Source organism: Candidatus Bathyarchaeia archaeon (assembly GCA_035283685.1).
Lineage (GTDB): Archaea > Thermoproteota > Bathyarchaeia > Bathyarchaeales > Bathyarchaeaceae > DATETJ01.
Genome location: DATETJ010000002.1, coordinates 1 through 114,312 on the forward strand (window position 1 = coordinate 1; position 114,312 = coordinate 114,312).

The 114,312-nt window shown below is 48.3% G+C and carries 126 protein-coding genes (1 of these 126 only partly in view); 66 read left to right on the forward strand and 60 right to left on the reverse strand.

Features of this window, described 5'->3' with window-relative positions; genetic code table 11:
- Both VJ249_00020 and asnS read right to left on the reverse strand, forming a co-directional pair.
- Positions 1–714: L-threonylcarbamoyladenylate synthase (locus VJ249_00020; GenBank protein ID HKZ92951.1), on the reverse strand; the 714-nt coding region annotated here is incomplete at its 3' end.
- A 62-nt stretch (positions 715–776) separates the two neighbouring features.
- Complete coding sequence (gene asnS / locus VJ249_00025) at positions 777–2,060, reverse strand: asparagine--tRNA ligase (protein ID HKZ92952.1); 1,284 nt, start codon at positions 2,058–2,060, stop codon at positions 777–779.
- A 111-nt stretch (positions 2,061–2,171) separates the two neighbouring features.
- On the opposite strand from asnS, the gene VJ249_00030 reads away from it, so the two are divergent.
- Positions 2,172–3,551, forward strand: coding sequence for a cation diffusion facilitator family transporter (locus VJ249_00030; GenBank protein HKZ92953.1), 1,380 nt, complete (start codon positions 2,172–2,174; stop codon positions 3,549–3,551).
- On the opposite strand, the gene VJ249_00035 is transcribed toward VJ249_00030, so the two are convergent.
- Genes VJ249_00035 through VJ249_00045 form a run of 3 tightly spaced genes read right to left on the reverse strand, consistent with a single transcriptional unit; the run spans position 3,523 to position 7,017 of the window.
- Positions 3,523–4,392 carry a CoB--CoM heterodisulfide reductase iron-sulfur subunit B family protein gene (locus VJ249_00035; protein ID HKZ92954.1) on the reverse strand — a complete coding sequence of 290 codons (870 nt, stop codon included), beginning with the start codon at positions 4,390–4,392 and terminating at the stop codon, positions 3,523–3,525. The two genes, VJ249_00030 and VJ249_00035, sit on opposite strands and share 29 nt — an antisense overlap.
- Positions 4,389–5,342 (reverse strand): 2Fe-2S iron-sulfur cluster-binding protein, encoded by a 954-nt coding sequence (locus tag VJ249_00040; protein HKZ92955.1) that lies wholly within the window; start codon positions 5,340–5,342, stop codon positions 4,389–4,391. Before VJ249_00040 ends, VJ249_00035 begins: the two co-directional genes overlap by 4 nt.
- 1 nt (position 5,343) lies before the next feature.
- A complete protein-coding gene (locus tag VJ249_00045; protein HKZ92956.1) occupies positions 5,344–7,017 on the reverse strand; it encodes an FAD-binding protein in 1,674 nt (557 codons plus the stop codon).
- A 106-nt stretch (positions 7,018–7,123) separates the two neighbouring features.
- Between VJ249_00045 and tsaA the strand changes: the two genes are divergently transcribed.
- Together tsaA and VJ249_00055 are read left to right on the forward strand one after the other, a co-directional pair.
- Entirely contained in the window at positions 7,124–7,621 is a 498-nt protein-coding gene (gene tsaA / locus VJ249_00050; protein HKZ92957.1) for a tRNA (N6-threonylcarbamoyladenosine(37)-N6)-methyltransferase TrmO, read from the forward strand.
- Between the two features lie 10 nt (positions 7,622–7,631).
- Entirely contained in the window at positions 7,632–7,868 is a 237-nt protein-coding gene (locus tag VJ249_00055) for a hypothetical protein (protein HKZ92958.1), read from the forward strand.
- On the opposite strand, the gene tusB is transcribed toward VJ249_00055, so the two are convergent.
- Genes tusB through VJ249_00070 form a run of 3 tightly spaced genes read right to left on the reverse strand, consistent with a single transcriptional unit; the run spans position 7,865 to position 8,905 of the window.
- Positions 7,865–8,176 carry a sulfurtransferase complex subunit TusB gene (gene tusB, locus VJ249_00060; protein HKZ92959.1) on the reverse strand — a complete coding sequence of 104 codons (312 nt, stop codon included), beginning with the start codon at positions 8,174–8,176 and terminating at the stop codon, positions 7,865–7,867. The two genes, VJ249_00055 and tusB, sit on opposite strands and share 4 nt — an antisense overlap.
- A gap of 15 nt (positions 8,177–8,191) precedes the next feature.
- Positions 8,192–8,551, reverse strand: coding sequence for a DsrE family protein (locus tag VJ249_00065; GenBank protein ID HKZ92960.1), 360 nt, complete (start codon positions 8,549–8,551; stop codon positions 8,192–8,194).
- A 21-nt stretch (positions 8,552–8,572) separates the two neighbouring features.
- On the reverse strand, positions 8,573–8,905 hold the full coding sequence (locus VJ249_00070) for a DsrE family protein (GenBank protein HKZ92961.1): 333 nt from the start codon (positions 8,903–8,905) through the stop codon (positions 8,573–8,575).
- An 82-nt stretch (positions 8,906–8,987) separates the two neighbouring features.
- On the opposite strand from VJ249_00070, the gene VJ249_00075 reads away from it, so the two are divergent.
- Complete coding sequence (locus VJ249_00075; GenBank protein ID HKZ92962.1) at positions 8,988–9,878, forward strand: radical SAM protein; 891 nt, start codon at positions 8,988–8,990, stop codon at positions 9,876–9,878.
- 55 nt (positions 9,879–9,933) lie between these two features.
- Here VJ249_00075 and VJ249_00080 read toward each other — a convergent pair whose 3' ends face one another.
- Both VJ249_00080 and VJ249_00085 read right to left on the reverse strand, forming a co-directional pair.
- Positions 9,934–10,380 (reverse strand): demethoxyubiquinone hydroxylase family protein, encoded by a 447-nt coding sequence (locus VJ249_00080; GenBank protein HKZ92963.1) that lies wholly within the window; start codon positions 10,378–10,380, stop codon positions 9,934–9,936.
- Positions 10,381–10,431: 51 nt separating this feature from the next.
- Entirely contained in the window at positions 10,432–11,148 is a 717-nt protein-coding gene (locus VJ249_00085) for an SDR family NAD(P)-dependent oxidoreductase (GenBank protein ID HKZ92964.1), read from the reverse strand.
- A 136-nt stretch (positions 11,149–11,284) separates the two neighbouring features.
- Here VJ249_00085 and VJ249_00090 point away from each other — a divergent pair, with 136 nt between their 5' ends.
- From VJ249_00090 to VJ249_00105, 4 genes are all read left to right on the forward strand, one after another.
- A complete protein-coding gene (locus VJ249_00090; protein HKZ92965.1) occupies positions 11,285–12,517 on the forward strand; it encodes a class I tRNA ligase family protein in 1,233 nt (410 codons plus the stop codon).
- A 17-nt stretch (positions 12,518–12,534) separates the two neighbouring features.
- Positions 12,535–13,611 carry a DNA polymerase IV gene (gene dinB, locus VJ249_00095; protein HKZ92966.1) on the forward strand — a complete coding sequence of 359 codons (1,077 nt, stop codon included), beginning with the start codon at positions 12,535–12,537 and terminating at the stop codon, positions 13,609–13,611.
- Between the two features lie 69 nt (positions 13,612–13,680).
- Positions 13,681–13,920: an Lrp/AsnC ligand binding domain-containing protein gene (locus VJ249_00100; protein HKZ92967.1), complete on the forward strand. Its 240-nt coding sequence runs from the start codon at positions 13,681–13,683 to the stop codon at positions 13,918–13,920.
- A gap of 115 nt (positions 13,921–14,035) precedes the next feature.
- Positions 14,036–15,139 carry an MFS transporter gene (locus VJ249_00105; protein ID HKZ92968.1) on the forward strand — a complete coding sequence of 368 codons (1,104 nt, stop codon included), beginning with the start codon at positions 14,036–14,038 and terminating at the stop codon, positions 15,137–15,139.
- A gap of 23 nt (positions 15,140–15,162) precedes the next feature.
- Here VJ249_00105 and endA read toward each other — a convergent pair whose 3' ends face one another.
- Together endA and VJ249_00115 are read right to left on the reverse strand one after the other, a co-directional pair.
- Positions 15,163–15,723 (reverse strand): tRNA-intron lyase, encoded by a 561-nt coding sequence (gene endA / locus VJ249_00110; protein ID HKZ92969.1) that lies wholly within the window; start codon positions 15,721–15,723, stop codon positions 15,163–15,165.
- A 20-nt stretch (positions 15,724–15,743) separates the two neighbouring features.
- Positions 15,744–16,403: a DUF47 family protein gene (locus VJ249_00115; protein ID HKZ92970.1), complete on the reverse strand. Its 660-nt coding sequence runs from the start codon at positions 16,401–16,403 to the stop codon at positions 15,744–15,746.
- Positions 16,404–16,542: 139 nt separating this feature from the next.
- On the opposite strand from VJ249_00115, the gene VJ249_00120 reads away from it, so the two are divergent.
- Positions 16,543–17,250, forward strand: a complete 708-nt coding sequence (locus tag VJ249_00120) for an HAD family hydrolase (protein ID HKZ92971.1) — start codon at positions 16,543–16,545, stop codon at positions 17,248–17,250.
- Here the strand turns inward: VJ249_00120 and VJ249_00125 are convergent.
- Both VJ249_00125 and VJ249_00130 read right to left on the reverse strand, forming a co-directional pair.
- Positions 17,240–18,769 carry a glycine--tRNA ligase gene (locus VJ249_00125; GenBank protein HKZ92972.1) on the reverse strand — a complete coding sequence of 510 codons (1,530 nt, stop codon included), beginning with the start codon at positions 18,767–18,769 and terminating at the stop codon, positions 17,240–17,242. The genes VJ249_00120 and VJ249_00125 overlap by 11 nt on opposite strands.
- A gap of 130 nt (positions 18,770–18,899) precedes the next feature.
- A complete protein-coding gene (locus tag VJ249_00130; GenBank protein ID HKZ92973.1) occupies positions 18,900–19,712 on the reverse strand; it encodes a DUF362 domain-containing protein in 813 nt (270 codons plus the stop codon).
- Positions 19,713–19,890: 178 nt separating this feature from the next.
- On the opposite strand from VJ249_00130, the gene VJ249_00135 reads away from it, so the two are divergent.
- A complete protein-coding gene (locus VJ249_00135) occupies positions 19,891–20,961 on the forward strand; it encodes a DUF917 domain-containing protein (GenBank protein ID HKZ92974.1) in 1,071 nt (356 codons plus the stop codon).
- An 8-nt stretch (positions 20,962–20,969) separates the two neighbouring features.
- Here the strand turns inward: VJ249_00135 and VJ249_00140 are convergent, their stop codons facing one another.
- Entirely contained in the window at positions 20,970–21,200 is a 231-nt protein-coding gene (locus VJ249_00140; protein ID HKZ92975.1) for a hypothetical protein, read from the reverse strand.
- Between the two features lie 118 nt (positions 21,201–21,318).
- Between VJ249_00140 and VJ249_00145 the strand changes: the two genes are divergently transcribed.
- Both VJ249_00145 and VJ249_00150 read left to right on the forward strand, forming a co-directional pair.
- Positions 21,319–22,386: an inositol-3-phosphate synthase gene (locus VJ249_00145; GenBank protein HKZ92976.1), complete on the forward strand. Its 1,068-nt coding sequence runs from the start codon at positions 21,319–21,321 to the stop codon at positions 22,384–22,386.
- A gap of 2 nt (positions 22,387–22,388) precedes the next feature.
- Positions 22,389–23,255, forward strand: a complete 867-nt coding sequence (locus VJ249_00150; GenBank protein ID HKZ92977.1) for an RNA methyltransferase — start codon at positions 22,389–22,391, stop codon at positions 23,253–23,255.
- 33 nt (positions 23,256–23,288) lie between these two features.
- Here the strand turns inward: VJ249_00150 and VJ249_00155 are convergent, their stop codons facing one another.
- The gene (locus VJ249_00155; GenBank protein HKZ92978.1) at positions 23,289–23,831 is read right to left on the reverse strand and encodes a zinc ribbon domain-containing protein; all 543 of its coding nucleotides are present in this window, start codon (positions 23,829–23,831) and stop codon (positions 23,289–23,291) included.
- Between the two features lie 41 nt (positions 23,832–23,872).
- Between VJ249_00155 and VJ249_00160 the strand changes: the two genes are divergently transcribed.
- On the forward strand, positions 23,873–24,985 hold the full coding sequence (locus tag VJ249_00160) for a hypothetical protein (GenBank protein HKZ92979.1): 1,113 nt from the start codon (positions 23,873–23,875) through the stop codon (positions 24,983–24,985).
- A gap of 50 nt (positions 24,986–25,035) precedes the next feature.
- Here VJ249_00160 and VJ249_00165 read toward each other — a convergent pair whose 3' ends face one another.
- A complete protein-coding gene (locus tag VJ249_00165; protein HKZ92980.1) occupies positions 25,036–25,854 on the reverse strand; it encodes a nucleotidyltransferase domain-containing protein in 819 nt (272 codons plus the stop codon).
- A 106-nt stretch (positions 25,855–25,960) separates the two neighbouring features.
- Between VJ249_00165 and rpl7ae the strand changes: the two genes are divergently transcribed.
- The 7 genes from rpl7ae (at position 25,961) to VJ249_00200 (ending at position 31,753) form a co-directional block, all read left to right on the forward strand.
- On the forward strand, positions 25,961–26,344 hold the full coding sequence (gene rpl7ae, locus VJ249_00170; protein HKZ92981.1) for a 50S ribosomal protein L7Ae: 384 nt from the start codon (positions 25,961–25,963) through the stop codon (positions 26,342–26,344).
- Positions 26,341–26,601 (forward strand): 30S ribosomal protein S28e, encoded by a 261-nt coding sequence (locus VJ249_00175; GenBank protein HKZ92982.1) that lies wholly within the window; start codon positions 26,341–26,343, stop codon positions 26,599–26,601. The genes rpl7ae and VJ249_00175 overlap by 4 nt, the downstream gene beginning before the upstream one ends.
- Positions 26,602–26,627: 26 nt before the next feature.
- Positions 26,628–26,825 (forward strand): 50S ribosomal protein L24e, encoded by a 198-nt coding sequence (locus tag VJ249_00180; protein HKZ92983.1) that lies wholly within the window; start codon positions 26,628–26,630, stop codon positions 26,823–26,825.
- Positions 26,826–26,838: 13 nt separating this feature from the next.
- Positions 26,839–27,483: an adenylate kinase gene (locus VJ249_00185; GenBank protein ID HKZ92984.1), complete on the forward strand. Its 645-nt coding sequence runs from the start codon at positions 26,839–26,841 to the stop codon at positions 27,481–27,483.
- A gap of 111 nt (positions 27,484–27,594) precedes the next feature.
- A complete protein-coding gene (infB, locus tag VJ249_00190; GenBank protein ID HKZ92985.1) occupies positions 27,595–29,376 on the forward strand; it encodes a translation initiation factor IF-2 in 1,782 nt (593 codons plus the stop codon).
- A gap of 8 nt (positions 29,377–29,384) precedes the next feature.
- Positions 29,385–30,608, forward strand: coding sequence for an MFS transporter (locus VJ249_00195; protein ID HKZ92986.1), 1,224 nt, complete (start codon positions 29,385–29,387; stop codon positions 30,606–30,608).
- A 77-nt stretch (positions 30,609–30,685) separates the two neighbouring features.
- Positions 30,686–31,753, forward strand: a complete 1,068-nt coding sequence (locus VJ249_00200; GenBank protein ID HKZ92987.1) for a 4Fe-4S binding protein — start codon at positions 30,686–30,688, stop codon at positions 31,751–31,753.
- A gap of 20 nt (positions 31,754–31,773) precedes the next feature.
- Here VJ249_00200 and VJ249_00205 read toward each other — a convergent pair whose 3' ends face one another.
- From VJ249_00205 to VJ249_00215, 3 genes are all read right to left on the reverse strand, one after another.
- Complete coding sequence (locus VJ249_00205) at positions 31,774–33,585, reverse strand: glycosyltransferase family 4 protein (GenBank protein HKZ92988.1); 1,812 nt, start codon at positions 33,583–33,585, stop codon at positions 31,774–31,776.
- On the reverse strand, positions 33,582–34,412 hold the full coding sequence (locus VJ249_00210) for an HAD-IIB family hydrolase (GenBank protein ID HKZ92989.1): 831 nt from the start codon (positions 34,410–34,412) through the stop codon (positions 33,582–33,584). Before VJ249_00210 ends, VJ249_00205 begins: the two co-directional genes overlap by 4 nt.
- Positions 34,413–34,547: 135 nt before the next feature.
- Positions 34,548–34,697, reverse strand: coding sequence for a hypothetical protein (locus tag VJ249_00215; GenBank protein HKZ92990.1), 150 nt, complete (start codon positions 34,695–34,697; stop codon positions 34,548–34,550).
- Positions 34,698–34,858: 161 nt separating this feature from the next.
- On the opposite strand from VJ249_00215, the gene VJ249_00220 reads away from it, so the two are divergent.
- Entirely contained in the window at positions 34,859–35,260 is a 402-nt protein-coding gene (locus VJ249_00220) for an archaellin/type IV pilin N-terminal domain-containing protein (GenBank protein HKZ92991.1), read from the forward strand.
- A 319-nt stretch (positions 35,261–35,579) separates the two neighbouring features.
- Here the strand turns inward: VJ249_00220 and VJ249_00225 are convergent, their stop codons facing one another.
- The 3 genes from VJ249_00225 to VJ249_00235 all read right to left on the reverse strand — a co-directional run bounded on the left by VJ249_00225 (position 35,580) and on the right by VJ249_00235 (position 37,567).
- Positions 35,580–36,272 carry an HAD family hydrolase gene (locus VJ249_00225; GenBank protein HKZ92992.1) on the reverse strand — a complete coding sequence of 231 codons (693 nt, stop codon included), beginning with the start codon at positions 36,270–36,272 and terminating at the stop codon, positions 35,580–35,582.
- A gap of 68 nt (positions 36,273–36,340) precedes the next feature.
- A complete protein-coding gene (locus VJ249_00230; GenBank protein HKZ92993.1) occupies positions 36,341–36,874 on the reverse strand; it encodes an SRPBCC domain-containing protein in 534 nt (177 codons plus the stop codon).
- 414 nt (positions 36,875–37,288) lie between these two features.
- Positions 37,289–37,567: a UPF0147 family protein gene (locus VJ249_00235; protein HKZ92994.1), complete on the reverse strand. Its 279-nt coding sequence runs from the start codon at positions 37,565–37,567 to the stop codon at positions 37,289–37,291.
- An 88-nt stretch (positions 37,568–37,655) separates the two neighbouring features.
- On the opposite strand from VJ249_00235, the gene VJ249_00240 reads away from it, so the two are divergent.
- Positions 37,656–38,009, forward strand: coding sequence for an Sjogren's syndrome/scleroderma autoantigen 1 family protein (locus VJ249_00240; GenBank protein HKZ92995.1), 354 nt, complete (start codon positions 37,656–37,658; stop codon positions 38,007–38,009).
- 14 nt (positions 38,010–38,023) lie between these two features.
- On the opposite strand, the gene tmk is transcribed toward VJ249_00240, so the two are convergent.
- Entirely contained in the window at positions 38,024–38,629 is a 606-nt protein-coding gene (gene tmk / locus VJ249_00245) for a dTMP kinase (protein ID HKZ92996.1), read from the reverse strand.
- A 136-nt stretch (positions 38,630–38,765) separates the two neighbouring features.
- On the opposite strand from tmk, the gene VJ249_00250 reads away from it, so the two are divergent.
- The 3 genes from VJ249_00250 to VJ249_00260 are packed head-to-tail and all read left to right on the forward strand — an operon-like array spanning position 38,766 to position 41,651.
- Entirely contained in the window at positions 38,766–40,043 is a 1,278-nt protein-coding gene (locus tag VJ249_00250; GenBank protein ID HKZ92997.1) for an HD domain-containing protein, read from the forward strand.
- An 18-nt stretch (positions 40,044–40,061) separates the two neighbouring features.
- Positions 40,062–40,469 (forward strand): DUF126 domain-containing protein, encoded by a 408-nt coding sequence (locus VJ249_00255; protein ID HKZ92998.1) that lies wholly within the window; start codon positions 40,062–40,064, stop codon positions 40,467–40,469.
- A gap of 15 nt (positions 40,470–40,484) precedes the next feature.
- Positions 40,485–41,651, forward strand: coding sequence for an aconitase X catalytic domain-containing protein (locus VJ249_00260; GenBank protein HKZ92999.1), 1,167 nt, complete (start codon positions 40,485–40,487; stop codon positions 41,649–41,651).
- A 41-nt stretch (positions 41,652–41,692) separates the two neighbouring features.
- On the opposite strand, the gene VJ249_00265 is transcribed toward VJ249_00260, so the two are convergent.
- The 3 genes from VJ249_00265 to VJ249_00275 are packed head-to-tail and all read right to left on the reverse strand — an operon-like array spanning position 41,693 to position 43,677.
- Positions 41,693–41,914, reverse strand: a complete 222-nt coding sequence (locus tag VJ249_00265; GenBank protein ID HKZ93000.1) for a DUF2061 domain-containing protein — start codon at positions 41,912–41,914, stop codon at positions 41,693–41,695.
- A 54-nt stretch (positions 41,915–41,968) separates the two neighbouring features.
- On the reverse strand, positions 41,969–43,321 hold the full coding sequence (locus VJ249_00270; protein HKZ93001.1) for a UbiD family decarboxylase: 1,353 nt from the start codon (positions 43,319–43,321) through the stop codon (positions 41,969–41,971).
- Positions 43,318–43,677: a proteasome assembly chaperone 4 family protein gene (locus VJ249_00275; GenBank protein ID HKZ93002.1), complete on the reverse strand. Its 360-nt coding sequence runs from the start codon at positions 43,675–43,677 to the stop codon at positions 43,318–43,320. Before VJ249_00275 ends, VJ249_00270 begins: the two co-directional genes overlap by 4 nt.
- Positions 43,678–43,759: 82 nt before the next feature.
- Between VJ249_00275 and nth the strand changes: the two genes are divergently transcribed.
- Positions 43,760–44,470 (forward strand): endonuclease III, encoded by a 711-nt coding sequence (gene nth / locus VJ249_00280; protein HKZ93003.1) that lies wholly within the window; start codon positions 43,760–43,762, stop codon positions 44,468–44,470.
- Positions 44,467–46,413, forward strand: a complete 1,947-nt coding sequence (locus VJ249_00285; protein ID HKZ93004.1) for a helicase C-terminal domain-containing protein — start codon at positions 44,467–44,469, stop codon at positions 46,411–46,413. Before nth ends, VJ249_00285 begins: the two co-directional genes overlap by 4 nt.
- A 71-nt stretch (positions 46,414–46,484) precedes the next feature.
- Here the strand turns inward: VJ249_00285 and VJ249_00290 are convergent, their stop codons facing one another.
- Complete coding sequence (locus VJ249_00290) at positions 46,485–46,967, reverse strand: GNAT family N-acetyltransferase (protein HKZ93005.1); 483 nt, start codon at positions 46,965–46,967, stop codon at positions 46,485–46,487.
- Positions 46,968–47,194: 227 nt separating this feature from the next.
- On the opposite strand from VJ249_00290, the gene VJ249_00295 reads away from it, so the two are divergent.
- Entirely contained in the window at positions 47,195–48,742 is a 1,548-nt protein-coding gene (locus VJ249_00295; protein ID HKZ93006.1) for a hypothetical protein, read from the forward strand.
- A 153-nt stretch (positions 48,743–48,895) separates the two neighbouring features.
- Here the strand turns inward: VJ249_00295 and VJ249_00300 are convergent, their stop codons facing one another.
- From VJ249_00300 to VJ249_00315, 4 genes are all read right to left on the reverse strand, one after another.
- Entirely contained in the window at positions 48,896–49,159 is a 264-nt protein-coding gene (locus tag VJ249_00300) for a cytochrome b5 domain-containing protein (protein HKZ93007.1), read from the reverse strand.
- Between the two features lie 36 nt (positions 49,160–49,195).
- Complete coding sequence (locus tag VJ249_00305; GenBank protein HKZ93008.1) at positions 49,196–49,945, reverse strand: ZIP family metal transporter; 750 nt, start codon at positions 49,943–49,945, stop codon at positions 49,196–49,198.
- A gap of 69 nt (positions 49,946–50,014) precedes the next feature.
- Entirely contained in the window at positions 50,015–50,566 is a 552-nt protein-coding gene (gene dps / locus VJ249_00310) for a DNA protection during starvation protein (protein HKZ93009.1), read from the reverse strand.
- A gap of 80 nt (positions 50,567–50,646) precedes the next feature.
- On the reverse strand, positions 50,647–51,432 hold the full coding sequence (locus VJ249_00315; protein ID HKZ93010.1) for a helix-turn-helix domain-containing protein: 786 nt from the start codon (positions 51,430–51,432) through the stop codon (positions 50,647–50,649).
- Positions 51,433–51,547: 115 nt separating this feature from the next.
- Between VJ249_00315 and VJ249_00320 the strand changes: the two genes are divergently transcribed.
- The 3 genes from VJ249_00320 (at position 51,548) to VJ249_00330 (ending at position 53,172) form a co-directional block, all read left to right on the forward strand.
- Entirely contained in the window at positions 51,548–51,841 is a 294-nt protein-coding gene (locus VJ249_00320) for a carboxymuconolactone decarboxylase family protein (protein HKZ93011.1), read from the forward strand.
- Between the two features lie 61 nt (positions 51,842–51,902).
- Positions 51,903–52,181 (forward strand): hypothetical protein, encoded by a 279-nt coding sequence (locus VJ249_00325; protein ID HKZ93012.1) that lies wholly within the window; start codon positions 51,903–51,905, stop codon positions 52,179–52,181.
- A 22-nt stretch (positions 52,182–52,203) separates the two neighbouring features.
- The gene (locus tag VJ249_00330) at positions 52,204–53,172 is read left to right on the forward strand and encodes a CorA family divalent cation transporter (protein ID HKZ93013.1); all 969 of its coding nucleotides are present in this window, start codon (positions 52,204–52,206) and stop codon (positions 53,170–53,172) included.
- Between the two features lie 40 nt (positions 53,173–53,212).
- On the opposite strand, the gene VJ249_00335 is transcribed toward VJ249_00330, so the two are convergent.
- A complete protein-coding gene (locus tag VJ249_00335; GenBank protein HKZ93014.1) occupies positions 53,213–53,482 on the reverse strand; it encodes a GYD domain-containing protein in 270 nt (89 codons plus the stop codon).
- A 143-nt stretch (positions 53,483–53,625) separates the two neighbouring features.
- On the opposite strand from VJ249_00335, the gene hutU reads away from it, so the two are divergent.
- The 4 genes from hutU (at position 53,626) to VJ249_00355 (ending at position 57,353) form a co-directional block, all read left to right on the forward strand.
- Positions 53,626–55,296 (forward strand): urocanate hydratase, encoded by a 1,671-nt coding sequence (hutU, locus tag VJ249_00340; protein ID HKZ93015.1) that lies wholly within the window; start codon positions 53,626–53,628, stop codon positions 55,294–55,296.
- 317 nt (positions 55,297–55,613) lie between these two features.
- Entirely contained in the window at positions 55,614–55,880 is a 267-nt protein-coding gene (locus VJ249_00345; GenBank protein HKZ93016.1) for a hypothetical protein, read from the forward strand.
- Between the two features lie 150 nt (positions 55,881–56,030).
- Entirely contained in the window at positions 56,031–56,246 is a 216-nt protein-coding gene (locus VJ249_00350; GenBank protein ID HKZ93017.1) for a hypothetical protein, read from the forward strand.
- Between the two features lie 573 nt (positions 56,247–56,819).
- A complete protein-coding gene (locus VJ249_00355; protein HKZ93018.1) occupies positions 56,820–57,353 on the forward strand; it encodes a transcription factor in 534 nt (177 codons plus the stop codon).
- 124 nt (positions 57,354–57,477) lie between these two features.
- Here VJ249_00355 and VJ249_00360 read toward each other — a convergent pair whose 3' ends face one another.
- A complete protein-coding gene (locus tag VJ249_00360; GenBank protein ID HKZ93019.1) occupies positions 57,478–57,918 on the reverse strand; it encodes a TMEM175 family protein in 441 nt (146 codons plus the stop codon).
- Between the two features lie 172 nt (positions 57,919–58,090).
- Between VJ249_00360 and VJ249_00365 the strand changes: the two genes are divergently transcribed.
- The 4 genes from VJ249_00365 to VJ249_00380 all read left to right on the forward strand — a co-directional run bounded on the left by VJ249_00365 (position 58,091) and on the right by VJ249_00380 (position 61,255).
- Positions 58,091–58,363, forward strand: coding sequence for a hypothetical protein (locus VJ249_00365; GenBank protein ID HKZ93020.1), 273 nt, complete (start codon positions 58,091–58,093; stop codon positions 58,361–58,363).
- A gap of 206 nt (positions 58,364–58,569) precedes the next feature.
- Positions 58,570–59,133, forward strand: coding sequence for a class I SAM-dependent methyltransferase (locus VJ249_00370; GenBank protein ID HKZ93021.1), 564 nt, complete (start codon positions 58,570–58,572; stop codon positions 59,131–59,133).
- A gap of 59 nt (positions 59,134–59,192) precedes the next feature.
- Entirely contained in the window at positions 59,193–60,563 is a 1,371-nt protein-coding gene (locus VJ249_00375) for a phosphomannomutase/phosphoglucomutase (GenBank protein ID HKZ93022.1), read from the forward strand.
- Entirely contained in the window at positions 60,560–61,255 is a 696-nt protein-coding gene (locus VJ249_00380) for a sugar phosphate nucleotidyltransferase (protein HKZ93023.1), read from the forward strand. Before VJ249_00375 ends, VJ249_00380 begins: the two co-directional genes overlap by 4 nt.
- 8 nt (positions 61,256–61,263) lie before the next feature.
- On the opposite strand, the gene VJ249_00385 is transcribed toward VJ249_00380, so the two are convergent.
- The 7 genes from VJ249_00385 to VJ249_00415 are packed head-to-tail and all read right to left on the reverse strand — an operon-like array spanning position 61,264 to position 68,605.
- Positions 61,264–61,782 (reverse strand): metallophosphoesterase, encoded by a 519-nt coding sequence (locus VJ249_00385; GenBank protein HKZ93024.1) that lies wholly within the window; start codon positions 61,780–61,782, stop codon positions 61,264–61,266.
- Between the two features lie 44 nt (positions 61,783–61,826).
- The gene (locus VJ249_00390) at positions 61,827–62,378 is read right to left on the reverse strand and encodes a 2-oxoacid:ferredoxin oxidoreductase subunit gamma (GenBank protein HKZ93025.1); all 552 of its coding nucleotides are present in this window, start codon (positions 62,376–62,378) and stop codon (positions 61,827–61,829) included.
- Positions 62,379–63,227 carry a thiamine pyrophosphate-dependent enzyme gene (locus VJ249_00395; protein ID HKZ93026.1) on the reverse strand — a complete coding sequence of 283 codons (849 nt, stop codon included), beginning with the start codon at positions 63,225–63,227 and terminating at the stop codon, positions 62,379–62,381.
- A complete protein-coding gene (locus tag VJ249_00400; protein HKZ93027.1) occupies positions 63,224–64,405 on the reverse strand; it encodes a 2-oxoacid:acceptor oxidoreductase subunit alpha in 1,182 nt (393 codons plus the stop codon). Before VJ249_00400 ends, VJ249_00395 begins: the two co-directional genes overlap by 4 nt.
- Positions 64,402–64,698, reverse strand: coding sequence for a 4Fe-4S dicluster domain-containing protein (locus tag VJ249_00405; protein HKZ93028.1), 297 nt, complete (start codon positions 64,696–64,698; stop codon positions 64,402–64,404). Before VJ249_00405 ends, VJ249_00400 begins: the two co-directional genes overlap by 4 nt.
- A 14-nt stretch (positions 64,699–64,712) precedes the next feature.
- Positions 64,713–67,139: a CoB-CoM heterodisulfide reductase HdrA2 gene (gene hdrA2, locus VJ249_00410; GenBank protein ID HKZ93029.1), complete on the reverse strand. Its 2,427-nt coding sequence runs from the start codon at positions 67,137–67,139 to the stop codon at positions 64,713–64,715.
- Complete coding sequence (locus VJ249_00415) at positions 67,136–68,605, reverse strand: FAD-dependent oxidoreductase (protein HKZ93030.1); 1,470 nt, start codon at positions 68,603–68,605, stop codon at positions 67,136–67,138. The genes hdrA2 and VJ249_00415 overlap by 4 nt, the downstream gene beginning before the upstream one ends.
- Before the next feature lie 156 nt (positions 68,606–68,761).
- Between VJ249_00415 and VJ249_00420 the strand changes: the two genes are divergently transcribed.
- Together VJ249_00420 and VJ249_00425 are read left to right on the forward strand one after the other, a co-directional pair.
- Positions 68,762–69,469, forward strand: coding sequence for an ABC transporter ATP-binding protein (locus VJ249_00420; protein ID HKZ93031.1), 708 nt, complete (start codon positions 68,762–68,764; stop codon positions 69,467–69,469).
- Entirely contained in the window at positions 69,469–72,030 is a 2,562-nt protein-coding gene (locus VJ249_00425) for an FtsX-like permease family protein (GenBank protein HKZ93032.1), read from the forward strand. Before VJ249_00420 ends, VJ249_00425 begins: the two co-directional genes overlap by 1 nt.
- Before the next feature lie 55 nt (positions 72,031–72,085).
- On the opposite strand, the gene VJ249_00430 is transcribed toward VJ249_00425, so the two are convergent.
- Positions 72,086–72,271 carry a hypothetical protein gene (locus VJ249_00430; GenBank protein HKZ93033.1) on the reverse strand — a complete coding sequence of 62 codons (186 nt, stop codon included), beginning with the start codon at positions 72,269–72,271 and terminating at the stop codon, positions 72,086–72,088.
- A gap of 329 nt (positions 72,272–72,600) precedes the next feature.
- Between VJ249_00430 and VJ249_00435 the strand changes: the two genes are divergently transcribed.
- Positions 72,601–72,789 carry a hypothetical protein gene (locus VJ249_00435; protein HKZ93034.1) on the forward strand — a complete coding sequence of 63 codons (189 nt, stop codon included), beginning with the start codon at positions 72,601–72,603 and terminating at the stop codon, positions 72,787–72,789.
- A gap of 283 nt (positions 72,790–73,072) precedes the next feature.
- On the opposite strand, the gene scpB is transcribed toward VJ249_00435, so the two are convergent.
- From scpB to VJ249_00460, 5 genes are all read right to left on the reverse strand, one after another.
- Complete coding sequence (scpB, locus tag VJ249_00440) at positions 73,073–73,678, reverse strand: SMC-Scp complex subunit ScpB (GenBank protein ID HKZ93035.1); 606 nt, start codon at positions 73,676–73,678, stop codon at positions 73,073–73,075.
- Positions 73,679–73,685: 7 nt separating this feature from the next.
- Positions 73,686–74,390, reverse strand: a complete 705-nt coding sequence (locus tag VJ249_00445) for a segregation/condensation protein A (GenBank protein HKZ93036.1) — start codon at positions 74,388–74,390, stop codon at positions 73,686–73,688.
- A 3-nt stretch (positions 74,391–74,393) separates the two neighbouring features.
- Positions 74,394–77,942 carry a chromosome segregation SMC family protein gene (locus tag VJ249_00450; protein HKZ93037.1) on the reverse strand — a complete coding sequence of 1,183 codons (3,549 nt, stop codon included), beginning with the start codon at positions 77,940–77,942 and terminating at the stop codon, positions 74,394–74,396.
- 136 nt (positions 77,943–78,078) lie between these two features.
- On the reverse strand, positions 78,079–78,609 hold the full coding sequence (locus tag VJ249_00455; GenBank protein ID HKZ93038.1) for a DUF2096 family protein: 531 nt from the start codon (positions 78,607–78,609) through the stop codon (positions 78,079–78,081).
- A 58-nt stretch (positions 78,610–78,667) separates the two neighbouring features.
- A complete protein-coding gene (locus VJ249_00460) occupies positions 78,668–79,825 on the reverse strand; it encodes an MFS transporter (protein ID HKZ93039.1) in 1,158 nt (385 codons plus the stop codon).
- Between the two features lie 314 nt (positions 79,826–80,139).
- On the opposite strand from VJ249_00460, the gene VJ249_00465 reads away from it, so the two are divergent.
- Positions 80,140–80,502, forward strand: coding sequence for a hypothetical protein (locus tag VJ249_00465; protein ID HKZ93040.1), 363 nt, complete (start codon positions 80,140–80,142; stop codon positions 80,500–80,502).
- A 388-nt stretch (positions 80,503–80,890) separates the two neighbouring features.
- Here the strand turns inward: VJ249_00465 and VJ249_00470 are convergent, their stop codons facing one another.
- From VJ249_00470 to VJ249_00480, 3 genes are read right to left on the reverse strand one after another with little or no spacing between them, the layout of a single operon-like run.
- Positions 80,891–82,267: a methyltransferase domain-containing protein gene (locus VJ249_00470; protein HKZ93041.1), complete on the reverse strand. Its 1,377-nt coding sequence runs from the start codon at positions 82,265–82,267 to the stop codon at positions 80,891–80,893.
- 22 nt (positions 82,268–82,289) lie between these two features.
- Complete coding sequence (locus VJ249_00475) at positions 82,290–82,484, reverse strand: YHS domain-containing protein (GenBank protein HKZ93042.1); 195 nt, start codon at positions 82,482–82,484, stop codon at positions 82,290–82,292.
- Between the two features lie 21 nt (positions 82,485–82,505).
- Positions 82,506–84,623 (reverse strand): heavy metal translocating P-type ATPase, encoded by a 2,118-nt coding sequence (locus VJ249_00480; protein HKZ93043.1) that lies wholly within the window; start codon positions 84,621–84,623, stop codon positions 82,506–82,508.
- Positions 84,624–84,723: 100 nt separating this feature from the next.
- On the opposite strand from VJ249_00480, the gene VJ249_00485 reads away from it, so the two are divergent.
- The 13 genes from VJ249_00485 to VJ249_00545 all read left to right on the forward strand — a co-directional run bounded on the left by VJ249_00485 (position 84,724) and on the right by VJ249_00545 (position 95,266).
- Positions 84,724–85,254: a helix-turn-helix transcriptional regulator gene (locus VJ249_00485; protein HKZ93044.1), complete on the forward strand. Its 531-nt coding sequence runs from the start codon at positions 84,724–84,726 to the stop codon at positions 85,252–85,254.
- Positions 85,241–85,534, forward strand: a complete 294-nt coding sequence (locus VJ249_00490) for a YHS domain-containing protein (GenBank protein ID HKZ93045.1) — start codon at positions 85,241–85,243, stop codon at positions 85,532–85,534. The genes VJ249_00485 and VJ249_00490 overlap by 14 nt, the downstream gene beginning before the upstream one ends.
- Positions 85,535–85,566: 32 nt before the next feature.
- Positions 85,567–86,184 (forward strand): isoprenylcysteine carboxylmethyltransferase family protein, encoded by a 618-nt coding sequence (locus VJ249_00495; GenBank protein HKZ93046.1) that lies wholly within the window; start codon positions 85,567–85,569, stop codon positions 86,182–86,184.
- A gap of 16 nt (positions 86,185–86,200) precedes the next feature.
- Complete coding sequence (locus VJ249_00500; GenBank protein HKZ93047.1) at positions 86,201–86,821, forward strand: class I SAM-dependent methyltransferase; 621 nt, start codon at positions 86,201–86,203, stop codon at positions 86,819–86,821.
- Between the two features lie 76 nt (positions 86,822–86,897).
- On the forward strand, positions 86,898–87,575 hold the full coding sequence (locus tag VJ249_00505; protein HKZ93048.1) for a metal-dependent transcriptional regulator: 678 nt from the start codon (positions 86,898–86,900) through the stop codon (positions 87,573–87,575).
- A 17-nt stretch (positions 87,576–87,592) separates the two neighbouring features.
- The gene (locus VJ249_00510; protein HKZ93049.1) at positions 87,593–88,414 is read left to right on the forward strand and encodes an FTR1 family protein; all 822 of its coding nucleotides are present in this window, start codon (positions 87,593–87,595) and stop codon (positions 88,412–88,414) included.
- Positions 88,415–88,599: 185 nt separating this feature from the next.
- Positions 88,600–89,424 (forward strand): hypothetical protein, encoded by an 825-nt coding sequence (locus VJ249_00515; GenBank protein HKZ93050.1) that lies wholly within the window; start codon positions 88,600–88,602, stop codon positions 89,422–89,424.
- A 15-nt stretch (positions 89,425–89,439) separates the two neighbouring features.
- Positions 89,440–89,913: a hypothetical protein gene (locus VJ249_00520; protein HKZ93051.1), complete on the forward strand. Its 474-nt coding sequence runs from the start codon at positions 89,440–89,442 to the stop codon at positions 89,911–89,913.
- Positions 89,914–89,928: 15 nt separating this feature from the next.
- Positions 89,929–91,158: a hypothetical protein gene (locus VJ249_00525; protein ID HKZ93052.1), complete on the forward strand. Its 1,230-nt coding sequence runs from the start codon at positions 89,929–89,931 to the stop codon at positions 91,156–91,158.
- Complete coding sequence (locus VJ249_00530; protein HKZ93053.1) at positions 91,155–92,486, forward strand: hypothetical protein; 1,332 nt, start codon at positions 91,155–91,157, stop codon at positions 92,484–92,486. The genes VJ249_00525 and VJ249_00530 overlap by 4 nt, the downstream gene beginning before the upstream one ends.
- 54 nt (positions 92,487–92,540) lie before the next feature.
- Complete coding sequence (locus VJ249_00535) at positions 92,541–94,418, forward strand: hypothetical protein (GenBank protein HKZ93054.1); 1,878 nt, start codon at positions 92,541–92,543, stop codon at positions 94,416–94,418.
- Between the two features lie 21 nt (positions 94,419–94,439).
- Positions 94,440–94,985, forward strand: coding sequence for a hypothetical protein (locus VJ249_00540; protein HKZ93055.1), 546 nt, complete (start codon positions 94,440–94,442; stop codon positions 94,983–94,985).
- Between the two features lie 89 nt (positions 94,986–95,074).
- On the forward strand, positions 95,075–95,266 hold the full coding sequence (locus tag VJ249_00545; GenBank protein HKZ93056.1) for a hypothetical protein: 192 nt from the start codon (positions 95,075–95,077) through the stop codon (positions 95,264–95,266).
- A 99-nt stretch (positions 95,267–95,365) separates the two neighbouring features.
- Here VJ249_00545 and VJ249_00550 read toward each other — a convergent pair whose 3' ends face one another.
- The 5 genes from VJ249_00550 to VJ249_00570 form a co-directional block, all read right to left on the reverse strand.
- Positions 95,366–97,288: a hypothetical protein gene (locus VJ249_00550; GenBank protein ID HKZ93057.1), complete on the reverse strand. Its 1,923-nt coding sequence runs from the start codon at positions 97,286–97,288 to the stop codon at positions 95,366–95,368.
- Between the two features lie 725 nt (positions 97,289–98,013).
- The gene (rnz, locus tag VJ249_00555) at positions 98,014–98,934 is read right to left on the reverse strand and encodes a ribonuclease Z (GenBank protein ID HKZ93058.1); all 921 of its coding nucleotides are present in this window, start codon (positions 98,932–98,934) and stop codon (positions 98,014–98,016) included.
- Positions 98,935–98,947: 13 nt separating this feature from the next.
- On the reverse strand, positions 98,948–99,964 hold the full coding sequence (locus VJ249_00560; GenBank protein ID HKZ93059.1) for a THUMP domain-containing protein: 1,017 nt from the start codon (positions 99,962–99,964) through the stop codon (positions 98,948–98,950).
- Positions 99,965–99,997: 33 nt separating this feature from the next.
- Complete coding sequence (gene prs / locus VJ249_00565) at positions 99,998–100,870, reverse strand: ribose-phosphate diphosphokinase (protein HKZ93060.1); 873 nt, start codon at positions 100,868–100,870, stop codon at positions 99,998–100,000.
- 61 nt (positions 100,871–100,931) lie between these two features.
- Positions 100,932–102,212 carry a hydroxymethylglutaryl-CoA reductase, degradative gene (locus VJ249_00570; protein HKZ93061.1) on the reverse strand — a complete coding sequence of 427 codons (1,281 nt, stop codon included), beginning with the start codon at positions 102,210–102,212 and terminating at the stop codon, positions 100,932–100,934.
- Between the two features lie 163 nt (positions 102,213–102,375).
- Between VJ249_00570 and VJ249_00575 the strand changes: the two genes are divergently transcribed.
- Positions 102,376–103,527, forward strand: a complete 1,152-nt coding sequence (locus tag VJ249_00575) for an FAD/NAD(P)-binding oxidoreductase (GenBank protein ID HKZ93062.1) — start codon at positions 102,376–102,378, stop codon at positions 103,525–103,527.
- Here VJ249_00575 and VJ249_00580 read toward each other — a convergent pair.
- From VJ249_00580 to VJ249_00590, 3 genes are all read right to left on the reverse strand, one after another.
- Positions 103,524–104,048 carry a hypothetical protein gene (locus tag VJ249_00580; protein ID HKZ93063.1) on the reverse strand — a complete coding sequence of 175 codons (525 nt, stop codon included), beginning with the start codon at positions 104,046–104,048 and terminating at the stop codon, positions 103,524–103,526. The genes VJ249_00575 and VJ249_00580 overlap by 4 nt on opposite strands.
- A 75-nt stretch (positions 104,049–104,123) precedes the next feature.
- Positions 104,124–104,648, reverse strand: coding sequence for an Hsp20/alpha crystallin family protein (locus VJ249_00585; protein HKZ93064.1), 525 nt, complete (start codon positions 104,646–104,648; stop codon positions 104,124–104,126).
- Between the two features lie 17 nt (positions 104,649–104,665).
- Entirely contained in the window at positions 104,666–105,070 is a 405-nt protein-coding gene (locus VJ249_00590; protein ID HKZ93065.1) for a winged helix-turn-helix domain-containing protein, read from the reverse strand.
- 160 nt (positions 105,071–105,230) lie between these two features.
- On the opposite strand from VJ249_00590, the gene amrS reads away from it, so the two are divergent.
- The 9 genes from amrS to VJ249_00635 all read left to right on the forward strand — a co-directional run bounded on the left by amrS (position 105,231) and on the right by VJ249_00635 (position 113,029).
- Positions 105,231–106,307 carry an AmmeMemoRadiSam system radical SAM enzyme gene (gene amrS, locus VJ249_00595; GenBank protein ID HKZ93066.1) on the forward strand — a complete coding sequence of 359 codons (1,077 nt, stop codon included), beginning with the start codon at positions 105,231–105,233 and terminating at the stop codon, positions 106,305–106,307.
- A 175-nt stretch (positions 106,308–106,482) separates the two neighbouring features.
- Positions 106,483–106,947, forward strand: coding sequence for a universal stress protein (locus tag VJ249_00600; protein ID HKZ93067.1), 465 nt, complete (start codon positions 106,483–106,485; stop codon positions 106,945–106,947).
- Between the two features lie 63 nt (positions 106,948–107,010).
- A complete protein-coding gene (locus tag VJ249_00605) occupies positions 107,011–107,454 on the forward strand; it encodes an NfeD family protein (GenBank protein HKZ93068.1) in 444 nt (147 codons plus the stop codon).
- 4 nt (positions 107,455–107,458) lie between these two features.
- Positions 107,459–108,358, forward strand: coding sequence for a stomatin-like protein (locus tag VJ249_00610; GenBank protein ID HKZ93069.1), 900 nt, complete (start codon positions 107,459–107,461; stop codon positions 108,356–108,358).
- The gene (locus VJ249_00615) at positions 108,355–108,609 is read left to right on the forward strand and encodes a hypothetical protein (protein HKZ93070.1); all 255 of its coding nucleotides are present in this window, start codon (positions 108,355–108,357) and stop codon (positions 108,607–108,609) included. The genes VJ249_00610 and VJ249_00615 overlap by 4 nt, the downstream gene beginning before the upstream one ends.
- 30 nt (positions 108,610–108,639) lie before the next feature.
- Positions 108,640–109,779, forward strand: a complete 1,140-nt coding sequence (locus VJ249_00620; GenBank protein HKZ93071.1) for a radical SAM protein — start codon at positions 108,640–108,642, stop codon at positions 109,777–109,779.
- Positions 109,780–109,798: 19 nt separating this feature from the next.
- The gene (locus VJ249_00625) at positions 109,799–111,652 is read left to right on the forward strand and encodes a right-handed parallel beta-helix repeat-containing protein (protein ID HKZ93072.1); all 1,854 of its coding nucleotides are present in this window, start codon (positions 109,799–109,801) and stop codon (positions 111,650–111,652) included.
- 138 nt (positions 111,653–111,790) lie between these two features.
- Positions 111,791–112,000: a hypothetical protein gene (locus VJ249_00630; GenBank protein ID HKZ93073.1), complete on the forward strand. Its 210-nt coding sequence runs from the start codon at positions 111,791–111,793 to the stop codon at positions 111,998–112,000.
- Between the two features lie 267 nt (positions 112,001–112,267).
- Positions 112,268–113,029 (forward strand): ATP/GTP-binding protein, encoded by a 762-nt coding sequence (locus VJ249_00635; protein ID HKZ93074.1) that lies wholly within the window; start codon positions 112,268–112,270, stop codon positions 113,027–113,029.
- Here the strand turns inward: VJ249_00635 and VJ249_00640 are convergent.
- The gene (locus VJ249_00640) at positions 113,026–114,009 is read right to left on the reverse strand and encodes an FAD-dependent oxidoreductase (GenBank protein ID HKZ93075.1); all 984 of its coding nucleotides are present in this window, start codon (positions 114,007–114,009) and stop codon (positions 113,026–113,028) included. The genes VJ249_00635 and VJ249_00640 overlap by 4 nt on opposite strands.
- Before the next feature lie 47 nt (positions 114,010–114,056).
- On the reverse strand, positions 114,057–114,312 hold the 3' end of the coding sequence (locus tag VJ249_00645) for a molybdopterin-binding protein (GenBank protein ID HKZ93076.1). The gene runs 575 nt beyond the window's last position; 256 of the gene's 831 nt are visible here — the last part of the coding sequence; its start codon lies beyond the right edge, outside the window — the gene reads right to left on this strand; its stop codon occupies positions 114,057–114,059.

Genomic DNA, 114,312 nt, shown 5'->3' on the forward strand with positions numbered 1-114,312 from the left:
CGTCAACCGCATTTTCTTTTCCGCCACCGCAATGGGGTGTAACTCAACGCTGCCTATAACACTCTTCAGTTTCTCGTAGGATATGCCTCCAGGTCGCAGAATCTTGGGGATTGGAGTTGTCATGTCGATGACGGTTGATTCGACGCCGATTTTGGTGGGTCCTGCATCTAACACGATGTAGATTCTTCCGGCAAGGTCATTGATCACGTGTTGCGCCTCAGTTGGACTTGGTTTGCCAGCTAGGTTTGCGCTGGGGGCTGCAATGGGAGTGCCTGATTCCTTGATGAGAGCAAGGGCTACCTTGTTGCGTGGCATCCTGATCCCAATGGTGTCTAAGCCCACAACGGTTATATCTGGCACTAGACTCGATCGCTTCAAAATCAAAGTTAGAGGCCCAGGCCAAAATTCAGTCATCAGTTTCTCCGCAACGTCTGGAACATCACTTGCCAATTTGTACACGTCTTTTTTGTTGGCGACGTGAACTATTATCGGATTGTCTGCTGGACGCTCTTTTGCCTTGAATATCTTAGCTACCGCAACTGGGTTCAAGGCATCAGCACCGAGTCCATATACTGTCTCAGTTGGAAAAGCTACCAAGCCGCCTGCTCTGATCATTTTCGCCGCAATTTGGATGATTTCGGCTTGAGGTTTTTCAGAGTTGACTTTGACCCAAAGCGTGCCCTTTACCTTTCTCCCAACACTCTTCCGTTTCAAGGCAGTTCTTTCGCCAGAAACAGGCATCGTCTAGCCAAAAACTCCCAAAAGCGTTGCGAAGCCTACGGATGTGATCTTCGTGTTGTGCGTGGGAAGGGGATGGAGTCAAATACGCTTTCTAGGTTAAGCATCCAAGCTAATAGGCGTTCAACTCCCATTCCGAAGCCGGTGTGCGGCACGCTGCCATACCGCCTGAGGTCGATGTACCATTCGTAATCTTCAGGCCGCAAGCCAAACTCCTGCAGGTTCCTTAACATCTCCTCTTTACTGTCTACACGGGCGCCGCCAGTTGACAGTTCGCCGATTCGGGGAACAAGAAGATCTGCAGACATCACGGTTTCCGGTCGGTCTGGATAGGCTTTAACATAGAACGCCTTGATCTTTTTTGGATACTTGTACACAAACACTGGCCCCCCAAACTCTTGCGTTAAGACTTTCTCCTCGTTGAAGCCGAAGTCTTCTCCCCACTGTATCTGGCAGCCTGCTTTCTGCAATCGCTGAATCGCCTCGTCATAAGTTATTTTCGGGAAAGGGGTCTTGATTTTGGCGAGCTCCTTGGGATCTAATCCCAACGCTTCGAGATGCTTCTTGCATTTTCGTGCAGCACTCTGGCAAATGAAGCTCACTAAGCCTTCTTCCAGACGCATGAGGTCATCGATCGTTGAGAAAGCTTCTTCCGATTCAACGTGCCAATACTCTGTCAAGTGCCTAATCGTTCGACTTTTCTCCGCTCTGAATGAAGGTGCCACACAGTACACTTTTTCCAAAGAGTAGATCAGGACTTCTAGATGCAGTTGGGCGCTTTGAGTTAGATACATGACGTCGTCAAAGTATTTTACACCGAACAACGTGGCGCCGCCCTCAACCGCGCTCGAGATGAACATGGGCGGAGAAACCTCAGCAAACCTTTGTTTGTCGAAATACTCATGAACATACTTCAAGACTTCGCTTCGTATTTTCATGATGGTGTTCATTTTGCGGCTTCGCAGCCACAGGTGACGTACGTTTCGGAGAAATTCCTCACTCTTGTCCTTAGCTATAGGGAAATTCTCAGCCAACCCCATGATTTCTAGTTTGTCTACCGCGATTTCATGCCCGCCTGGAGCCCGCTTGTCCAATTTGACAGACCCAGCCAAGGTAATAACAGATTCTATGGTTGCTTTCTCAGCTTCTGCCCACGCTGGGCTGTCCTTCTTGATTACGGTTTGGATGATGCCAGAAGCGTCTCTTATCACGAGAAAAATCGTGTCCTTGCTTTCACGTTTACGGTAGACCCATCCACGCATCTCGACTTTCTTGCCTTTGACCTTGCCACTTAGGATGCTGTCTATGACAGTGTAGACCATGAACTAACTCGACCTTCAATATGCTACTTTCCCTTGACTTTTAAACTCTATCCCGCAGAGTGGACCTTAACCCTTAAATCTCCACGCAAAATGTCTATGGATGACTACAGCATGTCCATTGGAAAAAGCATCAGCAACGTCAGAGCACTGCAACTTTCGTTTATCGCCATAGCCACAGTCGTAGTTTTCGAAGGTATGGTTGGGCTGATTACGAACAGCCTGGCCATAATAGGCGACTCGGCGCACGCCCTGCTCGACACAGTAACCACTCTCATTCTTCTCGTAACTACCAAACTCTCCATGAAACCACCAGACGACGAACATCTCTACGGACACGGCAAAATCGAACCTATAGGCGGCTTGATCGGAGGTGTGGCACTCATCGGCTTGGCGGCCTACCTTTTCTATGAAGCAGCAACGCGAATCTATACAATTACTTACTTCGCAAGTGCTTTTGTACGCCATGAACCGATCGGCTTCGCAGCTGTTGCTTACACGTTGGCTGTCGATTTTTTCAGAATAGGAACCCTGTGGGGCAGAGATAAAGGCAGCGTTACTATAAAGGCTAGCCTTTACCATGCACTTTCAGACTTCGCATCGACCATGATCGCACTCTTGGGTTTCGGACTTCTTTTTCTTGGAGTCGACGATAGAGTTGACGCGACCGCCTCCATAGTCCTGAGCTTTTTGCTAGTTTATCTCACGATTGGACTCGTTCGAACCAGTGGCGCAGAGCTAAGCGACCAGATACCGAAAAGCACAGTCGCTGAAATCAGAAAGGAAATCATGGGCACTAAAGGGGCTCACATGTGCAAAGATTTGAAGGTGAGAAAAGTTGGCACCAAAACTTTCGTGGAAACCACAATATGTGTACCCAGCGCTATGGAACTGGCTGAGGCACATGACGTTGCGTCACAGATAGAGAACAACATAACTCGCCTTTACGGCGACTCTTCCGTGACGGTTCATATAGAGCCAGTTGGAGCTGATAGGGCTGTTGACAAACAGATTGAAGGCTTGGCAACAGCGGTTGAAGGAGTCAGAGGAGTTCACAACCTTACGAGCGTCTATACTAAAGACAAGTTATACATCACACTGCACGCTTTGGTTGACCCGCAACTTCCCATTGAGCAAGCTCATGACATAGCTGAGCGAATAGAAGCAAACTTGACTGGACAGATCACAGACATCGAAAACGTCACGGTTCACATCGAGCCGTTCACATCCACCCTACGTCGAGAGTTTGTAGTCGAAGAAGCGGATGTACGGAGGATTATCCGGCAAATAGTCGAGGCCCATCCAAATATCAGAAGAGCCAGAAGAGTTGTAACCTACGTCAGCGAAAAGAGACGCTATATTAACGTTGACTGCGTGTTTGACAAAGGCATTTCAGTCGAAGCTATGCACGACACGGTTTCACATGTTGAAGCCGAGATCAAGGGCAAATTCAAAGAAGCAGTAGTCACAATTCACGCAGAACCTTCGCCGTAGAAATCATATGCTTTGAGAAACCGAGTTTTTCAGGCTCTAAACCAAGAGCGTAGCCAACCATTTGAGACAAGTGTATCACTGGAAGGTTGATGTCGAATCCGGCTTGGCTCTGCGCTTTCTTCTGGTACAAGTCCAGCGAAATGTGGCAGAGTGGACACGGCGTCACCATCAAGTCTGCTTTTGCCTGTCTCGCATTGTTTAGATAGGTGGAAGCCATCTCAAACGCTGTGCTGCGCTGAACGAACAATATAGGAAAGCCGCAGCATTTTGTCTTACCGTCATATTCGACTGGTTCGCCACCCAGCGCCGTTATCAACCGTTCAAACGACGTGGGTTTCTCATGACTCTCATACTGCAATGCTTCAACTGGTCTAAGTATGTAACAACCATAGAATGGCGCAATCTTCAGGCCTTTTAACGGCTTGACCACTTGTTGCACGAGCTTGTCCAGCCCGTAGTCTTCAATCAACGCCCACAAAAGATGCTTTATCTTCACTCTGCCCTGATATTTCATGTTGATTTCAGCCAAAGCCTCATTCGTCTTCCCGAACAGTTTTGGGTCGTTGTCCAGTTGCCACTGCACTTGACGCATGACGCCCTGACATGTACTGCAAATCGTTAAGATGTTCAAGCCCATGTTCTCAGCCATGGCAAAGGTGCGTGCATTCAACACGGTGTTTAGGAAGGAGTTGCCTTCGTTTGTGACGCCTGCGCCGCAACACGATGCCGCCGTCAGCTCAACTAGCTCAATTCCTAGTTTCTGTGCGATCAAAGCTGTAGAGTTATAGAGTTCGGGTGCAGTTGATTTGGCAACGCAGCCTGGATAATATGCGTATTTCACTTCTCTTTCACCTCATGCGCTAAGCGGAATATTGAGCGAATCTCGTCGATTTTGGGCACAGGTCGGGGAAACGGTAAGGGCGCCTTGCCTTTAACAGCCATCTTCAGGATGAGGTCAAAGTCGCGGATAGTGGTCCAGCCCATGGTTCTTAAATACAGTGTAGCTTCGTTGAGCATGCCTGTGCGTTCAATTGAATTCATAAATGCGTTGACGTGGCGTGCGCCATGGCTTTCGTCACCTTGTTTGAACGACAAAGCTCTCAGTACAGAAATTGCAGCCACTGGTCTCACGTCTCTGGGACATTGTGACCAGCAGAAATAGCAGTGCGTGCACGCCCACAAGCCTAACCCAACTAATGCTGGAACCCTGTTTGCTCCAACTTTGTCTCGAGGGTCAGCGACTAGCCGATGAACTTTTGCCAGAGACGCTGGACCCGCGAAGTTCTTGTCAAAAATCCTTGAAACGCAGTCTGAGAAGCAGCATCCGCACATTATGCAGTCAGCTAATCTTCCTGAAACCTGTTGTTGTTCGTTTGTGAGCAGGTTTTCTTTGCTTGAGCCTTCTAAGGTATTGTCCCATTCAAGCCAAGGTGTTCCTCTATCGATTTCGCGCCAAAACTCGTTCATGTCGACGACTAGGTCTCTAATCAACGGCATGTTGTCCATGGGTTCAACCAGTACTTCGCCATGATTTTCCACTTCAGTCACGACGCGTGTCTTGCACGCCAACTTAGCGAGGCTGTTGACTTTCATGGCGCACGAGCCGCAGATGCCGCTTCGACACGATCGCCTAAAGGAGAGCGACGCGTCCTGTTCGTGTTTGATGTCTTCAAGCGCGTCGAGCACGGTCATGCGATTGTCGATCTTTACACGATACGTTTCATAACGACGGCTTGCGTCTCTCTCTGGGTTGTACCGCAAGATTCGAAAAACCGCTTCTTGAGCCGTCATTTTAGTAACCTCTTGCTTCAGGTTTGAAGCGGGTGATCGTTACAGGCTTGTATGAAAGTTTGGGGCCATCGGCAGTTCGGACTGCTAAAGTGTGCTTCAACCATTTGTCATCGTCCCGCTTCGGATAATCAGTGCGATGATGAGCCCCTCGGCTTTCCTTCCTCGCCAAGGCGCCAGCTACAATAACCTCAGCCAAGTCTAGCTCGAAGCCTAGTTCCAAGGTTTCAATCAAACTTGTGTTGAATTTGCGGCTTGAATCCATGACTGAAACTGTTTCAATCTGACGCTTCAAGGCCGCTACGTTTTTGACAGCGGTTTCCCCATCGCGTTTTTGTCTGAAAATGCCTACTTTGTCAAACATCGTGCTGCCCATTGCTCTCTTGATTTCCGAGGCTTTTACCCCGTCTTTGCGATTTAGCAACGTCTCGATGCGTTTCTGCTCGTTCTGCAGAGGTTTCTCAGGAAAACCGGTAGCCGAAGCTTCTTTCGCATATTCTGCCGCTTTTGCTCCAGCTCGTTTACCAAACACAACTGTGTCGAGCAGAGAGTTGCCGCCTAAGCGGTTGGCTCCGTGGACGCTTATGCAAGCGCATTCGCCTGCAGCGTAGAGCCCTTTAACTGGCGTCACCCCATTCATACCTGTGGGAACGCCCCCCATGGTGTAATGTTGCGCTGGCTGAATAGGGATGGGCTCCTTTACGGGATCGACTCCCGCAAAGTAGATGGCTAACTCTCGAATCGTAGGGAGACGCTCGTTGATTTTTGCCTCACCCAGATGGCGCAAGTCCAAGTGCACGTATTCGTTTGCGAAGCCTCGGCCTTCTGTGATCTCGGTTTCTATGGCGCGGGCAACAATGTCTCTGGGAGCTAACTCCATTTTGTCAGGCGCGTACTTTTTCATGAAGCGTTCGCCCTGAGCGTTGACTAGGTAGCCGCCTTCGCCTCTGGCGCCTTCGCTTACAAGAATGTTAGAACCATAAAGCGTGGTGGGATGAAACTGCACGAACTCCATGTCTTCAATGGGAATGCCAGCATTATATGCCATGGCAATGCCGTCGCCAGTTGTTGAAAGCGAATTTGAAGTCTTGTTGTAGACTTGCCCAGCGCCACCAGCAGCCAAGATAACAGCCTTGGCTTCGACAGCATGAACTTCGCCGGTCACGATTTCGATGGCGGTTAATCCCTTGCAGACATTGTCTTCAACAACTAGTGAAGTGGCAAACCACTCCTCGTACATCTGAACGCCGTTCTTGCGCGATTGTTCAAAAATCGTTGTCTGCAACACATGCCCAGTTTTGTCAGCGGCAAAACACGTTCGCGGAAAACCTGCTCCCCCAAAAGGACGCTGAGCTATCCTGCCATTGTCAAAACGGGTGAAAAGTGCGCCCCAGTGTTCAAGTTCAATTATGGCTCTGGGCGCATCTTTGCACATGACTTCAACTGCATCTTGGTCGGCTAGGTAGTCGCTGCCTTTGATTGTGTCAAAGGTGTGTTTCTCCCAGCTGTCGTCTTCGCCTAGAGGGGCGTTTATTCCGCCCTGTGCTTGATCTGAATGCGAGCGCACTGGGTGTAGCTTCGACAGAACAGCGACGTCTGCGCCTTTTTCTCTGGCTTCAATCGCAGCTCGAAGTCCAGCTAGTCCGGCTCCAACCACAATTACGTCATGTTTTATCATGAAGAGAAACCTAACCCCTTCCTCAAGATTTAGTGGAAAAGCTCTATTAAAGCTATGACACTGATTCATCAGCAACAGGCAATTCAACGATAGGAGCGCCAGAGAGTTGCCAACAAAATCAATCAAGATGGCCCCCATCGGCTACGTGCGCCGAGCATCAAAAAACGAAAATGTCAAAGATCGAAGCCTAGTCTGTCGAATCGTTATACGCAAAGATCTGATTGAAGCACTTGAGGGCGTCGAAGATTTCTCTCACCTATTCGTCATATTCTACATGCATAAGATAAGAGACCGAGAAAAGGCACTGAAGGTGCACCCACGAGGAAGAACGGATCTGCCTTTGCTTGGCGTTTTCGCCACTCGAACAGCTCTCCGCCCTGATCCCATAGGCTTAACCTTGGTTGAACTCCTAGAGCGCAAAGGCAACATTCTGTATGTGAAGGGTTTGGATGCTCATGACCAGACTCCGGTCTTGGACTTGAAGCCCGCGGACAGCAGAGATCTGCCGGGAAGTGTAAGAATTCCGAAGTGGCTCGAATTCTTGGAGAAAGAACCGGCTGAGACTCGAAAAGCTGATTTGAAACGATGCGCAGATGAATTATGAGGCGAGTGTTATGAGCGAGCGCAAACTCAGTGATGAGGAATCCTTTGAATTAATTCTGTCGGTTCTTAAGGCGGCGGGCAAGCCCTTGACAACGAGGGATGTTGAAGGTGAAATCAGAAAGCGCTTGGTTTCATGTCCTGACAGTTTGCCAGTGCTTTTGAATAGGTTGAGGTTGAAGGGTCAGGTTAAAGGTCAACTGTCGCCTGAGCACAGAGGATGGATTTGGTGGACTGAGGAAAAACGTTAGCCTGTCCATGAAACGATTCTGTTGTGCTCGTTCATCAGAAGGTCGACCCATTGTTTGTAATCGATTAGTTTGACCTCTTTGTTGACTTTCTTTAGTAATCCTCTTGCTTCAAGATCGGCTTTCAGGGAATACACGCCTATCTTGCTTTTCACAAGTTCATCGCAATATTCCTTCATCGTGACAGCAATACTTGCGTCTTGAATATGCAGGACAGCAATGCTTTCGCCTTTCCTGCTTAGCTTCTCAGCTATCTGGAATATTGACTCGTGGGCTTCGGCTGTGGCGGGTCTGCTTAGAATGATTAGCATAGGGCATTGTTCCTCCTAGAATGTTATCACGGAATCGCACTGGGCAAACAAGTCTGCTGTCTCATCGAGTGTCAGCGTCTTGACCTTGCAGTTGCCTTCCAAGTCGTCGTTCTTCACGCTTCTTTGATTCAAGGAATCAGAAAGAACATGAACACCGATCAGGTCGACAATTGCTTTCAATCGTTCCGCAAATGACGTGAGACCCACGGTTTCGGGTGTTTGATTCTTCACAAGGCAGTAAACTCCATCGTCAACGAATAGAATTTGAGGCAGTACGTCCATGGCTATCATGGCGGTGGCCATGCGAAGCCCTTCAGTTGCCCTTCCCCCTCCGTAAGGAGCGCTTTTAATGACCAGAAGGATCTTACTTACCAATGTGTCTTATCACCTTGTTTCTCATCCAAATGCTACAACTCGATCATGCTGCTCCATCAGTTCAGCTAACCTTCCCAAGCTGCTCTCAACTACGCCCTCGATAAAATCGCTCTTAGTTTCAATGCCTCTGAGCCTTGCGCTTTCTCTGCAAGCATGAACATGAACTCCTGCCTTGATTAGCTCAGCGATTTTGCCAGCGGATGTTTGCTTTGCTAGGAGATTGTAAGTGGCGTCTACGTCGCAGAAAATAGTGACCTCATGGTTCATTTCAACCGCGGCCTTTGACAAGGCATACACGGTGTTGGTGTTCTGAGACTCGGGTGGAGAGAACAAGATGATGAGGAGTTTCGCCATCGTGAGTCCCTATTGAAAGTTGAAAGATGCCTCTTGTTCTTATATTTAACCACATGTACAATTTGGATGAAGGTGCTGCCTTATGGTTTTAAAAGGGTTACACTTTCTCCTGACGTACCAGTGCACGCAGGAGTGCGACCATTGCTTTGTGTGGAGTAGTCCGAGTTACCTTGAAACCATGACGCTCACGCAGATTCGCGAGTTGCTTAAAGAAGCAAAGAAACTGGGAACGGTTGACATGATTTGGTTCGAAGGAGGAGAGCCCTTTCTCTACTATCGGACCTTGATTAAGGGAATTGAGGAGGCTAAGAAGCTGGGTTTTAAGGTTGGGGCGCTGTCAAATGCTTACTGGGCTACGAGTTTTGAGGATGCAGTTGAATGGCTACGCCCACTAGCAGAGTCATCCATCGCTAGCCTAGGGTTGAGCAGCGATAACTATCATGGAGAAGATTCGATGGCTGAAAGAGTGAAAAACGGTGTTCTAGCAGCTAAAAAACTCAACATACCTGTTGGAATAATGGCCACCACAGAAATGCCGCCGAAACTTGCGGAACTGCCCGGCGGCGCCAGCGAACTCTTGTACCGAGGGAGAGCAGCCAAGAAACTGCTGAAGGGCGCTCCCAGAAAGCCCTGGTTAGAATTCAACAAGTGCCCACACGAGAATTTAACTGCTCCCGAGAGAGTACACGTAGACCCGCTTGGATACATCCATGTATGCCAAGGACTCGCCATTGGAAACTGTTGGGAGAAGCCCTTGTCAGAAATCATTCAATCTTACGATGCGACATCTCATCCGATTATCAAATGGCTTGTGGAAGGCGGTCCAGCAGCCTTGGTTCAGCGACTCGGTTTGTCTCAAAAACGAAGCTACGCAGATGCGTGCCATTTATGCTACGAAGCTAGACTTAAGCTAAGGTCAAGGTATCCCGAGTGGTTGGCACCGGGGCAGATGTATGGAGAAGGACTTAAGTAAACTCTGACCTCGAGCACTGGCGCTTAAATAGAACAAAAGAGGAGGAATTGAGGTTTTACTTGGGTCGCATTTTGAGCAGTGTTTCCCATTTGTCAGCATGCTCTTCTTCAGTGGCAAGGATTTTTTCAAGCATTAACCGTGTCGTAGTGTCGCCGATTTCTCTGGCGATGTCAATCTGAGCCTTGTACAATCGTATGGCTTCATACTCGGTTGCCAAATCGTCTTTGATCATCTTTTCGAGTGTGCCGCCAACTTTGATCGGATTCGGCTTTGTGGTGGGCACGCCGCCTAAGTAATTGATTCTGTCTGAGAACTCCTCCAAATGCTGCATTTCGTCGAGGGCTGTTTTCTCAAACATCTCTGATATAGCTGGACTGTTGATGCCTTCAGCCATCACGTGATGGTAGGAATACTGCACAATAGCTGTTATTTCCCGTGCTACGCCTTTGTTCAGTTCGTCAACCAGTTTTTTGCGCTGCTCTTTGGTCAGTAAAATGCTCATTGTACCATTTCCTCAACAAGACTGAATAACAAACTTGCCCAGTTTCAACTATTATGCTTTTCCATATACTGGAATACACGCGCCGCTTGTCACTTTCGACGAGTCTGACAACAGGAAAAGTATGACTTCGGCTATGTCTTTTGGGTCAACCCATTTTGAAAAGTCGGCTTTTGGAAAATTCCGTCTATTATCGGGTGTGTCAATTGTACTTGGCATTATGCAGTTAACGTTTATGTTATGGTTCCTCACCTCTTCAGCAATGGTCTCCGTTAGGATTATGATGCCAGCCTTTGAAACAGCGTAGGCCCCTGATTTGGCGCGACGACCTTTCTCCACTGCCGTTCTAGATGACACGCTGACTATTCTGCCATAATTCTGTCCCATCATGTGAGGCAGAACGGCTTTGGTGCAGAGAAAAGCAGATTTGAGGTTGACGCTCATCATGAAGTCCCATTGACTCTCATCCGTGGTTGATATGTCGCTTCCACCGGCATAAGCACCTGCGATGTTGAGGAGATAGTCTATTCGTCCATGCCTCTCTATGGCTTTCTTGACCAGGCTTTGGACACTCTGCTCATGAGTAACGTCTGCTTCAATCCCGGTCACATTCTCCTTTAATGCTCCTACGAACTTGAAGAGATCGTTCAACTTGTCTTTGTTTCGATATGTTGCGACAACCTTAACCCCGTTTTCAAGAAGCATTCTTGTAACGGTTCTTCCCAATGTTCCAGTCGCGCCAGTGACTAGGGCTACCTTGTTCTGCAACAATTGAATTCGCCTTAGCTAATACTCCCATGGGCACCGTTTAACATGCTTGTGGTCGCTGGGCGACACTGAAAACCTATAACAACACCAAGCCATACTTCTCATATTCGAACCAGACAGGTGCACGCCTTACTTGCTCATGTTATGTAACTCGATGACTCGTAAACTCGAGGAGTTTCAATCAGCAGATGGCAACAGAGTAAGTGTTTACACCTGTGGGCCTTCGATTTATCAGCTGCCGCACATTGGTAACTATCGCACTTTCCTCTACGAAGACATTCTGTTACGCTACCTTGAATACTTGGGATACAGCGTGGATCGAACACTTTTCATAACCGACGTTGAAGACAAAGCCATCGCAGAAGCAAAAAAACAAAACATGCCACTAAGGAAATTGACACAAAGCAACACCAGAGCTTTCCTAGACGAATTAAAAAAATTGGGGGCAAAGAAACCCAAGCATATTGCCAAGTCTTCTGCAAGCGTAACCCAAGCTGTTCACATCATCGAGACACTGTTGAAACAAGACTACGCCTACTGGCACAAGGGCAACGTTTACTATGATGCCTTGACGTTCAAAGACTTCGGCAAACTCTTCCGCTTAGACATGAGTCGCTGGCCAAAAAGGAAGAAGCGTTTTCATAAAGACACCTATCCGGGCAACCGGTGGAATCTCGGCGACTTCATACTCTGGCACGGCTACCGAAAAGGCGACAAGGTTTACTTTGACACAAATATTGGAAAGGGAAGACCCGCTTGGAACGTTCAGGATCCAGCTATGGCGCTTCAGACTCAGGGTTTAGGGGTAGACATCTACTGCGGCGCCGTAGACAACATGATTCGACATCACGACTACGTGATAGCTATTGCCGAGGCAATTACAGGCAAGCAGATAGCGAGATTCTGGCTTCACGGCGAACACCTTTTTGTTGATGGAAAGAAAATGTCGAAAAGCTTGGGCAACATAGTCTACCCAAAAGACTTGATTGAACGAGGCTGCAAATGGCAACACATACGGTTCTTCCTCATCAACGGCTACTACCGCAAAAGACTGAACTTCACATTCGCTAAATTCAAGAAAGCCTGCGATCGATTACACAAGTTCAAGGATATGGTTCACGAGCTTCAGAAAGTCAAATCAACGCCTAGCAAGCCTCACAGGAAAGCCCAGACGTTGATAGACAAGCTGAAAAACGACTTTGAGTCGAACATGAGCAACGACCTTCATGTTAAAGATGCTTTTGACTCTCTTTTCGAAACAGTCTTGAAACTGACTCTATTGGCAAAACGAGGGAAGATAGGCGCCTCAGACGCACAAAAGGCAGTGGCAGCCCTGAAGGACATAGATCAAGTTCTGCAGATCATCTTCTAAGGAGATATTTCACAAAGATGACTGCGCCTCAGCACAGAATCATCTTCCATGTAGACATGGACCAGTTTTTCGCTGCTGTTGAGGAGAAGCTACGCCCTGAGTTGAAGGGCAAACCTGTTGTGGTAGGTCATGATCCAAAGGGCGGAAAAGGTCGCGGCGTGGTCAGCACATGTAACTATGAAGCGCGAAAATACGGAATAAAATCGGGCATGCCCATTGCCAAAGCTTGGAGGCTTTGTCCAACTGCTGTCTTCCTGCCGGTTAACATTCCTCTATACTTGCAGGTTTCGTCGCGGATCATGAGCATTCTGAGCTCCTTTGCCGACAAGTTCGAGTCTTGGGGCATTGACGAGGCCTTCCTTGACGTGAGTTCCAAGGTTAGAAACTACGAGGAAGCTAAGCAACTGGCGTTGCAGATTAGGAAGGAGATTCATGAAAGAGAAGACTTGACATGCTCCATCGGTATTGGACCGAACAAGCTTGTGGCTAAGATTGCCAGCGACATGCAGAAACCTGACGGCTTGACGATGGATGAAGAAAAAGATGTTAAAGCATTCCTTGAACCATTGGATATTGACAAGCTGCTGTGGGTGGGCAAGAAAACCGCTCGCAAAATGAATGCTCTTGGAATCAGATCCATAGGCGACTTGGCTCGTTACGATCCTTCGGTCTTGGCTGAGAAATTCGGAGTCATGGGCACGCAGTTGTATTTGTATGCCCATGGACTAGATTCTAGCGAAGTTGGATTCAAAGGCGAAGTCAAGTCCATCGGCAGGAACATCACTTTCGAAAAAGACACATCAGACTGGGACTTTGTGCTCAAAGTTCTTGACAAACTATCTGAGGAAGTGCACAAAGAAGCCAAGGAGAATAATGTTCTCTTCAAAACAGTCACGATAACTGTTCGTTACGAAAACTTCGAAACCCACACTCACAGCAAGACCTTGCCGTTTCTAACAAATAGGCTTGAGGACTTCAAGAAAACAGCGCATGAACTTATGCAGCCCTACCTACGACCCGAACGGAAGATACGCCTTGTCGGTGCACGAGTGTCCAGCCTAGTTTCAGCTGAGAAACAGACAAGACTTATTTAGCTAGCTTCTGCTCTTCTGAAGTTTTTTATGCTCAAATAAACAGAAATAGATGAGTGAGGGAACACTGATTTGGAAGCATACGTTCTCATAGACGCTGAGCCGGGCTCGATTTGGGAAGTCGCTGAAGCAGCGGTTAAGATCAAGGGAGTCAAGAAGGCACACGCGGTAACGGGACAATATGACACAGTGGTTTTTGTGGAATTCCTGAAAATGGACGACCTTGGAAAGATCCTTGAAAAAATCCAAGGCTTAAAGGGCGTGCGTCGCACACAGACATTGATAGCTATACCGCCAACCATCAGAGAATAAGCAGGACATTGTTCTACTACCTCCTCTCGCCTTTTTTGTCAATAACCTGCATCTCCCGGAAACCTTTTTAACGCAGCGCTTCTTGACTTGGGCTTCAAATCACCGAGATGGCAGTTTGAAAGCATACATCATTCAGTTCCTATCCGGCGTTGCTCTGTCAGCTTCACTTCTATTCATTCCCAACCTAACCAAGGATCTAGGCGGAACTGAAAGCCACGCAGGAATCGTTGTGGCAGTTTACGCGTTAGCCATGTTCATTTCATCGTACCTGTTCGGACGGTTATCCGATATCCACAGCAGAAAATTCTTCATAAATCTAGGCTTGGCAATTAGTGCTGTGACCTTCCTTTTGCAGACCTTGACAGATCCGAATTTCGCATTCCCCTTTTTGGCTAACACGCCACTGCTAGCCTTGATAAGAGCACTTGCTGGTTTTTCGCTGGGCATTTTTCCAGCCGCCCTGATGGTTTACGTATATGACTCAGCAGGCCCTCTCGGCAGATTCGCATCTGTCGGTGCATTAGGATGGGCAGTGGGAACCTTTGTGGCGGGCGTAATAGCCCAAGCCACTTCTTACTACGGGATATTCATCCTATCTTCGCTTTGCTTTTGGATCGCCTTCATTCTCTCATTGACAATGAAACAGGTTGATGGACCGAAGCCATATGTGCCGTTCTTTCCAAAAGAAGTGCTGAAGCGAAACTGGCGCGTCTACGTTCCCTATCTGCTTAGGCACACTGGCGCCAACATCATATGGGTCATTTACCCACTTTACATCGTGAGTCTCGGAGGCGACAAATTCTGGGTTGGCGCAATATACACTGTGAACTTGGGCACTCAATTTATTGTGATGCTGTTCCTCGACCGATTTCAAGATAAGCAATTGATAAAGGCAGGGCTACTCCTAGCAATAATGACCTTCTTCTCGTTCACATTAGCTCAAAACTTCCTGCATCTTCTGCCCATGCAAGTTCTCCTAGCCTGCTCGTGGGCCGGCATGTATGTTGGCTCGCTGCTTTATCTCATGAAAAACAACGTTGAAAAAGCTACATCATCAGGCATTTTGAACTCGGTGATAAATGTCTCTCAAGTGTTTGGAGCACTCATAGGCGGCGCAGTTTCTCAACTATTCGGCGATTTCAGAGCCACAATGTACTTGGCGACAATAATGACGATTTTGGGATTCATCTTTTTCACTGTGGGCAGAAGAAGCGACTGAAGGCGCCAAGCAGCTTTTTGTGGCTACGCTTTGAACCATCTGAATATAAGATACCGAATCTTATCTGTCTCAGTGTCTGGGACTGCAATTATGAAGCGCTTGCGCACAGTTGTTGCAAGTCGGCCAGCTTTGACCAGTTCGGTGGCAGTTATCTTATCGTTCGCTTTTCTGACGGAGACCATAAAAGGCGCATGCTCAACACCTGGTCCTCGCTTGTACACGGCGAAGTCGCAGCCGAATTTTATTCCTGGCGTGACAATTAGCCCGTGGTCGCGGAGGTCTCGGTAAACTGTGTATCTCAGATCAAACTCTTCGTAGAGCTTGCGAGCTCTCTGTCTCAACTTTGCCAAGCTGACCGTTCTCTTCTTCGGAGCACCTTCTATGACGTGTAGGCTCTTTTTTTCAGCTAGGTACAGGCCTTCCATGAGGTCTAGGATGAGGGGCACGTTGAACTCCATGAGTTTGGGTTTCGGAATGCCAATTGGCTTGCCGTAATAGCCCCGCCTGTAAAGCTCCGAACCTTTAGCTGTGTCCCATACAACCAGAAAATTCTCAATAAATTCAGCTTGAGTTTGCTCAGTCATTTCGGTAGGTCGCCTTACTTCTATATGGCGAAAGCTAGGATGCGTGCCGCGTTTGAGGCATCTTCAGCCTTGTCAGCTATATCTTCCAAAAGCATCAAAACGTCCCTTAAGAGAAGAAGAGCAGGAATCTTGATTTGGCTGTTGAGAACTTTGACTTCCAACTCGCGGTACAGGTCGTCTACAACTCTTTCGGCAACCTCAACCTCGCGGGCTTTCTCCGCCGCTTTAGCTGCACCATAATTCAGCGTCATTGTGGTCTCTCGGAGTTTTGACACTGTTTCAAACGTAGCTTCAGACAGTCTGCACAATCCCTTCTTCACGTCTGCAGGCACTTTCCAGCCTCGCTCAACGGTTTCTAAGAGCCGAAACGCTATGCCTTCACAGAAGTCGGCGATTTCGCTCACAAGGCTGGTGAAGCGTAGAAAGTCTTCTCGACTTATGAGTATGGCGCCTATCTCAGCCAATTCCTGCGCCAGCCCTCGCCTGGCGATGTCAACCTCCTCCTCGGCTTTCCTTATCTCGGCGTGTAGTTGCTTCACCGAAGCTTTGTTACCTTTGACAAAATCGTCGCAGATCTGCGGCACCTTGCGCGTGATTTCCACAACCTTTCGCAAATGGTCTTGGCAGAGGCTTAAGGCTCTGCGTTTCACGCGCTCTTCTGTTTCAACTGGAAAGACCATGATCCTCTTCCCCCGACCGTAAGATAGCGGTAAGTTCTGAGACCTATGAGTGCGGTGAACCCTTATTAATGTTACATGAAACGTATCAGTGGAACTAGAATCTGAGAACTCGTCAAGATGATCGCTATTGATTAAAGCTGTGCTTTTCGACCTTGGAAACACCTTGGTATATTCAAATCCCGAGGAAACTCTCCATAGAATCTTGGGTGAGCATGGCATGGTCAAACCGGTCGAGGAAGTCAGAGAGGCCATGGTTAAATGTAACAAGGAGTTTGACATCGAGAAACATGAAGGCCTTTCAGCTCACGAATTCTACACGCAATGGAACTTGGTTCAACTGAAGCATCTGGGTCTTAGAGGTCCTGAAGCGAGAGAGCTTGCAGAAGCGATTGATACTCAATGGTGGAAATTCGCCAAGATCTATGCCTATCCAGATGTGAAAGAAACACTACAGAGGCTTGGACATATGCGTTTGAAACTGGGAATAGTTACGGGGGGATTTGAAGAAGACATCGAGATGATACTGCCAAAAACAGGGCTGAGCAGATTCTTCGAAGCGAAGGTTGGAGCGAACACTACCGGAAAAAGAAAACCTCATCCAGCGGCTTTCAAGTACGCGCTCAGACAGCTTGATGTAAGACCGCGAGAAGCCATTTTCATTGGAGACAACTTCGAAAATGACTACTTAGGAGCGCAGAAGGTGAGCATGGTGCCAATTCTAATTAAACGAAAAGGCTCGCCCACTCAGACGTTATACACCGGTAACTACCTCAGACTACCTTCAGAAGTCAGAACCATTGAAAGTCTCGACGAAATCTTCACAGTTCTAGAAGAATTTAACTCTTGACAAGCCGACCTAAATCCTCAAACTCTTTCTTGTGAAGGAAATAGTCTCTAAGCAGATCCGCAAGTTGACTTATTGGCGTTCGAACTTGCTTCCATGAGTCTCGGTCGCGTATCGTAACTGCATCGTCCTTGAATGTATCGTAGTCAATCGTTACGCCTAACGGTGTGCCTGCTTCATCCGCCCGGGCGTATCGGCGTCCAATTGAGCCGGATTCATCATACTCAACAGTGAACCCTTCTTTGAGCAATGTTTGATGGAGTTGCTGCGCTTTTTCGGGCAACCCGTCTTTACTAACTAAAGGATAGACGCCGACTTGCACAGGCGATAACTCTCTTGGAAAACTGAGCACAGCCCGATCTTTCTTCGCTTGATACGCGTATTCAACCACTATGTAAGCAAGGCGATCGGAGCCGAAGCTAGGCTCAACCACGTGTGGAATGAATCTTCTGCCTTCTTTGAACGTTTGCATGTCGACGCCGCTAGCATCCATGTGCTTCTTCAAATCATAGTCCGTGCGGTATGCATGTCCAGACACCTCTGTCCAGCCCCAGCGCTCCAAACAGATTTCCTGATCAAAGCTCTGCGCTGAATAGTGAGCGCGTTCCCAGTCGAGTTTCTCCATAAATCGCTGCTTTTCATCAGGGACGCCGAGTTCTTTCAGGAAGCGTTTAGCGAGAGCCATGAAGTAGGCTTGCCACTCGGCTTTGATGTATCCTTTCTGAAGAGCTTCCTTGACTGTGACGGTTATGGGTTCTTTTTCGCCTTTCAATTTGGCTTCAGCGCGCACCAGCTGCAAAGTTTCGTTTTCAATATCCTTCAACTGAGTGCAGTGGGGTTCCTCCGGGTCAAAGAAGAATTCAACATCCATAATGGTGAACTCACGAAGCCTTATCGGACCCTGTCTAGGCGAAATCTCATTCCTCAAAGCGTGCCCGATTTGGGCTACGCCGAAGGGTAATCGCTCGCGAGCTAATTCCCAGAGACGTCTAAACTCCACGAATATGCTTTGAGCGGCTTCAGGTCGCCCATACCCAACGGCGTCGGAGTAGGGTCCAATGGTTGTGGTGAACATGGTCATGAAATATTTGGGTTCGCCGAGAACTCCGCCGCATTCGGGGCAACGCGCCTTTCGTTTGTCGATTTCGATTTTCAGTTCTGTGAGGTTGAGTTTCTCGGTTTCTGTGTCGCTCATCTTTGCCTGTTCTTGTAGTAAGTGGTCTGCTCGGAATTTCCGCTTGCAGTTAACACATTCGGCTAAGGGTTCCTTGAAATGCTCCACATGCCCGGAGGCTTCAAACACTTTTGATGGTAGAATCACAGACGACTCGATTTCCAAGATGCCTAGAGGACGCGTGTAAAACTCACGGAATTTGTCTTCAATTCGACGTTTCAAGACGGCGCCTAATGGACCAAAAGTGACGAAGCCGCTGACGCCGCCGTAGATTTCGTACGACGGCCAGAAAAGGCCTCGACGCTTTGCGAGTTCTATTATCCTATCGGCCTTCTCGGTGTTTAGCAAATGAGTGCTCCCCTGCTGATGTGGATGGATTTACAGACCCTTAGGTGCTCCTGAATAATAAAATTGTCTCGTATCACTATGGCTAATGCTGCAGAATGTTATTCAGGAAAATAGACAAGATCACAAAGCCTTAGCTCTTTTGGGCAATCAGTTGACGGAATTTCTCGCTGAGACTCTCCAGCGATGTTCCAGCGATTTCTATTTTGTCGATGTTGCTTTCGCCTGTGCCTCTTTTCATTGCTTCGTGTATAACCGGGACTTTTTCGGGTTTCAAGCCTGCAAGAGTTGCGCCGACTACTTCCACTGCCACGGCGTCCCTGCTAACTAGAAGAACGTTTGTGGCTATTCGCTTCGCTTTTGGGGCTACGCCTAACGCGATGTAAGTGCCATCTAGAACCGCCAGATCAATTCCGCCTATTGCCTCGTAAACGTCCATCAGCGTCGCTCCCAGCTTCTTGTGAAATCTAGCCTTCTTCCGATCTGGAATCATGCCTAACAGGTTTTTTAGAACGCTTCCTTGGTCAAAGGTGCGCAAAACATGAGTGCTCACGAGGACGTTGGGCTTGAAGAGCACGTGCGATAACGCTATTTTCTCATCGGCTATCTTCACTTGTTTCGTGTTTGTGTCCTCTGACAGGTTGAACGGCACGACGCGTTTAGAGAACAGCGATTTCCATTTTTGCAGCCTTTCTGAACCAGTGCCTCTGTAATTGTCAGATTCGGCAACGTATATTTTTGGAGCTTTGTCAAAACTCTTGATGATTGCATTTGTTATGTCAACGGAAGTGTGATGGTCTGCTTTGGGATCAAAGATGCCTACCTTGATAACGACTGACCGTTTAGGAGTGCTCAGGTCGTCTATCTTACCAGCAAGCTTCAACGCTTCTTTGAACGCTTGTTCTGCCCCTTGCTCCAGATTGACCACAGCAACTTTCGAACCCATGACTTGTCACCAAGGTAAGACTTCTCTCGTGCGTTGCCTGCAACATAAGCGTTTCCAATGGCTAAATCGAAGAGTCTCGACGTCAGATTGGTCTTATTGCCAAAAAGCAAATCTATGTGCTAGTTGGCAGAATTGGAAAAATGACAACGAATCTGCGTGAAGCGGAAGTGCCAAAAAAGTGAAAACGCTTGCACCACAAGACTTGACAGATTTAGTTGAAGGAGCTGCCATATTCTCATCTGGTGGAGGAGGCGATCCACAGGTAGGTCTAAGCATAGTGGAGAGGCTGCTTGAGACCCGCTGCCCAGTTCAGTTTATCGATCCGAAAGAGGTTCCAGACAACGAGATTGTCATCAATTTTGCGTGTGTCGGCGCCACCTCAAACGTTGCATACCACAGCGATGCTGCAGTCAAGACTATGAAAACACTTGAAGCGTTCGTGGGCAAGAAAGCGTTCGCGGTTATTCCTGTAGAGTTAGGCGGATTCAACACTTTGGCAGCTGTTGATGTTGCAGCGCGGCTCGGCATTCCCGTAGTTGACGCAGACGGCGCTGGAAGGGCTGTGCCGGAGGTGCACCTCAAAGTGTACACGCTTGACAATATCCCTTTAGCGCCAATGGCGGTTGCAGACCTTGACGCCGAAAACATAGTTTTGATAAAACAGACACGTGATTTGAGAGAAGCCGAGAGAATTACTCGAGTCCTTGCAGCCGAGTGGAACCAGATGGCGTATACTGCCCGCCGAATTTTGACAGGTAAACAAGTGAAAACCTCACCCGTTCAGAACACGTTGTCAATGTCGATTAGGATAGGCATGTTGCTTAGAAAGGCAGTTGACCCCTTGAAAGCCGCCTTGAAGGAGACAAAGGGATTCTCTCTTTTCGAGGGTGTCGTAACCAGTGCAGAGCGTGAAACCAAAGGTGGGTTCACATGGACTACGCTGAAACTAGATGGAGCAAATGAAAGCAAGGGATCTTCCTTCACTTTGAAGGCAAAGAATGAGTTTTTGGTCGCTCACAGGGATGGAAAACTTGCTGCATTGGCTCCAGACATCATCACTGCAGTGAAATCTGAAACCTGCAATGGCGTCACAGCTGAGAAGATAAAGAAAGACGACAGATTGATTGTAATCGGCATTCCAACGCCGGCAAAGTGGCGAAGTCGAGAAGGGCTGGAGCTGTGGCAGGAAGTCTTGACAAGGTCGGGAATAAACGAGCGTTACGTGCCTATTGAGCACTTAGCCAAATAAAAACGAGACTAGAAGTGCTTCTTGATTTCTGCTTTGTCGGCTTTCTCTCTTTCGTTCAAGGTGAGTTCAAGAATGAAGCGGTCAACTGCATGCTTCTTAGTGTTGAAGGTTTCGTGACAGGTGCCGCACTCAATGTCGGAGCCGATTTCAACAACATACCATGATGCGTCAGCATAATAGCGTCCGCAACTTGGGCATTTGACCATTGCTACGTCAAGCCACGCTTTTCGCTCGCTCAACTAGCCCGCACCAAGTCTTCAGCAAAGCGTCCACGTATTTAAGGCGGTTGAGACAGCAAGTTTTTGAGCAAAGACGAATACAATACGTGCTTAAACTTGATCTGCAGGAGCCTATTTCATGTCTAAGATCCGTGTTGCCTTGGCAGGCGTTGGAAACTGCGCCTCAGCCTTTGTTCAAGGTGCAAACCACTATGCAGAGGCAGAGAAGGAAGAACAAGCATTGGGACTGAGACGCCTGTTCCTTGGCGGGTATCACCCAAGAGACGTCGAGTTTGTCTGCGCTTTCGATATTGAAGCCCGCAAGGTGGGCAAAGACCTGTCCTCAGCCATTTTCTCCAAGCCCAACAACACATTGAGGTTTGCCAACGTACCCAAACTTGAAGTGCCCGTGCTGAAAGGTCCCGCGCTGGACGGTGTTGGACCACTTGTGAAGAAAATCGTCAAGGAGAGCACGCAGCCTGAGGCTGATGTGGCAAAAGAGTTGAAACATAGCAAAGCTGAGATTTTGGTTGATCTTTTGCCAAGCGGCGCCGTCAAAGCCACAGAATGGTATGCTGGCCAAGCTTTGAAGGCAGATTGCGCCTTTGTTAACGCCACACCTGTGTTCATTGCAAGCAGCAAGGATTGGGCTGAACGCTTCGAGAAAGCCGATTTGCCTCTGGTCGGCGACGACTTGGCTGATCAAGTCGGGTCGACTGCTGTGCATAAGACGCTGCTGAAGTTGCTGTCTGAGCAAGGCGTGCGCATAAACGAAACATATCAACTGGACGTGGGCGGTGGAACCGAATCCTTGGACACCTTAGATCGCACGCGCGAATTGAAGCGCACAGTCAAAACTCAGTCGGTTGAATCCGTGCTGCCCTACAAAGCTTCAGTAGTCGCTGGTTCAACGGATTACGTTGACTTCTTGGAGAACCGGCGTGACAGCTTCTTCTGGATTAAGGGCTCGTATTTTGGCAAGGTGCCTATGCTACTTGATTTGCGCTTGAGCACGGTGGACGCGCCTAACGCTGGTTCAGTGTTGTTCGATGTAGTCAGGGCGGTGAAGTTGGCGCTTGACCGCCGAATAGGCGGAGTTCTCACAAGCGTTTCAGCTTACGCTTTCAAGCATCCACTAGAGCCTTCAACGTTGGAAGTCTCTGAGCAGTGGCTTAACGAGTTCATTTTGGGGAAAAGAGAGCGCTAGAATTGGCAACTTCGCTAAGACATCCGTTCAATTACACAATTGCGATTCCTGCCTCATTTGTCTCTGATATTCCTCACTTGAGAGAGAAGACCTTTCGAATTGGGCTGATTGGCAGAGCAGCCGCCATGTTCCGAGTTGACGAAATAATCATCTACCCTGACATGCCCGATATGGATCAAAAAGCCGACATCAAACTAATTCACACCGTTCTTTCTTACATGGAAACCCCCCAATACCTGCGACGAAGACTGTTCAGACTAGTGCCAGAGCTACAGTATGCGGGTACTTTGCCGCCTTTGCGCACAGCTCACCATCCCACAGCCGATAGGACCGAAGATCTGAGGCTGGGCGAATTCAGGGAAGGCGTGGTGATGTCAACATCAGAAGAAGGCTCATTGGTAGACATTGGTGTTGAAAAACCAACGCTGCTTCTTGGGACCAGACTGAAAGTAAACAGCCGAATTACGGTAAGAGTCACAGAATTAGGCAGACAGCCAACGGTTGCCTTAGTAGACCCGAAAGCAATCAAGAGCTATTGGGGCTACAAAATCTCAGTTTCAAATGGTCCATTTGGACAACTCCTCAAAACCGGGCAGTTCGACCTTGTGGTTGCCACTTCAAGAAAAGGCAAACAAATCACCAATGTAATGAATGATTTGACGGACAAATGGAAAAGATCACGTAGAACACTGGTTGCGTTTGGCGCGCCAACCCAAGGTCTTTATGAAATCGCTAACCGTGGGCATGCACGACTTGATGACATGGTTGATTTTGTTGTGAACACTATTTCTAATCAGGCAACTGAAACCGTTAGAACGGAAGAAGCCGTTTTCGCCACTTTGTCCATTTTAAACACGCTCGATAAATGATAAAGCCAAGAGAATGAGAGCCCATTCGGTTTTCTACGTGAATTCAGCCTTTCGCGGATAAATGAACAGCGTTCCAGTTAAAGCAGGGAGGAGGACGGGAAGGAAATAGAAGAGAAAAGAATACCATGCGTACACGTACGGTATTATCATGGATAAGATCCAAGCGCCCGCACCTGACAACGTGCATAAGACTGCGGAAATCATAGTCCACCTATAGCTTCTCCTTGACAACGAAAACAAACCAGCTGAAAAACCAAACAATAGACCTGTCAGAGAGAAGGCCGTTAACATTTGATCGTAGATAATCCAGTCGGCAGCCACTGACCTCGGATACCAACTGTAGATTTGCACCAACGCTCGTAGCGACTGAATGAAGAAAATCAGCGATGCAATCCCAGCGACAAGCAACAAAGTGCCCGCAGCCGACACCTGCGTTGTCTTAGCGCTCGGCTGGATCCCGTAGCCGCAGTACGGGCAATAGACAGAATCACTTGGAACGTCTCTACTGCAGCGCGGACACTTGTGAATCATAATGAAACCTTCGGTTAATGAGGTAATTAAGACTTCCAAAGCCATTTTATTCCTATTATCCGAAGGTGAAGAATGGGGTTCGCCGTTTGAAATTGGGCAATTTTCTCCTGCTCATGCTCTTATTAGTCGCCGTCCCTTTAGCCGTAGCCTTCAACGCTTATGCTGCGGACACAGTTGGGTTGACTCCAACAGAGAATCACCATATTGCAGAGCTCAACTCAAATCAGCCTTACGTAGCAGGTTACCATGTTCAAGCTCCCGACCTGTACACCCGTGAAAGAGTTGACGCAACAGCCATCACCGTGAGCTTCCCTTCAATGGATGTCACTCGCTTTCCACCTGATGGTTGGCTTGGAGCAGGCATGTTTGTTCAGGGACAAGACAGCAAACTGGGATTCGTGGACTACGCATATTACACCATGCTTGTGATAGACAGTTCAGGGCACCTCTACGTGGACATCGGCTTGCATCAAACCCGGGAATCAACCGCTCCGCTGCAAATGCCGACCACAGAACGTATCTACGCTTACACTTGGCAGATCTCAGGGATAGACCCGGCTACGCCTATTACCCTGACTGCAGCGTGGGACACAGACGACTATCTGCACTATTCGGTTTCAACTGTCGAAACCAACACTACTTTGCTGTCCATCAGAGTTGTCAGCCTATCCAACTGTGAGAGCGTCATCAGCAAGTTTTACGCCGGCACCGCAGTAGCCGGCACTGGATTTCCGCTGGGTCATCATGTATACTATTTTCAGTTTGGGATTGTCAGCAACAAGATGATAGCAGACACTAATTGGTCTGCACATTTGAAAGAGCCACGGATCTTGAGAAAAGCTGGGTGGAACCTTGTTGAAACAGCTTTGACGATTCAGGGAGACATATCATATCTCGATCAGGACTGGATGTGGGGTGGCGCGCCTTACAATGGTGTCCACGCAAAATATCATCAAAACCTCCTTGACGACCCATACGAAGTTGTCTTTTCTTACACAGGTCAAACTCTTCAGCCTGGAACAATCCTCTGGGAAACTGGAAAAGCTAACAGTGTAGCAATGATTCCGCCAACAGTTCTCAGACAACCTTTCAGCATGGAGTCGGCGGTCATTGTCTCTTTCGAGGTTATGTTACTAGTAGGCGTAGCGATTGGAGCAGTCTATCACATCAAGCTACGGAAAAAGGGTGCCAAGCGGTAGTATTTGGGAGACCATTCCAGCACCGAAAGTTGCCCGTCAAGCTAGAGAACCTAACAAAACTTGCTCCTTTCCTCAGAGCGGACCTCAGAAAGATAACGCAGTAACCGTTCAAATCGCTTTGACGGAAACGACATGCCCTCGCTCTGACAAAGTCCTTGCGCTTCTTGCATGAAGATGACTGCGGCAGTGTGTATGGCTTCTGCAATGCTCTCAAAGTTGTACTTGCACAGAGTTTTCTGAAGGCTTCTGTTCACTTCGTTGTTCACGAGGGATTCGAGTTTTCGATATTCCTCTTCTACGTCGGTTTTGGTTCGCAAGCCGACTATACTGATTATTCGTTTCCGCAGTAGCTCAATTTGCCGAATGGACGACCAGTATTCCCCTCTGCCCAGCATGTTTACAGCGTGTAAGAGGTCGTAGGCTGCAAAGTCTAGATGCTCTGTCAGATGTTTCTTCACGTCGGTTTCATAAGAAATCGTGTGTTTCGATAAGAGTTCTTGCAGATTGCCTCTCTTATCAACCACTATCTTGTATGGACCAAAAATCTCTAGTTGCTCTGGCTTGCAGTAGCACAGGTCGACTTCAATGCAGTTGTCTAAGATTACACCGTAAAGTTGGCAGTTGGGCCACTCGACCTCAAAAGTGCTTAGAACCTTGCCAATCTTTTCTGCAAAGGATGTTCGTTCGCTGTAGACCTGATCATAGTTGTCTTTTTCGACGAGCAGGTATAGGTCTAAGTCGGAGTATTTGTCGGCTTTTCCAGTTGCCATTGACCCGACAGTCCACATGCCTATGAGACGCGGATCATCTTCGATTAGTGACTTCACCTTCTGAAGTATTATCTCCTGCGTGCTTGCTGAACTTTTCACAGAGTATCGCCCATCCTGAAAAGCACTGTTGTACCATTCTGAAAATCCTTATAAATGTGTGTTGTTGAATAGACTCTGCACTTACGAATAAAAGGGTGAGGCAAAATTGTCCAAACCGTTCTATGTTAAGCTGAGCGTTCCGAAAGAGGTCGCGGACGCCGCCTATGAAGCCCTGCAACTTGCCAATCAAACTGGCTCTGTTAGAAAGGGCACTAATGAGACAACAAAGGCTGTGGAGCGAGCTCAAGCTAAACTAGTCATTATAGCTGAGGATGTTGATCCACCTGAAGTTGTGGCGCACCTGCCATTAATCTGTGATGAACGCAAGATTCCATTCGTGTTTGTGCCAAACAAGCAGAAGATTGGTTCAGCCATTGGCATAGATGTCCCCGCTGCAGCAGCATGCATAGTTGAACTTGGCGACGCCGCAGGCCTTGTCAGAGAAATCACCAAGCGACTCGAGGAGATCAAGAAGGCAGCTGTTCAATGAGCAAAGAATCCAAGGAAACCGTGGATGAGAAGCGAGCAGGCGGAAGAGAAGAGGTTGAAGAAGCCTTAACGCCCGCTGAAGTCATTCAGGTAATTGGCAGAACAGGCGTTACAGGCGAGATTAATCAGGTTCGGGTACGGGTTTTAGAAGGAAGAGATAAAGGCCGCATCATCACGCGAAACGTGAAGGGACCAATCCGAGAGAATGACATGCTCATGTTAAGGGAGACGGAACGCGAAGCCAAGAAAGTCAGGTAAGCAACATTCCAGTGAGGGATTAGCCTGTGCCTAAACTCCGCCGCTGCTCTTTCTGTGGCAAAGACTTTCCGCAAGGAACCGGCATGATGTATGTGCGCAACGATGGCGCGTTATTCTGGTTCTGCTCCAGCAAATGCCGCAAGAACAACCTTGATCTAGGGCGAGACGCACGCAAACTGCGATGGACCAAGTACTACGGCAAAGAAGAGAAAGGACGAGCCTAAAACGAACCTCGTTATTTTTGGTCCTCCTGGCGCTGGTAAGGGCACGTACGCGACTAAACTAGCTGAAAGATTTGGTCTTTCAGCCATTGCTACGGGAGACATTTTTCGAGCAGAAGTCAAGAGCAATTCAGCTTTAGGAAAGAAGGTTGCGAATTATCTGCAAAGCGGCAAGCTGGTCCCAGACAATATAGTCAATGGAGTATTGGAAGACTGTTTGAGCAAGCCTGAAAGCAGCCATGGCGTTATTCTGGATGGCTATCCTCGCACGGTTGAGCAAGCAAAGGCGCTCGATGCCATAACGAAGATTGACGCGATCATTACCTTAGCTGTGCCAGAATGGGTAGTGGTTGAACGCTTGTCCAATCGAAGGATTTGCCGAAGCTGCGGAGCAATATACAACATCAAATACTCGCCTAAACCCAAAGTTGACCTAAAGTGTGATAAGTGCGGTGGAGAGCTTTACCAACGTGAAGACGACAGAGCCGAGGTCATCAGGGAACGCCTGAGGGTCTACGAGAGACAGACCCAGCCGTTGATTGATTATTATAAGAAGAAGAGAGCCAAGTTCATCACAATCAAGAACATTCAGGTTGACTCCCCTATCAATGAGGTTTTCCAAGAAATATCGGATGGGCTGAAACAAGCCAAGCTAGTTTAAGTTCGAGGCAACCACGATTTGCGCTGAGTCAAATTATTTATACGTTGAGACACACCTTCTGATGAAGAAACCTGATTTCGATCGGCTGGTGCGTTTTGAGGCTGCAAGGAAATGCCTGTTCGGCAACCAATCGTATGCGTTCTCGGTCACATAGACAGTGGCAAGACTAGCCTTTTGGACAAGATTCGGAAGAGCAGTGTCCAAGCCAGAGAAGTTGGAGGCATGACTCAGCACATTGGCGCCAGCTTCTTCCCCGTAGCCACGTTAAAAGGTCTTGTTGGTCCTTTGCTGAAGCAGTGGAAGGCAAGAATCACTATTCCGGGGCTACTTGTGATCGACACTCCTGGGCACGAGGCATTTGTCAACCTTCGTAAACGTGGCGGCGCGGCAGCGGACATTGCCATACTCGTTGTCGATGTTTTACGTGGTTTTGAGGCGCAGACTTACGAGTGTGTAGAGATTTTGAAGTCAAGGAAGACACCGTTCTTGGTTGCTGCTAACAAAGTCGACCGGCTGCCAGGATGGGTGTCCAAGCCTGCGGAGCTTTTGCTCAAATCGTATCAGGGGCAGAACGCCTACGTGCGACAGGATCTTGACGAGCACCTGTATTCGATCATGGGTAGTTTTTCGCAGCTGGGCTTCAGAGCTGACCGCTTCGACAAAATCATGGATTTTACCAAGAACGTGGCTATTGTGCCTGTCAGTGCCAAGACGGGCGAAGGCATTCCCGAGCTTTTAGCTGTGCTGGTGGGTTTGACTCAGCAGTTTCTGCGAAAGCAGTTGCGGACAACTAAGGGTGCAGCGCGGGGCACCATCCTGGAGGTTAAGGAGGAGCCTGGCTTAGGCGTCACAGTCAACGCAGTTATCTATGATGGCGTGCTCAAGAAGGGCGACACTGTGGTTATAGGCGGCAGAGAAAAACCCATCGTGACCAAGATTAGGGCGGTTCTGTTGCCCAAGCCTTTGGACGAAATTCGTGATCCCAGAGATAAGTTTTCGTCAGTTGATGAGGTAGCGGCTGCCAGCGGAGTTAAGATAGCTGCCCCCGATCTGGAGGGAGCAATTGCTGGCGCACCTCTTTACGCTGTGCCTTCTGAAGACCGTGTTGACGAGTTTGTGCAGATGGTTTCCGAAGAGGTGGAGAAGCTTCGCGTTGCCACGGACATTGAAGGCGTGGTTCTGAAAACGGACACTTTGGGTTCACTTGAAGCCATAGCCGACATTCTCAAACGGAACGAAATTCCCATTCGCTTGGCGGATGTGGGCGATGTTTCTAAACGAGATATCACCGAAGCTGCCGTGGTCAAGGAACATGAACCCTTGTACGGTGCTGTCCTAGCCTTCAACTCCAAGATCCTTCCTGATGCCCAAGAAGAAGCCCGAAACCAAGGCGTCCAAGTCTTTGAACACAACATCATCTATCACCTAGTTGACAACTACATGGACTGGATGAGGAAGGAGCAAGAGGCTCGCCTGTCCAAAGAGTTTGAGAGGTTTATCATACCGGCTAAGTTGAAAGTGTTGCCGGGATTTGTGTTTCGAAAGGCAAAGCCAGCCATATTCGGAGTCGAGATTATTGGTGGCACAATTAAGCCGAAGGTCCCTTTGATGGGCGCAGATGGAGAGGATTTGGGCGAAATTCTGCAGGTTCAGGATAAGGGTAAGGCGGTTTCAGAAGCTCGCACTGGCATGCAGGTGGCGGTTTCGTTGGAGAAACCTGTTTTTGGGCGGCACATCAACGAAGGCGACACACTGCATGTTAAAGTGCCTGAATCTCATGCCAAATTCATGTTGACAAAGTTTCAAGCGCGCTTGGCACCTGAAGAGCTTGAAGCTTTAAATGAGTACGTGAACCTGATGAGAAAAAAAACACCGTTCTGGGCAGCAACTTAGTTATGGTGATGAAAACGGAAAGTAACCCCAGCCCAGTAAAGGAAAAGCAACCGATCACGAAGCTGTTTCTCCCCTCAATGGCTGTGTCACAGTTCGCCACGAGCCCTTTGAGTGTTCTGACTAGCTTATTTCTGGTTGATTTGGCGCTTACTTTTCAAGTGCCCGTCGGCGTTATGGGGCAGATCAACACGGTTTTGTATGTTGTTGCAGTTGCGTTTGCCTTGCTGATGGGTGTTCTGAGCGTTAGATTCAGGCACAAATTGCTTTTGATGGCAGGTCTGGTTTTGCTAAGCGTATCGGGTTTAGGCTTTTTCGTTGCCACAGATTTCAGTTTGATGTGCTTCTTCAACGCATTGAGTGGAGTGGGAATCGCTATGGTTGTTCCCATGACGATGGCGTTGGTGGGGGAACACTTGCCTTTTGAAAAAAGGTCAAACGCAATCGGCTGGATTGTCGCCAGCGGCGCGGTTGCCTACTTTGTAGGGGCACCTGCAATGAGCGCAATTGCAGGGATGGGTGGCTGGCGGCTAGCCATCCTTGGATTCGTGATGCCCGTGTCTTTCATGGGCGTGATAATGGCTCTTATCGGCGTGCCGTCGAAATCGTCAAACGCCGAGTATGCTGGCAGACAGGTTTATTTGATGAGTTTCAAAGAGGTTCTCTCAAACAGATCCGCACTTGCATCTTTGATCGGGAACGTTTTGCGTTTGGCCGCTTTCGCAGCTATTCTGCTTTACGGCGCTTCTTTTGTCAGACAGCAGTTTGCAATATCGGTGAACGTTGCTTCGATTGTTGTCCTAGGTGCAGCGTTATGTTACACATTGGGCAGCATCGTTACCGGTCCAATTGTAAACAGGTTCGGGAGAAAACGATCAACAATATTCACAGCTCTTCTGGCAGGAATGTTCACGATCACCTATGCGTACACTGCAAACATGTGGCTTTCTCTGACACTTCTCTTCGTGGCAAGCTGGTTTTCTGGGATGGCAACGTCAGCGGCCACTAGCTTAACCTTAGAGCAGGTCCCGAAGTATCGTGGCACAATGATGTCAATAAACACAGCTGCCGTAAACTCAGGGTCAGCCCTTGGAGCGGCTATCGGTGGAGTTGCCCTTCTCGTCTATGATTACCAGATTTTAGGAGCAGTTCTTGGAGGAATGGGCTTAGTCGCTGGACTGATCTTCTATCCTCTAACCCGAGACGTTCGAAAAGAAGAGTCAATGAGTGCGTGAGAAGCCTGCTCCTGTTTCTTGGCTAATCATATTAGGAACACGTTACGCAATAGTGAACTGCGACAGAGGAAGACAAAGTGAGCGAAAGAGCTTTTGAACAACTGGCAAAAGCCTTGGACAAACTTCCAAACGGTTTCCCCCAAACACCATCCCGCATCGAAATCCAGATTCTGAAGAAAATCTTTTCGCCCGATGAGGCGTCATTAGCAGGTCAACTGGGCGGAAAAATGGAAACAGCCGAAGTCATCGCCGGACGCGTTGGACTTTCTGTGCAAGAAGCGTCAAGTAAGCTGATGAGCATGGCGGAACGTGGTCTCTTATGGTATTCCGAACGAGAAGGCAAGCCACGCTTTAGGCTTGCGCCCTTCGTGGTCGGCATCTATGAAGCACAGCTGGAGACCCTTGACCACGAGCTTGCCCATATGGTTGAGAAATACCTGTCCGAAGGCGGCGCAGCTGGAATCATGAAGCCACAGCCTGCTCTGCACCGTGTTATTCCAGCGCAGAAAGCCATGAAATCCGAGTGGATTCTCCCTTACGACGATGTCAAAGCGGTTCTGTTGGCTTCAAAAGTGTTCAACGTTCGAGATTGCATATGCAGAGCGCAACAGGATTACATTGGCAGAAAGTGCAGTTTTCCAGTGAAGATGTGTCTCAACTTCTCAGCAATCGAAAGACCTGCCAGCCCCGGAGACATCACACAAGAAGAAGCATTAGCTATACTTGACAAGGCTGAGGAAATCGGTTTAGTGCATACTGTGAGCAATGTCATGAAAGGCTTTGGCTACGTGTGCAACTGCTGTGGATGCTGCTGCGGCATACTACGAGGAATCACCGACTGGGGCATCGAAAATTCAGTAGCCTACGCCAACTACTACTCCGTAATCAACCCAGACGAGTGTCAAGGCTGCGGAACATGCATAACTAGATGCCAAGTCCACGCCATTACCGACCAAAACGGAATCTCAGTCGTAGATCGCGAGCGCTGCATAGGCTGCGGACTATGCGTCACAGGATGCCCAAACGGCGCAGCCCAGCTTGAACGAAAACCCGAAAGCCAAATAGTTAACCCTCCAGCGGACTTCACAACATGGGAGCAACAGCGCCTACTGTACCGAGGGCTAGATCACCAAAGCGAAAAGTGATCAAAGCTTCAACCCTAACGCTATGGTTTAGCTTCATCCACTTCTATTGGCGAGTCGCTCCGCTGCTTGTCTTGGATTTTTCTTATGAACGTCACTGCTTCGCCGAGTCCGTGTGGAAGATAGATGGGCTTCATTCCCTGTCCGTACAGGTTGAAACCAATTCTTGCCTGAAGCCCAAATATGGCTAGTCCGATTGCGCATGGGACGAGTCCGAAAAGCATGGTCAGTGTCTGTTGCGAAATTAGTTGGGGAGAATGCGCAGCAAGTGTATTCAGCGATTGCTCGATCGATGAGATGAACGAGGATTTCAATATGGTTCTCCACAGAGGTTCAAGCAACACGGTTACCGTTGGCACGAAGCTGGCTATCAATATCTTCCATGGGAATCTTCTTGTGTGCTCAATGTATGAAATGCTCGGGTAAGGAATCTCGGTGACTTTTCTTGATATGCGTCCATGCTTAACGAAGAGTCTTCTGTCCGTCGCTACAACAGCCCAACTGCCCGCCAACCAAGTCTTGAGGACATGTTCTGGCTCAGCCAAGGTGAGGAGGGCTTCAGGCGGTATGTGATTCATGCCGCTTTCCTTGATCATCTGTTCGGTTATAGCGTCATCGAGTTTTTTCATGATCTTGTAGGAAGTCAGATTTCTCGCTCTTTCCTTAGCGTTTGTTGAGAGTCGGTTCCATAAGTCATGGTCGTCAACTAGGCTCTGTATCGCCTTTGCTGCCCCTTCTGCATCTTCTGGGCCCTCTAGGTGCATGCCTTCACGACCGTTCTTGATCAGCCATGATTGCCCGCCAACTCCTGAGGTTATGACAGGGACGCCAACATACATGAATTCTAGTTGGCTCAACCCGAGCGCTTCAAGCCTGCTCATGAGTATGTTGATGAACGAGGATTTGATGAGCAGAATCTTGTCCTTATCGTCGAGTTCGCCGAGACAGGTGACGTTTTGCAGATGGCTGGCTTCCGCCTTAACCTTGTCCGCGTAGTGTGAATCTCCTCTTCCCGCTATGACGAAATGTATGTCTGGCCTGTTCTCGAGCATTTCTGCCACCTTTAGAATAGCCATTGTGTTCTTTCTTTCTTCAAGGGTTCCAAGATAAGACACGATCTTGGCGTCGGGTGAAAGCTTGTGTTTTCTCAAGAAGGCTTTGGTGTCTGATGCTGCGTACTTCAAGTACAGTTCTTCGTTTACGCCGCCTGGAAAGAGAAGACATTTTTCCCCCTTTGCGCCCATCTTGACCTTGGCATCTTTTTCCAGTGGTGTAACAACAAGCACTAGATTTGCAGTTTTGAGGATCTGAGACAATGACAATCGGTTCCACGCCATTCGGAAGGTTCGCTCAAGAAGAGAATAGCCTTTCGGAGACGGCTCCTGGAAATGCGACATGTGACAGAACACAATTGGATCTTTGTAACCGCCTAAATCTCTCATGTACCGCCTCCAAGCAACGAATTTGGCGACTTCTTCCGGGCCGTTCCAAAGTGTGCTGTGAGTAATGAGCACGTTCAATTTGAATTCATCAACAATCTTTTCTAACACGTGCACACAATCTCTGAAGTTGATACGACGACGCGGCCACTTCACAAGATAACTGTCCACACGAATTATCGGAATGCCCAGCTCTTGATCATCCACGAAAACGTAGCGTCTGGTTCTGGTGAGGCTTTTTGAAGGAATAACCTCAACCCCATCGTGATAAACGCTGGTAATCAGATACGCCTCATGTCCAAGAGCAATGAAGTCTCTAACCATTCGCTGGGCGACTAGTTCTTGACCCTTGCTTGTGCTCGTTTGATACATCAGCACGCCGATTCGTTTTTTCAATCTTCACCCATCCTGTATGGATTCGTTTTAACCATGGGGAAACCAGAATCGAACACAAGATCATTCGCCAGAAGCAGGGTCAAGAAATCTGCTACTTCCCTAGACTTCACAAAATAGTCGCAAACAAGATTCTTCCAACTGTTGTCTTCACGAATCACTCCTAAGCTGACGTCGCATGCAGTAAATGCGGAGTTGTCCACTTCGGAGTCTCCCATGCATAGCGCGGCGTCCTCCAATTTCAGTTCTTTGCGAATCTCTCTAACCGCCTTGCCCTTGTCCACCACAACTGGATAAACATCATAAAACGGTCGCCCCGGATATTCGATGACTTCCAGGTCTAGCTTCTTGCAGAAGCTGGCGATCATGTCAGCTTTCGATTTGGCTGCCCCTGTGTCAGAGGCTTGACGCCAGTCGAGGCAGAAAGCAACGGTTTGTCCATGTGAATCTTGTTTTTCTTCCACGAACAAGTCAGCATCCTTGGCATTTGGCTTCGCATACTGCAGGCCAAGGGCGATACGCTCAAGCGCCGTTTCGAGAAGAAAGTGTTCCTTGATAGTATTGCCGATTTTCTTCTCAATTCCCGCGATTCCACCCCAAGCGTGAGCAAAGGGGGTTCTCGGAAGTAGAAATGAGAGGTCTTTTGTGCTTACGATTATGATTGGAATGAATTTGCTGATGCGCTGAAGCACTGTGCGCGTTTTTGCTGGAACTTGTGAATGGCTTCTTGAAGCGTTCAATGGGCTTATGGTGCCATCATAATCTAGGAACAGGGATTTGACACGAATTTGGTAACATGAAGCTTTGTTGCATTTGCTCTTGTGAAGCATAAAATCCCCGTTCTAGATTGAGATGTAACAGAAGGATGTGTTTGACTGAATGTCTGCTATGCTGTTCTTGCTCTTATAAGCCTATATGAAAAGTGTTCTACAGAAATAACGAGAAAGGGTTAACCGCTTGATTTTTCACACGGGCATTACTATTGTTTGCTCACCAGCTCCGTAGGTGATGGTTTTTCCTTCTAGGAAGAGTTGTCCTACGAGTGCGCAGGCTACGGCGTCCAGTTCGTGTTCGTTCATCTTGTCGTTGAGTCCCGTTATTCCCTTCTTTTCCAAGCCTGCTCTCAGTTTTCTTTGTCCCTGTTGTTTTCAAGGGATTTTCGGAATGTCTTGAGCGCGTGCTTGGGAATCAACTGTGTGATTGTTGAACAGATATGCGAAAAGGTTTATCACATATTACGATATAATAAACGCATATTTGCTAAGGTGTCAGACCTATGTGGAAGATCATCAAAAGTAAGAAGGCGTTAAGTCCTGTCATAGCAGCTGTCATTTTGATCGGCGTGACCATAGCAATAAGTGTAGCTGTGGGAGCGTGGACGAGTGCCCTAACGTTCAACTACATGAAGACCGAGGAACTAAAGATCATTAGCCACACATGGAGCGCAAACAATGCCTACATCGATGTGTACGTTAAGAACACTGGGTCGGCAGCCTTGACCGTCCAGGATGTCAGAGTGAACGATGTAACGAACGGCACTGCGTTGAGTATCTCATTGAGCAGTGGGCAAAGCAAAACTGTCACCATAATTGGACCCTTCATCTCTGGTGCAAAATACGAATTCGCACTACTAACTGCCACAGGCAACAAGTTCACGTACGCTGCCACAGCGCCTTGACCTGCGCGGGCACACTACTCCATACTCGATCCCTTCGAGAGACAAAGTGATCAGATTAACCGCCACGGGTCATTTTTCATCAGCAGAGCCCATTGGACCCGCCAAAAAACTGTTCTCCAGAGTAACGTGGGATAGACAATTATTCCCCTTTTCCTCATTCTAACCAACGCTGGCGAGGACAAGCCTCAAGCTAGCTGACACAGTCTTCAGATATGTTACCAACATGGACGGAGCAGAGACCGCGCTGCACAGGATATTGGACACCCAATGTCCGCTTGCTCCCGTAACTCTCCGTTTTTCTTATGTCAGAGAGGAAGTATCATACGATTAGTTCAGAAGTTTTGACAAGCTCAGTAAGGTCTTTAACTGTCGAGATTGAGGCGTTTTCCATGTCTTCTTTGCTGCTGAATCCCGTCAACACACCTATTGTCTTTATTCCCAGTTTCTTTGCTGGTTCTATTTCTCCGACTGCATCGCCTACACACAGCATCTCCTTAGGGTCTATTTTGGTCAATCCGATCACACACTCGTACAGTCTAGTTCTTTGTTCTTGAAAAGGAAGCAGTGGTATGTCTTTTACCCCGTAATATCTTGCGGCAACCTCTCGAGTAACAATCAACGCGAAGAATGCTTTGATGTTGAACCATCTCAGTTCCTCCTCTGTAGATGAGAGAGTGTTTCTAGACGTAACGAGAACCAGTTTGTATTTCTTGGAAAGAGTAGAGAGCGCATCGTATGCATCAGCGTGGATTTTCGTCAAGTTTAGAGCGTTCTCTCTGTTTGTGAAATGAAGAAAGCTTGCTTCTATGTACTCTTTTTCCTGTTTTTCAGTGAATTTTATTCCAAGCTCCTTAACTATGCCCATCGTTCCTATACCGTGTCGATAGTGTTTTTTCACGTCATTTAGAGTGATATCATAGCCGAGGTCGTTTAGAGCCTGATATCGTGCGAAGGCGTCCCTTTCAGTGATGTCGAAAATTGTTCCATCCAAATCAAAGAGAATCGCTTTCACTTGCATCTTCTCCCTTTCACAACAGTCCTCTTCTTTGATTGACTTTACAGTGCACTATGTATATGAGATTAGACTGAATAGGTTCTGTTCTTCGGAGGAGAGTACGGATTTTCCCAGTCGATTGGCTTCCCCGTCGAGAACATGTGTTCCAGTCTTCCGAGAACGATGTCCCAAGCACGCATGAAATACTGGAACACCTTCTCCCATTCTTCACCTTCCTTCCAGCCTAAATGCGTTAACCTAACTTTCGTCTGGTCACGCGCGATAGGATAAAATTGGACAACTACCCACGTGTGTTTCTGCTTTTGCTCCTTCCGAACATTTGGAAACTCAGGCGGCGCATTCCACTCAAACGACAACATCACCATAGGAAGAAAACTCAGCACCCTGCAGCCCTCGCCGCCCCGCGAGCCTTTCGAAGCTTCAAGATCAAAGTACAACTCATAACGCCCACCCGGAGTAAGCTCAATTATAGCTTTAGGAGCAAAAAACTTCATAGCCCCTTCGTTCGTTGTCCACGCATTCCACACTTTCTCAATAGGAGCATTCACTTTCACTTCCTTTCGAACGACACGACCCAAAATTCCACTCGCTTCATCCATAACCACAACACCACATGACTACGCAAGGGAGTCTCCTATCTTCATCGAGCCTTTTTATGGTTTCCAGAACCCACACTATCCAGAAAACCCCAATGTTAGAGAAGTTGCCAATACTGAAGTTAAGTCGAAGTTAAAAGCATCCAAACCAAAACCAACAGAAGAAGGCGTAAGGGACTTGCCTCCTTCTTCATCTGAAATTTCTCTTCCCACAGAGCTCACTCGCTCAACATAGCCAATAGCCACGCATAGCAACATTAAACGTCACGCATGCCAACATTGAACGTCACGCTAAAACACCAACAAACAGCCCAAGAAACACCATACAGAACTGCGAACTGCGCCAAACCCACAAACTGAAAAGTCTAACTTTCACCGCAAAAAAATTTTTCTCCACTCGTACTAACGAGGTCACGCCTAGTCTTTTATGGCTTCCAGTATGCTCATGACGTTCCACAGTTTAACTCGAGTGTAAGGCGGCATATTCGGATCCTGCAAAATCTCATCCAACATCGAAATCGCGTTACTAGCCCGAACCGCAGGCGAATACTGAGAACCCCTCAAAGTCTCAATACTGTTCTTAGCCGCCCTTCTAATATTCCTAGGCGTAGTCGTATCCTCGGAAACCATGTCGAGAACAGCCACAGCCTCCTCGACACGCTGCTCGTACTCCTTCACCTTCTTCTTCCCAACCAAACAACAAGACCTCCATACAAAATGGCACCGAGCGATACTCAAATAATCCACAACTCAATTAAACCTTTTCGCAAGAAGGCACAACCACATGACAGAGGAACAAAAAGACCTACAAAAGATGGCAGACCTACTCAAGCAAGGAGCCACACTCACCGAACTATCATGCCCAGCCTGCGCCTCACCGCTTTTCAAACTCAAAAGCGGCGAACTATGGTGCGCCAAATGCCAAAAACGCGTTATCGTAATAAAAGAAGGAGAAACACAGGAAGAAGCCACTGAAAGTCTGATGCTCAGCGGACTAGAATCAACAGTCGTAACAAAAATAAAAGAAGTGCAGGCGAAAATCAACGAGGAAAAAGACCCAGCTCAACTGGAAAAACTCAGCACCACACTAGCATCGCTATTGGAGAACTTGGAAAAAATCAAGAAAATGAAACAGTGAGTTGACACTAAAGACTAGGCTTTCAACTTTTCCAACACAGTCTTCAGGATATCTTTTGCCACTTCCTTGATCGGCTTGTCACCGTCCAGCGAAATCATCCGTTGCCGCTGTGCCAACTCTAGATACACGTCCCTCACCTTCCTCAAATTCCGCATGTTCTCCATCACAGACTTCTTCTTCTTTAGTCGGCCAACCACCACGTCAGGAAGAACGTCCAGCAGCAAAGCCAAGTCAGGTTTCAAAGCAAACAGGTTAATGCAATCTATCCAGTCCAAATCCAGTCCACCTGCTCCCTGATACGCTAGGCTCGAGTAAATGTAGCGGTCACACACCACGATCTTGCCCTGTTTCAATAAAGGCTCAACCTCGGTCTCCACATGGTCTACTCTGTCAGCCGCGAACAACAGGGCTTCTAGAGCGATTGGCACACGCCTCTCACGGTCAAGCACATAACTGCGTATCAGTTTCCCAACCTTGCCAACACTGGGTTCAGTCGTGTAGACTGCATCAAAGCCTCGACGTCGAAGATTCCTGACCAGTAGTTTGGCTTGAGTTGTTTTCCCACAGCCGTCGACTCCTTCAATGCACACGAACTTGCCTGTCGTCTTGCGCCTTGCCATCCGGTTCTCAACTCGTAAGCTTCGCAACATGTTAAACCCATGGGGCATAAATGAGTTTCAGTCCTTTCTCCGAATAGGATCGATTGCTTTAATAACTTTGACAAAATCAAGCTTTCAGAAGAGAGGCGCCCATGGTATGAGGCAGTATTGGGGCGAAATCAAAGACCCTGTTCACGGCTACGTATACATAACCGAAGCCGAAAAACAGATCATTGATTCTTTTCCAGTGCAACGGCTCAGAAGGCTTAGGCAACTAGCCGGAGCCGAATACGTTTATCCAGCTGCCAACCACACACGGTTTGAACACTGCGTTGGCGTCATGCACCTAGCCGGTGTGATGGCTGAAAACCCCTTCCTGTCCAAACACTTCAACGACAACGAATATCAGCTGATCCGCATCGCAGCCCTACTGCACGATGTTGGACATGGACCGTTCTCGCACATTTTTGAGCATTTGCTAGTCAAATTTCTCAACAAAACGCATGAAGACATCAACGTTTGGATTGTGCAGAAATCCGAATTGAAGGACATCATCAGCAAGCTAGGATTCAATGTTGACCAAGTGGCTAAGCTGTCGGTGGGATGGCTGCACAAGCCCAAACGGGCCTTCATGGATCAAATCATACGCAGCGCCGTTGATGTGGACAAGCTGGATTTCGTGGTTCGCGACACGTATCACACAGGCGCCCAATATGGCTATGTTGATGTCTTCCGTCTGATTCAAACCTTAGACGTGCTGGACCAAAATCTAGCCGTTGACGCAGGCGCGTTATCAGCGCTCGAATCCTTCATCCTAGCCCGAATTGAATCGTTCAAGAGCATATACTTCCACCGTGTCGGACGAGCCGTCCAACTCATGCTAGCCATGGCTATGGAAGAAGCAAAAGACGAACTCGGCCTAGTTGACTTCAAAACGCCAGAAGAATACCTTGCCTTCGACGATTACACTGTTTGGACCATGCTCAAAAAATCGAAAAAATCAAAAAAAGTCATCGAAAACCTTGAGAAACGACGACTACTCAAATGCGCCTACGACCGAACCTTTTACGTGCGCGACAAGACTGTCTCCAACCTTTTCAGCCACGAAGAGATCCGCAATCAACTGCGTGACCAAATCGCTGAAAAAGCCAAAGTGAAACCGCGCGACGTAGTCATCGACGTACCCACGCTGCCCTCAGTGCCCTACAGCCACTCGGTTCTGCTTGAGCCTATGGAGATTCCAGTTTTCACCCGAACCCGTGAAGGTGAGAAGGTTCCGCAGCGGCTTAGCGACATATCGGGTATATTTGACGTGTTAAAGGGGTTCATCAACATCTTGCGCGTATACACTGATGTGGAGCATAGAGAAAGGGTGAGCGCCGCCGCAGTCAAACTCTTAGGCGACTTGCCATCATCCGCAAAAATATCTTTCTAGAAAATGGCGGGAAGATTGTTGCCACGAGTCAAGAAGACCCTCAAAGGAAGAGGCATCGCAGGTGGTCGCAGCAGAGGAGTCGCTTTGGTTTCAAATATGCCTTTGAGCTTTTTGGGCGGAGTAGACTACGATTCCGGCGTTGTCATCGAAAAAAACCACGACTTAAAAGGCCAACCGCTGAAAGATAAGATCCTCTGTTTCACGTCGGGGCATGGTTCAACAGTGGGCAGCTATGTATTGTATTCGCTGGCTAAGAAGGGAGCCGGCCCAAAAGCCATCGTCAATCACATAGCCGACACAGTCATAGTTGTGGGCGCCATAATCGCTGAAATTCCCATGGTTGACCAAATCGACATCAAACAGATCACAACGGGCAACGTAGTTGAGGTCGATGGCGACAAGGGCACAGTGAAAATCATAGAATAGGAGACTGGGCCAAGCTTGTACCTAACCAAGGTTGAGGAGCGCACGTTAGACGGCGAACACGGCTGGGCTAACCAAATTGCCATGAAAATTCTTGTGAAACTAGGCGACTTGTTCGGCGCGACCCGACTGATTCCCGTGCAGTCGGCGCATCTATCAGGCGTGTCCTACAAGCATTTAGGCGACGCGGCGATAGAGTTTCTCGGCGAGCTTGCAAGCAAGGGTGGTGAAGCTAAGGCGGCTTCGACGCTTAATCCGTCAAGCTTTGACCCAAAGTACTTAGTGAAACGTTACTCTAAGGAACGATTTGCCAAGCAAAAGCGCATACTCGAGCTTTACGGGCAAATGCGTATTCAGCCTACCCTGACTTGCACACCATATTATCTTCAAGAGCCCCAAGCTGGCCAGCATTTGGCTTGGGCAGAGTCCTCAGCCGTGGTGTACGCCAACTCAGTGTTAGACGCGTGGACTAATCGTGAAGGAAGCCCAAGTGCGTTGGCAGCCGCCTTAATCGGGAAAACCCCGAACTACGGTGTACATCAGCCGGAAAACCGCAAGCCCAACGTGCTAGTCAACGTCGAAGCCAAACTTAAGACGGAAACGGATTTCGGCGCGCTTGGAATCCATTTGGGCAAGTTACTGAAAGACAGGGTTCCTGCTTTTCAAGGGCTGCGAGGCTCAGACGATGAGTTGAAGCAGTTGGGCGCGGCAATGGCATCAAGCGGCATGACTGCACTTTTTCACAGGACATCTCCAAGGGGCAAGGGGATGTTAGAGACAGTTTCAGTTGAAACCCGCGAAATTGAGGAGTCGGCTTCAAGTCTCTGTACTTCAGAAAAATCTCCAGACCTTGTTTTCATCGGATGCCCTCACTGCTCAGCAAACGAGGTTAAGGAAATCGCCGGTCTTCTTGAGAATAAGAAAGCTCGCAGAGACGTTGAACTGTGGGTATGCACCTCAAGGTATGTGCGTGACAAGGCGAAAAAGCATGTTGAAGTCATCGAACGAGCTGGCGGACACGTGCTATGCGACACATGCGTTTTGGTTACATGGGTGAAGGACTTGGGCTTTGATACGCTTATGACGAATTCGGCAAAAACAGCCTTCTATGCGCCCACTTTGAATGAAGTGGATGCTACTCTGAAGCCCGTACGCCACTGTATAGAAGCCGCGTGTCAACAGTAGTTTCGGGTCAGCTCCTGCAAGCTAAAGGCATGTTCTGAAGCTCATAAGTTTGAGGGGTTTTTTCTTCCCCAGTCGGTTTTGTTCCAGATTCTTTCATGAAGATAATATGCAATGCTAGTGTAGACATTGCTCACTATTGTAAACCCTAGTGAAATCTCAATTCTGCTTGTGAGAAGGTAGATTGTAGTGAAATCTAAGATTACTATCAGAATTCTGTACGTAACAGCTTTGGTCAACGACCTCTTTCGAGTTACGATACTCATCTTGTTTCACAGGCACCTTTTGAAGTCTTGTTGAGTTAAGCAGCCATCTTAGAATCATTGTTTCTTCAGAGCTTTTTTCAACTCACTGATGGTCTCGGTTATTGACTTGCCGGCTGGGATTTTTGCCAGCTCAAACTTTTCCCGCGGCTTGTTCAACGGTCGAGTGGCGTCCACGCCGACTTTTGTAGTTAACCCTGTTTCCTGATCAGCTGAGGGGTCGAGTGTGGAGCCGCGAGCATGGGGGATAAGTAACAAGTCTTCGTTGGCTTGGAACCTTGTGGCGATGGCCCATTCAACCATATCTGGGTCGAAGACATCAATGTCTGTGTCAACCACAACCGCGTGCTTGAGGCTTGGATGGGCACTGAAGGTAGCGGCGAGGGCGTTTTTGGCGTCTCCGTCTACTTGTTTGTCAATTGAGACTATGGCGTGCAGCCAACCGCAGCCGCCGTTTGTCAGGTTCACGGCTTTGACTGTCGGGACGACTTTTGACACGGCTTCCCAAATCATGGTTTCATGTGGCAAGCCCATGAGTAGTTTATGTTCTGAGCCTGAAGGCAACAGCGCTTGGTACATGTAGTCTCTTCGATGCATCATGCTGACAAGTTCCACTACGGGCTGCTTGCGTTGTACGTCGTAGGTGCCAGTGATGTCGACAAGCGGACCTTCAGTGACTTCTTTGTCGGTTAAAATTCTGCCTTCCAACACCAGCTCAGCTTCAGAGGGCGCGTAGGCCCTAACGTGTTCGCATTTGACTAGATTCATTTTGTTGTTGAGGAACGTGTTTGCCACGCCGAATTCGCTGACTCCGAAGGGCACTGGTGAAGCTGCGGCCAACATGACCGCTGGATGCGTGCCTATCGTGATGGCGACATCGAGGTTTTCTTTCTTTTCTTTGGCGGTTTTCCACATGTTGTACAAATGCCGTGGCACCAAGCGAATTGCCAAGTGATTGTCGTCTAAGACTTGGAGGCGATGAATGGATACGTTTTCGATTTTTCCATCGGAGCTACGAGCTGAAATCACAGAAGATGTGATGTAAGCGCCTGCGTCGCGCTCAAAATGAGTAAGAATGGGAAGTTTGGACAACCGCGCTTTCTCGACCACTTCGTTTACGGGTCCGCCTCGTACAATCTTGGGTGGCTGTGGCTCGCGCCAAGCTTTGGTTATTCGCTGGTGGAGCGCCTCTAGGCTTAAGCCCAGAGCCCAGCACAAGCGTTGGCGAGTCCCGCAGACTCCAGCTACGATTTTTGTGCGGCTGCCTTTCACGTTGTCAAAGTAAAGTATTGGTCCGTTGTCGAATTCTTTCATGAAGGCTGAGACTTCAAAGCGTGGCGAAACTTCCCGGTCAACTTGCGTGAGTTGATTTTTCTTCTGCATTTCAGCCAAGAAACTTCGCAGACTCACTTCTTTGCAGCCTCCTTTTCCTGTTCGAATGTTTTGTCAAACAATTTGAGAAAAACTGCTCCTGCATCTTGGTCGCCTAGTCTGGTGAAAACTGATGCTAAGGCAAGTTTGCCTGTCTTGTGTGCTAGGCGTTCGGCTATCAGTCGGGCTATTATGATGTTTCTGTCTCCAAGCATTATTGAAGACACTGGTGGCCCTATCATTTTTTCTGCGGGTGGCATGGCGACAGCCAAGGTGCCGAGTTGGTCTTCGGCTTCGCTTAGAAGTAGTAGGTTGGCGTTTTTGGTTTCAAGTCGCAAGGCGTAGAATGTGAGGTCGCCGTGTGTCATTTCCTCTTGCACGATTTTTGCGCGCATTTTATTTTCGAACTCTACTAGGCTTATTTACTGCTTCGTATTACTATAACCTCCTTTTAAATCAAATTGGCGATCAGAGCGAATGAGCGAAAGGAAGAGAGCGCAGAGGATTCTGCAGATACTTAGCAACGAGTTCGGGATTCCAAAGTGGACAGGCTCGAAGAGGGAGCCTTTCCAAACGCTAATAGGAACCGTCTTGTCTCAAGCTACCAACGATAGGAACAGGGATCAAGCTTATGCCAATTTAGTGAAGAGATTTGAGATTGACCCCAAGGAGTTGGCCAGCGCTGACGTGAAGGAAATTGAGAAAGCCATCCGTGTTGGCGGGCTATATCGGAATAAGGCTTCGAAAATCAAAGCGTTGTCAAAGACCGTCTTGAAGGAGTTTAATGGCTCGCTTGACTTCATTTTCTCCGAGCCTCTCGAGAAGGCCAGAGAACTGTTGATGAGTATTCCGGGGGTTGGACCCAAAACAGCTGACGTAGTGCTCGTGTTTGCTGCGAATAAGTCCACGATTCCCGTGGATACTCATGTTAACCGTGTTTCGAGACGGCTGGGCTTGGCGCCGTTAAGGGGAGGCTACGAGGACGTTCGCAGGTCGTTGGAGTCCTTGTATCAGGCGCCCGACTATTTGGCGATCCATTTGTTGCTCATCAGCCTGGGAAGGAAGTATTGCAGGGCGCGTAACCCGCTTCACAAACCGTGCCCAGTAAAGGCTTTGTGCCCAACTGTCAAGAAAGAAGCTGCTCAACCAAGCTTGCATAGGCTTCATGGAAGCAGGGATTATCCTTGACTGCAGTTGCCCCGCCTAGACTTGAAGCCAGAATAGCGGAGTTTTTTCCTTATTCAAGCATAAGACCCTATCAAGATCTGTTCATCAACACCGTTTTTGAGGCGGTTGAAAACCGGCGACACGTGCTTATCGAGGGCAGTAATGGTTTGGGCAAAACCGTTTCAGCATTGTCGGCTTGCTTGCCATTGGCGAAGGAGCACGGGCTTAAGATTCTTTATGTAGCTAAGACGCATCGGCAGCATGAGCGAGTTATTGAAGAACTGGATGCCATAGCTAAGCGGCAGAATGTTACGGGTCTCTCGGTTCGCGGGCGAACTGAAATGTGTTTTCACCCATTTATCTTGCGTCATGCTCCGGATGCCACATCTGCCATGGAGATATGCGAACTGCTGAAAGCGAGACACGAGTGCCAGTACTACGAGAATATTGAGAGCAAAGAGCAGCGTTTCTCAGACCTGAAGGAGCACGTTGTTTCGCGTCCGTACAAGGCTTCTGAAGTGCAGGAGATATGTAAGGCTCAGAAATTCTGTCCCTATGAACTTGTTAAGAAGGCTCTGCCAGATGTGGATGTTTTAGCTTTAAGTTACATGTACGTTTTTGATCCTTCAGTCCGTGGCGTTTTCCTCAAGCATTTAGGCAAATCGCTGGACAAAGCCATACTGATAGTTGACGAAGCTCACAATTTGCCTGATACGGCTGTGCAAATCGCCAGCGACAGCCTCACCGTTTTCGCTATGCGGCAAGCGCAGTTGGAGGCTGATAGGTTTCGACGGCATGAAATGGCTGAGTTCGCGGGTGAATTTAAGGCTCTGACCGAGAGTATGGCGGCACAGATTGAAAGGGAAAGCTACGTTTCTCCACCACAACTGATTGACTCTTTGTCCAAGGCGGCAAGTGTTAGCGACCCGCAGGTTTTCTTTGAAGAGATGCACGAAGTTGGCGCGTTGATCAAACAGCAGTTGCTTACGCAGGGCAAATATCCGCGCTCGTTCGTTCATCGCGTAGGCGAGTTTTTGCTGAAGTGGCTGGAAACGAACGGAGACGTTGCCTACACGCATGTTTTGAGTCGGTACATAGCGAAGACCGGTGTGCCTTCGGCTAAGTTGGAGGTTGTGGCGCTTGACCCAGCAAAGGTTACGGAGCCGGTTTTCTCGTCAGTCTATTGCAGTGTGAACATGTCGGGCACGCTTCAGCCGCTTGAATCCTACGTTAAGGTTACCAACATGCCCTCGTCAACGGTGTGTCAAGTTGTGCCTTCGCCGTTTCCCAAAGAGCACATCTTGAGCCTAGCTTGTTGCGGCGTGACCACCGCCATGGAGCAGCGCACGCCAGCCATGTACCACAAAATTGTCAAGCGTGTGGCAGAAGTTGTGCGCAACACGCCGGCGAATGTGGGCGTCTTCACGGCGTCGTACGAGGTTTTGGAGAGGCTTCGTGAGGCGGGAATGGAAGACCGTTTGGAGAAGCCTTTGTTGCATGAGCGCCGTGGCATGAAATCCCGTGAGAATGAGCGTTTGATTAGCAAGTTTAAATCGTTTTCTAAGCGTGATGGTGCAGTGCTATTAGGCGTTCAAGGCGGACGCTCTTCTGAAGGCGCAGATTATCCCGGTGATCAGATGAACGCGGTTGCGGTTGTGGGCGTTCCATATGCTGAGCCTACTCCGAAAGTGAAGGCGCAGATAGGATATTTCGAGCAGCGATTCCCAGAGCATGGAAGAGAGTATGGCTATGTGGTGCCGGCGTTGAAGAAGGCGGCGCAGGCAGCGGGTAGACCCATACGCACGTTGGAGGATAGGGGCGCCATCATTTTTCTTGATCAACGCTACGCGACTCCATACTGTCAACATTACCTGCCAGTTTGGCTGAGAAGAGGAATGAAAACGCTGCCCGACCAAGACAACATCATAGCATCTGAGCTCAAGGGCTTCTTCAAGCCGGAATAAGAGTAGTCGCCTAATGTCTAGGCGGCAAGGAATCGAAGGGGGACGATAAGTTCTCCAGATGATGCAAGAGATTATTCTTGGCTAATTACTCCTCCGCTTGAAAGATAAAAGGCAATGGCTCTTTGAATTGCTGCTTCGCCTTCTGGGTTCCACGGCGTTACCCACGCTTCTTTCATTCCGTTTTTCTTTAGCCATTTCAGGGCTGTTATGAGAAGCGTAGTTCCGATTCGTTGTCTGCGGTATTCAGGCAAAACGTGGACTCCACCGTCTAGCCGCCCTGACGCCAATTCCCTGTCAAGTAAGGGGCAGACGGCTCCGACAGGTTTGCCTTCCAGATATGCGATGAACGGTTGCTCCAGACCTGCTTTCATCTTTGGTCCTACCCATTTCACAGTTGTTTCAGGATCTTTGATGAACCCTCCCCAGGTGATAGCCAAAATCTTCCCAACCTCGATTAACTGACTTTTCCCTACGGGTTTAACTATAATCTTCTCGTTCATTCTCAAGTTGGGAAGTGGCATCGTCAAATCCCAAGTAACCCTAACCTTTGTCAAACCTTGTTCTCTCCAAGTCTGTCCACCTGTCGGCTGAACATTCTTTCTTACTCTGAACTTCTTTGCCTACTCTATGAAACATTTTCGATCGGTATCCGCAAAAGAACCATTTTATTAGTTCTTTTGTACTTTATGATATTTATAGAACATTTGTTTCCATTGTTATAGAAGACGTTTTCACAATTCTTATCTTGAATCCTCTCAGAGATACAACGCTTGTGGTTAACATGAAGAAAATGTCTATCGCACTTGTGCTAATGGCTGTTCTGCCGATTTCCCTCTTGGTTGCAGGCGTTCACGCATCCGTAGGATGGTCCAGATGGTACACCGCACCCATAGACTCAGACGGATTTGTCGGTCGTGATACCTCTATAGCATTGGATTCGAGTGGCAGCCCACATATAAGATACTTCAACTGGACGAGTGGCGATCTGAAATATGCTACGTGGACTGATGCAGGTCCAGGATGGAGCATTGAAACCGTGGACTCAGGCAGCGAAGATGTCGGAGGCAGTGGAGGACGCTCAATTGACTTAGATTCTGGTGGCAATCCACACATTAGCTACATAGGACCTAGCTACCAAGGCCTGAAGTATGCTACAAAAAGCGGCGGAACATGGAGCATCGACACCGTCGACTCTGCAGGCGAAGGCTGGCCATCTCTAGCTTTGGATTCCAGCAACAATCCGCACATAAGCTACTATAATTCTACTGAAGGTTTGAAATATGCGAGGTGGACAGGTTCAGCATGGAACATCGAAGTTGCGGACTCCACGAACGGTAGATATACATCTATTGCCCTCGACTCAAGCGATAACCCGCACATAAGCTACCGTGGCGACGGTAATGCTGTGATGCATGCCAGAAAGAGCGGTGGCACATGGAACATCGAAACAGTTGACTCCACACCTGATGGAACCGCAGGTACAGGTACCTCAATTGCTTTGGACTCGGGCAATAATCCACACATCAGTTATCAGGGATGGCCTGGTTTAAGATATGCTGAGAAGAGCGGTAGTTCATGGATTAATGAAACCGTGGACTCCTACGGCGACTTTGGTGCTTGGAACTCAATTGCAATTGACTCAAGCGATAACCCAAACATAGCTTACCGCGACGATTCGAATGGTCGTTTGAGATACGCGATGTGGACTGGGTCGGCGTGGAACCTTGAGACCGTTGACGAAGTAGGAAACGTCGGCAGCGGTGCGTCTATTGCCTTGGACTCGAACAATAATCCGCACATAAGTTACTATGATGGCACAAACAGCGATTTGAAGTATGCATCTATACTATTGCCCGACGAAATATGGTCATCTGACGCTTCAGGCAATCCTAAAGACGTGTTCGTGCCAGGTGAAACAGTGTACGTAACTTGTCCACAGCCGCGCACTTATTGGACTACTGTCACCATATACGTGGTGGCTGACCAAGCAGTTTGGAATGAAGGCGATTCTCTAACAGACGTCTCTGGTGGTGATGAGATGGTCACGGTATCTCCGGGTCCAACAGGAACAACTCAGACGTTCCAGATTTGGCCTCCGCTGCTTGCTGTGGGAAGCTACGACATTGTTATGGACAAAGACAACGACGCGGTCTTTGATCAGGGGCTAGACCTCGTTGACTCGGTGCTCATAACAGGCTTTAATGTGATTCCGGAAGTGCCTTTTGGCACTGCCATGACGTTCCTCAGCATGTTCATCGCCTTCGTAGGGTTCCTAGGGTTCAAACGATTAAGACCGAAGATACAACTGCAATTTAGAAAGACAGATTGACAGCACAATTTTCTCCTTTTTTTCTGTTTTGAAGCATCAATGATTTTGAACACAATTTCTTTTTGGGGTTCCACTTGCGCTTGCCGAGATTTTGCTGCCACTGTAGCCGCACATATGGCGCGCGGAATATGAACCTCAATAAACATCATATTTTCATAGTTTAAATGGCATTTTTGCCTTGCCTGCATCATATAGGATTCCGACAACAGGAAACTTTTCGAGGAAATTTTCACCATGTGGAGCTTGCTCTACGGCATCTGTTAAATCCACGCCGGCGCTGTGAAGAGCTTGATGATTTCCATCTTTCCAAAGAAAACTGGTTGACACGTTGTACACCTTTCCCTTGTATGCTACGTATGCTGGTTTTCCGTTTTTCCCATTGTGTTGGGCAAGCTCTTCCTCGCTGAACTCTTTCATACACTTGGCCCTTCAAAGTTGCGCTTTGATTTACTTTCAAGCAAATAGGGAGTCCAGCAGCATCATGATGACAAACCCGGCTATGAGGCCAAAGGTCGCTTCTCTCTCAAAGCCTTTCCTGTGGCTTTCAGGTATCATTTCATCGCTCACGACGAAAAGCATGGCGCCTGCAGCAAAGGCAAGTGCCCAAGGTAGAATCGGATGGAAAATGGAGACCAATGCAACACCCAACAAACCTCCAACAGGTTCAACCAACCCGGTCAATGTTCCATACCATAAAGCTCTTCGTCTGGTATATCCCTCTCTTACCAAGGGCAGTGCAACTGCAAGTCCTTCAGGCATGTTTTGAAGCCCGATAGCCATGGCAACCACAAGTCCTGCCGCTACGTCTCCACTTCCGAAGCTGACTCCCACAGCTAACCCTTCAGGGAAGTTATGGATGGTTATGGCGATCACAAACAGCCAGACTCTTGGCAGCTTTGTAGAAGGCCCTTCTGCACCTAATGCTGGATGAAAGTGTGGAATAGAGCGGTCGATCAAATGTAGTACAAAAGCTCCTAAGACAATCCCGAAAACAGCAACCCAAGGACCGCTCAAATCGATTGCTGGAACTATCAGGCTAAATGAAGTTGCTGCCAGCATAACACCAGCTGAAAAGCCAAGCATGACATCCATCAACTTATCTGAAATCTTCTTCGCAAATAGCACTGGTAAAGCTCCAGCACCAGTGGCTAAGCCGGCTGCTAGGCTGGCCGCAGAACCAAGCAAAATTGCTTCTTCGATCATCCGCAACACACGAACCTATATGATATAATGCTTGTTAGACGTAAGAAAAAGGGATGGTGTGGAAAGGACTTACCTGAGGAATTTGGAGACGAAGGGTGAAGTCTCGCCTCTGCGCATGAAGTGGCCTGATGGTCCTTCGCCTAGGAATTCGGAGAACCATGACTCATGCTCGATTTCCTCGTTGAGGATTGCTTGAGATAGGTCGTATGTTCTGTGGTCTTTGCCGGCGGTCAGGTTGCAGATGTGGGTGTATCCTCTTACTGCGCATCTTTCTGCTTCCACCAGCACTGTCAGCATTGCCTTAATGTCGGTTGGGTCTTTTGGTAGTGTGGCTGGGGGACAAGCCGAGGCGTCGTGAAAAGCTTTCATGCCTTCTGGCAGTTTGCCTCCTAACTCGTATATGCGGGGAACCAGAGCCTCAAAGTGGTTGCGATCTTCGATGCGAGCCGTTTCTGCGATTTCCTTGATTCCTTCTCCTTCTAGTCCTATCAGGTTGCATCGAAGGATAGTGTAGTAATAGTAAGTTGTAAGTTCGGCTGCAGAATTCTTGACCAACAACTCCACGAGCTGATCAACATTGATACCAGCTTTCTCCACCATTTCTCGCGCTACTCTAGCCATATTATCACCTCGCTGAGACTACAAGTGTGGATAGAAATCTATTTAATTTTACGCAATTGAGGATGGGCATGTGCCAAGGACTACTGTGTGCAAGGTACGGTTCGGCAGCAGGTTGGGTTGTCGAAGTAGTTTCTGGAGACTCGGATTAGGTTCTGGTCTTGTGTCAGGATTGCGGTTTCATCAGCCCAGTTTGTTACTGTTAGAAGTGTTTTCACGTCGGTGATGAGCATGCCGAGGGTGTCAATTGAGCCTATGTCTTGCAGGCAACATAGTAAGCGAATCTGGCCGAGGTCTGAGAAGTCTTCTTTTTCGTAAACCTCTTGGGTTACGGCAATGTTCAAATTGACTTTGCGTTTTTCTTTCGCTGTTATCAGGGAGTCTTTTAGTTCTTTGAAAACGCCTGTATATGAAATGAAAATTGTGATTTCTTTGCGGGCTGTTTCGATTAGGGCTTTCATGCGGTTTATTATGTTTCTTTGTCCGCGGATGATGTAGGCTATTTCGAGTTCGTCTGATTTTTCAACGCTTTCGTAGATTGGTGTGAGTAGGTCGGCGAGTACGTCTGCTTCTTTGGTTTTCTCATTGAGTTCTTCTGTGAGCTGTTCTTTGAGGTTGACTACGGCGTCTTTTGGGGGCGTGGGGAGGTAGATGTTTGGGGTGCCTTTTTGGATTATGAGCATGCCTTTTCTTGAGAGTCCGTCTAGGGCGTAGTATATTTTGGAGTCTGGGATTCCTGTTTCTTTGCATAGTGTGCTTGCGGTCATGCTGGGGTGGCTTAGGAGTGTGGCGTAGGCTAAGGCTTCGTGAGTTGATAGTCCTAGTTCTCTGAGTCGGGAGACGATTCTGTCGCGTGCTACTGTTTCCATGCTGCTTTTCATCGTGGTTTCTTCCGTTTTCTAGTGAGTGATTGTCAGAGAAGGCTTAAATAGCTTTCTACTACTGTGAAGTAGTAGTTAAATGGGAGAACATGGAGGTTCTGACATGGAAAACAAGACGAAAATGCTCATAGCCGTTGGAGCTGCAGTCACAGCGAATTGCCAGCCCTGCCTGAAAACCGCGGTCAGCGAAGCCAAGGGAACAGGAGCAGATGAAAAAGAAATCATCGAGGCAATCGCGATAGGACGAGTTGTTAGAAAAGGTGCAATGGGCAAGATGGACAAGTTCGCGTCAACCCTGACCGGGAAAGACGTCGGCTCAGACGATTGTCCATTCGGTTCGACAGAGGAAGACGTCAAAGAATGGGTTAAGCAAGACGATCAATGCGGCTGCAGCTAAGAAAGCGTGCTTATGCCTTGAAGAATCGGGCGTTGGGATTTGACATAAAAGAGGTGAAAGCATGAAAGAAGAGACCCATCATCATAGGCTGTTTGAGGAAAAGCGACATGTCTCAGCAGCCATCAATCAGCTGGCTATTGGCATTATCATCCTCGTGTGGGGCAGTTTGTTGACGCTGAAACAGGTTGGATTAATAGAGAAGAACGTGAGCACGTGGCCTTTTGTCTTAACAGCCTTCGGCGCACTGCTCATCTTTGGCGGCATCTACAAGTTATATGCTCGAGAAAAGACTGGCGGAGAAGACGTGAAAGAAGAGAGCATTCGGAACTCTAATATCTGAAAGTGCTAGTCAAGTTACAGTTATGATAACGTGTATTGATCTTGTTGACAATTCTGAAAAGAAGCTGAAACCAGAGGATTTGACGACTCTGGAGTTGTCGAATGTTTGGTTGCAGCTTGAGCAGCCTACAAAGGAGGAATTGGATGCTGTTTCAGAAAAGTCCGGAATAGACATCAACTTCATGCAGGTCAGAGAGGCAGTTCAGAATATTGGTTTGAGGTGGGAGCAGGATTGGGGAATAATCAACTTTGGGGTTATTTCGGAGATTGTTGATGCAAAGAGAGTTTTTCCGATAATTATCGCGTTTTCAAAAGACTTCATGATCACGGTGGAGACCGGGGAATACAAGGGAATAATTGACTTGGCCAAGGCGAGGATGAGTAAGACTAAGGCTGATCCTCCGGCGATTACCGTATATTATATCTTGGACGAGATGATCTCAAACAATTTTTCTCATCTGGAAAAGCTTGAGGGCGTCATCGCCAATTTGGAAGAGGAGATTATGGAGAAACCTGAGCCAACTACGGTTAGGAAGTTGTTTAAGTTGAAGTCTAGGATGGTGAGTTTCAACAAGATCTTGTGGTATGAGAGAGGTCTCGTTTTCAACCTTAGGAAGGCTGAGACAGCGTGCATGTCTGCGAAGGCTAGGAGTCATTTTGATACGGCGCATGAGTACTTGACGAGGCAGATCGACATTGTTGAGACCTATAGGGAGATTATGACAGATGCGATCAACGTGTATCTTTCTGCGATTTCGAACAGGATTAACTCTGCCATTAAAGCTTTGACGGTTGTCATATTCTACTTGACTATCGTGACGACGATTACTTCGTTTCCGAACACGGTTGCAACTTTTTTTGGGATATCGCAGTTTGGGAATACGAATGCTGTGGTGGTCTTTAGCGTTTTGGCGCTTTCTGTGGTTCTGCCCTTGTTGTGGCTGTGGAGAAGAAAATGGATAAGACTAGATGAGCAATCGGCGTCCGCGTGAAAGCAAGTCTTGGGTGCTAGGTTTTGAGTTGACGCGCTGACTATTCAACGAGTTTTCTGGCTTCTTCTGCGGGTAGTGCCACGAGGGTCTCGGTGGATAGGAATTCTCGTCTTCGGATCATGGCTTTCATGGCTGCCTTCACGTTAGGAGCCTCTAATACGACGACTGCGTCGTATTTGCCCAGTGTCCAGTATACGGCTACGTCTTTGATGCCTTCTTCTTTGGCTTCTTTTTCGCTGAGTTTACGGTTTTCGGCAATGGACTCTTTTGTGGGTTTCTTCTTGAATTTAGCCAATATAACGAAGAGCATGTTATCGCCTCGATAGTAAGAAAGCCCGTATTGTTTAAAAGATTTGTCAAGGTGAGTGGGACGGGTTTATGAGGTTTTTCGGTTACAGTAATGATTATTACAAGCTTGAATGAATATGCGTCATTGCGGAGACGTTCCAAGAAATGACGAAGCTTGAGGTTACGAAGCCGTTGAGGCATATTTCTGGTTCTGAATTGCATTGTCGGAATTGGCAGATTGAGGGCATTTTGCGCATGTTGTATAATATGGTTGATCCTGAGGTGGCGAAGGATCCGGAGAACCTGATTGTTTACGGCGGAACGGGTAAGGCTGCGCGTAACTGGGAGTGCTTTCATGCTATTGCTGATACGTTGCAGAGTCTTGAGGCTGATGAGACTATGCTTGTGCAGAGTGGTAAGCCTGTGGCTGTGTTTCGGACGCATGAGTGGGCGCCTCGGGCTTTGATTGTGAATTGTATGTTGGTGCCGAAGTGGGCTACCTGGGAGTATTTTTACGAGTTGGAGGAGAAAGGCTTGATTATGTTTGGGCAGATGACGGCTGGTTCGTGGGCTTACATTGGCACGCAGGGCATTTTGCAGGGCACGTATGAAACGTTGGCTGCGGTGGCGAAGGAGCATTTTAAGGGCAGTTTGAAGGGCAGGGTGGTGTTGAGTGCAGGGCTTGGTGAGATGGGAGGAGCTCAACCGTTAGCGGTTACCATGAACGATGGCATCGCGCTAGTTGTGGAAATAGACAAGAGAGCAATTGACCGCAGGTTGAAGCATGGCTACTTGGAGATGTGGACTGATGATTTGGATGAAGCCGTTGACATAGCTAAGCAGGCGAAGGAAGAAGGCTCGCCTAAGAGTGTGGGTTTGCTGGGCAATGCGGCTGAGGTGCTTCCTGATCTGGTTCGCCGTGGCTTCGTGCCTGATGTGGTTATGGATCAGACTTCGGCTCATGACCCGTTGAATGGTTATTATCCTGCTGGCTTGTCTAAAGAGGATGCAGATAAACTGCGCCAGAAAGACCAAGCGAGTTACATTAAGAGGGCTAAGCAGAGTATGGCTGCGCATGTTAAGGCTATGGTTCAGATGATGGAGAAGGGCGCGGTGGCGTTTGAGTATGGTAATAATTTGAGGCAGCAGGCTTTGGACGCGGGATACAAGGACGCCTTCGAGTTCCCAGGCTTTGTGCAGCGGTATATTAGACCGATGTTTTGTGAGGGGCGTGGACCCTTCAGGTGGAACAGCCTCATCGACAGCAAAGAGGACATTTACACTTTGGACGATGTTGTTTTGAAGGAGTTTGCTTACAACAAGGAGCTCTGCAGGTGGATAGAGAAGGCGAAGGAGCAGGTGAAGTTTCAGGGCTTGCCTGCCCGTGTTTGCTGGCTTGGGTTCGGCGAACGAGCCAAGTTTGGCAAAATCATCAATGACATGGTCAGTAAAGGCGACTTGAGTGGACCGGTGTGGATTGGGCGGGATCATTTGGACGGTGGCAGCGTGGCTTCGCCTAACCGTGAAACAGAGGGCATGAAAGACGGCAGCGACGCCATAGCTGACTGGCCCATACTGAATGCGTTGTTGAACGCGGTTGCGGGCGCCACGTGGGTTTCAGTTCATCATGGAGGCGGCGTGGGCTTGGGCTACAGCATACATGCGGGCATGTGTCTAGTGGCAGATGGAACAAAGGAAGCAGAAAAACGACTGGTTACTGTCTTGACAACTGACCCGGGGACAGCCGTCGTACGTCATGCAGACGCAGGCTACATGAAAGCACAACAAATAGCCAGACAAAAACAAATCAAAATGCCCATGCTAAGAGACCTTTAAAAAACTACTCTTCAAAATAAGATGTTAGAAATTCATTCTCCTCGAATAATGAGAGGGGAAAGGCAAGAAATAGAGACGCTGATAAATGAAGAAGCTTTTCTTTTCGTCACGCTACCCTATTTTCTTTCCACACTCCTCACAGAAATCAGCATCAATTTTGCTTTCTGCTCCACAAAATCGACAGCGCGCGCTAAGCTCCAGCGAATCAGCGTCAGCGTCGTCATGTGGGGGACATAGAAATTCTATCCTTCATCCTTCCTTCTCTTGAGACCGTTTCTTTTAAGTGACGAGACTTCATAAGAATCACTGGTGTTGCTATGGCGAAGAAGGAAGACGAATACGAGGAAGAGCCCTTCTTTGAAGGACTTTCGAAATTTATCAAGGAAAACAAGGATTTTCTGCTTGAGTTACTGGGCAAGTGGTCAAAATCGTCTTCAAGACAATTCTATGCTAAGATAGTTTTGGTTGGGATAGTGGTTGTCATGAGTGGCTTGTTGGCTGGATTTGACAAAATCAGCGGAGAAACGTTGGCTGGAATAATTGGCGTGGTGCTCGGCTACATTCTGGGCAAAGGTGTCTTGTAGGCCTTTTCCTCTTTTCTTAAGCCTTCGAGAACGAGAGCCTTTTTTCGTGGTGGTTGGACTACTAAACCAGCGAAAGTGCAAGGTTCATTGAAACAGCAAGGGTTATAGTCAGAAACAGAGAAAAATGCTCAGAACAAGAGGGGACATTGAATGAGTAATCTGGGAAAACGCTTCAATACTGGGCTGCTAATTGTTGGGGCTTCGTTTGTTGCTATCGGTTTCTATTTAATACTCTATCAAGAGGGCTACTATTACCAGAAACTCTATCCTTTCAGAGATGCTGGAATAGTGGTTTTTGTTGTAGGTGCCTTGTTTCTAATGGCTGGGTTCATTCTTCCAGCCGTTCAAAAAGAAAAGAGAACTTGAATTCTTCAGCTAACCCAAGTGACCCCTTCCTATTCGATGGATTATTTTCTAGCGCGCGCGCTCGACCTATGAGTCGCGCCGCCCCGCCAACTGATTCAATGCCGGGAAAGCGGAGAATGTATTCTTTGGGTTTCTGGGTTTTCGGCCCCCTTCGACAACTCACGATGACGCCTTCACTTTTTTTAGACACAGCACTCACTTCGCATTCAGGTGATAGATTATAGTTAAGTGTTGAAAACTTCGTATATAGCTTTTCAAAGGTGTGCACCAAACTCCTTCAAAAGCCGACTATTTTCGCGAGTAGCGCATAGACCCAAATCATTGTGGCTCCCAAATCATTGTGGCTCCAATAATTCCATACTTTTTCGTAGTTTTCTGTATGTTGGTGACATTTTTTGTCGACGGATTCTTTAACATATCGGCATATGGGCGTAGAGTTTTGACCACTTGCCCGGTATTTTTTGGTTTAAACGCGCGCATTTTATGGCTTTCTTAGGATGGAAAGGGTTAATCGCCTTGAGCGTTACTAAGTAAGTGGGCAGGATATTTTCCTGATGTTCTCTTCGGCGGAGCTTGTCTACACACAGTATAGGCAGAGGCGCTTCAAAACTGTTCTTTGTAGATGGCGAGACGCTAAAGAAAGTGGCTGCGTTGTTCGGCGAGGACGCCGTTAGAGTAGTTGAGGTCCTCCAAGGGGTTCACGAGATTACAGATATTGAGATAGCGAACAAAACCCAAATACAACTCAAAATAGTTCGTAAGGCGCTTTACAGACTCTACGACCATTCCCTCGTTGCTCTCAGACAATCCCGCGACAAAGAAACAGGTTGGTTTATCTTCAACTGGAGACTCCAACCCGACCAGCTGGAAGGCTTCATCGTAAACCAAAAGCGCCATGTTCTGGAAAAACTGGACATCCGGCTTGAATATGAGAAAAGCCACGAGTTCTACACCTGCCAAACGCCAGGCTGCAAGCGATTCACCTTCGAAGAGGCATTTGAGCTTCTCTTCAAATGTCCCACCTGCAACAAACCAATGGCGCACCTCAACAACGACTTGATCGTTGAGGCCCTAACCCGAAAAATTGAGCAGATAAAAGTTTCGTGAGCGGTGAAATGTTAGAGAATTGTTCCATCCCGCATTTGCGCGCACGCCCTACCGCATTAGCGGCAGATGGTCATTGAATCGTGATTTATTGAGGGTGAATACGTGGATGTGACTTCAGGCATGATTATTTGACTCGTAGAAAAACCTGTCGTTTAGCTAGGATTGACAGAGTTCCCTCATTCTCCGTCACCAAGATACGACACAGAACCCCGGAAATTCCCATAAGAAAAGCCATATCAACCGCATACAAAGTTGAAGCCAATGAAAAAAGAGCCAAACCAAAATTAAGAGAATTCAACAAATACGGCTCAACAGCCACAAAAAACAACAGCACAATGTTGATAACAACAACCTTCGACTTACCTGAACCAAGCTTAGACATAAGATCACTATGCCCCCACCACACCACAACCAAAATCACAAAACTCAAACCAAACATGAACAAGCCGCCCGCCATAGCCGACATCGTCTGAGGCTGAGCACCAGTTAAGGAAAGAGCACCAACCGCAAGCGCAAAACCAAAAATCACGTCAGTCAACTTCTCAATCGGCGGCGAACCAGACATTCTCCTCACCCAAACAGACACTAAGATACCGCTCTTTCACCAGAAATGCTTTACCAAAAAAAGGCACAAGCCTACACAGCCACAAGCACCCAGAAAGTCGGTATTGTTACTGTTTCCAAGCGAAAGTTAATAACATCTGAAAACACAGACCCGCCCAGGCAATGTAGCCAACATGGAAGTATCAGTCAACAAACACGAGGCTCAGACTACTCCTTCTGAACAGAACTCCGCGCCGACAAAAAGCCTCGGTGTTATGACTCAGTCTAAGCGGAAATTAATAACATCTGAACAGAAACCCGCCACCCACAGTCTACGCCTCTATGTCCAAGCCAACACAACCATGCTGGATGATGATGTCACTAGGAACACTCTGACGACGACGCCCGCACAGCCACAGCCGCAAAACGTACTCCAACATGGAAAGACCCTTCTTATCGTAAGTTGAAACTCTTACTCTTCTTATTCAGTAGAAGAAGGCTAAAGGGAAAAGGCGCCTTCTTCTTTTGAAATTTGTTTTCCCGTAGCCCGTAACATACGCTCTAACATAGAGGCTCAGCAACAGCCAGTTGTTAGTGTTTCCTAGGCAACATCAACACTAACACCCACACTTCAAAAGCTTAATGCACATCCACATCCCATTGTGAACACCATATGAAACCATGGAACCAGAAACAACGCATAATGCGCCGCTACAACCAATCAGCCCACACCTACGACACACAATACCACGAGGAACAGGAAGCCAAAATCACAACTATCATGCACAACATACACTTAAAACACAACAGCACAGTCCTAGACGCAGGCTGCGGCACAGGCATACTCCTCAAACACCTCACAGACACAGTGAAACTCATCGTAGGCATAGACATCTCCCGAAACCTACTCAAAAAAGCCAGAGAAAAAGCACAACACTACCAAAACGTGGCACTCGTCCTAGCCGACGCGGACAACCAACCCTTCCCACAACACACATTCGACGCCGCCTTCGCAGTCACACTACTACAAAACACACCAAGCCCCAAGGCAACACTGACCGAAATCCAGAGAGTCAGCAAACAGAATGCAATGATTGCAGTAACAGGGCTGAGGAAAAAATTCACCCAGAACGGTTTCCTAGAGCTACTTAACCAAGCTGGCTTAACAATCGACTCGCTCAAACAGGACAAACACAACAGAGAATACGTGGGCACATGCCACAAAACACAGAGTTAAATCTAAATCCACCCCTTCACAGTCAAATACCCAAACACCATCCGAGGGAAAAACGCCACATGCCAAAAACCACCGTGCCCATGCACATCTTCCGCGCCTACGACATACGCGGCATCTACCAAAAAGACCTCACACCAAAAACAGCAGAAACCATCGGAAAAGCCTTCGGCACATACCTAGGCACCAACAAAAACCTAGCCGCCGCCCGAGACATACGCATCGGCGGCGAACCCCTCAAAAACGCCATGACTAGGGGCTTAACATCCACAGGCAGCAACATTGTGGACTATGGAATAACCACCACGCCCGTATTCTACTTCGGCATAGCCCACCAAAACCGCGACGGCGGAGCCATGACAACCGCCTCACACAACCCACCAGAATGGAACGGCTTCAAACTCTGCCGCGAAAACGGCACAATCATCGGACAAGGATCAGGCACCGAAAAAATACAACAAATAATCACAGAGGGAAAATTCACAGAATCACGCATTAAGGGAAAAGTCGAATCTTATGAGGGCATCATCGATGAATACAGCAACTTCGTCCTAGACAAAATCCACATCGAAAGAAAACTCAACATAGTCCTAGACACCGGAAACAGCGTATCAGCCCTCGTAGCACCACAACTCTTCCTAAAAACCGGATGCAAAACCAAAGTCATAAACCAAAAACTCAACGGCACCTTCCCCTCACACCCACCCGAACCAACAGAAACAGCACTACAACAACTAATAACCGAAGTCAAAAAAACCCACGCAGACCTAGGCGTAGGATACGACGGCGACGGCGACAGAGCAGTATTCATCGACGACAAAGGCCGACTACTCACAGGCGACTACTCATCCATAATCTTCGCACGAAACCTCATAACCAAAAACAACAAAAAAGTCGTCATCGACGTAAGCTGCTCAACCGCCCTCGAAAGCGCCATCAAAGCAGCAAACGGCACACCACTCATCGAACGCATAGGACGCCCCTTCATGATGACCCGAGTCCTACACGAAAAAGCAGTCTTCGGCGGCGAACGAAGCGGACACTTCTACTTCCCACACATCTACGGCCTCGACGACGGAACCTTCGCCAGCCTAAAAATGGCAGAAATCCTGTCAAAAAGCGACACGCCGCTCTCAAAAATAATCGACCAAATCCAAAAACGCTACGCCCACACAATCAACGTGCCATTCCCAGACGAGAAAAAATTCCAAACCATAGCGCGGCTCAAACCGAAACTCGAAAACATGGGCTTCACCATGCTCGACATCGACGGAGTCAAAGCACAGAACAAAACAGGCTGGGTACTACTAAGACCATCCAACACAGAGCCAATCATACGCATATTCGCAGAAGCAAAAACCCAAAACAGACTAAACCAACTCATGAACCTAGCCCAAAAAATGCTAACCGAAGAGGCAGAACACACCAAATGAAAGCAATCGTACTTGCAGCTGGACTGGGAAAGAGACTAGCGACAATCACAGCTGACAAACCAAAAGTCCTAGTCAAAATCGGAGACAAAACCCTCATCGAACACAACCTAGCCAAACTGCGAAGCCTAGGCATAAAACAAATCGCTGTAGTCATCGGCTACAAAGGCGAAATGGTCAAAGAGATCATCGGCGACACCGTGGACTACTACGAGCAGGAAGAACGACTGGGAACAGCACACGCATTCTATCAGGCTAAAAACTTCGTCGACGAACCCTTCTTCCTAGGCATAAACGGCGACATGTTCTTCACAGACCCACTCACCAAATTCATCAAACTCAAACCACCCGGCATAGCCGTCTACCGAGTCCAAGACTCAAGCAGATACGGCAAATTCGAAATCAAAAACGGCAAAGTCGTCTCAATCAGAGAAAAAGCAGCAGAGACAAAACCAGGATTCATCAACGCTGGCGTCTACCTATTCCCAAAAGAACTCTTCACCTACACCGAAAAAACACCACTCAGCCCAAGAAAAGAATACGAAGTAACCGACACCATCCAAACCATGATCAACGAAAACTGGAACTTCCAAGCCTACGAACTAAAAGGTTTCTGGAAAGACATAGCCTACACCACAGACATAGAAGAGGCGCAGAAAGCCCTAAGTCAGACAGGAATCAGGCAAAAAGACTAACACAAGACTCATTTTAATGGAACTAGTCTTGCCTTCATAGTCTTAGTGTCCAGAACAGCAACTGACGATTCGCCAGTTAGGTAACCACACACTTCACCAGGATTTACTATCAAAGTATTGCCTTTCTTGTACGCCTTAGCCTCATGAACATGCCCATGAACAATCACATCATAGCACTTGGTCGAAAGCAAAGAACGCAGAAGTTCAGACGGCCCCGGAGCGCCTCCAGGCTCACCTCCATGCAGCAAAACAACACGCAGACCGCCCACGTTGACTTCAGCAAATATGCCTCTGATTTCTAAGCCGAACTCTGCAAAGCGCCTCTTCAAAAACTCGTGGTCGCCGTCGTTATTGCCGAATACCCCGATGAACTTCCCTCTGAAAGGCTTGAAGTGGGGTATAACGAAAGGCGACACATAATCGCCAGCATGCAGAACAAGCTCAACTTTCTCGTCAAGCAGCTTCCTTACAGCCTTGTCAACCATGAGCAGATTGTCATGCGTATCCGACATTATCCCCACTAGCACTTCCAACTCGACCTCGCTTATTCAATTTCCCGAGAAATCTAGTCTTAGTTCGTTCCTTCCAAAAGCTTTTTGCCGTACTCGAAGCCTTTCTCAAACGCTGCCAAATTGAGCTTCTCAGTGCCCTTCGGAATATTGCTCAGAAGCGCATTTTTGAAGGCTTCGGAAGTCGTAATTTGTGAAACAGCAATCAAAGCGCCCAACATGACCACATTAGCCACTATAGTCTTGCCCAACTCTTCAGCCATCTTCGTTGATGGAACCTTGAAAACTCGCGCGCCGTCTTTGAACTCATGTCGAGGCACCATATCAGGATCTAAAAGAAGCGTGCCCCCAGCCTTCAGCGTTTTAGCATAAGTTGTGAACGCTTCCTGCGACATAACCACGAGAACATCAGGCTCGACCACGCGGGGATAATCCACCTCCTCATCAGAAATGACTACCTCAGACTTACACGAGCCACCCCGAGACTCAGGACCATAAGACTGGGTCTGCACCGCATTCTTATTATCGTGAATACACGCCGCCATGGCTAGCATTAACCCAGCTCTGATTATGCCTTGTCCACCGAAGCCTGCCAATCTCACTTCAATTCGCACTTAGGTCCCTCCGCCCGCCTTTCTCGAGGCTGCCTTCGTTTTCATGCCTTTCAGCAGTTGACCATAGCTCGGTTTTTCAATGTCCACGAATTCACCGACGACTATGCGATTAGGCGTGACCTCAGCCTTAGCTGGGTCAGTGAAATGCTGAACCACGGATGCTTCTCTGAACCACTTCATCATTTTAAGCGCTGTTTCCATTTTGTTGTATCTACCGAAGATCTCGGGGCATTCAGAAATGACCTCTAAGAACGAGAAACCTTCCTTCTGCAACGCCTTCTTGATGGACTCTGTCAACCACCGCGTCTGAAGAGTTGTCCAACGAGCAACATAAACTGCACCACAAGCTGCAGCCAAATGCACCAGATTGAAAGCTTGCTCGATGTTCCCATAAGGCGTGGTAGTAGTCCACGTTTCCAGCGGCGTAGTCGGTCCACCCTGCCCGCCAGTCATGCCATAAATGAAGTTATTGGCGCAAATGACCTTAATGTCCAAGTTCCTCCGGGCGGCATGAATGAAATGGTTGCCACCTATCGCAAAGAGGTCGCCATCGCCGCTGATGACAGCGACTGTCAGATCTGGGTTGGCAAGTTTGACGCCTGTTGCGAAGGCTATGGGTCTGCCATGGGTAGTGTGAAACGAGTCAGTGTTTGTGTAACCCGAAATCCGACCTATACAGCCTATTCCTGAGACCACAGCTACTTTGTCCAAATCCATGTTTAACTCGTCGAGCGCGCGGGCAAAGCAGTTCAGGATAATGCCGTTGCCGCAGCCTTCACACCAGATATGCGGTATGCGGTCTCTGCGCAGAAACTTCTCGTAGGGGTGCCTCAATTCCTCTTCGATCATTTCAACGCCTCTTTCATAGCCTCTAGGATTTCTCCGGGCTTGTGTGGCTCCTCGCCCAACTTCGATAAGAAGACCACAGGCGTTTCTTTAGCCGCCCGCTCGACTTCACGCACGATTTGGCCGCAGTTCATCTCTGGAACCACAATTGCCTTCACTGTCTTGGCAACTCGACCAACTTGTTCATCTGGAAAAGGCCATAAGGTTAGGGGACGCAGCAGCCCAGCTTTGATGCCCGCCGTTCTGGCTTTTCGAACGGCACTCAACGCAGCTCGTGCCGCAATTCCATATGCGACAACAGCTACTTCGGCGTCTTCGATCATGTCTTGCTGAACTCGAATAATTTTTTCCTTGTTTTTGCGAATCTTGTTACAGAGACGCTGCACAAGCTTTGTTTGAGCCTCAACGCTCTCAGTTCTTGGATAACCGCGTTCATCATGAGTTAATCCTGTGGCGTGAAAATGATAGCCTTGCCCAAAGATAGCCATGGGCGGAACCAGATCAGCGTCAGGCTTAAACGGAGCAAAATTCGAAGATGGCGGGTCTCTTGGCTTCTTGCGGTTGACGATTTTTATGGTCTCCTCATACGGGATGTTCACACGTTCCCACATGTGCCCCACAATTTCGTCGGCAAGCACAAAAGTTGGCACGCGATAAGTCTCAGCCAGATTAAAGGCTTCAACGGTTAAATCGAACATTTCCTGAACTGAAGAGGGCGCCAAGGCAATGATTTCGTAGTCTCCATGCGAACCCCAACGCGCTTGCATCACATCCTGTTGCCCAGGCATGGTTGGTTGACCCGTGCTTGGACCGCCTCTCATCACGTTTACAACGACGCATGGCGTTTCCGTCATCACAGCTAAGCCGATGTTTTCCTGCATTAGGCTGAACCCTGGACCCGATGTGGCGGTCATAGACTTGACTCCTGCATAAGATGCCCCAATAATAGCCGCCATCGAGGCGATTTCGTCCTCCATCTGAATGTACACCCCATCAATCTCAGGTAACCGACGCGACATATGCTCCGCAATCTCAGTCGCCGGTGTAATGGGGTAACCTGCGAAAAATCTGCAACCCGCGGCTAGAGCGCCTTCAGCGCAAGCGATGTCGCCGCTCATGAAACGCCGTCCAGACCGAACGACTCTGGATCTCTCAGGTGCAACCGATGTAGCAACCGTCATTTTTCGATCTCCTGACTCACTTTTTCCTTAGCGTTTTTCTCGGTAGTGAATATGGCGAAATCGGGGCAAATGGCTGAGCAGAAGCCACAGAGCACACATGGATTGTTTGGGTTGACCTTCGGCGGATGAATGCCCCTAGCGTTAATCTCAGATGATTCCTCCAGCACCTTTCTAGGGCAGTATTCGATGCAGAGTCCGCAGCCTTTACATCTGTCCTTTATCAGGTGAACCTCGCCTTCTGGAGGCTTGACCTTGTCGGCATCTAACGGCTTCCGCCACGTTCTCACCGGCACCAAGACCACCTTTTTCAGCCTCTCTCAGTCATCTTCTTTGATTTGGCAAGCTCCTCAGGCGTCACGGTGCTCACGATGTCTTGCATGTCCTTGATCTTCGACGCGAATCTTTCACCTTCAGCCGCGCTTATCCAAGCCAACTGGAGTCGGTTTTTATCCAATCCGAGTCGTTCCATCTTTTGCCACAAGTGCTCTACACGCTTCTTGGTTTGATGGTTGGCGTTGATGTAATGGCAATCGCCAATGTGACATCCAGCAACCAGCACGGCTGCGGCTCCACGGGAAAAGGCATGCTCAACAAACTTTTGGGCGACTCTGCCGGAGCACATGGTTCGAATTATGCGCACGTTAGTGGGATATTGCATGCGGCTCACTCCAGCGAAATCCGCGCCTGCATAACTGCACCAGTTACAGCAGAAAGCCACAATCTTCTCGTCAGCATCAACTTTGGTTGCAGCGTCGATCTGCGCGAAAAGCTGGGTGTCAGTGAAGTGACGCATAGTTATGGCGTTAAAGGGGCACTCAGCACTGCACGTGCCGCAGCCTGAACACGCGGCTTCAATGAGCTTAACTTTTCTCTTTTCTGGAATCGGCGCAATGGCGTTGTAGGGGCAGACTTTTGCACACAGTTGGCAGCCTGTGCACTTTTCTGTAAGTAGTTGAGAGGTTATGGCTTCTAGTGTAATTTTGCCTTTGGCCATCAAAATGCCTGCTCGAGCTGCTGCGGCGCTTGCCTGCGTTACGCTGTCCTTAATATCTTTGGGTGATTCGGCGCAGCCAGCGAGAAAGACGCCTCCTGTTGGCGCGTCTACAGGTCGAAGTTTCGGATGAGCTTCCATAAAGAACCCGTCTGGCGTACGCGACAAGACGCAGAGGCGTTGTACGATGTCACTGTCTTGGCGGGGTTCCAGCCCTGTAGACAAGATGACCATGCCCACTCTGGTTTTGAAGACTTCTTTGAGCAGTGTGTTTTCGCCGACAAGCCACAAGTCGCCAGTTTTCTTGTTTTCAACTACTTCTGTGGGCAAACCTCTGACGAATAGTACGCCTTCCTTGCGTGCACGTTGGTACAGGTCTTCGAAGCCTTTACCGAGCGCTCTAATATCAACGTAATAAACGTAGATCTTGGTGTCAGGCCAATGCTCCTTGATGAGCAACGCGTCTTTTATGGTGTTCATGCAGCACACATTGCTGCAATAAAGGTTGGCGTTGTCAGAGCGGCTGCCCACGCACTGCACAAAAGCCACGGAATCAGGAGTCTGCATGTCGCTGGGTCGAATTAAGTGTCCGCCTGAAGGGCCGCCGGCATTGATTAAGCGTTCAAACTCCAACGAAGTAATCACGTTCAGGTACTTGGTGTAGCCGTATTGAACCAGTTTTGTTGGGTCAAAGACGTCTGCGCCTGTGGCAACGATCACGGTGCCTACGTCAAGTTCAAACGTTTCGGGTTTCATGTTGAAATCGATGGCTTTTCGTTCACAGGCTTTGAGACATTTGTCGCAGACAATTACGTTGTCTTTGTTCAAGCAGAGATTGCGGTCGATGATGTAGGCTAAGGGCACGGCTTGAGCAAACGGCGTGAAGATAGCGTGGCGCGTGGCCAAGCCAACGTCAAACTCGTTGGGCGCTGTAACTGGACAGACTTTGGCGCATTCGCCGCAGGCAGAACAGTCTTTGACGACGAATCGGGGTTTCTTCAGGACTTTGATTTTGAAGTTGCCGATATAGCCCTTGACTTCCTGGATTTCGCTGTTTGTAAGCAACTCGATGTTTGGGTGTCTGCCCACATCCGACATTTTCGGCGCTAGAATGCATATGGAACAGTCCATAGTTGGAAAAGTCTTGTCCAACTGCGCCATTCTGCCGCCTATGCTGGGCTCCTTTTCAATAAGGTACACTTTGTAGCCTGTGTCAGCCAAATCTAAGGCTGCTTGGATGCCTGCTACGCCTCCGCCTATGATCAAGGCTTTCTGGGTTATGGGCACCGTGATTTCTTCTTGAGGTTCCAGCAAAGAGACTTTGGCTACAGCCATTCGCACCAAGTCTTTGGCTTTTTCCGTGCCAGCTTCCTTCTCGTACAGGTGCACCCAACTGCAGTGCTCACGGATGTTAGCCATCTCAAACAAGTACTTGTTCAAACCAGCCTCTTCGCAAGCTCGCCTGAAAGTTGGTTCATGAAGCCGCGGAGAACAAGAAGCAACGACCACTCGGTTGAGTTTCTGTTCCTTAATGTCTTTTTTAATCAGTTCTTGACCTTGATCGGAGCAAGTGTAACGATTGTCTTTAGCTAGTACGACATGCGGCAGAGTTGCGGCGAAATCTGCCACTGCCTTGCAGTCAACGCTGCCTGCTATGTTGAGTCCGCAGTGACAAACATACACACCGATGCGCAGGTCATCTTTCTGCTTGGCTGGTTTGTTCTCAGCTGTAGTTATGCTCAAACTTGTTTCCTTCCTTCCACAATTGGCTCTTCTTGAGCCGTCTTTGCGTCTCTCAAATAACGGTCGATTTGATCGGCGGCTCGCTTCCCGGTTAGAACTGCCTCGATAACTGTTGCGGGTCCGGAGACGCAGTCTCCGCCTGCGAAAACGCCGGGCATACTGCTTTCCGCATTGAAGGGTTCAACGGCTATTGTGTTGCCTTCGCTGACTTCGACTTCCTTAGGTAGAAAAGAGAGGTCTGGAGCTTCGCCGATCGCCAGAATTAACGTGTCCAAGGGAACGGTGAACTCTGAGCCTTCAACAGGCTTGGGCGATCTTCTTCCCGTTGCGTCTGGTTCACCAAGCGTCATCTTGACACATTCAACGCTGTTGACGCGTTCATTTTGCCCAAGAATTCGTTTGGGCGCTACTAGGAATTGGATCTTTACACCCTCATGCTCGGCTTCTTCTATCTCATATGGGTTGGCGGGCATCTCATCCCTTGATCTTCGGTAAAGAATACTTACTTTTTTGGCTCCAAGCCGAACCGCAGTTCGCGCTGAATCAATAGCTACGTTGCCTCCGCCGACGACTGCCACCCGCTCGCCCACGACAGTTTTCTTATCGCAATTGGCTTGTCGCAGGAAATCGAGGGCGTCCCAAACGCCTTTGAGGTTTTCATTTTCGACACCGAGTCTCCTCGTCTTGTGGGCGCCCGTTGAAACTAATATGGCTTTGAAGCCCTGTTGCCACAAGTCGTTGAAGCTCAGATCGCTGCCAACTTTGACATTGGTTTTGATCTCAACGCCCATGTTTTGAATGCGTTGGATTTCGGCGTCAACATATTTCTTGGGCAGTCGAAACTCGGGTATGCACTGTCTGAGCATCCCGCCTGCTTGAGGTGAAGATTCGAAAACCGTAACTTTGTAGCCTTTTTCGACCAATTCATGTGCAGCTGTGAGTCCGGCTGGTCCGGCGCCTAAGACTGCTACCTTTGCGTTTGGCACTTCGGCTTCAGTCTCATGCATGGGTTTTTTTCTTTTACTTGTCACGTGCGTGTCAAGGTCTTCCAGCATGTTTTCGAGATGAACTCGTTCTGGATGGAGGCATACGTATCCGAAAGAAGTCGGAAACGGGATTTCTTGGCTTATGATTTCTAGGGCTCTGTCGAATCCTTCCAACTCGCCCTGTTCTTTAGCTATTTGTCGCACTGAGAGGAGGATTTCAGGCAGTTTGACCTTTTGTGGGCAGTGGCGGTAGCAGCGGTAGCACCAAGCGCAGAGCCACAAAGCAGGGTCTTTTATGGCTTCTCTTGGGTTGTGATAGATTTTTTCAACCAAGATACGTGGATTGTAGTCTTTTGGCAGCAGCTCGCTCATGGGACAGCTGGCGGTGCAAATTCCACATTCAAAACAGTATTTTAGCTTTTCAGCATCTAAGAAGTGTTCTAGGACTTCTTGGGGAATCGGCGTTTTTTCGGGTTTCAAGAGCTGTCCTCCAGTAGACATGGGCGGAGTCCAAGATATAAAAGTTTACAAATGTAAAGGTCTGTTCAAGAGTGGCAGATGCGTGGCTCTTCAAAAAGCCTTATAATTTTCCTCGTGATGTGCCTTAACATTATCTCAGGGATAGGCGTCTTACCTATGAGTGATAGTGTGGTTATTCGTGTTGAAAACTTGGAGAAAAACTATCAGCTGGGCAGGGTTCTCATACCTGCTCTACGAGATGTGAGTTTTGTTGTCAACAAAGGCGAGTTTACAGTGGTCATGGGGCCTTCGGGCTCAGGCAAGACGACTCTCCTAAATCTCTTGGGATCTATAGACAAGCCTACACGCGGTCAAATCTTCATTGATGGCAAGGACATTACCACTCTGGGCGAGGGAGAACTCACAAAACTTAGACGACACAAGATTGGCTTCATCTTCCAGTTTTATAATCTAATTCCCACCTTGACAGCGGCGGAGAATGTGGAATTGCCTATGTTGACGGCGGGCATTTCTCGGAAAGAGGCATCAAAGCGAGCTCTTCACTTGCTCGAAACAGTGGGACTAAGAGAAAGGGCAGAACACTTACCAGACGAACTCAGCGGCGGAGAACAGCAACGAGTAACAATAGCTAGGGCTTTAGCTAACAAGCCCAGTGTCATCTTAGCCGATGAACCCACAGGCGACCTCGACACCAAAACGGGCACCGAAGTTGTTAAAGTTCTCTATAACACCGCAAAGGAGCACAATACCACAGTCGTTGTTGTAACTCACGACCCAATCATAGCCGAAAAAGCCGACAGGCTGCTTAACATGAGAGACGGACAAATCATCGGCGAGAAGAGAGTAAAGGAGCACCTGAGCTGATGTCTCTTAGATTGGCTGCTCGAAACATTATGAGAAGAAAGTCCCGCAACATTCTAACCTTAATTGCTATAGTGCTGGGAACATCTCTCTTAGTAGGTGTAAACATAGCCTCCACCAGCGCTCTGGCAGAATACAGGCTCTACCTCAATCGCTTCTGGGGAGGAACCGACGTGATGATTCGTTACGCCACTCCACGACCATTCGAAGACGCCAACCTCACAATTGTAAGTCAGACCGAAGGCGTAGAAAAATACGCAGCTCGACTGTACTGGACCGCCCTCCTAAACAATGACACCAAGAAGATCCTCACAATCACGGGTATAGATGTGCAAAACGACATCGACTACCAAGATTACAACATAACCGGTTCAGCAACCATAAATGGACGAAGCATCGTCATCGGCGGCAATGCAGCAGAAGATTATGACATAGAAATTGGACAAACAATCAACATCACCACATTGGTCTATGAAAGCCAAAGCTGGAATCGGACCTACGAGTTGTCAGTTATAGGCGTCTATCATGCATCACCACCATTGAAGTCCTTTGAGATTTTAACCGATCTAGCCACCGCTCAAGACATGGCATCGCTTGAGAACAAAATAAGCAACATATTCGTGAAAGTTAAGGACTCGACTAGAACAATCGAAACCAGAGATTTGTTACAAGAGAAACTGGGCTTTGAGTTCGAGGTTTTGGCACCGAAGACTGAGGCGCAACAGACCATTCAAAGTCAACTACAAGGTTTTCAGATAGGCCTCAACATAATGATTTTGGTTGCTCTTCTCGTATGCGGGTTCCTCGTGTTTAACACCATGTTTATGTCGGTAAAGGAACGAACCTACGAGATAGGAGTTTTGCGTGCTGTCGGCACATCTAGAAGGCAAGTTTTCTTCGTGTTCATTCAAGAAAGCATTATTTTAGGAGTAACTGGAACTGTTATAGGGATTTTCGCCGGACTCCTGTTATCGAATCTTTTTGTCTTGATTCTTGAAGAAGCGTTTCGAGGATTGAGGATAACAGCCATGGTTCTTACACAAGAGGCTGTTGTTTTGGGATTTCTAGGAGGACTCTTGATGGTTGTGGGCGGATCTGTCTACCCGTCGGTCTCAGCTTCGAGAGTAAACATCCTCCATGCCTTAAGACCTGAGATGAGAGTTGGAAGGAAGATTCCCGACCTCGCGTTGTTGACTATCGGGTTAGTCATATTCTTAATGGGCGTTGGTCTCAGTCTTCAATGGTTTCCGTTTTCAATGCCTTATGTTGACATGTTCCTCGTTCCCGTCGGACTCATTGTGTCAGCCGCCATTGCTGTGAAAAGGACAAGTGGAGTGGTGTTGAAACCTATTACTCTAGCGTCTGCTTGTATGGGCGTGATTCTGGATAAAAACGTGAGAAGAAAACTTCTAAGAAACGCTGTCACCATTGGCATGATTGGAATAAGTCTCAGCTTCACAATCTTGATGGGAGGCGTACAAGTTGGAATCGTCCAAGCCGTAGAGAACAGCGTTAAAGAAGCCCTTGGCGCAGACATAATGCTCATCTCGAACCAGACAATTCCAATCAGCAGCCTTAAGGCCAATCTCACTGAAATGGCACAGATCGAAGCCGTGACTCCCTTCAATATCTACTGGAGAGGAACAACCAAAGCATTCAATGGCGAAAACCAAACGACTGTAGCAGTTTTTGCCATAGAACCTGAAACTTTCAACGATGTCATAAAGTATCAGTTTGTTGATTCACCTTCACCTGAGGAAGTGTTCCAGAAACTTTCCTCCAACAACGAAACTCTGATTCTCCCCGACACTTTAGCTACAAGACTAAATGTGGAAGTTGGCGGCAACCTGACTCTTATTACTTTAACCTCTGAACCAAAAAACTTCATTGTTGCAGGCATATTCACTGGCGCAGCCTTGCAGTGGATCAGCTTTGGTCCTCGCCCGATGTCTGAATCTATAGTAATATCTTTCAAAAGTGAGGCGACTTATTTTTTTGGAGTAAATGCAGCTGTGTTTTTCTTTGTTAACCTAAAAAGTGATTACAAACAACGAGCTTCTGAAGTTGTCGAAGAAATTGACAAAGCATATCCTATGTACAATTTCAATGAACGCTCTCTCACACTTCAGAACTTACTCGTAAACGTCAGGACACAAGTGGACCGGATTTTCTCCATCTTCTCGCTCATGCTTTATTTCGCTATACTCATTTCAACCCTTGGCATAACCATTGTTATGATTATGAACGTGACAGAAAGACGCAGAGAAATCGGTCTCTTACGGTCGCAGGGAATGAGCCGAGGGCAAATCTTGGGCATTCTGCTCTTTGAAGCCGTTTTCTTGGGCTTGGTGGGCTTTCTAGTAGGCCTGCCAAGCGGGCTCCTCCTACTTACAAGCGTAACTAACTCCACAATGGCAGTTGGATTCTTGCTGCCCTTCATAATCCCATGGACTGCGATAGGACAGGCGCTTGTCTTCTCAATAATTGCTTCATTGACTGGCGCCATTTATCCAGCCTTAAGGGCCTCCAGAATGAACATCACTAGAGCTCTACAACAAAGATGAATGAGAAGGATGTCAGAAGTTGGAGTAAACCATTGGGCAGCAATGGCTTCATGGTTCATTGAGTTGTTTTGGACTCGAGGGTTTCAGGCTCTGGCTTGGCGAAGTCCTCTTTTTCGAACACGTTCTTGAGTTGTTGTTTCATGGTTTTCAGATCGTGGCTTAAGCCGAAGTAGTCAGCGAAGAACTCGGTTGTGCGCAGGACACGGCTTCTTCCTGCGCGCTCTCTATCTATGAGATTCAAGTCAGGAGAGGGTTAGTATGAGTGTAGAAAAAATTTTCGTGGTGAAAGTTAGACTTTTCAGTTTGTGTCTTGGGCGCTGTTTTTGTTTCTGTATGGTGGTTGTGGGTCTGTTTTCGTTGGTTTAGCGTGTTGTTCTATGTTGTTTAGCGTGGAGTTTCATGTTGGCATGCGTGAAGTTTGAATGTTGCTGGAAGTGTGGGTTTGGATGTTGGTTTGAAAGTGGTACATTTGCAGACTTAGCCTAGTCTTTCCTAGCAGCTTTACGAATTTGCGAATTGGTAAATTTCGCTCTGTTTTATCAGCGGCGAGTTGGCGTTTATCCCTTAGATTTGACCAAATCTGAGATGCGGCTGACTAGGATTCACGATGGTGTTGGGGCAAAGGCTCGGAAAACTGTCATCGAGGCTTCTGATGAGCCGCTTTTGATTGCGGTTGAGAATTTGAAGAAGGGCATGATGTTCACGATGAGCCAGCTTAATTCGAGACGGGTTCTGCCTAAAAGAAGTTGCGGTGGTTAAAAGCCCTCACGAGACAGGTTGAAGCCTTAGTCAACGTGGTTGAAGCGCTCCACAACATTGGAAGCAAATTAGCATCGGATGCGGACCTTGCGACTTTTCTATCTTCTCTAGAAAAAGAGTTTCCAACGCACCCGCAGACGCCATCACTGGGCTCTGCCACTACGGAATGTCGCACTGCAATGCGCCGAGCCTCTGTCGGCATAAACGGTACTAGTTCTAGCATCTATGCCACAAAAGAAAGAGAAAACGAACCGCACGTATTCACCGCAGAATAAGAGGCATGCTACGTTGTCTTCGGTTGAAGTTTCTCTGGCTCTGCTTCGTCCAAATCCTCTTTCTCAAAAATGTTCTTGAGCTGCTGCTTCATAGTCTTGAGGTCGTGGCTTAAGCCGAAATAGTCGGCGAAAAACTCTGTCGTGCGTACGAGTCTGCTTCTTCCCGCTCGCTCGCGGTTTATGAGATTCAACTCCTCCAACTGCTTAACATGGCCGTAAGCGTGTTGCCCACGAACATCGATAACTTGTTTCTGCGGAAGCGGCTGACGATACGCTATATAGGACAACGTTTTCAACGGACCCACCGACAACAAGGGGCGCAAAGCCAAACGCCGCACTTCAGGCGTGTACTCTGCCTTCAACTGCAGCACGTAGCGTTCATCCTGCAAGGCTAAGATCTCTATCGCTGTATCCCTAGTTCTGTACAACTCTATGAGTTTCTCAGCCGTTCTCTGAACCCTCTTTTTCGAGCGTGTCTTGAGCACCGACGCCAGTTCTCTCAAGTCGAGCGGACGCCCAGCTACATATAACGCGGCTTCGAGCAACGCCAAGTCTCGCTTCTCCACCTTATCTTCTGCCTCAGGCTTCTCCTCGGGTTTTTCTTCTTGCAACATTTTTTTCCTAGATAACTCCAACCATTGGCTTTTCCGATGTTGCCCCAGTTGAGAGCGTGATATAGATATCAGTCAGGTTTTCATCTTGCCATAACGAGACATCGCCTTTTTGAGCGAGAAATAGGAGCACAATGAAGGTTTTGATTGCCTCAAGCTTGTTTAGTCCTTCAATGATTTTTGAGAAGAGCGCAACTTTGCCCTTGACAGCATTCTTGAGCAATGTTTGAAGGAGTTTTTCCATCTGTTTTTCGATTTCCATCAAGTATATGTTTACAGGTGGCAGAATATCAGGAGGTGTGGGAAGAATCGGTGTGGTTCTTGGCTTCAATGCAAATAGGCTTTCGCCTTTTAGAACCTCGTCGAGAACCTTCAGCAGTTCTTGTACGGTTGTTGAAGTCAGTTCGTAGCGGACAGGCAGAAACAACGGGGGAGGGATGTTGTCCAGAGGCATTCTTGGAGGCGCAGGAGGTTCTTCCAACTTCAGTAACAACTTCGACTTCATGAGAAGAATTGTGGCGGACGAGTCTAAGGCGACTCCAGACGCCCTGAAATCTACCTCTCCTCTTTTCTCCATTTCTTCAAGGAAGGTTGTAAGAAGAAAGGCGATGCTGATCTCCCATGGTCGCAGGTTAGCTAGTTTATGTAGTTCAAAAAGGATGTTCCATGGAGGCGTGAAGAAAAAGGGCTTCTCCTTGGTTTGAGCCTCAGTCATTTCCTAGGCTGCCTCTTTCTTGAATGTAGGCGACACAACGTGGGACACGCCCTTATGCTCATAAATGCCATACACGCGCTCAGCCTTGTTCGCCATCTCGGGTTTCAGCGTTATGACAATGAACTGTGACCGCTTCGACTCCTCAACCAATAACTCGCCCAGCTTAGCCACGTGAAAAGCGTCCAAGTGAGCGTCAACCTCGTCGAGCAAGTAGAAGGCCGCTGGCATGAAGTCTTGGATGGCGAAGAGAAACGCTACAGCCGCAACTGATCTTTCACCGCTACTGGCTCCGCTTACCAGTATAGGCGGTTTGCCTGGAAACTGGACCACCATGTCGATGCCGCCGGAGAAAGGCTCTTCAGGGTTCTCAAGCTTCAAGGAAGCTTCGCCGCCGTCGGTTAGTTTGACGAAATATTTGCTGAAGTTGTCGTTGATTTTATGGAAGGCTTCCATGAACACGTGACGTTTTTTGAGTTCAATTTCATCCATGAAGGCAACGATTGACTGCTTCTCCTTTTCCAACTCGTTCATGCGAATTGAAAGTTCTTTGTAACGTCCAATCTGCTCGTTATAGTGCACCAAAGCCAACTGGTTAACTGCGCCTAAGCGTTCCAGTTCAAGTCGCATCAGCCTCAACGAGGCTTGAGTTGCCTCTATCTGCTCAAGCCTAATGGTCAGAGGCTCAGCGTACCCGTAATCATACAGCTTAGCTTTGTACTGATCCAGTTGAAGCTGCAAGGTTTGGTGGTTGAGTTGAAGCTGATTGAGCAAGCGGTCAGCATGCTCGTATTCGCTGTCCAGGCGCTGCAGTTGCTTATCGATGTCATCAATTTTGTCAGTGAACTTACTCGACTCTTTCTTGGCAGTCAAAACCGAGCGTGTTAGCTCTTCTTTTGCGGTTTCCAGTTTCTTCAGTTCATTTTCTACGGTTATTTTTTCTTCTATGGCTACTTTGACTTCTTCTTCAATTTTGGTGAGCTGGTGTTCAACCTTTCTAATCTGGATTTGTGCGTTGGTGTATCCGATTTTGAGAACGTTGTTAAGCTTTGCTTGGGCAGTGTTCAGTGAGGATTCTACGCCGCTCAGTCGCTGTCTCTTTTCGACGAGTTCGTCTCCTAGTTTGCCGCGGATAATCTCTAGCTCTTGAATGTGTGAGGGGTCAACCTTGCGTCTTAGTCCAGCGAGTTCGCCGCGAAGTTTTTGCATTTCCTTGGTTATGGCGTCGCGTTGAGCCTTTTGAACGCCGATTTCAGTTTTCTTCTTTTCAAGTCGGCTTCGAATAGCCTGAATGTTCCACTCGATTCGACGCACGTTGCGAGCAGTGGTCTTGGCGTTTCTCTTCAGTCTTGTGATCTCGTTTTCCAACGTGACTGTAGCTTCCGTTAGACGAGCAGTTTCCTCTCTGGTTTTATTCATCTCCTCCTGCAACCCTGTCACATCGGTGCCTCTTTTAGTCAGGTGTTCACGAAGGGTCATGACTGCGTCTTCCAAGCTCTTTATGGCGTTTTCTCGCGGGATAAGCGCTGAAAAGTCGATTGGCTCGCGGTAATATCCGCCTTCTAACGCGCCGCCCGCCTCGTAGAGATCGCCGTTCACAGTTACACTTCTGTAACCTTCCTTACTCGCGGTTAGTGCTGCTTTACCATCCTTTGCAACTAGAGTGTCGCCAAGAACATAGGTTACCGCTGGCTCGTACTGCTTGGAATACCTGACAAACTGTGAGGCTGCACCGCTTACACCGTCGATTCGTGGTTGACGAACCGGTTTAACGTCCATCAGTTCTCGCAACGGTATCAGTTTTATTCTGCCCAGTTTGAGGCGTCTGAGCGTTTCCGAGCATGTGAACGCGGTTTCGATGTCTTTGACTATGATCGAGTCCAGCCAGCCAGCTGCTGCGGCTTCAACCGTGCTTTCAGTGCCTCTTTCAGTCTTTACTAAGTTTCTTAATCGTCCAAGCACGCCCGGGATTACGCCGAGTTCACCCATCTCCTCAATGCTTCTAAGCGCCATTTCTTGGCTGGCAACGGTTTCCGCAAGTTCACGTTGGGTTGCGAATTCAACAACTGCTTCACGCGCTGAGTCTGCGATTCTCCCAGCGTCAGCAATTTCGTGTTCAACCGCTCCCTTCTGTGAAATACGGCGTTCCAGCGTCTGCTGCAATGATTTGAGTCTGGCCTTCTGCTCGTTTTGCACTTGGTTTAGGTCAGCTAAGGATTTGTTCAGTTCATTGAGACTGGATGCAAACCTCTGTTTGCGAGTTGTGAAATCCTCAAGTCGACGTGAGAACATTCGCATGATCGTCTGGCTTTCAGCAAAGGCGCTTCTAAGCGAGATGAGGTTCTGAGAGAGTTTATCCAAGCGTTGTTCGATTTCTCTGACACGTTTGCTGTTTTCGCCCAAGCTTGCCCATAAATCAGCGGTTTCCTTCACTAACAAGTCGTGTTGAGTTTGTTTGGCAACAACTTCCTTACTCAAACGGTTGTATTCTCGTTTGAACAACCCGACATTTTTGCGGTTTTCTTCTAACTCGTTGTTGATTGCTTGGAGTTGTTGTAGGCTGTTCTCCTTGACTTTCTTGAGCCCTTCAAGGCTTGCAGAGCTGGCGCCGATTTTTGTTTTGAGTTCCGTCAGTTTTGATTTTGTTTCGCCGATTTGGATCTGAACTTCAAGAACTCGGGTGCCGCCTTCCTCAACTGATTCTGAGCTGAGTTTTCTCCATTCCTTCTCAATCAAGTGGCGCTGTCCGCGCTGCTCCTCCCGCATTTGTTTCAGCTTTTCGACGCGGCTTGTGGCGTCTTGAGTCTGTTTCGACAAATCGGCGATTTTGGTCTGAGCCTCGCCTATGTCGTAGCTGATTCGCATGGCTTCAAGTTTTTTGACTTCGTTTTGTATGAAGCTGTGGCGCAGGAGCTGGTTGCGTTCTCTTTCAAGATCATCGACGCGTTTTTGAACTTCATCTATTCTGCCTGTGGCAGTTTTGACCTGTATCTCAGCTTGACGTAGTTTGTCTTCAGCCTCGGCTTTTTCAGCATCGTATTGTGCAATGCCAACCATGTCATCGATGATTCTCCGTCGGTCAGGAGGCGCTACCTCAGCCATCTTTGTTATCGTACCCTGAACCACAACATTGTGCCCAGAAGGACTTATGCCCACCATGGACAATGTATCCACAAGGTTGGCGCGTGAGATCCGTCTACCGTTTAGACGATACACACTCTGTCCGTTGCGGTAGACTTCACGTGAAATAGTCACCGTAGCCGTATCAACAGGCATCCTACCATCAGAATTGTCAAACTGCATGACGACTTTGGCGGCTTTCGCCTTCTCCAGACCAGCTTCCGGCGAACCGTGAAAAACAAGTTTACCAAAATTCTCAGCCCTCAGCCTGCGCGAACTGAGTTCCCCTAGTGCAAACAGAACGGCGTCCATTACGTTTGTTTTGCCGCTTCCATTCGGTCCTGTTATGGTTGTGAAACCTCTCTCTAATAGGATGGAAACGGGTTTACCAAAGGTTTTGAAACCTTTGAGCTCGATCTTTTTCAGATGGGGCATTTTCTACTAAGCGCCGTCCTCGACCTCTCTTGCTGCGATCCCTTATCTCAGACTGTCCAGTCGAATTCCGTTCTAGACAAACTTTCTATAATAAATGTCATCATATGGGTTTTAACTGTTGCGCAAAATTTTGCGCTCACCTAGCTTTTCTCCGTTGAAGCTTTTCAGCAGTTTTCTGTATAAACGACTTGATCATGTTTTCGTCGCCGTACACAAGTATATATCCGTCTGGCTGGATTTTGGTTGATACTCCGCATTCAGCGGCAATTTTCTTTATTTCGCTCTTGGGTGTCTCGTTGGAAACCTGAACTCTGAGCCACTTCTGATCTTTTGGGGCGCCTGAAACGAATTTCGACGATGGTTCAAACGGTTCTTCTTCCCCTATGTGTGTGGCTTTTCTGGCTTCGCGGAGTTTCTGCAGCCAGAGTTCGGCGAATTCAGCGCTGATTCTTTGGTGAGCCTCGAAAATTAAGTATGATTCGACGTTGCCTAAGTACAGTTCAATAGATGGGACGTTTTCTTGGTGAGTTGGGTCGGCTTTCAAGACTTGTATGAGGGTTTTGGCTGCGCGCAGGTCTTCTATGACATTCGCGGGAATGGTTTCTCCGCGTTTTCTGAATTCAACTATGAGTGAATCCAAGGTTTTCCAGATGTTGTCGTACCTCATGTTTGTGCCTCGACATTTCTGTATTGGGCTCTTTTTGGTAATTAAGCTTCTTTCTAGGTCATGTTTGTCTAGTTTTCGATTCGTCGATGAGCCAGAACGTCATCAACGTGCATGGGATCGTGACTAGGAATGAGAGTATGAAAGGCAACATCGGAGAAACATACTCGTACAGGAAGCCTCCTGCTAAGCCGCCTATAGCCATGAGTGTATACGTTATGAATTGGCTGCATCCCACCTCTTTTCCTCGAAGCTCTCTGGGCACTAGATCAGCTTCTAAGGCTTGATACGCAGCCGCAAACAAAGCATTGCTAGCTCCGAAGAAGAAAAAGGCAACATAAAGCATGGGCAGGTTTCCCCATATAAAGAGCAGTGGATAGGCACCGAGGAGTATCCATGACGCTAGGAGGGGTCTCTTTCTTCCAATAATGTCGACGAGTTTGCCTGATGGCAAGGCTGTCAGAATCATAGAGGCAGTGAACCACATCATGAGTAAGGCCCAGCTGAACTCGTCGATGTGGAGTATATCTTTGGCATAGACTATCAGATAGGAGAACGTCATTGCGAAGATGAAGCTTGACAACGCATTTGTGAGGAAGAGGTGGAACATTGAGCGCGGCAGGGTTTTCCACACGTTTAGGCCTTCTTTGACGGCTTTGGGATATTCTTTAACGGCGCTTGCTAGGGTGGTCTCTTTGTCTCTGATTTGCAGGGTCTCTGTAAGCCTGATTCTGAGAACTGCGGCGACAAGGTAGAAGCCAACCACTATTACGTAGGCTATTCGCATGCTCGGTATTAGTCCATATTGAGCAAACAAAACGGCGGCAACCGCAGGTGAAGCAACCGATGCCAAGTTATTGACAAACATTGCCACTGAGAATCCAATGCCGCGTTTTTCCGGAGGCAGCGAATCGGCGAGAATAGCTGCAAGTGCTGGTTGATAGATGAGAAAAAGGCTTGACAGCGCAAAGCCCAGTAAGATGAAGTGCCATGACAGGGCAAACGCGAAGACAAGGTTGCTTAGAGCCATTCCAAACGTGAAGGTTACTATGAGTCCTCGTCGACCGTGCTTGTCTGCCAAATAGCCACCGGGAAATTGCACCAGCGCCAAGGCGAGAAATGAGACGAAATCTATTATTCCAATGATGAAGGGTGTGCCTCCAAGCCCAAGAACATACAGGGAGTAGTAGGTGGAGGGGATGGCGCCCGCGAAGTTCATCAATAGCCAACTCATTATCATCACGAGTACGTTACCGCGCAGAAACGAAAATTCATTTTTTAGTTTTGAGCATAAACTCGTATGAAATCCTCCTAAATGCCTGATGAACAGCGCCCTAAAGATCCAGAGACTAAGCTAAAACGATGCGAAATCGCCTAAAGGCGCGGTAACACAATCATTTTCGGGCGCTCACCCTTTCAGTTCAGGCTTAACCGTTGTTGTTATTTGAGCTTTATCAAGGTTTTGCCCATTTCAATCGTGGGCTGCAGGGTTATTTCTGGTCATTATTTTGAATTAACAAACTAAATAAGAGTTTGAGCATCGATAAGCCAGCGGTGGTCAGAGTGCCTCTTAGCGGAATTAAGATTGAGAGGTTTTCTGCGCTGATGAATGGCATATTCGTCGGTGTGGGAATCATCTTCTTACTCTGGGGGGCAACTGACATAGCGTTTCCGATAACAGAGAGATTCAACGTCGCAGTCTTTGGGCTTTTGCGAATAACATTGGGCATCATCTCGCTTAGTGTGGGTGTCGGGGTGGAGTCGGTTCAATGGGCAAAAATCGGAAAGGATCTGACCCCAAGCAAAACAGCAAATCCAGCAGAGATGGAATCAAACAAGGAAACTAATCCGGCTCAGCCAATCTCGCCGGTTGAGCCGCAGCAAACCACATCCTAAACTCTTCAATGTTGCATCGATCCATCATCAGCGTTCAGCATACCGACTTGCGGCTGATCCATGTTGTCACGTTGGGATGGCTTTGAGTTCAGAGTTTTGCGCCGTCACGATGCCTGCAAGCTCCATAAGCGTGACAGTTAACGCTCTCCTACTGAGAAGAAAAAGAATCTAAGATACATTCTTCTTTCGTCGCGACCTCCAAGGCAAATGCATAATTAACATCAGCAGCGGACACAAGAGGACAACTAGAAAGGATAAGTAAGCACTGTCGATGTTAGCGTAGACAATTGCTGCGAGTATGGCGATCGGGATGAAGCAGAACAACATCATCATCAACAGATGTCTCTTACCGTACGATTGGCTTTCAGGTTCCTTAGACGGCCCATGGTCATGCATAAATGCGCGTCACCTCCACCCCGCGGTCGGTCATCTTTCTTCCCTTTACGATTCTTCCAGCTCCCAGTAAAACCGGACGCCTGTCTTCTATCTCAATCCCCGACTTTCTAAGCAGCGCTTCAAGGTCGGACTTGATGAATTCGGAATAATATGGTTCATAGGATTTGACAAAATGATAGATCAAAAACCTGCTGATTCTGTTTTTTGGCAACGCATAATCAACGATCACAATAGTTCCGTTTGCCTTGGTTACTCTAACCATCTCTCTCAACGATTTTTCCCTTATGGTGGGAATCATGTCGTGCAGGGCAAAGGACACGCAGGTAACGTCGAAGTTGTCGTCCTCAAATGGTAGGCTTGTGGCATTTGCTATCTCAAATTTGGCGTTCTCGTATTTGCTCTTCTGTTTGGCTACTTTGAGCATGTCTTCCGACAAGTCGATGCCGGTGACATCGAAACCTCTTTTCGCGAACGCGAACGCCTGTTTGCCTGTTCCAGTCCCAACGTCCAGTATTCTCGAACCTTTTCTTGCATTGGTGAGATCTACAACTCTGTCTCTTAACTTTGAAAGGAGTAAAGTCACGGTGTCATAGTATGGAGCCAATACGCCAGCATACTTTCTCAGCAAAGAATAGTAGCTTTCTTCTTCATGGGCTCTTCCAGAGTTGAGATTTCTGCTATTTGCTCGTTGTAGACTTTTTGTGGGTTTTAGCGCCTTGTACAGCGCTACGGTGCCGAAGATCGTCATGTACTTGGTTGTTTCTTCAACTTGGACAAAACCGGCTTTGTGGAGCATCTCGGGCAATAAGCCTTTCACGTTGTCGGACGATTCCTCAAGACGCCCAATAATTGACGACGCTAAGCGCATGATACTATTCTGCGGTTTACCTAGGTCTGCGATGTGCAGTTCTCCCCTAGGTTTGAGGACCCGGAACGCTTCACGAAGCGCACGAGCTTTGTTTTCTCGGGTGAGATGGTGAAGAACCATGCTTGAGACAAGTCTGTCAAAAGAGTTGTCGGAGTACGGAAGTTCAGTGGCTGTTCCATGGTCTAGAGCGATTTGAACGCCCGCGTTCGCAGCTTTTTGTCTTGCGACTCCTAGGATTTCCAGATCTGCGTCAAGTCCGACAACATATGCCTTTGGTTGAGTCTTCTTTAGGAGAATGGTTAGGGTTGCGGTGCCGCAGCCTACGTCCAGCACTCTGTTTTCTGGTTCAATTCTTGCCTGTTTTATTAGCTGAGGCTTGAAGGCTGATTCGCGTGCAGCCCACTTCATCATAAAATCGTAGGCAGGAGTCAAAAAACTATGGCTGAAGGCAGGAATATATCGCACATCTTCTGTTTCCCGTGTCGATTTGGGGCTGAGCAAAGTTGTCACTTCTCTGGTTTTCTTAGCAGCAGTGTCCCGAATGCATTGAGTGTTCAGAGTGTCCGCCAGAACCGCCGCCAGTGTATTTCGCTGGGTTCTTGTCAAACGTTGTCTTGCACATTTGGCTGCAGAAGTAGTAGGTTTTGCCCATGTACTCCGACTTGAGTTTGGCTGATTTCTCGTCTACTGTCATGCCGCATATTGGGTCTTTAGCCATGTCGGTTTTCACCTCCTCGCTTTACAGTTTGAGCAGTTTGAGAGTTGCCGAGTTGCCCACTACGAACAGTGAACTGAAGGCCATGGCGCCTGCCGCCCAGATGGGGCTCATCGATATGCCCAAGGGAACCAGTATGCCTGCAGCCACTGGAATAGAGACCGTGTTGTATATGAACGCCCAGAACAGGTTCTGTTTGATTTTTTTCATCGTGGCTTTGCTTAGTTTGATGGCTCGAGCTACGTCGCGCAAGTCGTCTTTGATCAGGACTATGCCGCCTGTTTCTTTGGCGATGTCTGTGCCGCTGCCAATAGCGATGCCAACTTGAGCTTGGGCAAGGGCGGGTGCGTCGTTGACGCCGTCGCCTACCATGGCTACGACTTTGCCTTGGCTCTGCAATTTCTTGATAACATTGACTTTCTCCCAGGGTAGCACGTTGGCGATAACTATGTCAAAGCCTAATTGTGCTGCCACTGCCTTAGCGGTGCGTTCGTTGTCGCCTGTGAGCATGGCAACGTCGAGTCCCATAGCTTTCAGTTGCTTGACGGCTTCAGCCGCGTTGTCTTTTGGTGTGTCCATGGCTGCAACAATGCCTGCCAGTTTGCTGTCCACGGCTAGAAGCATGGCGGTTTTGCCCTGCTCCTCGAGTTTGGTCAATTGAGCCTCAACAGGTTTCTTCACGTTGATTTTGCTTTGTTCCATTAGCCTGCGGTTTCCAAGCAGAATTGCATGACTCTTGTAGGATGCTTTGACGCCGTGTCCGGGTACAGCCTCGAATGAGTCGGCGTCGGGGATTTTGATCTCCTGTTTGTTTGCTGATTTGATAATAGACTCAGCTAACGGGTGCTCTGAGCCTTTCTCCGCGATAGCTGCATACTCAAGTACTTCGTTTTCTTTGAAGCCTTCAAACGCCACTATGTCGGTGACCGATGGCTCTCCCCTGGTCAAGGTGCCGGTTTTGTCGAAGATTACTGTGGTTAGTTTTCGCGCGCTTTCCACGTATTCGCCGCCTCTGAGTAAGACGCCGTGTTCGGCGCCTTTTCCCACGCCAGCTAGAATTGCGGTTGGGGTTGCTATGCCCAAGGCGCAGGGACATGCAATGAGCAGTACGGCTAAGAGCACGAGGAAAGCGTTTGAAAACCCGGTGGCAACGAACCAGTAGGTGAACGCGATTGCTGCCACGGTGAAAACAGCTGGGACGAAGTATCCCACGACTCGGTCAGCTAGTTTCTGTACAGGTGCGCTGGATGATTGTGCTTCCTCTACTAAGTGGACTATTTGCATTAGGGCTGTATCTTCGCCTACTTTTGTTGCCTTAGCTTTCAGCAGTCCTGTTTTGTTTATTGTTGCGCCTATTACTTCGCTGTTAACGGTCTTTTCAACTGGGATGCTTTCGCCGGTGATGATTTTCTCGTCAACGGATGAGTAGCCAGAGACAACAATGCCGTCGGTGGGTATCTTTTCGCCTGGCTTTACCACGAAGACGTCGCCGACTTGAACGTCGTCGATTGGAACTTGAACCTCTTGATCGTTCCGTAGCACTCTTGCGATTGTGGGTTGCAGTTCTAGTAGTTTGCGGACCGCTGCGGCGGAGCGTCTGCGGATTGTTTCTTCGATGTACTTGCCGAACAGCACGAAGGCCAATATGGCTACTGCTATTTGCATGTATTCTGAGCCTTCTCCGGGCACTGTTTCTAATCCTGGCAGTAGTGCGCTGATTGCGCCGTATATCCATCCGGCTATTACGCCGGTTGATATGAGGACGTCCATGTTGATGGCTTTGTTTTTGAGGGAAAGGTAGGCTCCGTGGTGGATGCTCCATCCTGCTAGCCAGACTATGGGCGTGGATATAATGAAGAAGGCTAGGTTCCACGGCGTGATTATGCCGAGGAGCCTGAATGCCATTAACGCTTCGAATAGGCCTGCGATTGCGAAAATTCCGACTAAGCGTATGGTGGCGACGCTCAGCACGCCTAGCAGGGTCAAGGTTACGCGGCGTCGTAGGTTTTTGAGTTCTAGTTCAGGTTGTTCGAAGGTGCGGGCGCATGATTCGCTGCAGAAGTAGTATGTTCGGTCGCCGATTTTCCGTTTGATGGCTGTGTTGGCGTCGACTGTCATGCCGCATACGGGATCACGGGGCAACTTTTGTCACTTCCCTATGTTGGTTAAACGTGTATGTGAAATAGGTGTTCCAAGATATAAATATATCTTTTTTAGATATATCTTTTCGGATAATATTTATATGTTGGCACTCGCACATACCTTCATTGTGGGCAACATGGTTAGTCAAGCGAAAACAGACCCACTGCAGGATTTGTTGTCGGATTTCTCACGCTTCTACATACTCATGATTCTGTACGAAGGCCCAGCCCACGGCTACAGCATACTAAGCCGCTTTAAACAGCGCCTCGGCAAAAAGGTCAGCCCCAGCTTAGTTTACCCGTTTCTGCAGCAACTGGAAGAAAAAGGTCTGGTCAAGCACACACTGAAACCCGTGGGAGAGAAAGAGAAGAAAGTCTTTGAACTCACGAAAGAGGGCAAGGAACTGAGCATAGGCTTGTTCAAACGCTTCGCTGGTTTAGTCAGCATTGCCATAGAGCCAAGTCTGAATGTGTGTGCTCATTGTGGCTGCAAGGTTTACGAGGGCGGTTATCGCGAAGTCATCGATGGCAAGGATACCACGTTCTGCTGCATGCACTGTGCCAACTCCTACAAAGAAGAAAGGAGGCTGTCCAAAGGATTAGTGAAGGGTGGAAAGCATGTCCACAGTTAAAGACCCAGTTTGCGGCATGACTGTAGACGAAAAAACGGCGGCACACAAAACAATTCACGATAACAAGGTCTACTACTTCTGCTCCTCCACATGCCAGACAGAATTTGTCAAGGACCCAGACAAATACCTGCAGCAAACGTCAACTGCTGGTCGACATGCTGGTCACTACGGCGGCTACTGCGGATCCAGCGGCTGCGGTCCACCAGCTCGAGGCGTGGCTTGGTATCTTTATCTTGGGCTTCTGCTTCTTCTGCTGCTAACATTATTGTTGGCGAGATAGGAGACAACTAGCTGAGATGGAAGTGATGTTGAATGATTGATTATGGTTATGGAGACTGGTATCTTGTAGCGTTAAACGTGCTCATTTTTGGTCTCTTCGCGTTGTTCATTCCTTTCAAAAGGAGGCTTTACAGGCTGCCTTCAAGCATCTATGTGGCGTTCGTGGTTGCTTTGTACGCCGAGATGTATGGTTTTCCATTGACGATATACGTTTTGTCTTGGCTTTTTGGTTATCAAAACCCGATGACACACATGGCTGGCCACATTTTCGCGTCTGTTGTTGGAGAGGGCTTCTTCTTCACGGTTTTGCATCCGCTTTCCGTACTGATGTTGGTGGGGGGTGCGTTATTGGTCATTTATGGATGGCAGGAAGTTTTTTCAGCACGACAAGGGTTGGTGACGACGGGCTTGTACGCTTACATGCGCCATCCGCAATACTCAGGTTTCCTTCTTCTCACTGTGGGTATGCTGGTCCAATGGGCAACGCTTCCCACTCTCCTCATGTGGCCTCTGTTAGTCGTTCTGTATTATCGGTTGGCAAGGCAGGAGGAGAAGGATATGGAGGCTAAATTCGCAGAGAAGTACAGAGAATACAGAACCAGAGTTTCGATGTTTTTGCCGCTTCCAAGGATTAAACGAATCCGCGCCTGAGAGGCTAGGTGATTGCTTGCCCGGTTTCGCCTCAGTGAAAGATCCTGTGGAGGTTCGGTATGATCGTGTGGCTAGGTTTTACGATGCGTTGACGGCTGTTGTTGAGTGGTTTGTTTCTAGGAATAGGCGGCTGCTGCTGCGCCAAGCGAGAGGCAGTATTCTTGAGGTGGGTGTGGGTACGGGCAGCAGTTTTAAGGATTATCCTCGGGGTAAGCGCATTGTGGCTGTGGACATCAGCCGAGGGATGTTGAGTCGAGCAGAAGCGAAGACGAAGAATTACGAGGGCGTTGTGAATCTGCGCCGTGAAGATGTGCAGCGACTCTCATTTGGCAATGGGACTTTTGACACGGTTTTTACTTCATGTGTTTTTTGTTCGGTGTCTGATCCGCTGAAAGGGCTGGGTGAACTGCACAGAGTGTTGCGTAGCGGTGGGAAACTGCTTATGGTTGAGCATGTGCGCAGTCGGGGCAAGGTGCTGGGCTGGGTTATGGACAAGTTGAACCCCATGGTGGCTAGGTACGGTGTGGACAACATCAACAGGGACACGGTGGATGTCTTGCGAAAGGTTGGGTTCCGAATTGAGCATGATAGGAACTTGGCGTATGATGTTGTGAAAGCCATAGTCGCTGTCAAGTAGGCGGGAAACCCCAAAGAATAAATACGATTACTCGTAATCATTTCTACGAATGAATGACTGTTAGGGAGCATAGATTTTGTCAACAGTTGAACAGGTTTCCTCGACTATTGAAGAGTATTTGGAGGCTATTTACCGACTGCAGGAAAGGGACGGTGCCGCCAAAACCACGGAATTAGCTAAGAAGTTGAATGTCGCGTTGGGCACGATCACGAACACGGTTGAAAGCATGGAAAAGCAAAGCCTGGTAGTTCATGAGCCGTACAAAGGTGTCAAACTTACAGCTAAAGGTCGAAAGATTGCTTTGAACGTTGTCCGAAGGCATCGGTTGTCTGAGTGCTTGCTGGTTGATATTTTGAAGTTGGAGTGGGGTAAAGCCCATGATGCTGCCTGCAAGTTGGAACACGCGTTTGCTGATAAAGAGTTGATTGGGCCTTTGGAGAAGGCTTTGGGTAACCCGAAGACCTGTCCTCATGGCAATCCGATTCCGTCGGCGTCTGGAGAAATGGCTGAGGAACGATCTGAAACGCTGGCTAGCCTGAATGCTGGCGAGAAAGGCGTGATCGTGAAGGTTACGGATGAGCGAGAAGACATTCTACAATACTTGGGCAAGCTAGGCTTCAGACTGGGTGCGCGGGTGGAGGTTCAAGAGAAGGCGCCGTTCAACGGTCCCATCATGATTCGAGTTGGCGACTCGAGCATCGCTTTGGGGCAGAATGTTGCTTCTGTGATTTGGGTTAAGAGAACTAAGGCTTAGAAGGAGATCGGTTCGTAATGCTCGGTCAATATTTGATTGCTTTTAGGGAAGTTTTGGAAGCCGCTTTGATAACGTCCATTGTTTTGGCTTATTTAGCCCGAACTGAGCGGAAGTCTCTCTCTCGGTATGTTTGGTACGGTGTCTTTTCTGCGGTAGCTGCCAGTGTGGTGTTGGGCGCTGTTATTTGGGTGGCTTATGGCACGCTTTCAGGACCAGTTCAGAAGTTGTTCGAGGGTGCTGCTGCTTTGGTTGCTGTGGCTGTTTTGTCTTCTATGATTTATTGGATGGCTACTAAGGGTAAGGAGCTTAAGGCAGAGGTGGAGAAGCGGGTTGAGTCTATGGCGACTCGTGGTGCAGCTCTTGGCTTGGTGTCGTTTGCGTTTGTGGCAGTGTTTCGAGAAGGCTTGGAAACCGTGCTCTTCTTGACTCCTTTCTTGGTGACTGACGCAGTGGCCACGGTCACAGGTTTATTGTTGGGCACGTTAACTTCGGTGGTGTTGGCTTACGCGATCTTTTTTGCGGGCATGAAGATTAGCATCAGGAGGTTCTTTTATTTCACGAGCATTTTGTTGGTGTTGTTGGCTGGCGGTTTGGCTGGCTACGGAGTGCACGAACTAATTGAGTACACGGGCTCATCGGCTTGGGGTTGGCTGGGGCAGAACGCATATGCATTAAACATCGCTTTGGATAATCTGTTGCATCATAAGGGCATAATAGGCTCAATATTTGCAGTGATGTTTGGCTACACGGTTAAAGCCGAATGGGCTAGAGTGCTAATTCATATAACTTACCTTGTAGTTGCCATTCCGCTCGTTGTCTGGGTTTACCGAAAGAAATGATAGACTCGCCTACGTTAGACAGTCTCTGAAGCCTGTGCAAGTGGTCTGAGCGGCTTCAGTCTTTTATCGTAAGACGCAATATTTAATACTTTGCTATGGATTATGTGTATACGAGGAGTGCAATGATACAGTCTGAACCTTGTTCAAGAGGATTTCTTCGAAACACTAGAGCAGTTAGTCCCGCGGTGTCCACAGTTATTCTAACAGGCACCATTGTTGCCCTACTGAGTGTGACATCAGTTTACGTTAATAATGTTCTCTGGGCAAGAGCCGCGGAGGCCGATTTCAGCTCGGCGAAGCAGTTTATGCAGACGATGGGGCTTCAGATTGATGAGGTTGCATGGACGGTAGGACGCAAAGCTACGGTTCGATATTCAAGTGCATATGGCGGGGTTGATTTCTTGCCGTCAGCCTTGAACTACGCCGTTTATGTCAAGACACAGGGCAATACAGACTATGAGTTACTTGCCTCATACGATGTAGGCGTTCTGCTTTTCAACATGCCAGTGTCAAAATACTCTTTGTACGATAGTTACTATGAGTTAGTCTACCCGGCCTCTTCCACAAATCTTACTTTAACTGGCGTATCTGCTCCTGTTGCCCGTGTGTTTGGCGTTGAGAAATTGTCGCCTCCAATGAGTGATGGAAGCTTTGTCAGAATTGTGGTCATGCCTTCTGTGAGGTCTCTTTTCGCTAATATGACGACAACCGGCAGGGCGACTTATTATACGAGGTTATACTTGCCAGTTCTTGCAGAGGGCTTCGCTAAAGGCTCACATCAGTCGGTGACTTTTGCCGGGAATTCGGTTGCCTCAATGACCAAGAATCGGGTCACAAGCGTTAAGGTAACCGTGGATTTTCCCGCCAAGACTTCTCAGCAAGGCTTCGATTCTTCATTTTTCCACTTGCCCAGCCTTGAGCAAGTGATTGACGTCCCATCTGGTTACAGTGATTCTCAGCTTGAATTCTACGTCGGAGAGGTAAAAGTGGATCTCGGCGTCCACTCATGATAAGGAGGCATTTGTTTGACAAACGTAGCTATTGAGGCAGTGATATTGACGCCCATGCTAGTGATTCAAATCATATTATTCCCCTTCGTGGCAAACACGATGGCATCTAACTGGGAAAACGCTACTCGTGACGTCACACTTAAAGAACTGGCTTCTCAAATGGCGAGTACGATTCAGCAATTGTATCTTTCCCTGAATCAACCAGAGGTTTCGGCTGGAAACATCACTCAAGCCTCAACTTTTCCCAAAGAGATTGCTGAGCACACATATAATGCAACAGGCTTGTTGGAAGCTTCCTTTCAACTTGGTTTTGGTAAGGTTTTGTTCCTCACCGTCACCTTGCAGAAACTCGGAAATACTATTATGGTTCAAACCCCGTTAGGGCCCAACGTTTTGTGGAATGAGAAATCTCTCTTTGAAAGTTCATCTGCAAATGCTTCGATTAAGGTTCAGAAGTTCGTGAATGGCACTCTTCTTTTCTCATTTTGATGGTCTTGGTCGAAAATGACTGGTGTAACGATCGATCATATGGTTTCCCTCGTCGTTCTCATAGCGGTGCTCATGGTTTCCATGGGCGCCTTTGGGCAGATCATAGGCGCGGCAGTCACATATCAGCAGAACCATGAAGTCTCCATGAAGGCAGCTGAGCTTGCCAACGCGTTGCTGTTGAGTCCGGGGAGTCCCGATTCGTGGGGTCGAAGTGACGGCCTTCCATTGGCATTCGGGCTTCAAGATTCAGACTCGGGAGGATACTCGCTGGATGCTTTCGCTCTCTCAAGGTTGTCGTCTAGATTGCCTCTTGTCTATTATGGCAAAACGGGTCTGTGGTACAGTAACAACAGTTTGGGCGGAGGGACACTGCTTGTTCCAATGGCCAAAGCTGTAAACTATACCACTACGGCAAGATTGCTCGGTGTTGAGGGGTCTTATGCCTTCAGGCTAACAGTCGCGCCGACGTTGAATGTCTCTCTTTCTGAACTCAACCTGAACCCATTAACGGTGAAAGTTGAAGTCAGAGGCCTCACAGGCGTGGTCAGCGACGCGACTTTGAATTACTTTGCTTATCAAGTAGTTCCCCAAGTTGGTCAAGCTCCTTCGATTCAAACGATTTCAGGCACCAGCCGGACTGATCTGGCAGGTTCTGCAACGCTGGAATTCTCATCCGTGGACGGCTCGCGCTATGCCTACTCTGTTGTCATTCATGCACGTGTTGGCGGTCTTTCCGGTGTTGGCTACCGATATCGCGATATTATTGCTAACAACAAAATAGTTCCCTTGGTTGAAGACTTTGAGAATAGATCTGTTCTGCTTGCTCACAGTTGGGACCTGGGCAATTTTCCGTCGCCGGTTGAGGTTCTGTATTTCAACGCGACTTTTCTCTCTTTAGCTCAGGACTTTTGGTTGAGTGAGATTCGAATGGCTGATTCTGGCGGTTTTGTCAGAACTGGGCAGGTTAATTATGGCGTAGGTTTTGACCACGTTCGAGTGCAGATTCCGACACAAAACGCAGGGATTTTGATTGTTGCATACAGTTCGGGAGACTACTCTGGGATAGTGACAATGCCTTGGGGAATCAGTGTTCTCGGGTTTTCTGCGATATTCGGGGGCGACACAAGTCAGGCTGATTGGGTTGCTGTTGAACTTAGGCAGGTGTCAATCAGCAAGATCTCGTATCAAGCCAAAGTGGCTGTCTGGAAGACATCGGGCTATCAGCCTGCGAGGTATACGCCATGATGCGAACAATCGAGATTTTCATGGTCGCTATAATCCTTTTCGCGGCTTTTGCGATCACTATGCAATTTGCTGTATTGCCGTCGCCCAGTAATGTCTCAGGTCGGAATTTGCGTGAGCTTGCTCTGTCAACGATTGAGACTCTCGATGTAGACGACGATCTGACGAGAACGGTTTTCAGCAACACTTCAGATCCGTCTTGGGCGCGTCTCCAGAATGCACTCGCTGCATCTCTTCCCCCAAATATCGTGTACAACCTCACGGTGTACGATATTGTAACATCCTCCGGGGGAGTCGTCACCTACAGCTTGGTCAAGTCTTTCTCAAACTCCAGAGGCGATCTAGGAGTTGATTCTGACGCCTCGTCCTACGTGGTGGAGTCGTCGAATGTCAAGTTTGCTACGACACCTCAGAAAGTCGGGGAAAGCACCGGAAGGAACATAACTCTCTATATCTTGAATTGCAGCGATGCAAACGGCTGGTGGATTACTGGTTACACTGCACAAAGCCTAGCCTCTGATCTGCGCGATCTGCTTTCACCATACTTCCAGAGCACTGTTCTTGTAAATTCCACTAGTCAGTTGGGTCTCATTTTGAACGGTACTGCGCTTAGTGGAGAAAGGCTGCAAGATGCTGTGGTGATAAATACTTTCGGCGAAGCCGTGCCGATTCCTGCAGGGTATTATACGACTCAGGGTTATGATGCAAGCCGAGGATCCTATGCAAGATACGCGTACATTTTGGGGCAAAGAGTGAATCAGTACAATTGGACGTGGGTTAGCATTGTGGGTTATCCCTTCTTCTACGTTACGAATACTTTGACGTTTTCAAGCAGTCAAAACGGTTGGGGCTTGTACGGGATGCGGCAAGTGGGGTCTGCTGGTCTTAACTCTTTTCTGCGGGGTCTAAACCTTCAGTCATATTTGTACAATAGCCAATGGATAGCGGGAAGTCCAGGTGTTGTTCGGTTTACGTGGAATGCGTCCTATTACTCGAATTACTATGGTGTCTATCCAGCTAGTTATCAGACGTCGACCAGAGCATTGCCTACATCTATTTTGAGCACGTACAATTTGCGGGTTGCACCGAACAGCTACATATTTCAGGTAGTCAATAACTGGATTGCAGGAGCTACGTTCACTCATCGAGGTCAGGGCAATACCATTCGAGGCTCGTTTACTGCGATAGGATTGACGAGAACGCCGGATGTTAGAATCACAGCCCTGGGTCTTCTTCAGCATTACCGCCCAATCATCTACAAGTCGGAGTCTGGGGCAAGCGGCACGTCTAGGCTCGTTGTGCTACAGCTTGCAGAGCAAGGAGGTGCTTAATCAATATCTCACAGTTCCGCCTGCAACAAAGGGCAGTTTTCGACGATTGCAGCATTGCTCGTAGCCATAATAATGGTCAGCGCCGTGATCGCAACGTATGCGAATATTAGGAATCTTCCGTTTCAAGAGCCGCCTAAGGTTTTGAGTGCGCTTGAGGAAATGAACCTGTCACTCAAAGGGCTTATGCAATATGCTGTTGGATATTATGGGTCGATTTTGCAGGTGACTGGTAACGTTAGTTACGCGAAGGATTTGACTTTGAAGTATCTTCGAAGTGGATTCGTTTATATCGCTCAGTCCAAACCTTCGTGGAATCCGTCGTTTGACATAAAAGATTCCACTTTCTCCACCCGCTGGTACGAGCCGACGAGTTATAGTGTGGGGAATCTTTCGGTGACGTACTCGTTGTCGGGTTTGGGAATATCTCAAGTGACATATGAGATTTCATCACTTCTCAAAGTGGATGTTTTAGACACAGTGGCTGGGCAAGCAAGGGTTCTCGTCACAGTCGAGGATGGCAAAGCAGATCTCAAGCTAGGCAGAGCGAACTTCTTTTTCTACAGGTTTTCGGACTCGGTTTGGAAGACGGTCAATCCTGCTGTTGATCCCATTGTCCATTCGAACGGAACCTACGTGTTGCAGATTCCTTCGGGAGTGGACCAGAGCTTGTACTTGATGAAAGTTTATGATTCGAGAGGCATTACAACCACTGCTTTCTTCTCTAACTCGCGGAAACCGCAGTACGCCTTAACGTTTTCTTGGAATGCCAGTCTCTATTCGTCGTTAGCAGGGGACACGCTTGTTGTGGAGTCCTTGCAGAATGGCACTTTGCGGTGGCTTGGGTCAAACCTTCAACTGTCGACTCAAGGAAAGCCTATTCTCCCGATTCCTGTGAGGGCTTTGCGTGTGAACCAGACTATTAATGGAGTTGACCGTGAAGTGCCTTTTCAGGTTGAAGATTGGGGATCAGATTACAGAGTTCCGTTGGGTTTGACAAGTAATGCGAGTCTTTTCGGCAATAGGCAAATGATTGTGTTTCTGGCTAATCATAATGTTCAGAAGGTTACGTTGTGGTGGAGTGGGCGGGATACAGTGACTCAAACGCATTACGCCTTTGTTAACAGGTATTTCGCTGGTGATGATCCTGCTTCTAGGCGGTTGACAAATGGGATTCTGACTTTGACTGTCAGTGCTTCGTACGACACGATAACGTCTTCGATTGCTGGCGGTGGTATTACTAGCACGGCGAGTTTCATGCGGCTGAACAATTATAATCCTATTTACGGGTCTAGTCCGGCTTATGTCATTCATCATGGCATAGTCAGAGACATAATTCAGCAAGAGGCTGAATGGTCAAATGGGGCTCCAAACAGTCCTAACGTGTACTCGCAGATGTACTTCACGCTTCCAGCTAATGCAACGTATTACACGTATGCGTTGAGAACGGTTTTTGTTGATTCTTTGCAGAGCAGGACGCTGACGGATCTGTGTGCGATTCGGCTTTCAGTTTCAGGTGGGCAGCAGCTCACGGAGAATGGAACGAGCGCGGGCTATCCTGTGTCTTCGACTGCTACGGGTTTGTTCTACAATTTTTCTGGTTTTCTGAATGGTTGGGCTCATCATTGGAGCGAGTTCATTTCTGGAAGTTCTGGCGCAGGGCTGATGTTCAGGGACAACGGTAACGAAAAACTGTACTTGTTCGACAGTGTTGCGGGTCAGATGACGGGAGGGGTTAATGTTGCTGGTGCCAGTCGGGTAATTGAGTTTAATCCAGTGGGGCGGTCTCAGTTTCCTGCGGCTTTCACGTATTCTCTTGACGTTACGTGGCATGGTGCTGTTGTTACATTCAACGGTGAGCCAATCTATCCAACCGTTGGCACTGTGGGTTTGTGGGTTCTTGTTGAGCATCCGCCAGTGATTGCGGTCAGCTAGGTGGTTGCGGATGGGCTGTTTATGAGACAGGGAATATTCGTGAAAGGCTTGGTTCCTCTACTTATTGGCGCAGTCCTCATAGTATGTGGTGTTCTGACTGGAAGAAGTGAGACTAGCGTTGTCAGCGAGAATGCGTTTGACGGTTCGTCTCCTTACGGCTTCCTTGGCAATCACGAATACAAGGCAACAGCTTACTTACTTCCTGGAGCTTACGAGCTGCGTTACAATTTTTCATCAACTGAAGCGATCAGCGAGTTCTATGTGAGCATTTTCGACCCCGACGGCTATGAGGTAAAATCCATTTATGGTCCCCCAGCCTCGTATGAATATCAAAATGCAAACCTGACCTTTGAGACACAAAAAACTGGTCAACATACTCTCATTCTGGGTGGTAGATGGATGTCAGCTCAGGTTGATCTCCACAGGCTGCTGCAATCAGCCAAGGTGGTGTATCCTTTTGAAATCGTCTTTTACTTGGGCGTGCCACTTTTCGTAGGCGGCTTTACTGTAAGCATTTCTGGAATTCTGATGAAGAACAAACCCACTCACTGGCTTGATAAACTCTGACATATTTCTGCTAGTGTTGTTGGCTGGCGGCTTAGCAGGTTACGGAGTGCACGAGCTAGCTGGGTACACGGGCGCAGACGCGTGGGGGCTTGCTGGGGCAGAAAGCATACGTGTTGAATATTGCTTCAGATAACCCGTTGCATCACAAGGGTGTGATAGGTTCAATATTTGCGGTGATGTTCGGCTACTCCGTCAGCGCCGAGTGGTCACGAATCATAACACATCTCGCCTATCTCATTGTGGCACTACCACTGATGCTGTGGGTTTATCGGAAGAAATAGGGGCTCGTTTAGCGTCAGAGTTCCAAAGTCGAAGACGACCTACACACTCTTGCCAATACTTGTGCGTTAGGCACGAAAACATTGTTTCTTAATGGTTATTTATGGAGTTGTTTGTCCCAAGTTTGTGTTGAGTATTCGTATGTCAAATATGTTTACGATTCCATCGTTGTTGAAGTCGGTGTTTGCATCATAGCCGGTCCAGTTGACGCCGACCCTGTGTAGGTCCACTACACTGATTGCGCCGTCGTTATTTGCATCACCTGCATAATTCACGAAGACAACGTCCTCGCATTCAAACGGGGTCCCATCAAACAGTCTACCAGCTAGAGTCAAAGTAAAGTTGCCATATCGAATGCTTTGATTGTGATATATCCATGACTCCACTGAGGCTCTGTCAAACTTAACCATGCGCTCCAGAAAACCATCGTTATCGTAATCCGATAGGTACTCGCTGGAATTTGTCACGAAGCTATACTGGGGATCGAGAACAGGTGAAATGGTTCCGGTTAGCAAGATTCCAGTAGCATTGATGTCTGAAGCGTTGTAGCCTTGAAGAGGCTGAATGTAAGCGGTGAGCCATCTCCAATCAGTTCTCAAACTAAGATTCTGCCAATCTCCTGTTAAACGCGCACGAGCGGTTCCCGACTGTATTGCTCTAATCTCAGCCATTATGGCAGACTGTGCGGGTGCGTTCCACCATGAAGTGTCTATATAATCGGGAAAAAGGGATTTGTCTCTAGTGTAACGTTCAAAATCTTGTCCTGCAAGCCACTGTTCGGGTTTTGACCTTGCCTTGTCTCCTAAAGCGATTAGCTGTGACATCCAAGCTAGTTTTTGTTCCAACGGGTCTGTTATGTTGCTGCCTCCTCTAGGAGACGACGCAATAAACCCGTGTCTGTTCTCCCATCCAGTGTTTAGCAGAATTCTCTTGTTCATTACTGTGGCAAGGGCTCTCATGTCGGCGATCATATTTCTTCCCGCGATTCTAAGAGTGCCGTTGTAGCCTGTGCCGACTTTGTCGAAGTTCTTATTGTTAAACCAAGCTTCTGTAACCCATGATATGTCGCGTTCAGACCATGTTGACGGAACCTCAGATGCTAACACTAGCGGAAGCCACCAGCTGACGCTTACGAAATCCAAGTCTCCGAGGTAAGTCGCTCCGGAGATTCCCTTCCTGTCCGAGGTTATTGGTGCTTCAGGATTAAGCTGCTTAACTGCGTTATAGCCTAGTCCTTCGTCGTCGAACCATCCTGCGTGGTCCACGGTGAGCAGTATGTCTTTGCCAGCGTTCTGGAAGATCTGTCTTGTTTCATTAATCATGGTGAACCATTGTGAATTGTGGTTCCAAGTGAAGTCTGCTGTTGGGTAAACCATCTCCAATGCCAACATGAATATGTCGCCGCTGACAAAATTGGGGTTTGAGGCAAGAAACTGCGCTGTGGGTCGCAAAACATTGTCCATGTAATATTGCAGGTACAATTCTCCATCGAACAGCGGGAAATCTGACTCTCTTGCTCCCCACGCGAACACTCGAGTATTATCAGTTATAGTGTTTCTGTTGGTTTGATCCCATGCAACCGAAATGCTGAATTCCATGTTAAATCCAGCGTTGTGTATTCTTTCAGCCGCAGATGGTCCATAGATTAGTGGGTCGCCGAAGCCGAAATACCATCTTTGCCAGTTTTGCATAACTCTGTTCTGCTCATAGTCGGAAGAACCCAAATGCGGAGGGACAACGATTCCTCCTGTATCGTTGTCTATCGCGTATGTTTCCCAGATTCGCATCTGAACGTGCGTTATCTCTCCGTTTGGCGAAGCTTGCCTCAAGTCGTCGAGAGCCAACTGCCAAATGTCCGCTTCAAATTGACTGTCGAAATCTGGTACAAGAATATCCGCCATAAAGTCAGCTATTCTGAATTGAAACGTGCCAACAGAACCAGAAGTTACAGCTGCTGGACTAGGAGCGAGGACTAGCGCTGAAATAAGAAGGAAACCAACCAGTGCCGTAACTTTGGAATTCAAGTCTTAATCACATTCTCTCTGACACAAACATGCTGGAACAAAGATAGCTCTGCTAGCAGGCTATCTGCACGCTGCTTTTTTCTAGACTCCGTTCTCTTTCTCTGTCTAGCCCATTTTCCCACACAACAAGTATTTAGAACTTGTGAAACACCGCGCGCATTCTTCTCTCAGGACGCAAGTTGATAGAAGTTGAAGCTCAATATCTGCCGTGATATTCGATTACACCGTCAGCGCAGAATGGACGCGAGTTGTCAACAAACACACGGCGCAGACTACTACTTCCAAGCAGAAACCAGCTCGGTATTATTACTTGACCTAGGCGTGAGTTAATAACATCTGAACAGAAACCCTGCCAACCACCGCAATCAACATTCAAGAAGCTACCCTAGGACAGCACAAACAGTCTACGTTTGGTGTTCAACTGCAACTGCAACTGTCCAAGTCCACGGCGCTAAGTCGCAACATTCTGGGTGATGATGTCACTGGGAACAGTCTGACGACGACGCCCACACACCCACAGCCTCAACGTGGTAGAAGAAGGCATAAGGGGCTTCTCTCCTTCTTCTTTTGAAATCTCTTTTCCCGCAGCGGCTGTCAGCATAGCCCCTTATGTTAAGTGGACTCGGCAGCGGAACAAAAAATCATCCAGCGTTGTCCCCAGTCAAAGTACCTCGATTTCCTCATCGTCCACTGAGTAACTATACCAGCGAAAACTAAAAGCATTGCTACGCTGTCTCGGAAGCCTGAAGCTCAACCGCCATAAAATCCTCAGCCACATCAGTAGCCGGAAAAACCTTCCGCGCCTCCCTCAACATAGCCTGCACATCCCTGTACCGAGCACTCACATGCGTCAAAATCAACCGCTTAACCCCAGCCTTCCTCGCTATTTCAGCAGCCTGCGACGGCGTCGAATGCCCATCCCGCCTCGCCCTCACAGCCAATTCATCCAACAACGTAGCCTCATGAACCAGCAAATCAGCACCCCTAGCCAACTTCACCAAACTCCTCGCAGGCCGTGTATCACCAGAATACGCTATCTTCAAACCCGGTCTCACAGGTCCCACAACCTGCCCAGGCTTCACAACCCGCCCACTAAGGCTCGTCACGCTTTTACCATGCTGCAACTCTGACCACAACGAGCCTTCAGGCACACACAAAGCCTTCGCTTTCTTGGGATCAAAACGTCCCAAACGCGGCTTCTCAACCAGCGCGTAACCAAAACTGGGAATCACATGAGCAGTGCGCACAGCCTCAACATAATACTCCTCCCCATCACAGACTATGCCGCCCTCACTTAACTCATGAATCTCCAATGGAAACGTCAACACAAACTGCACTGTCTCCCTAATCGCTTCAACAAACGCCCGCAAGCCCACAGGACCATAAACCCAAAGCTTCAACCGCCTATCCAACAACGACATCGACTGCAATAGCCCAGGCAAACCCAACACGTGATCCCCGTGCATGTGCGACACGAAAACCCTCATACTCCGATGAAAGCCTACACGCGCACGGATCATCTGCCGCTGCACACCCTCACCGCAATCGAACATGAAAACCTCATTCTTTCGCCGCACAACCACGCTGGGCAGGGCTCTCGCATCAGTGGGAATACTCGCTGCCGTACCCAAAAAAACCACTCGCACACTCACAGCGCCACTACACACGCTCCAACACAGCCACTTCACGAGTCAAACTCCGATGCACGTACATATAATGCGATTCCACCACCTTAAAACCCGAACCCCCAGCCAGCATAGCGATCCGAACACCCTTCGGAAAAGCAATACACACGCGTCTGCCACACGCCACACAATCCTTAGCCACACGCAGAAAATCAGCCACAATATCACTGACCTCACGACCCAAAGTCTTAGCAGACCTGCCATACGGAGGATCAGTCACAATACAATCAACAGCCCGAATAGGGGGACACCGCGCATCAGCACGCAACACACCCTCAGGCTCAACACCATAACGCCTGAGATTACGCAAACTACCCCAAACCATACGCCACTGCACATCAAAACCCACAACCCTGCACCCAATCAACCCAGCCTCAATGAGCATACTCGCTGTACCACAAAACGGATCCAAAACCACATCCCCCGCCCTAGGCTGAGCCAAATTAACCATACACCGCGCCAACTTCGCAGGCATCGCCGACGGATGAAAAAACGGACGCCTACGAGGACCCCTCTCCACAAAAGCCTTCGGAACAACCCCCGCAAGCTTACGCCCCAGAACAAAAAAATCACCCGTCAACACACCAAAAAACGTGACATCAGGTCGCTTCAAACTGACTCTAACGCCTTCAACTCTGTCCAAAACCACAGCCCCAATCTCACGCTCCAATTCAACGCTGTCAACATCGGGCGCACTTTCACCGATCCTTCTCAACCTCACGACAAAACTCTCACCCTTTTTGACGAACTTTTCGAACAAAGCCAAGCGACTCTGCCGCATTATCTCCTCAGTCTCAGCCTTCGCGTGGAAAATCTCGCTACAACACACGCGGGTCAGCGCAGCTCTACGAACAACAGCCCCAATGCAGCCAACTGCAGCTTCAACTAGAACAACCTGCCTAAGCTGTCCCACAACACTGTACCTGTGTCTCTCACTCTCCAAAATCGCCTTCAACTCAGAAACGGGCAGAGTAGCATGCTCACCAGACAACAGAAAAAACAGCTTAGCCACAGACCCGGCAACTCACTTCTTCAAAGCCTCAACAATCAACGGAGCAACAGAAACCTTACTCACTTTACTGGGCACAGTGTCCGTTCCGATTACTTCATCAGCGCCAGCCTTCAGAATTTTCTCCCTAACCTCATCAGACAGCAACGGATGCACACATGCCGCGTAAACCCTTTCAGCGCCCAGCTCCTTGACCCAAGCCACAGTCTTAGTCATCGTGCCCCCGCTACTAATAATGTCATCAAAAACAACCACGGTCTTGCCCTTCACCGCCAACGGCTTCTTCTCAATAGTCACGTTGCCAGTAACCACATCACGCTGAGTTGGAACATAATCATAGTTGCCCCCAAGCACTTTGCCAGCCTCAGCCGCAGTGTCAAGTCCCTTCTTACCCATAGACAAAGCAAAAGCCCCACCAAACCCCAGCTTCCTAAAATGCTCAGCAAGCAGACCAATCGCCGACAAATCTTCAACAGGCACAGCCAACGTCTGCAAAATAGCCGGATTATGCGAATTCACCGTCAAAACCCGACCCACACCACACGTATGCAGCAAACTCACAATCGTCTTTACGCTGAAGCATTCACCAGACCGGAACCGCTTATCCTGCCTCGCATAGGCAAAGTAAGGCACAACAGCTGTAATCGACCGGGCACCCAAATCCTTCACAGTATCAGCAAGCAGAAACAACTGAACCAAATTCTCGTTCTGAGGCGGACCCGTAGTCTGCACAACCACGGCATCTTCATCTTTAACATCACCCTCAAGCCTGATACGCGACTCCCCATCAGGAAACCGCTTAAACTCAACAGAAACCACCCTCGCCTTCAACTCCCCAGCTACGAGCTTGCCTAACTGCAGCGACGCTGGACCAGGAACCACAACCACCACTGTCTTTCACTTCCGATTTTTGGACCAACAACTAGGAACGTATGGGACATCTATTTTGTTATAACTTTCCCTTCGCCTTGAACTCATCAATAAGCTCTTTAGCTCTGTCCAACCTGATCTTGCGCTCTGAGATCATACGCTCCACAATCAAGTCGATCAACTCGCCCGTAGCTCCAGCCGCAATAGCCATGTTTCTAGCATGCAGCGACATGTGCCCCCGCTGAATACCCTCACTCGCCAAAGCGCGCAACGCACCCAAATTCTGAGCCAAACCAACCGCAGCCAAAACCTCACCAAACTCAGCAGCCGACTTAACACCCAAAATCTTCAAAGCAATCTTAGCAATCGGATGAACCCGCGTCGCACCGCCAACAATGCCCACAGCCATAGGCAACTGAATCGCACCCACCAAATCGCCATGCTCATTCTTCTCCCAAACAGAAAGCGGACGATAACCACCCAAATGCGCGGCGTAAGCGTGTGCACCAGCCTCCACAGCCCTATGATCATTACACGTTGCAACTACGACGCCTATTATACCGTTCAGAATTCCCTTGTTATGCGTAGCACAACGATAAGGATCAGCAGCAGCAAACGCATACGCTTCAATAATGCCATCAACCACTTCCTCACCGCCAAGCGCCGTCTTAGGCACAGTACACCACGCCCGAGCCAAACGCTTAGTAGCCAAATTCGAAATAATCCGCAAGTAGACTCTTCCGTGCGTAATTCTCTCGATAAGCGGCGCCACAGCCTCAGCCATAGTGTTCACAGCGTTAGCACCCATCACATCTCGACAGTCCACATGCAACTCCGTGATAACCATCGGCCCCGTTTGAGCATTGATCACCTTAACCTCCAAGTCTTTTGCGCCACCACCAACAGAAACCAGCATCGGATCCTGCTCATTCGCCTTCTTCAAAATCTCCTCCTTAGCCGCATAAATCGCCATCTTAGCCCGATGCGGATCCCTAATCCCAACCGCCTGAACCTGCCCAATCATAACCTGCGCCGTGCTATTCGTGAAAAAGCCGCCGCCCTCCCGCACCATCTTCGCCGCATAGCCAGCAGCAGCCACAACCGACGGCTCCTCAATAGCCATCGGAATCAAATAATCACGCTTGTTAATCAGAAAATTAACAGCAATGCCCAACGGCACAGGAAACGCGCCAATCACGTTCTCTATCATCCTGTTGGCCAAGTCCATGTCTAATGAACCCGTAGACTGAAGCAGACTAACCTCTTCATCAGTTAACTCAGCGAACTCTCTCACAAGCCGCAGCCTGTCTTTTGGACTCAGCTTGTAAAAGCCAGGCATCTGCGACGTTTTTTCCTTCATTTTCCCAACTCCTTGCACGCCTCGGACCTCTCTACTGAACCCCTCAATCTCGTAATAACTTTAACTACATTCCACGAGCTTGGGGCATATGTTTTTCTACGATTATTCCTATAAGAAACTTTAACAATTAACTACACCATCTATCCCTAAAGGGAGCTTAAGAATGGGCAAGAACATCGTTGTACTCGGCAGCGGAGTCGGAGGACTAATCGCAGCGAATCGCCTTAAGAAAAAGCTAGGCAAAAAACACCAAGTCTTCCTCATCGACCGAAAAACGCAATACGAATTCACCCCATCATTCTTATGGGTTCCCTTTGGGTGGCGGAAACCAAGCCAAATAATGAAAGATCTCAGCGGGCTCAGCAGAAAAGGCATCGGCTACATGAATGCTGAAGTTACCAAAATCGATCCTGAAAACCGCGAGGTTAAGACTTCAGCCAAGGACGTAAACTACGACTACCTCATCGTGTCTTTGGGCGCAGATTTAGTTCCAGAGGCTGTGCCCGGATTCGTAGATGCTGCCGTAAATCTCTACGATCTGAACCATTTGACGCAGTTAAGGGACACCCTGACTCGGCTTTCACATGGATCCTTGACTGTTCTCATATCTAGCACGCCTTTCAGATGCCCCGCCGCACCCTACGAAGCCGCGCTTCTAGTTGACGCTTTTCTACGCAAGAAAGGAATTCGCAAAGACATAGGCATTCAAGTCTATACACCAGAGCCTTTCCCCATGCCAGTCGCCGGGCAAGCGGTCGGAGATGCCGTGAAAAGAATCCTTGAACAAAGAGACATTAAATTCTATCCAACAATGAAAGCTATCTCGATAGACGCAAAAAAGAAGCAGATAACCTTTGATAAAGGCGAACAAGTCGGATTCGACCTCTTGATGGGAGTCCCAGTTCACAAAAGTGCAGCGGTGGTCAGAGAAGCAAAGGAACTATCCGACCAGTCCGGATGGGTGCCTGTTGACAAGGGGACGATGAGGACACGTTACGATGATGTTTTCGCGATAGGTGATGTAACAGCTATTAAGCTTCCCTCAGGAATGATGCTGCCCAAAGCAGGTGTCTTCGCCCACTACCAAGCTGAAGTGGTGACACACAACATTGTTGCTGATATTCAAGGTGGTTCGAAAACCGAGTTTGACGGAAGAGGCTACTGCTTCTTAGAAACTGGCCACGGTAAGGCAGGGTTTGCCAGCGGCAACTTCTACTCAGCTCCGACGACAACCGTGAAGTTGCGCAGTCCAAGTCGCATCTGGCATTGGGGTAAGATTCTGTTCGAGAAATATTGGATGTGGCGCTGGTTCTAACCCGCTTCCTCGACAGCGACTCTCCTTATCAACTCGGGCAGAGTGAAAGGGAGCCCGAACAAACTTAGATTCTCTTTGATGTGGGCAGGATTCCTCAGCACGGATTTTATTCCTTTCACGTGTGCGGCTCCAACCAAGGCCAAAACGCGTGGAGCTACTCCATTTCTCAAGCCTTCAGTCGCTACCCATGCTAGCCTTGCCGCCATGAGCGTGTCTCGTTCATGCAACAGAACGCGCCAATGAGAAGAGTTCGCGGGCAACCTACGCATTCTTTGCCAGAATTCGTTTCGCGACATGTCGATTAGCCAAATGTTGGTGTCTCTGTTCTCCAAGGTTTCAACGGCGCCGATGAATTCGCATTTTCGATTGCAGCTGTGGTTTTGCGGACACGCCGCGCAGTCGCTGTTCAGGACGTCATAACGTTTCACGTCAAGCTCGATGGCTAAGTCCGTGGGCTTAAGTTGAGCCACGGCGTCGTAGGCATCGTTTAGACTGCGTTTTGAAAAATGGACAGTTCCCAAGAGGTGAGTGAACTAAGTGTAGTCTATGTTGTAGATTTCTGTTTGCATGAGGTCAGGTGCAACTCTTTCTGACTGCTACTCGATCTTAATGATTTCTTTTTCTCGCTCTGTCTGTGATTGTTTTTTCTTTGGTATCGTTACTTCAAGGACTCCGTTCTTGTAGTTCGCCTTTGTCTTAGTAGCTTCGACGTCTGGTGTTGGCAAGTCGATCGTCTTGTGGAAATTCTTTGCTTTGATCTCCGCTTTACCTTCTGAAACATTGAACTTGATGTCGTCTTTCTCCACTCCAGGCAGCTCTATGTACAGTTTGATGTTGTCTTCGTCTTGGAAAACGTCTGTTAAGGGTTCCCGCGCTTCCTGAGGAATCTCTTTAGGCAGAGTAAGAGACTTTTGTTTTGGCTTATTGCCAAATTCGAAGCGTCCTCGGGCCACGTAGCCTTTCACACCTGGCTCTTCGATTGGTTTGATGTCCCATTCGCCTTCAAGTTTGCCGCTTTTGATGTCTTCTTCGATGTCTTCCATTTCTCTGAACATTCTTTTGGCGAATCTCTGGTATATCTTATCCACGTCGTCGAATATGTCCTGAAAATCGTCTGACATTTCTCCTTTTTCACCTCCTATAACTCTTCCATGGCTTTGAACACTCGTCTCAAAGCTAGACTGAGCAACAGAAACCCTGCAGCGCCCGACTCAGAAGCATGGTATTTGCCGTCTTCCGATTTGACCAACAGACCGCTCTCCTGCAGTTTGCGCGTGCTCTCCCACACGGTTTTCGGGTTTAAGCCAAGGTCTCGCATGAATTCGCCGAAGCCAAGTGTCATGTCGTCTTCTTCCAAGAGTCGCGTCATCATTTTCAGGCGGGTTCCATGTGATAGAGCGTCGAATAGTTTGGAGAATTTGTCGAGTTCTGTTTCAGAGAATGCCAGCTCCCTTTCCAAGCCCTGTTTGGTCCACTCCTCCATCGAGAGGGGCATTTCAAACAGGACTTCGCCGTTCTTCTTGAGTAGGAGCTTGAGTTTCAATGATGTCAGCCTTCATGAAAGGGGTCTTATTACTAATTGGTAATTATCAATTATCAATTGCCAAAAGGTAATATATAAGCCTTCTGCACCAAAACATCAAAACGTAAATATCACAAGAGACTAGTCGTTTCAGTGTTTGACAAAGAGGTCTTGCCCAGCCATGACTTTGCCAAGTTTCCCGAAAGAGCCACTTCACGAAGCCATGCTGTACTCGCCTCTCCCAGACAAAAAAGTACGCTGCTTCCTCTGCGCCAGAGTGTGCACAATCCCAGACGATGGACTAGGCTTCTGTCAAGTCAGAAAGAACATGGGCGGCAAACTCTACGCGCTAGCATACGGCAAAGCCTGCTCAGTAGGCGTTGACCCAATCACAAAAAAGCCTCTGGCCCATTTTCATCCCGGCGCTTCAGTCTTATCCATTGCCGTGGGCGGCTGCAATTTTCGCTGCCAGTTCTGCGACAACTGGATGATAAGCCAAGAAAAAATAGGGGGCAACGATTTTCCGCCTGAGGATGTGGTGAAAGCCACTAGAGAAAACAACTGCCAGGGCATTAGCTATACGTATACTGAACCTACGATCTTCATGGAATACGCTTTCGACACAGCTAAACTCGCCCGCCAAGTAGGTTTCTTCAACACCTTTGTTACAAACGGTTACATGACACGCGAAGCTGTGCACACGATAGCGCCCTACTTAGATGCAGCTACAGTCGATTTTAAAGGTGGAGCTGACCAGGAGTTCTACAGGAAATTTTCAGCCGTGCCCTCGGTTGAGCCCATCTTCGCAACTTTGTTGGAGATGAAACGCCACGACATCCATGTGGAAATCACCAACCTTGTGGTGCCTAAGACCGGTGATTCATTGGAACGTATTCGTGAACTCGCCGCGTGGATAAGAGACAAAATGGGCAAAGACACGGTATTTCACATACTACGTTTTCACCCGGACTACAAGATGACTGACCTGGCATCTACACCAATAGAGACACTTGAAAAAGCATGCAAAGTCTCGCGTGAGGCTGGACTAAACTACGTTTACATCGGCAACGTTCCAGGACACCCATATGAAAACACGTATTGCCCAAACTGCCACGAACTAGTTGTCAAGAGGTATAGTTTTGAGATAGTAAGATGGAATCTCAACAAGGACATGCGTTGCCCCACATGCGGCCACGGCATAGCCATCAAAGGACGATTTGAACCCACAGGCGCGTCACATCCTTACTCGATAATCTAATGTTGCCATGCCCAACAACGTGCCCACTTCAGACATTGTGGCTGCCTTATTCTGTAGAAGCTTCGCGATGATTTCTCCCAGAGTCTAGGCTTTTTTTGGTTGTGGCAAAGCGATGATTCGAAGTTAATGTTATATTTGTGATTCCACTTTTCGCTTATTTGTAGGATGAAAAATCATGTACAACCAAATTCTAGTGGCAATTGACGGCTCTGAGCATTCTCGTAAAGCATTACGCCATGCGATTGAATTGGCTCAAAGGCTCGGCAGCAAGATCACATTAATCTACGTTTACTCTGCTGTAGTACCATTTGCACCAGTTGGTGACGCGTTTTCAGCTCCCACAGTGACCACCCCGGTCTCCTCAACCATAGCAACCAGAATCACCGAAGACGCAAAGAAACTGGGCGCCAAGATCCTTGACGAGGCAGAACAGACTGTTAAGGAAAACAACGTCATTGTTGAGAAACTGCTCATGGAAGGAGACACGGTGAAGGAAATCGTGGCTGAAGCTGCCAAAGGGGGATATGACCTCATCGTGCTTGGTCATCGGGGCATGAGCAAAATAAGCGAGATTCTCCTAGGATCAGTCAGCGAAGGGGTAAGCCATAAAGCTCGTTGCCCTGTGTTGATTGTGAAATAGATAGGCTTCAATGCTCAACAATAAACTTAAATATCTCTCAATGCTAGTCAATATTGACCAACGATGATAATCACACTTGCGATAAAGGCAGATGACTTCAAACTAACTCAGATGCTGGACAAATTCGCCAATCAATACAAGGTCAGCTACACCCTAACTCGGCAGAACGAGCATTTCGTTCTAAGAGTCAGAACCAGCGACTTGGGCGAGTTGATCAGGCGGTTAAGCCACATTAAAGGCGCAACCTACAAGATTCAAGAAATGTACGACACTCATCGATTTTCAGACATGATAAATGTGAACCTAACAAAGACCAACATAGATGCTTTGGTTGGCAGAACTACGGTGGCGCACACGGATATAGACCCGATAGATGGTGGTTTGGTCAAGATTGTGGGCGAGCTCTGGTTCTGTCGGCCAAGGCAAGACCGAATAATAAAAAAGGATTCCACTGTACATATCGTTGGTGTAGAAGGGGTTAGTTTGATTGTGGAAGAGGTGAAATGACAAGATGTATGAGGAAATTATCCTTGCAGCGGCTATAATCATCCTTGTAGTGGTCGTTCTCTTCAGCATGGGCATGAAACGTGTTAACCAGTATGAGCGCGGAATAGTCGAACGATGGAATGCCTACGAGAGGACAGTTGAACCAGGTCTCAGGTACATCGTTCCGTTTGTTAATAGGATCTTTCGAGTTAACATGCGTGAACAAGTGATTGACGTTCCACCTCAGGAAATCATCACTGAAGACAACGTGGTTGTAACCATTGACGCTGTTGTTTATTATCAGATCACTGACCCTGTGAAGGCTCTGTACGAAATTGAGGATTTCGAACTCGCGATAGTCAAGTTGGCGCAGACAACACTTCGAAACATAGTCGGCGAAATGTCCCTTGACGCCTGTCTGACTTCACGTGAGAAAATCAACATCGAATTGCGCAAAGTGTTGGACGAGGCAACAGATAAGTGGGGCACCAAAGTTAATCGCATTGAAGTGCAGCGTATTGATCCGCCCGCCGACATTCAAACTGCTATGCACAAGCAGAAAACAGCGGAGCAAGAACGAAGACAGATACGCTTGTTGGCAACTGGACGGAAAGAGGCGGCGATGCAAGACCGAGAAGGAACCATACTTAAGGCGCAAGGAGACGCCAAAGCCATTGAATTAGTTGCCAGCGCTCAAGCGGAAGCTGTTAAAGTTGTGGCTCAAGCAGCGAACCAGTACTTCCTTGAAAATGCACAGTTGAACAAGAAGCTTGACGTTATCAGAGATACCTTTGCTCAGCAGACTAAGATAATCGTGCCTTCAACATCTGACATACTCACAGTGCTGGGTCTTGAAGGCGGCCCAGCGGTGTTGCCCATCAAGCGAGGAAGCCAAAGCAGTGGGTCTGAGGGAACCAAGCCGTGATCGTAACGATATTGTGGCTGGTCTTCATTGGCGTACTGGTTTGGATTCTTCTCCTATTTGTGGCAGCTTGGATTGGCTCGCCTAAGACATATACTCTGCAGAAGGAAGTTGACCTGCGTCTGACCTACAAGCGATACTTGCACATTTATCCAAGCGCCAGAATTAGCTATCCAGAATACAAGAGGTTGCAGGTGGAGAGAGCCTTCAGGAAGGCAGTGAGCTCAACCAAAATCAAGCGCATGGTAAGGTAAGGTGGAGCCGGAGAAAACTGGTTTAAATGAATGGCTTCGCCTACATTTAATCAGCAGAGAGAGACGAATTTAGAGATGTTCGGCGCTTGGAGACCCGATGCCCTAGCCGTGTTGAACAATGAGAAAGCTAGGCATAGCATGCCCAGATACTTCAGCGTCATGCAAGACGAAAAGCCAGCCAAGTTCATGATAGCCAGAAGACTCTCGGCAGACTTCACGCAGGAAAACACGCCTGAGCAACTCTGGACTCAGCACGATGAGCTGACTGACGAGTTCTGCGCCTTGGAGAAACAGGTGGACTCTGGACACAAGAGCCTGGAACAGCTTGACTCACCAGAGAAATCATATTTTGACCTGAAAGCTGAAATCGCAAAGCGCGTCATGGAAAAATGCTATCTATGCACAAGGCGATGCGGCTTCAACCGCGTTGCAGGCGAGTTGGGGCTCTGGTGCAAGAGCGGCACACAAATCACGGTTTCCACTATGTTTGAGCACATGGGCGAGGAGCCTGAGCTGGTGCCTTCCGGGACTGTTTTCACCATGGGCTGTACAATGCGCTGCAAACACTGTCAAAACTGGAGTATTTCTCAATGGTTTGAGGAAGGCGAAGTTTACACGCCTAAACGGTTGGCTCACAGCGTTGAAAGTCTTAGGCAGAAGGGTTGTCGAAACGTCAATCTTGTGGGCGGTGAGCCTACATCGTGGTTGGAGCAGTGGCTGGAAACCTTCAAGCATGTTGGGATCAACGTGCCAGTGGTTTGGAACTCCAACTCCTACTATAGTGAGGAAACCGCTAAGCTGCTGGTTGGTTTTGCCGACGTTTATCTGTTGGATTTCAAGTACGGTAATAATGAGTGTGCGACACGTATTTCAGAGGCTCCCGAGTACTGGGAAGCCTGCACTCGAAACCACTTATACGCTAAGAAATATGGTGAGCTGCTGATTCGTGTCCTAGTTCTGCCGGGGCACCTTGAATGCTGCACTAAACCCATCTTGAACTGGATAGCGCAAAACCTTGGCAGCGGTGTGCGCACCAACGTAATGTTTCAGTATAGACCTGAGTGGAAAGCCCATGAGATTCCTGAGCTGAGGCGGAGGCTTACACGAAACGAGATGGAGCGAGCTATTCAACTAGCCAAAGACGCAGGGCTCACCAATTTCATAACATGAGGAAAATAGAGGCGACTCTTTGGTTAAGAGAGCTGCATTTGTCGTTCTGCTGGTATTTGCGCTTGCGGTGGCCATCTCTAACCCAGGAACGGTGTTAGCTCAACCCAAGACATGGATAGTGGACGATGACGATCCAGCGGACTTTCAAAGAATACAAGATGCGCTAAATGCGGCAAGCTCTGGCGACACAGTTGCCGTAAAAGCTGGAACGTACAGGGAGACGCTGCTTGTGAACAAGGCAGTTTCCATTATTGGAGAAAACAAGGAAACCACTGTTGTGGATGGAGGCGGTGTAGGGTCTGTCGTCGAAATAAGGACAAGCAACGTTGTTCTGACCAATTTTACAGTGAGTAACGCGGGCAGGACATGGGGACCACCGCCAGGACTGGGCGCTCCAGATAGTTGCATACTCGTAGACAGCGTTTCTGACGTTCTTATTGCAAATAGCATTCTCACCGATGCCGCAGTGATTGTGTGGATTGCTCAGTCATCCTTTGTTAATGTCAGCGACAACGTTGTCTTAAGCGGAGTTTATGGTGGCATAATTGGTTACGCGTCTTCAGGTCTTTCATTAACCCGCAACCTTGTGGACAACGGTGGGCTGATGGGAATGCACTTGGACGGTTACAGCAACGACAACACAATAGCGGAGAACACGGTCATGAATAATGTGGAGGGCTTGGAACTGGAATCAGGCTCCGCAAGAAATTGGATTGAAGACAATATCTTCACAAACAATAACGTAAGCGTAGTCCTTAACAAGTGTGGCAGATTCAACGTCTTTCGACGAAACACTTTGCTCAATAGTCTGTACAATCTGGTGGTCGTTGGCTACACTCTTGAGAGTTTCTTGCAGGACATTGATTCATCAAACCTTGTGGATGGGAAGCCAGTTTACTATTTGACTAACCTCCACGGTCAGGTCGTCAGTCCGACAAGCTATCCGGATGCAGGTTATCTTGCGATCGTGAATGGCACAGATGTCACGGTTAGAGACTTCAGCTTTGTGAGCAATGGTGACGGTGTGTTACTGGCATACGCTAGGGACTGCACTTTAGTTAACATGACAGTTAGGGGAAACCGAGGACCATTGTTATGGGGAGGGCTTACTTTCTACAGCTCTGGTTACAACAGGCTGATCTACAGCTATGTTGGCAACAATAGTCTTGCCTTGTCCTTTTATCGCTCCGATTGGAATGAACTGTACGAAAACTACTTCGTTGACAACGAAAGGCAAGTGCTTTTTGACTTCCTCAGTCCTTTCTCGAATGAGTCATCGGGATATTTCTCAAGAAACACGTGGGACAAAGGATTCAGGGGCAATTATTGGAGCGACTACATCGGCACTGATGAGAACAAAGACGACATTGGAGATACGCTTTATGTCGTAGGCGTTAACAACGTGGATCATTATCCGCTTATGGTTCAGTGGCCTGTCATAGACATAGCGCCACCAGACATTTTCATAATATCTCCTAGCGAACTCCAATACCCAAGCTATACAATTGACTCGACATCAATAACTGTTATTTGGGAAGGCTGGGATGATGTCTCCGGCATAATACGATACGAAGTTAGACTCGACGGCGGCGAATGGACTCAGGCGGATGCAAACACAAGTATCACTTTCGCAGGGCTGAGGGATGGGCTCCACACAATAGACATTAGAGCTTTTGACGCCGCAGGAAACATTAGACAGGAATCTTTCGAGTTTCGCGTGAACACTGTGACTAGCCTATTTCTTTCCTATGTTCTCCAGGTGGTCATCGTGGTAGTCGTTATCGCCGTGGTTATAGCGGCTTTGTATTTCATTGGGAAGAGATATCTGCCTAGACCAAGGCTGAGAAAGACCGAGCGCAGATTAGTGCGCTGAAATCTGTGGCATCTGCAGCTTGTCCAATTTTAACATTTGGAAACAGTAGTCGGAAGAGCAGTTCGCCGCCTACCAAAAGATATTTGTTATAGAATTCACTCGTTTATCCATCCCATAATGGAAGGCGAATGTAACAGTATGCCGTTCTGTCCTGAGTGTGGAGGCGAAATGCGTTACTCATCTGCTACGAAACGTTACGCGTGCCAAAGCTGTGGGTTATCAGTGACGCATCAAGAGCTTATTGAAATGCGGGAGCAAATGCGTCCGCCAGAGGAAACCGAGGAAGAACAACGCCAAAGACAGCGCAAAGAATACCTGAAATGGTGGCTTAGCGACAAGAAAAAATAGGCGCAGCAACCCTCAGCCTAGCGCGGTTTCGCTTAGGTAACAAACTTCTGGTGACGGTACCTGAACGGTAACGACCCTTCGTGTGAATTCTGTTAAGAAGTTATTATTACTGAAACCTAGGGGAAGTTAATAACTTCTGTTTTCAGCCAACCGCGTGTTGTGCTCTGTATCTTAATGGTCTTCATCCCCATGTTCATAAACAATAATAGGCGCGTCGCAACGAATTAACAAGCCTAGGTAAAAGGCAGCGACAAAGGCTGGGCTAGCATGTTCACTGTGTTCATTGTTGGCACTGCGGGTTCAGGCAAGTCCATGCTTACAGCCGCTTTCTCAAGCTGGCTTCACCTTCAGAAGCAGGACGTTATAACTGTGAACTTGGATCCAGGCGTCATAACTATGCCTTACACTCCTGACATCGACATTCGCGACTACATCAAAATCGAAAAGCTGATGCATGACTATCAGCTTGGACCCAACGGCGCTTTGATAATGGCTGCAGATTTGATTGCCAATGAAGTTGAAAGATTAAGCGATGAAATCGCCTCGTTCAAATCAGACATTATCCTAATCGACACGCCCGGACAGATGGAGCTGTTTGCCTTTCGTCAAAGCGGGCCATACTTAGCCAATGAACTGGCAATAGAATCCAAGGCTTTAGTCTACTTGTTCGATTCGGTGTTCAGTTCGCATCCGCAGAACTACGTGTCAAACATGTTTCTCGCAGCCGCAGTTTACAACCGATTCCTAATTCCTCAGGTGCACGTGCTTTCCAAAAGCGACTTGCTGCCACCCGAAGAAACTCAGCTTATAGTGGACTGGTCAGCCGACCCGTACAAGCTAGAGACAGCCATAGACGAAAAACTCGACGGCACAAAACGCCTCTTAGCCCGTGAAACAATACACGCAATTCACCGATTAGGCTTGAAATTCCTTCTGATACCTGTGGCAGCTAAGACTAACGAGGGATTCACGAACCTCAACGCTGCAATGGAACGCATACTCAGCGCTGGCGAAAGGTACACGCCTTAACGCTGCTGTCTAGCCGTTTCCGCATGCTTCTTAATGATGTTCAACGCCGCGGCTACACCTTGCCCAACGCTGACGGCGATTTGATATTTTCTTCCACAAGTGGCATCGCCAGCGGCGTAAACGTTTGGAATATTGGTTTGCATCTGAGCGTCAACCATTATGCAGCCTGCGCCAGCCATGTCAGTTCTAACTCCAGCTGTTGCCAACATTTCGGTCACAGGCGTTTTTTCTCCTGAGATGAAGACTCCTTTGACGTTCAGGATTAGCTCCTCTTTGGAGTTGCGGTCTCTAATCTTCACTTTTTCAACTACGTGCGAGCCCATTATTTCAGTGGCTTCAAACGTTTGCCACAGCTGCACGTTGCCTTTCGAAACCAGTTTCTCCAAGCTTTCTGATCTGTAGTGAGGCTTAAGCGCCCCAGGAATAAGATGAACCCTGTTTACGAGCCCCGCTAGGTACAGGCCGTCGGAGATTGTCTCCTCATCTTCACCCACCAAAGCAACGTCTTGATTCTTGAAGAAGGTTCCATCACAGACTGGGCAGTAGGACACGCCCATGCCGAGAAGTTCTCTGGCGCCTGGAATCTCCACTTTCTTTCGTTGAACGCCGATCGCTAGCAAAACGGCTTTCGAACGATATTCCTTGTCGCGTGTCCAAATCAGCTTGGGATCGCCTAGCAACTCGAAGCGGATGGCTCTTGCTGGAGAGACGATTTTGGCTCCTAGCGATTCAGCCTGTTTCAGCATTTTATTGGCAAGTTCAGTGCCTGAAATCGACTCGAAGCCGGGATAGTTCTCGATGAGTCTTGCATCGTGGAGTCGTCCGCCTGGTTTTTCTGCTTCCAAAACTAGCGTTTTCAGGTTTGCTCTTGAGAGATAAATCGCGGCGGCTAAGCCTGCTGGTCCCGCGCCTATTACGATGGCGTCGTAGGCTTGTTTTGATTCTTCAAATGGGGGAGGCAACGCTTTGGGCATCGTCATTTGTTGTCTTCACACACGTTGTGCGGCTTTCCTCTTGTGGTTCCATGTTATTTTGGCTTTTTGAACTTGATTTTCCCATGCTTCGCCTCTTCCACTAGCCCTGTGATCTGCAGCAATGCTTTGGTGACTCTTTTTTTGGCTGTTCCTGAGTCTTGCGCAGTGGTGGAGAGGTGTAGTTCAAGGTGTGGTTTGCCTTCGCCTCGCTGTCCCGGGTGTGATTTTATGTAAATGTATGGGTTGTCGTTCATGGTTTTGTCTATGAGTGGTGCCAGATCGGATTCCATTATGCCGTCAACGGCGAGG

Excerpts from the sequence above, each read along its gene's own strand:
- tusB (HKZ92959.1), bottom strand. The coding sequence starts at position 8,176 with ATGCTAATCATTCTAAGCAGACCCGCCACAGCCGAAGCCCACGAGTCA.
- VJ249_00495 (HKZ93046.1), top strand. The coding sequence starts at position 85,567 with ATGATTGATTATGGTTATGGAGACTGGTATCTTGTAGCGTTAAACGTG.
- dps (HKZ93009.1), bottom strand. The coding sequence starts at position 50,566 with ATGGCTAGAGTAGCGCGAGAAATGGTGGAGAAAGCTGGTATCAATGTT.
- VJ249_00325 (HKZ93012.1), top strand. The coding sequence starts at position 51,903 with ATGAAAGAAGAGACCCATCATCATAGGCTGTTTGAGGAAAAGCGACAT.
- VJ249_00055 (HKZ92958.1), top strand. The coding sequence starts at position 7,632 with ATGAGCGAGCGCAAACTCAGTGATGAGGAATCCTTTGAATTAATTCTG.
- VJ249_00070 (HKZ92961.1), bottom strand. The coding sequence starts at position 8,905 with ATGGCGAAACTCCTCATCATCTTGTTCTCTCCACCCGAGTCTCAGAAC.
- VJ249_00080 (HKZ92963.1), bottom strand. The coding sequence starts at position 10,380 with ATGAGCATTTTACTGACCAAAGAGCAGCGCAAAAAACTGGTTGACGAA.
- VJ249_00090 (HKZ92965.1), top strand. The coding sequence starts at position 11,285 with ATGTTATGTAACTCGATGACTCGTAAACTCGAGGAGTTTCAATCAGCA.
- VJ249_00320 (HKZ93011.1), top strand. The coding sequence starts at position 51,548 with ATGGAAAACAAGACGAAAATGCTCATAGCCGTTGGAGCTGCAGTCACA.
- VJ249_00175 (HKZ92982.1), top strand. The coding sequence starts at position 26,341 with ATGAGCAAAGAATCCAAGGAAACCGTGGATGAGAAGCGAGCAGGCGGA.
- scpB (HKZ93035.1), bottom strand. The coding sequence starts at position 73,678 with ATGTTGCAAGAAGAAAAACCCGAGGAGAAGCCTGAGGCAGAAGATAAG.
- VJ249_00275 (HKZ93002.1), bottom strand. The coding sequence starts at position 43,677 with ATGCGCGCAAAAATCGTGCAAGAGGAAATGACACACGGCGACCTCACA.
- VJ249_00220 (HKZ92991.1), top strand. The coding sequence starts at position 34,859 with ATGTGGAAGATCATCAAAAGTAAGAAGGCGTTAAGTCCTGTCATAGCA.
- VJ249_00155 (HKZ92978.1), bottom strand. The coding sequence starts at position 23,831 with ATGGCTTTGGAAGTCTTAATTACCTCATTAACCGAAGGTTTCATTATG.
- VJ249_00570 (HKZ93061.1), bottom strand. The coding sequence starts at position 102,212 with ATGAAGGAAAAAACGTCGCAGATGCCTGGCTTTTACAAGCTGAGTCCA.
- VJ249_00350 (HKZ93017.1), top strand. The coding sequence starts at position 56,031 with ATGAGTAATCTGGGAAAACGCTTCAATACTGGGCTGCTAATTGTTGGG.
- VJ249_00250 (HKZ92997.1), top strand. The coding sequence starts at position 38,766 with ATGAGGCAGTATTGGGGCGAAATCAAAGACCCTGTTCACGGCTACGTA.
- VJ249_00425 (HKZ93032.1), top strand. The coding sequence starts at position 69,469 with ATGTCTCTTAGATTGGCTGCTCGAAACATTATGAGAAGAAAGTCCCGC.
- VJ249_00375 (HKZ93022.1), top strand. The coding sequence starts at position 59,193 with ATGCCAAAAACCACCGTGCCCATGCACATCTTCCGCGCCTACGACATA.
- amrS (HKZ93066.1), top strand. The coding sequence starts at position 105,231 with ATGACTTTGCCAAGTTTCCCGAAAGAGCCACTTCACGAAGCCATGCTG.
- VJ249_00640 (HKZ93075.1), bottom strand. The coding sequence starts at position 114,009 with ATGACGATGCCCAAAGCGTTGCCTCCCCCATTTGAAGAATCAAAACAA.
- VJ249_00475 (HKZ93042.1), bottom strand. The coding sequence starts at position 82,484 with ATGGCTAAAGACCCAATATGCGGCATGACAGTAGACGAGAAATCAGCC.
- VJ249_00600 (HKZ93067.1), top strand. The coding sequence starts at position 106,483 with ATGTACAACCAAATTCTAGTGGCAATTGACGGCTCTGAGCATTCTCGT.
- VJ249_00510 (HKZ93049.1), top strand. The coding sequence starts at position 87,593 with ATGCTCGGTCAATATTTGATTGCTTTTAGGGAAGTTTTGGAAGCCGCT.
- VJ249_00030 (HKZ92953.1), top strand. The coding sequence starts at position 2,172 with ATGTCCATTGGAAAAAGCATCAGCAACGTCAGAGCACTGCAACTTTCG.
- VJ249_00420 (HKZ93031.1), top strand. The coding sequence starts at position 68,762 with ATGAGTGATAGTGTGGTTATTCGTGTTGAAAACTTGGAGAAAAACTAT.
- VJ249_00540 (HKZ93055.1), top strand. The coding sequence starts at position 94,440 with ATGAGACAGGGAATATTCGTGAAAGGCTTGGTTCCTCTACTTATTGGC.
- VJ249_00315 (HKZ93010.1), bottom strand. The coding sequence starts at position 51,432 with ATGGAAACAGTAGCACGCGACAGAATCGTCTCCCGACTCAGAGAACTA.
- VJ249_00630 (HKZ93073.1), top strand. The coding sequence starts at position 111,791 with ATGCCGTTCTGTCCTGAGTGTGGAGGCGAAATGCGTTACTCATCTGCT.
- VJ249_00130 (HKZ92973.1), bottom strand. The coding sequence starts at position 19,712 with ATGGGTTCGAAAGTTGCTGTGGTCAATCTGGAGCAAGGGGCAGAACAA.
- hutU (HKZ93015.1), top strand. The coding sequence starts at position 53,626 with ATGACGAAGCTTGAGGTTACGAAGCCGTTGAGGCATATTTCTGGTTCT.
- VJ249_00370 (HKZ93021.1), top strand. The coding sequence starts at position 58,570 with ATGAAACCATGGAACCAGAAACAACGCATAATGCGCCGCTACAACCAA.
- VJ249_00345 (HKZ93016.1), top strand. The coding sequence starts at position 55,614 with ATGGCGAAGAAGGAAGACGAATACGAGGAAGAGCCCTTCTTTGAAGGA.
- VJ249_00380 (HKZ93023.1), top strand. The coding sequence starts at position 60,560 with ATGAAAGCAATCGTACTTGCAGCTGGACTGGGAAAGAGACTAGCGACA.
- VJ249_00620 (HKZ93071.1), top strand. The coding sequence starts at position 108,640 with ATGGCTTCGCCTACATTTAATCAGCAGAGAGAGACGAATTTAGAGATG.
- VJ249_00360 (HKZ93019.1), bottom strand. The coding sequence starts at position 57,918 with ATGTCTGGTTCGCCGCCGATTGAGAAGTTGACTGACGTGATTTTTGGT.
- VJ249_00240 (HKZ92995.1), top strand. The coding sequence starts at position 37,656 with ATGACAGAGGAACAAAAAGACCTACAAAAGATGGCAGACCTACTCAAG.
- VJ249_00400 (HKZ93027.1), bottom strand. The coding sequence starts at position 64,405 with ATGACGGTTGCTACATCGGTTGCACCTGAGAGATCCAGAGTCGTTCGG.
- dinB (HKZ92966.1), top strand. The coding sequence starts at position 12,535 with ATGACTGCGCCTCAGCACAGAATCATCTTCCATGTAGACATGGACCAG.
- VJ249_00040 (HKZ92955.1), bottom strand. The coding sequence starts at position 5,342 with ATGACGGCTCAAGAAGCGGTTTTTCGAATCTTGCGGTACAACCCAGAG.
- VJ249_00305 (HKZ93008.1), bottom strand. The coding sequence starts at position 49,945 with ATGATCGAAGAAGCAATTTTGCTTGGTTCTGCGGCCAGCCTAGCAGCC.
- VJ249_00230 (HKZ92993.1), bottom strand. The coding sequence starts at position 36,874 with ATGGATGAAGCGAGTGGAATTTTGGGTCGTGTCGTTCGAAAGGAAGTG.
- VJ249_00605 (HKZ93068.1), top strand. The coding sequence starts at position 107,011 with ATGATAATCACACTTGCGATAAAGGCAGATGACTTCAAACTAACTCAG.
- VJ249_00210 (HKZ92989.1), bottom strand. The coding sequence starts at position 34,412 with ATGCTTCACAAGAGCAAATGCAACAAAGCTTCATGTTACCAAATTCGT.
- VJ249_00300 (HKZ93007.1), bottom strand. The coding sequence starts at position 49,159 with ATGAAAGAGTTCAGCGAGGAAGAGCTTGCCCAACACAATGGGAAAAAC.
- VJ249_00460 (HKZ93039.1), bottom strand. The coding sequence starts at position 79,825 with ATGAACTTCGCGGGCGCCATCCCCTCCACCTACTACTCCCTGTATGTT.
- VJ249_00075 (HKZ92962.1), top strand. The coding sequence starts at position 8,988 with ATGGTTTTAAAAGGGTTACACTTTCTCCTGACGTACCAGTGCACGCAG.
- VJ249_00455 (HKZ93038.1), bottom strand. The coding sequence starts at position 78,609 with ATGAGGTACGACAACATCTGGAAAACCTTGGATTCACTCATAGTTGAA.
- VJ249_00610 (HKZ93069.1), top strand. The coding sequence starts at position 107,459 with ATGTATGAGGAAATTATCCTTGCAGCGGCTATAATCATCCTTGTAGTG.
- VJ249_00330 (HKZ93013.1), top strand. The coding sequence starts at position 52,204 with ATGATAACGTGTATTGATCTTGTTGACAATTCTGAAAAGAAGCTGAAA.
- VJ249_00530 (HKZ93053.1), top strand. The coding sequence starts at position 91,155 with ATGATGCGAACAATCGAGATTTTCATGGTCGCTATAATCCTTTTCGCG.
- VJ249_00395 (HKZ93026.1), bottom strand. The coding sequence starts at position 63,227 with ATGATCGAAGAGGAATTGAGGCACCCCTACGAGAAGTTTCTGCGCAGA.
- VJ249_00295 (HKZ93006.1), top strand. The coding sequence starts at position 47,195 with ATGAAGAAAATGTCTATCGCACTTGTGCTAATGGCTGTTCTGCCGATT.
- VJ249_00635 (HKZ93074.1), top strand. The coding sequence starts at position 112,268 with ATGTTCACTGTGTTCATTGTTGGCACTGCGGGTTCAGGCAAGTCCATG.
- VJ249_00575 (HKZ93062.1), top strand. The coding sequence starts at position 102,376 with ATGGGCAAGAACATCGTTGTACTCGGCAGCGGAGTCGGAGGACTAATC.
- asnS (HKZ92952.1), bottom strand. The coding sequence starts at position 2,060 with ATGGTCTACACTGTCATAGACAGCATCCTAAGTGGCAAGGTCAAAGGC.
- VJ249_00045 (HKZ92956.1), bottom strand. The coding sequence starts at position 7,017 with ATGATAAAACATGACGTAATTGTGGTTGGAGCCGGACTAGCTGGACTT.
- VJ249_00490 (HKZ93045.1), top strand. The coding sequence starts at position 85,241 with ATGTCCACAGTTAAAGACCCAGTTTGCGGCATGACTGTAGACGAAAAA.
- tmk (HKZ92996.1), bottom strand. The coding sequence starts at position 38,629 with ATGGCAAGGCGCAAGACGACAGGCAAGTTCGTGTGCATTGAAGGAGTC.
- VJ249_00335 (HKZ93014.1), bottom strand. The coding sequence starts at position 53,482 with ATGCTCTTCGTTATATTGGCTAAATTCAAGAAGAAACCCACAAAAGAG.
- VJ249_00525 (HKZ93052.1), top strand. The coding sequence starts at position 89,929 with ATGACTGGTGTAACGATCGATCATATGGTTTCCCTCGTCGTTCTCATA.
- VJ249_00115 (HKZ92970.1), bottom strand. The coding sequence starts at position 16,403 with ATGGTCTTTCCAGTTGAAACAGAAGAGCGCGTGAAACGCAGAGCCTTA.
- nth (HKZ93003.1), top strand. The coding sequence starts at position 43,760 with ATGAGCGAAAGGAAGAGAGCGCAGAGGATTCTGCAGATACTTAGCAAC.
- VJ249_00445 (HKZ93036.1), bottom strand. The coding sequence starts at position 74,390 with ATGACTGAGGCTCAAACCAAGGAGAAGCCCTTTTTCTTCACGCCTCCA.
- VJ249_00485 (HKZ93044.1), top strand. The coding sequence starts at position 84,724 with ATGTTGGCACTCGCACATACCTTCATTGTGGGCAACATGGTTAGTCAA.
- VJ249_00265 (HKZ93000.1), bottom strand. The coding sequence starts at position 41,914 with ATGAGTATCGTAACTCGAAAGAGGTCGTTGACCAAAGCTGTTACGTAC.
- endA (HKZ92969.1), bottom strand. The coding sequence starts at position 15,723 with ATGACTGAGCAAACTCAAGCTGAATTTATTGAGAATTTTCTGGTTGTA.
- VJ249_00145 (HKZ92976.1), top strand. The coding sequence starts at position 21,319 with ATGTCTAAGATCCGTGTTGCCTTGGCAGGCGTTGGAAACTGCGCCTCA.
- VJ249_00195 (HKZ92986.1), top strand. The coding sequence starts at position 29,385 with ATGAAAACGGAAAGTAACCCCAGCCCAGTAAAGGAAAAGCAACCGATC.
- VJ249_00450 (HKZ93037.1), bottom strand. The coding sequence starts at position 77,942 with ATGCCCCATCTGAAAAAGATCGAGCTCAAAGGTTTCAAAACCTTTGGT.
- VJ249_00585 (HKZ93064.1), bottom strand. The coding sequence starts at position 104,648 with ATGTCAGACGATTTTCAGGACATATTCGACGACGTGGATAAGATATAC.
- VJ249_00365 (HKZ93020.1), top strand. The coding sequence starts at position 58,091 with ATGGAAGTATCAGTCAACAAACACGAGGCTCAGACTACTCCTTCTGAA.
- infB (HKZ92985.1), top strand. The coding sequence starts at position 27,595 with ATGCCTGTTCGGCAACCAATCGTATGCGTTCTCGGTCACATAGACAGT.